111 protein-coding genes (2 of these 111 only partly in view) are annotated in these 113,644 nt (G+C 62.3%); 75 read left to right on the plus strand and 36 right to left on the minus strand.

The features are described 5' to 3' along the window. Nucleotides 1-393, minus strand: the 5' end (the start) of a protein-coding gene (locus tag M8523_RS13525; RefSeq protein ID WP_282585404.1) for a lipopolysaccharide biosynthesis protein. Its footprint begins 1,119 nt before the window's first position; the window shows 393 of its 1,512 coding nt (coding positions 1-393); its start codon is at nucleotides 391-393; its stop codon lies beyond the left edge, outside the window. Nucleotides 394-418: 25 nt separating this feature from the next. Then, complete coding sequence (locus M8523_RS13530) at nucleotides 419-1,876, minus strand: hypothetical protein (protein ID WP_282585405.1); 1,458 nt, start codon at nucleotides 1,874-1,876, stop codon at nucleotides 419-421. A gap of 192 nt (nucleotides 1,877-2,068) precedes the next feature. Here M8523_RS13530 and M8523_RS13535 point away from each other — a divergent pair, with 192 nt between their 5' ends. The 3 genes from M8523_RS13535 to M8523_RS13545 all read left to right on the plus strand — a co-directional run bounded on the left by M8523_RS13535 (nucleotide 2,069) and on the right by M8523_RS13545 (nucleotide 4,790). Beyond that, on the plus strand, nucleotides 2,069-2,968 hold the full coding sequence (locus tag M8523_RS13535; RefSeq protein WP_282585406.1) for a glycosyltransferase family 8 protein: 900 nt from the start codon (nucleotides 2,069-2,071) through the stop codon (nucleotides 2,966-2,968). A 123-nt stretch (nucleotides 2,969-3,091) separates the two neighbouring features. Continuing rightward, nucleotides 3,092-4,399 (plus strand): polysaccharide biosynthesis/export family protein, encoded by a 1,308-nt coding sequence (locus M8523_RS13540; RefSeq protein WP_282585407.1) that lies wholly within the window; start codon nucleotides 3,092-3,094, stop codon nucleotides 4,397-4,399. 145 nt (nucleotides 4,400-4,544) lie between these two features. Next, a complete protein-coding gene (locus M8523_RS13545; RefSeq protein WP_282585408.1) occupies nucleotides 4,545-4,790 on the plus strand; it encodes a hypothetical protein in 246 nt (81 codons plus the stop codon). A 63-nt stretch (nucleotides 4,791-4,853) separates the two neighbouring features. On the opposite strand, the gene M8523_RS13550 is transcribed toward M8523_RS13545, so the two are convergent. Then, complete coding sequence (locus tag M8523_RS13550) at nucleotides 4,854-5,948, minus strand: glycosyltransferase (protein WP_282585587.1); 1,095 nt, start codon at nucleotides 5,946-5,948, stop codon at nucleotides 4,854-4,856. 269 nt (nucleotides 5,949-6,217) lie between these two features. On the opposite strand from M8523_RS13550, the gene M8523_RS13555 reads away from it, so the two are divergent. The 6 genes from M8523_RS13555 to M8523_RS13580 all read left to right on the plus strand — a co-directional run bounded on the left by M8523_RS13555 (nucleotide 6,218) and on the right by M8523_RS13580 (nucleotide 12,660). Further along, nucleotides 6,218-6,916, plus strand: a complete 699-nt coding sequence (locus tag M8523_RS13555; protein WP_282585409.1) for a sugar transferase — start codon at nucleotides 6,218-6,220, stop codon at nucleotides 6,914-6,916. A 73-nt stretch (nucleotides 6,917-6,989) separates the two neighbouring features. After that, on the plus strand, nucleotides 6,990-8,153 hold the full coding sequence (locus tag M8523_RS13560; RefSeq protein WP_282585410.1) for a glycosyltransferase family 4 protein: 1,164 nt from the start codon (nucleotides 6,990-6,992) through the stop codon (nucleotides 8,151-8,153). Then, complete coding sequence (locus M8523_RS13565; RefSeq protein WP_282585411.1) at nucleotides 8,150-8,998, plus strand: glycoside hydrolase family 16 protein; 849 nt, start codon at nucleotides 8,150-8,152, stop codon at nucleotides 8,996-8,998. The genes M8523_RS13560 and M8523_RS13565 overlap by 4 nt, the downstream gene beginning before the upstream one ends. Then, nucleotides 8,985-9,920: a glycosyltransferase family 2 protein gene (locus tag M8523_RS13570; protein WP_282585412.1), complete on the plus strand. Its 936-nt coding sequence runs from the start codon at nucleotides 8,985-8,987 to the stop codon at nucleotides 9,918-9,920. The genes M8523_RS13565 and M8523_RS13570 overlap by 14 nt, the downstream gene beginning before the upstream one ends. After that, nucleotides 9,917-11,587, plus strand: coding sequence for a tyrosine-protein kinase domain-containing protein (locus M8523_RS13575; protein ID WP_282585413.1), 1,671 nt, complete (start codon nucleotides 9,917-9,919; stop codon nucleotides 11,585-11,587). The genes M8523_RS13570 and M8523_RS13575 overlap by 4 nt, the downstream gene beginning before the upstream one ends. A 14-nt stretch (nucleotides 11,588-11,601) precedes the next feature. Next, nucleotides 11,602-12,660 carry a glycosyltransferase family 4 protein gene (locus tag M8523_RS13580; RefSeq protein ID WP_282585414.1) on the plus strand — a complete coding sequence of 353 codons (1,059 nt, stop codon included), beginning with the start codon at nucleotides 11,602-11,604 and terminating at the stop codon, nucleotides 12,658-12,660. Nucleotides 12,661-12,763: 103 nt separating this feature from the next. On the opposite strand, the gene M8523_RS13585 is transcribed toward M8523_RS13580, so the two are convergent. Further along, nucleotides 12,764-14,032, minus strand: a complete 1,269-nt coding sequence (locus M8523_RS13585) for an NAD(P)-binding domain-containing protein (protein WP_282585415.1) — start codon at nucleotides 14,030-14,032, stop codon at nucleotides 12,764-12,766. A 241-nt stretch (nucleotides 14,033-14,273) separates the two neighbouring features. On the opposite strand from M8523_RS13585, the gene M8523_RS13590 reads away from it, so the two are divergent. Further along, nucleotides 14,274-15,575, plus strand: coding sequence for an ATP-grasp domain-containing protein (locus M8523_RS13590; protein ID WP_282585416.1), 1,302 nt, complete (start codon nucleotides 14,274-14,276; stop codon nucleotides 15,573-15,575). A gap of 60 nt (nucleotides 15,576-15,635) precedes the next feature. Here M8523_RS13590 and M8523_RS13595 read toward each other — a convergent pair whose 3' ends face one another. Further along, entirely contained in the window at nucleotides 15,636-16,688 is a 1,053-nt protein-coding gene (locus M8523_RS13595; RefSeq protein ID WP_282585417.1) for a glycosyltransferase family 2 protein, read from the minus strand. Nucleotides 16,689-16,931: 243 nt separating this feature from the next. Between M8523_RS13595 and M8523_RS13600 the strand changes: the two genes are divergently transcribed. The 7 genes from M8523_RS13600 (at nucleotide 16,932) to M8523_RS13630 (ending at nucleotide 26,121) form a co-directional block, all read left to right on the plus strand. Then, nucleotides 16,932-19,181, plus strand: a complete 2,250-nt coding sequence (locus M8523_RS13600; RefSeq protein ID WP_282585418.1) for a methyl-accepting chemotaxis protein — start codon at nucleotides 16,932-16,934, stop codon at nucleotides 19,179-19,181. A gap of 448 nt (nucleotides 19,182-19,629) precedes the next feature. Beyond that, complete coding sequence (gene xrtD / locus M8523_RS13605) at nucleotides 19,630-21,192, plus strand: VPLPA-CTERM-specific exosortase XrtD (RefSeq protein WP_282585419.1); 1,563 nt, start codon at nucleotides 19,630-19,632, stop codon at nucleotides 21,190-21,192. 112 nt (nucleotides 21,193-21,304) lie between these two features. Further along, nucleotides 21,305-22,576 carry a hypothetical protein gene (locus M8523_RS13610; protein ID WP_282585420.1) on the plus strand — a complete coding sequence of 424 codons (1,272 nt, stop codon included), beginning with the start codon at nucleotides 21,305-21,307 and terminating at the stop codon, nucleotides 22,574-22,576. Between the two features lie 16 nt (nucleotides 22,577-22,592). Next, nucleotides 22,593-23,390: a polysaccharide biosynthesis/export family protein gene (locus tag M8523_RS13615; RefSeq protein WP_282585421.1), complete on the plus strand. Its 798-nt coding sequence runs from the start codon at nucleotides 22,593-22,595 to the stop codon at nucleotides 23,388-23,390. Nucleotides 23,391-23,428: 38 nt separating this feature from the next. Beyond that, nucleotides 23,429-24,838 (plus strand): GumC family protein, encoded by a 1,410-nt coding sequence (locus M8523_RS13620; protein WP_282585422.1) that lies wholly within the window; start codon nucleotides 23,429-23,431, stop codon nucleotides 24,836-24,838. A gap of 49 nt (nucleotides 24,839-24,887) precedes the next feature. Beyond that, nucleotides 24,888-25,784: a CpsD/CapB family tyrosine-protein kinase gene (locus M8523_RS13625; protein WP_282585423.1), complete on the plus strand. Its 897-nt coding sequence runs from the start codon at nucleotides 24,888-24,890 to the stop codon at nucleotides 25,782-25,784. Between the two features lie 133 nt (nucleotides 25,785-25,917). Further along, a complete protein-coding gene (locus tag M8523_RS13630; RefSeq protein WP_282585424.1) occupies nucleotides 25,918-26,121 on the plus strand; it encodes a hypothetical protein in 204 nt (67 codons plus the stop codon). Nucleotides 26,122-26,163: 42 nt separating this feature from the next. On the opposite strand, the gene M8523_RS13635 is transcribed toward M8523_RS13630, so the two are convergent. The 3 genes from M8523_RS13635 to M8523_RS13645 all read right to left on the minus strand — a co-directional run bounded on the left by M8523_RS13635 (nucleotide 26,164) and on the right by M8523_RS13645 (nucleotide 29,234). After that, on the minus strand, nucleotides 26,164-27,468 hold the full coding sequence (locus M8523_RS13635) for an MATE family efflux transporter (protein ID WP_282585588.1): 1,305 nt from the start codon (nucleotides 27,466-27,468) through the stop codon (nucleotides 26,164-26,166). Between the two features lie 217 nt (nucleotides 27,469-27,685). Beyond that, nucleotides 27,686-28,051, minus strand: coding sequence for a response regulator (locus tag M8523_RS13640; RefSeq protein ID WP_282585425.1), 366 nt, complete (start codon nucleotides 28,049-28,051; stop codon nucleotides 27,686-27,688). 172 nt (nucleotides 28,052-28,223) lie between these two features. Continuing rightward, nucleotides 28,224-29,234 carry a complex I NDUFA9 subunit family protein gene (locus M8523_RS13645; RefSeq protein WP_282585426.1) on the minus strand — a complete coding sequence of 337 codons (1,011 nt, stop codon included), beginning with the start codon at nucleotides 29,232-29,234 and terminating at the stop codon, nucleotides 28,224-28,226. A gap of 821 nt (nucleotides 29,235-30,055) precedes the next feature. Here M8523_RS13645 and M8523_RS13650 point away from each other — a divergent pair. The 7 genes from M8523_RS13650 (at nucleotide 30,056) to M8523_RS13680 (ending at nucleotide 36,102) form a co-directional block, all read left to right on the plus strand. Then, nucleotides 30,056-31,447, plus strand: coding sequence for a DEAD/DEAH box helicase (locus M8523_RS13650; protein ID WP_282585427.1), 1,392 nt, complete (start codon nucleotides 30,056-30,058; stop codon nucleotides 31,445-31,447). A 55-nt stretch (nucleotides 31,448-31,502) separates the two neighbouring features. After that, complete coding sequence (locus tag M8523_RS13655) at nucleotides 31,503-32,009, plus strand: GNAT family N-acetyltransferase (protein ID WP_282585428.1); 507 nt, start codon at nucleotides 31,503-31,505, stop codon at nucleotides 32,007-32,009. Between the two features lie 144 nt (nucleotides 32,010-32,153). Beyond that, complete coding sequence (ppa, locus tag M8523_RS13660; RefSeq protein WP_282585429.1) at nucleotides 32,154-32,693, plus strand: inorganic diphosphatase; 540 nt, start codon at nucleotides 32,154-32,156, stop codon at nucleotides 32,691-32,693. 124 nt (nucleotides 32,694-32,817) lie between these two features. Next, entirely contained in the window at nucleotides 32,818-32,967 is a 150-nt protein-coding gene (locus M8523_RS13665) for an aa3-type cytochrome c oxidase subunit IV (RefSeq protein ID WP_282585430.1), read from the plus strand. 92 nt (nucleotides 32,968-33,059) lie between these two features. Beyond that, nucleotides 33,060-34,193 (plus strand): Re/Si-specific NAD(P)(+) transhydrogenase subunit alpha, encoded by a 1,134-nt coding sequence (locus tag M8523_RS13670; RefSeq protein WP_282585431.1) that lies wholly within the window; start codon nucleotides 33,060-33,062, stop codon nucleotides 34,191-34,193. Nucleotides 34,194-34,240: 47 nt separating this feature from the next. After that, entirely contained in the window at nucleotides 34,241-34,693 is a 453-nt protein-coding gene (locus tag M8523_RS13675; RefSeq protein ID WP_282585432.1) for a proton-translocating transhydrogenase family protein, read from the plus strand. Nucleotides 34,694-34,698: 5 nt separating this feature from the next. Next, the gene (locus M8523_RS13680) at nucleotides 34,699-36,102 is read left to right on the plus strand and encodes an NAD(P)(+) transhydrogenase (Re/Si-specific) subunit beta (RefSeq protein WP_282585433.1); all 1,404 of its coding nucleotides are present in this window, start codon (nucleotides 34,699-34,701) and stop codon (nucleotides 36,100-36,102) included. A gap of 112 nt (nucleotides 36,103-36,214) precedes the next feature. On the opposite strand, the gene M8523_RS13685 is transcribed toward M8523_RS13680, so the two are convergent. Next, nucleotides 36,215-36,895, minus strand: a complete 681-nt coding sequence (locus M8523_RS13685; RefSeq protein ID WP_282585434.1) for a hypothetical protein — start codon at nucleotides 36,893-36,895, stop codon at nucleotides 36,215-36,217. 995 nt (nucleotides 36,896-37,890) lie between these two features. On the opposite strand from M8523_RS13685, the gene M8523_RS13690 reads away from it, so the two are divergent. From M8523_RS13690 to puuE, 4 genes are all read left to right on the plus strand, one after another. Next, a complete protein-coding gene (locus M8523_RS13690; protein WP_282585435.1) occupies nucleotides 37,891-39,036 on the plus strand; it encodes a helix-turn-helix transcriptional regulator in 1,146 nt (381 codons plus the stop codon). A 100-nt stretch (nucleotides 39,037-39,136) separates the two neighbouring features. After that, complete coding sequence (locus M8523_RS13695; RefSeq protein WP_282585436.1) at nucleotides 39,137-39,715, plus strand: NADPH-dependent FMN reductase; 579 nt, start codon at nucleotides 39,137-39,139, stop codon at nucleotides 39,713-39,715. 12 nt (nucleotides 39,716-39,727) lie between these two features. After that, nucleotides 39,728-40,084 carry a hydroxyisourate hydrolase gene (uraH, locus tag M8523_RS13700; protein ID WP_282585437.1) on the plus strand — a complete coding sequence of 119 codons (357 nt, stop codon included), beginning with the start codon at nucleotides 39,728-39,730 and terminating at the stop codon, nucleotides 40,082-40,084. A gap of 5 nt (nucleotides 40,085-40,089) precedes the next feature. Continuing rightward, on the plus strand, nucleotides 40,090-41,526 hold the full coding sequence (gene puuE, locus M8523_RS13705; RefSeq protein ID WP_282585438.1) for an allantoinase PuuE: 1,437 nt from the start codon (nucleotides 40,090-40,092) through the stop codon (nucleotides 41,524-41,526). 74 nt (nucleotides 41,527-41,600) lie between these two features. Here the strand turns inward: puuE and M8523_RS13710 are convergent, their stop codons facing one another. Then, on the minus strand, nucleotides 41,601-42,548 hold the full coding sequence (locus M8523_RS13710; RefSeq protein WP_282585439.1) for a Gfo/Idh/MocA family protein: 948 nt from the start codon (nucleotides 42,546-42,548) through the stop codon (nucleotides 41,601-41,603). 62 nt (nucleotides 42,549-42,610) lie between these two features. Then, a complete protein-coding gene (locus M8523_RS13715; RefSeq protein ID WP_428350506.1) occupies nucleotides 42,611-43,603 on the minus strand; it encodes a LysR family transcriptional regulator in 993 nt (330 codons plus the stop codon). A gap of 257 nt (nucleotides 43,604-43,860) precedes the next feature. On the opposite strand from M8523_RS13715, the gene chvE reads away from it, so the two are divergent. The 3 genes from chvE (at nucleotide 43,861) to mmsB (ending at nucleotide 47,764) form a co-directional block, all read left to right on the plus strand. After that, a complete protein-coding gene (gene chvE / locus M8523_RS13720) occupies nucleotides 43,861-44,916 on the plus strand; it encodes a multiple monosaccharide ABC transporter substrate-binding protein (protein WP_282585589.1) in 1,056 nt (351 codons plus the stop codon). A gap of 92 nt (nucleotides 44,917-45,008) precedes the next feature. Continuing rightward, nucleotides 45,009-46,541 carry a multiple monosaccharide ABC transporter ATP-binding protein gene (gene mmsA, locus M8523_RS13725; protein ID WP_282585441.1) on the plus strand — a complete coding sequence of 511 codons (1,533 nt, stop codon included), beginning with the start codon at nucleotides 45,009-45,011 and terminating at the stop codon, nucleotides 46,539-46,541. Next, nucleotides 46,541-47,764 (plus strand): multiple monosaccharide ABC transporter permease, encoded by a 1,224-nt coding sequence (gene mmsB, locus M8523_RS13730; RefSeq protein WP_282585442.1) that lies wholly within the window; start codon nucleotides 46,541-46,543, stop codon nucleotides 47,762-47,764. Before mmsA ends, mmsB begins: the two co-directional genes overlap by 1 nt. Nucleotides 47,765-47,826: 62 nt before the next feature. Here the strand turns inward: mmsB and hpxZ are convergent, their stop codons facing one another. Next, on the minus strand, nucleotides 47,827-48,210 hold the full coding sequence (hpxZ, locus tag M8523_RS13735; RefSeq protein ID WP_282585443.1) for an oxalurate catabolism protein HpxZ: 384 nt from the start codon (nucleotides 48,208-48,210) through the stop codon (nucleotides 47,827-47,829). Between the two features lie 203 nt (nucleotides 48,211-48,413). On the opposite strand from hpxZ, the gene M8523_RS13740 reads away from it, so the two are divergent. From M8523_RS13740 to M8523_RS13805, 14 genes are all read left to right on the plus strand, one after another. After that, nucleotides 48,414-49,118 (plus strand): GntR family transcriptional regulator, encoded by a 705-nt coding sequence (locus M8523_RS13740; RefSeq protein ID WP_282585444.1) that lies wholly within the window; start codon nucleotides 48,414-48,416, stop codon nucleotides 49,116-49,118. Nucleotides 49,119-49,404: 286 nt separating this feature from the next. Further along, nucleotides 49,405-50,520 (plus strand): BMP family ABC transporter substrate-binding protein, encoded by a 1,116-nt coding sequence (locus M8523_RS13745; RefSeq protein ID WP_428350566.1) that lies wholly within the window; start codon nucleotides 49,405-49,407, stop codon nucleotides 50,518-50,520. A gap of 99 nt (nucleotides 50,521-50,619) precedes the next feature. Then, complete coding sequence (locus tag M8523_RS13750; RefSeq protein WP_282585446.1) at nucleotides 50,620-51,762, plus strand: ABC transporter permease; 1,143 nt, start codon at nucleotides 50,620-50,622, stop codon at nucleotides 51,760-51,762. Then, complete coding sequence (locus M8523_RS13755; protein WP_282585447.1) at nucleotides 51,759-52,679, plus strand: ABC transporter permease; 921 nt, start codon at nucleotides 51,759-51,761, stop codon at nucleotides 52,677-52,679. The genes M8523_RS13750 and M8523_RS13755 overlap by 4 nt, the downstream gene beginning before the upstream one ends. A 7-nt stretch (nucleotides 52,680-52,686) precedes the next feature. Continuing rightward, on the plus strand, nucleotides 52,687-53,703 hold the full coding sequence (locus tag M8523_RS13760) for a formamidase (RefSeq protein ID WP_282585448.1): 1,017 nt from the start codon (nucleotides 52,687-52,689) through the stop codon (nucleotides 53,701-53,703). A 150-nt stretch (nucleotides 53,704-53,853) separates the two neighbouring features. Then, nucleotides 53,854-54,534, plus strand: coding sequence for a biuret amidohydrolase (biuH, locus tag M8523_RS13765; RefSeq protein WP_282585449.1), 681 nt, complete (start codon nucleotides 53,854-53,856; stop codon nucleotides 54,532-54,534). Continuing rightward, nucleotides 54,531-55,604: a cyanuric acid amidohydrolase gene (gene atzD / locus M8523_RS13770; RefSeq protein ID WP_282585450.1), complete on the plus strand. Its 1,074-nt coding sequence runs from the start codon at nucleotides 54,531-54,533 to the stop codon at nucleotides 55,602-55,604. Before biuH ends, atzD begins: the two co-directional genes overlap by 4 nt. A gap of 10 nt (nucleotides 55,605-55,614) precedes the next feature. Beyond that, a complete protein-coding gene (locus M8523_RS13775; protein WP_428350511.1) occupies nucleotides 55,615-57,162 on the plus strand; it encodes an ABC transporter ATP-binding protein in 1,548 nt (515 codons plus the stop codon). A 163-nt stretch (nucleotides 57,163-57,325) separates the two neighbouring features. Next, nucleotides 57,326-57,988 carry a cysteine hydrolase family protein gene (locus M8523_RS13780; RefSeq protein ID WP_282585451.1) on the plus strand — a complete coding sequence of 221 codons (663 nt, stop codon included), beginning with the start codon at nucleotides 57,326-57,328 and terminating at the stop codon, nucleotides 57,986-57,988. After that, entirely contained in the window at nucleotides 57,985-58,176 is a 192-nt protein-coding gene (locus M8523_RS13785; protein ID WP_282585452.1) for a DUF4089 domain-containing protein, read from the plus strand. The genes M8523_RS13780 and M8523_RS13785 overlap by 4 nt, the downstream gene beginning before the upstream one ends. After that, nucleotides 58,173-59,585, plus strand: coding sequence for an AtzE family amidohydrolase (locus M8523_RS13790; RefSeq protein WP_282585453.1), 1,413 nt, complete (start codon nucleotides 58,173-58,175; stop codon nucleotides 59,583-59,585). Before M8523_RS13785 ends, M8523_RS13790 begins: the two co-directional genes overlap by 4 nt. 200 nt (nucleotides 59,586-59,785) lie before the next feature. Continuing rightward, a complete protein-coding gene (locus tag M8523_RS13795) occupies nucleotides 59,786-61,324 on the plus strand; it encodes a YifB family Mg chelatase-like AAA ATPase (protein WP_282585454.1) in 1,539 nt (512 codons plus the stop codon). A 194-nt stretch (nucleotides 61,325-61,518) separates the two neighbouring features. Then, nucleotides 61,519-63,255 carry an ATP-binding protein gene (locus M8523_RS13800; protein ID WP_282585455.1) on the plus strand — a complete coding sequence of 579 codons (1,737 nt, stop codon included), beginning with the start codon at nucleotides 61,519-61,521 and terminating at the stop codon, nucleotides 63,253-63,255. 700 nt (nucleotides 63,256-63,955) lie between these two features. Then, the gene (locus M8523_RS13805; RefSeq protein ID WP_282585456.1) at nucleotides 63,956-64,813 is read left to right on the plus strand and encodes a DUF2778 domain-containing protein; all 858 of its coding nucleotides are present in this window, start codon (nucleotides 63,956-63,958) and stop codon (nucleotides 64,811-64,813) included. Here the strand turns inward: M8523_RS13805 and M8523_RS13810 are convergent. Further along, nucleotides 64,779-66,164, minus strand: a complete 1,386-nt coding sequence (locus tag M8523_RS13810) for an MATE family efflux transporter (protein WP_282585457.1) — start codon at nucleotides 66,162-66,164, stop codon at nucleotides 64,779-64,781. The two genes, M8523_RS13805 and M8523_RS13810, sit on opposite strands and share 35 nt — an antisense overlap. Nucleotides 66,165-66,865: 701 nt before the next feature. Between M8523_RS13810 and M8523_RS13815 the strand changes: the two genes are divergently transcribed. Beyond that, the gene (locus M8523_RS13815; RefSeq protein ID WP_282585458.1) at nucleotides 66,866-67,942 is read left to right on the plus strand and encodes a dipeptidase; all 1,077 of its coding nucleotides are present in this window, start codon (nucleotides 66,866-66,868) and stop codon (nucleotides 67,940-67,942) included. 61 nt (nucleotides 67,943-68,003) lie between these two features. Further along, a complete protein-coding gene (locus M8523_RS13820) occupies nucleotides 68,004-69,566 on the plus strand; it encodes a D-aminopeptidase (protein ID WP_282585459.1) in 1,563 nt (520 codons plus the stop codon). A gap of 12 nt (nucleotides 69,567-69,578) precedes the next feature. On the opposite strand, the gene M8523_RS13825 is transcribed toward M8523_RS13820, so the two are convergent. After that, nucleotides 69,579-70,310, minus strand: coding sequence for a sensor histidine kinase (locus M8523_RS13825; RefSeq protein WP_282585460.1), 732 nt, complete (start codon nucleotides 70,308-70,310; stop codon nucleotides 69,579-69,581). A gap of 79 nt (nucleotides 70,311-70,389) precedes the next feature. Continuing rightward, entirely contained in the window at nucleotides 70,390-71,262 is an 873-nt protein-coding gene (locus M8523_RS13830) for a Crp/Fnr family transcriptional regulator (protein WP_282585461.1), read from the minus strand. Between the two features lie 113 nt (nucleotides 71,263-71,375). On the opposite strand from M8523_RS13830, the gene M8523_RS13835 reads away from it, so the two are divergent. Together M8523_RS13835 and M8523_RS13840 are read left to right on the plus strand one after the other, a co-directional pair. Next, entirely contained in the window at nucleotides 71,376-71,705 is a 330-nt protein-coding gene (locus M8523_RS13835; protein ID WP_282585462.1) for a hypothetical protein, read from the plus strand. A 240-nt stretch (nucleotides 71,706-71,945) separates the two neighbouring features. Next, nucleotides 71,946-73,139, plus strand: coding sequence for an L-dopachrome tautomerase-related protein (locus M8523_RS13840; RefSeq protein WP_282585463.1), 1,194 nt, complete (start codon nucleotides 71,946-71,948; stop codon nucleotides 73,137-73,139). Between the two features lie 32 nt (nucleotides 73,140-73,171). On the opposite strand, the gene M8523_RS13845 is transcribed toward M8523_RS13840, so the two are convergent. Continuing rightward, nucleotides 73,172-74,038, minus strand: a complete 867-nt coding sequence (locus tag M8523_RS13845) for a polysaccharide deacetylase family protein (protein WP_282585464.1) — start codon at nucleotides 74,036-74,038, stop codon at nucleotides 73,172-73,174. Nucleotides 74,039-74,249: 211 nt separating this feature from the next. Between M8523_RS13845 and M8523_RS13850 the strand changes: the two genes are divergently transcribed. After that, entirely contained in the window at nucleotides 74,250-75,008 is a 759-nt protein-coding gene (locus tag M8523_RS13850) for a glycoside hydrolase family 25 protein (RefSeq protein WP_282585465.1), read from the plus strand. Between the two features lie 86 nt (nucleotides 75,009-75,094). Here M8523_RS13850 and M8523_RS13855 read toward each other — a convergent pair whose 3' ends face one another. Continuing rightward, on the minus strand, nucleotides 75,095-75,493 hold the full coding sequence (locus M8523_RS13855; RefSeq protein WP_282585466.1) for a hypothetical protein: 399 nt from the start codon (nucleotides 75,491-75,493) through the stop codon (nucleotides 75,095-75,097). 78 nt (nucleotides 75,494-75,571) lie between these two features. Here M8523_RS13855 and M8523_RS13860 point away from each other — a divergent pair, with 78 nt between their 5' ends. From M8523_RS13860 to M8523_RS13875, 4 genes are all read left to right on the plus strand, one after another. After that, entirely contained in the window at nucleotides 75,572-76,435 is an 864-nt protein-coding gene (locus M8523_RS13860) for an aldo/keto reductase (protein ID WP_282585467.1), read from the plus strand. A 9-nt stretch (nucleotides 76,436-76,444) separates the two neighbouring features. Beyond that, on the plus strand, nucleotides 76,445-77,242 hold the full coding sequence (locus M8523_RS13865) for a YdcF family protein (protein ID WP_282585468.1): 798 nt from the start codon (nucleotides 76,445-76,447) through the stop codon (nucleotides 77,240-77,242). Nucleotides 77,243-77,364: 122 nt separating this feature from the next. Then, nucleotides 77,365-78,018 (plus strand): glutathione S-transferase family protein, encoded by a 654-nt coding sequence (locus M8523_RS13870; RefSeq protein ID WP_282585469.1) that lies wholly within the window; start codon nucleotides 77,365-77,367, stop codon nucleotides 78,016-78,018. Between the two features lie 53 nt (nucleotides 78,019-78,071). After that, a complete protein-coding gene (locus tag M8523_RS13875) occupies nucleotides 78,072-78,509 on the plus strand; it encodes a DUF1489 family protein (protein ID WP_282585470.1) in 438 nt (145 codons plus the stop codon). A gap of 64 nt (nucleotides 78,510-78,573) precedes the next feature. Here M8523_RS13875 and M8523_RS13880 read toward each other — a convergent pair whose 3' ends face one another. Then, a complete protein-coding gene (locus tag M8523_RS13880; RefSeq protein WP_282585471.1) occupies nucleotides 78,574-79,101 on the minus strand; it encodes a RecX family transcriptional regulator in 528 nt (175 codons plus the stop codon). 120 nt (nucleotides 79,102-79,221) lie between these two features. Between M8523_RS13880 and M8523_RS13885 the strand changes: the two genes are divergently transcribed. The 7 genes from M8523_RS13885 to phoB all read left to right on the plus strand — a co-directional run bounded on the left by M8523_RS13885 (nucleotide 79,222) and on the right by phoB (nucleotide 85,872). Then, entirely contained in the window at nucleotides 79,222-80,274 is a 1,053-nt protein-coding gene (locus M8523_RS13885; protein ID WP_282585472.1) for an ATP-binding protein, read from the plus strand. Between the two features lie 137 nt (nucleotides 80,275-80,411). Then, nucleotides 80,412-81,446: a phosphate ABC transporter substrate-binding protein PstS gene (pstS, locus tag M8523_RS13890; RefSeq protein WP_282585473.1), complete on the plus strand. Its 1,035-nt coding sequence runs from the start codon at nucleotides 80,412-80,414 to the stop codon at nucleotides 81,444-81,446. Between the two features lie 198 nt (nucleotides 81,447-81,644). Beyond that, nucleotides 81,645-82,604: a phosphate ABC transporter permease subunit PstC gene (gene pstC / locus M8523_RS13895; protein WP_428350568.1), complete on the plus strand. Its 960-nt coding sequence runs from the start codon at nucleotides 81,645-81,647 to the stop codon at nucleotides 82,602-82,604. Nucleotides 82,605-82,607: 3 nt separating this feature from the next. Then, nucleotides 82,608-83,456 carry a phosphate ABC transporter permease PstA gene (pstA, locus tag M8523_RS13900; protein WP_282585474.1) on the plus strand — a complete coding sequence of 283 codons (849 nt, stop codon included), beginning with the start codon at nucleotides 82,608-82,610 and terminating at the stop codon, nucleotides 83,454-83,456. Then, complete coding sequence (gene pstB, locus M8523_RS13905; protein ID WP_282585475.1) at nucleotides 83,453-84,253, plus strand: phosphate ABC transporter ATP-binding protein PstB; 801 nt, start codon at nucleotides 83,453-83,455, stop codon at nucleotides 84,251-84,253. Before pstA ends, pstB begins: the two co-directional genes overlap by 4 nt. Before the next feature lie 20 nt (nucleotides 84,254-84,273). Next, nucleotides 84,274-84,969, plus strand: a complete 696-nt coding sequence (gene phoU, locus M8523_RS13910; RefSeq protein ID WP_282585476.1) for a phosphate signaling complex protein PhoU — start codon at nucleotides 84,274-84,276, stop codon at nucleotides 84,967-84,969. 159 nt (nucleotides 84,970-85,128) lie between these two features. Beyond that, complete coding sequence (gene phoB / locus M8523_RS13915; protein WP_282585477.1) at nucleotides 85,129-85,872, plus strand: phosphate regulon transcriptional regulator PhoB; 744 nt, start codon at nucleotides 85,129-85,131, stop codon at nucleotides 85,870-85,872. Nucleotides 85,873-85,882: 10 nt separating this feature from the next. Here phoB and M8523_RS13920 read toward each other — a convergent pair whose 3' ends face one another. Then, entirely contained in the window at nucleotides 85,883-86,488 is a 606-nt protein-coding gene (locus M8523_RS13920) for a PilZ domain-containing protein (protein WP_282585478.1), read from the minus strand. Beyond that, nucleotides 86,485-87,189, minus strand: coding sequence for a PAS domain-containing protein (locus tag M8523_RS13925; protein ID WP_282585479.1), 705 nt, complete (start codon nucleotides 87,187-87,189; stop codon nucleotides 86,485-86,487). The genes M8523_RS13920 and M8523_RS13925 overlap by 4 nt, the downstream gene beginning before the upstream one ends. Nucleotides 87,190-87,345: 156 nt before the next feature. Here M8523_RS13925 and M8523_RS13930 point away from each other — a divergent pair, with 156 nt between their 5' ends. After that, on the plus strand, nucleotides 87,346-88,206 hold the full coding sequence (locus tag M8523_RS13930; RefSeq protein WP_282585480.1) for a rhomboid family intramembrane serine protease: 861 nt from the start codon (nucleotides 87,346-87,348) through the stop codon (nucleotides 88,204-88,206). A gap of 105 nt (nucleotides 88,207-88,311) precedes the next feature. Further along, nucleotides 88,312-88,743 carry a CBS domain-containing protein gene (locus M8523_RS13935; protein ID WP_282585481.1) on the plus strand — a complete coding sequence of 144 codons (432 nt, stop codon included), beginning with the start codon at nucleotides 88,312-88,314 and terminating at the stop codon, nucleotides 88,741-88,743. Between the two features lie 34 nt (nucleotides 88,744-88,777). Here M8523_RS13935 and M8523_RS13940 read toward each other — a convergent pair whose 3' ends face one another. The 3 genes from M8523_RS13940 to folE all read right to left on the minus strand — a co-directional run bounded on the left by M8523_RS13940 (nucleotide 88,778) and on the right by folE (nucleotide 90,912). Then, nucleotides 88,778-89,764, minus strand: coding sequence for a patatin-like phospholipase family protein (locus M8523_RS13940; RefSeq protein WP_282585482.1), 987 nt, complete (start codon nucleotides 89,762-89,764; stop codon nucleotides 88,778-88,780). Between the two features lie 123 nt (nucleotides 89,765-89,887). Further along, nucleotides 89,888-90,280 (minus strand): phosphoribosyl-AMP cyclohydrolase, encoded by a 393-nt coding sequence (hisI, locus tag M8523_RS13945; protein WP_282585483.1) that lies wholly within the window; start codon nucleotides 90,278-90,280, stop codon nucleotides 89,888-89,890. Then, on the minus strand, nucleotides 90,277-90,912 hold the full coding sequence (folE, locus tag M8523_RS13950; protein ID WP_282585484.1) for a GTP cyclohydrolase I FolE: 636 nt from the start codon (nucleotides 90,910-90,912) through the stop codon (nucleotides 90,277-90,279). Before folE ends, hisI begins: the two co-directional genes overlap by 4 nt. Before the next feature lie 132 nt (nucleotides 90,913-91,044). Between folE and M8523_RS13955 the strand changes: the two genes are divergently transcribed. Further along, on the plus strand, nucleotides 91,045-91,497 hold the full coding sequence (locus M8523_RS13955) for an iron-sulfur cluster assembly scaffold protein (protein ID WP_282585485.1): 453 nt from the start codon (nucleotides 91,045-91,047) through the stop codon (nucleotides 91,495-91,497). Between the two features lies 1 nt (nucleotide 91,498). Further along, nucleotides 91,499-91,786, plus strand: coding sequence for a membrane protein insertion efficiency factor YidD (gene yidD, locus M8523_RS13960; RefSeq protein WP_282585486.1), 288 nt, complete (start codon nucleotides 91,499-91,501; stop codon nucleotides 91,784-91,786). A gap of 69 nt (nucleotides 91,787-91,855) precedes the next feature. Here yidD and M8523_RS13965 read toward each other — a convergent pair whose 3' ends face one another. Further along, a complete protein-coding gene (locus M8523_RS13965; RefSeq protein WP_282585487.1) occupies nucleotides 91,856-92,665 on the minus strand; it encodes a hypothetical protein in 810 nt (269 codons plus the stop codon). Nucleotides 92,666-92,903: 238 nt separating this feature from the next. On the opposite strand from M8523_RS13965, the gene thrS reads away from it, so the two are divergent. After that, nucleotides 92,904-94,889, plus strand: a complete 1,986-nt coding sequence (thrS, locus tag M8523_RS13970; protein ID WP_282585488.1) for a threonine--tRNA ligase — start codon at nucleotides 92,904-92,906, stop codon at nucleotides 94,887-94,889. 55 nt (nucleotides 94,890-94,944) lie between these two features. Here thrS and M8523_RS13975 read toward each other — a convergent pair whose 3' ends face one another. Both M8523_RS13975 and M8523_RS13980 read right to left on the minus strand, forming a co-directional pair. Then, nucleotides 94,945-95,181, minus strand: a complete 237-nt coding sequence (locus M8523_RS13975; RefSeq protein ID WP_282585489.1) for an Lrp/AsnC family transcriptional regulator — start codon at nucleotides 95,179-95,181, stop codon at nucleotides 94,945-94,947. 15 nt (nucleotides 95,182-95,196) lie between these two features. Next, a complete protein-coding gene (locus M8523_RS13980) occupies nucleotides 95,197-96,132 on the minus strand; it encodes an RgsD C-terminal domain-containing protein (RefSeq protein ID WP_282585490.1) in 936 nt (311 codons plus the stop codon). Between the two features lie 148 nt (nucleotides 96,133-96,280). On the opposite strand from M8523_RS13980, the gene M8523_RS13985 reads away from it, so the two are divergent. Continuing rightward, nucleotides 96,281-96,556, plus strand: coding sequence for a sulfurtransferase TusA family protein (locus M8523_RS13985; protein WP_428350525.1), 276 nt, complete (start codon nucleotides 96,281-96,283; stop codon nucleotides 96,554-96,556). Nucleotides 96,557-96,575: 19 nt separating this feature from the next. On the opposite strand, the gene mobA is transcribed toward M8523_RS13985, so the two are convergent. The 3 genes from mobA to M8523_RS14000 are packed head-to-tail and all read right to left on the minus strand — an operon-like array spanning nucleotide 96,576 to nucleotide 99,468. After that, a complete protein-coding gene (gene mobA, locus M8523_RS13990) occupies nucleotides 96,576-97,250 on the minus strand; it encodes a molybdenum cofactor guanylyltransferase MobA (protein WP_282585491.1) in 675 nt (224 codons plus the stop codon). After that, nucleotides 97,214-97,702: an SAM-dependent methyltransferase gene (locus tag M8523_RS13995; RefSeq protein WP_282585492.1), complete on the minus strand. Its 489-nt coding sequence runs from the start codon at nucleotides 97,700-97,702 to the stop codon at nucleotides 97,214-97,216. Before M8523_RS13995 ends, mobA begins: the two co-directional genes overlap by 37 nt. Next, on the minus strand, nucleotides 97,699-99,468 hold the full coding sequence (locus tag M8523_RS14000; protein WP_282585493.1) for an AsmA-like C-terminal region-containing protein: 1,770 nt from the start codon (nucleotides 99,466-99,468) through the stop codon (nucleotides 97,699-97,701). The genes M8523_RS13995 and M8523_RS14000 overlap by 4 nt, the downstream gene beginning before the upstream one ends. A 433-nt stretch (nucleotides 99,469-99,901) precedes the next feature. Between M8523_RS14000 and M8523_RS14005 the strand changes: the two genes are divergently transcribed. From M8523_RS14005 to M8523_RS14040, 8 genes are all read left to right on the plus strand, one after another. Then, nucleotides 99,902-101,167 (plus strand): L,D-transpeptidase family protein, encoded by a 1,266-nt coding sequence (locus M8523_RS14005; RefSeq protein ID WP_282585494.1) that lies wholly within the window; start codon nucleotides 99,902-99,904, stop codon nucleotides 101,165-101,167. 125 nt (nucleotides 101,168-101,292) lie between these two features. Then, nucleotides 101,293-102,609 carry a serine hydroxymethyltransferase gene (glyA, locus tag M8523_RS14010; RefSeq protein ID WP_282585495.1) on the plus strand — a complete coding sequence of 439 codons (1,317 nt, stop codon included), beginning with the start codon at nucleotides 101,293-101,295 and terminating at the stop codon, nucleotides 102,607-102,609. A gap of 3 nt (nucleotides 102,610-102,612) precedes the next feature. Beyond that, nucleotides 102,613-103,746, plus strand: coding sequence for a bifunctional diaminohydroxyphosphoribosylaminopyrimidine deaminase/5-amino-6-(5-phosphoribosylamino)uracil reductase RibD (gene ribD, locus M8523_RS14015; RefSeq protein ID WP_282585496.1), 1,134 nt, complete (start codon nucleotides 102,613-102,615; stop codon nucleotides 103,744-103,746). Continuing rightward, complete coding sequence (locus M8523_RS14020; protein WP_282585497.1) at nucleotides 103,731-104,369, plus strand: riboflavin synthase; 639 nt, start codon at nucleotides 103,731-103,733, stop codon at nucleotides 104,367-104,369. Before ribD ends, M8523_RS14020 begins: the two co-directional genes overlap by 16 nt. Before the next feature lie 18 nt (nucleotides 104,370-104,387). Further along, a complete protein-coding gene (locus tag M8523_RS14025; protein WP_282585498.1) occupies nucleotides 104,388-104,900 on the plus strand; it encodes a DinB family protein in 513 nt (170 codons plus the stop codon). A 117-nt stretch (nucleotides 104,901-105,017) separates the two neighbouring features. Beyond that, on the plus strand, nucleotides 105,018-105,500 hold the full coding sequence (gene ribH, locus M8523_RS14030; protein ID WP_282585499.1) for a 6,7-dimethyl-8-ribityllumazine synthase: 483 nt from the start codon (nucleotides 105,018-105,020) through the stop codon (nucleotides 105,498-105,500). Then, entirely contained in the window at nucleotides 105,500-105,973 is a 474-nt protein-coding gene (gene nusB / locus M8523_RS14035; protein WP_282585500.1) for a transcription antitermination factor NusB, read from the plus strand. Before ribH ends, nusB begins: the two co-directional genes overlap by 1 nt. Nucleotides 105,974-105,988: 15 nt before the next feature. Next, the gene (locus tag M8523_RS14040; RefSeq protein ID WP_282585501.1) at nucleotides 105,989-107,005 is read left to right on the plus strand and encodes an aldose epimerase family protein; all 1,017 of its coding nucleotides are present in this window, start codon (nucleotides 105,989-105,991) and stop codon (nucleotides 107,003-107,005) included. Between the two features lie 39 nt (nucleotides 107,006-107,044). On the opposite strand, the gene rplI is transcribed toward M8523_RS14040, so the two are convergent. From rplI to M8523_RS14075, 7 genes are all read right to left on the minus strand, one after another. Then, nucleotides 107,045-107,614, minus strand: coding sequence for a 50S ribosomal protein L9 (gene rplI, locus M8523_RS14045; protein WP_282585502.1), 570 nt, complete (start codon nucleotides 107,612-107,614; stop codon nucleotides 107,045-107,047). A 14-nt stretch (nucleotides 107,615-107,628) separates the two neighbouring features. Then, nucleotides 107,629-108,600: a DUF2232 domain-containing protein gene (locus M8523_RS14050; RefSeq protein WP_282585503.1), complete on the minus strand. Its 972-nt coding sequence runs from the start codon at nucleotides 108,598-108,600 to the stop codon at nucleotides 107,629-107,631. Nucleotides 108,601-108,720: 120 nt separating this feature from the next. Next, nucleotides 108,721-108,957 (minus strand): 30S ribosomal protein S18, encoded by a 237-nt coding sequence (gene rpsR, locus M8523_RS14055; protein WP_282585504.1) that lies wholly within the window; start codon nucleotides 108,955-108,957, stop codon nucleotides 108,721-108,723. Beyond that, the gene (gene rpsF / locus M8523_RS14060; protein WP_282585505.1) at nucleotides 108,957-109,415 is read right to left on the minus strand and encodes a 30S ribosomal protein S6; all 459 of its coding nucleotides are present in this window, start codon (nucleotides 109,413-109,415) and stop codon (nucleotides 108,957-108,959) included. The genes rpsR and rpsF overlap by 1 nt, the downstream gene beginning before the upstream one ends. A gap of 228 nt (nucleotides 109,416-109,643) precedes the next feature. Then, a complete protein-coding gene (locus M8523_RS14065; RefSeq protein ID WP_282585506.1) occupies nucleotides 109,644-110,513 on the minus strand; it encodes a DMT family transporter in 870 nt (289 codons plus the stop codon). A gap of 102 nt (nucleotides 110,514-110,615) precedes the next feature. Further along, nucleotides 110,616-112,424: a tetratricopeptide repeat-containing sulfotransferase family protein gene (locus M8523_RS14070; protein ID WP_282585507.1), complete on the minus strand. Its 1,809-nt coding sequence runs from the start codon at nucleotides 112,422-112,424 to the stop codon at nucleotides 110,616-110,618. Nucleotides 112,425-112,505: 81 nt separating this feature from the next. After that, nucleotides 112,506-113,644: the 3' portion of a tetratricopeptide repeat protein gene (locus M8523_RS14075; protein WP_282585508.1), read on the minus strand. Its footprint extends 1,021 nt past the window's final position; the window shows 1,139 of its 2,160 coding nt (coding positions 1,022-2,160); its start codon lies off the right edge, out of view; its stop codon occupies nucleotides 112,506-112,508.

The raw sequence follows: 113,644 nt of genomic DNA on the forward strand, positions 1-113,644 counted from the left end.
GATCCCGATCAGCACGCAAATGACCGGATCTGCCAGTGGGGACGATTCGTTGCCGGCATGTGTCCCCAAGAGCCAAAGCGCATAGCTGGCAAACGCGAAGGTCGGCAGGGCGGTCCAGGCCGCGAAGGGTCGGAGTAATCCGGCAGCGAGGCGCCGAGCTTCGGCGAGACCGTCTCGTGCGATCACCTCCGGGAGATAGCGCGCCAGTGTGAAAGGCAGTCCGACATTGATGAATGTGGTTCCGAGCCAGACCAGCCAGATCGCGAAAGCGACGCTTCCGGCGTGATCGACGCCCAGCAAGCGTGAGATGACGAGGCTCGACAGAAAATTGCCGAGCGTGGTGCTGATCCCTGCGAGCGTGCCGAACAACGAGTTGCGCACGAAGCGGCTCATGGAAGATCTTTCAATAGCATGGCAGCTAGGGGGTCCCTTCGCGCGCGGCGGCCGGAAGTGGAAGGCCGAATGACCGCCGGAACCCCGTTACGCTCGGAAATGAAGGTGCAAAGCGGCGAGCGTCGACCGGTGCCGGCCTGCGACAGGCCAAGGCGGCGAAAATGAAGAAGGGCAGGCCGAGATCGACCATGGCGCCCGATACCGAGGCGCCGAGGAAGAGACCAAGGCACGCCATGCGACTTGCATCGCGAACTGCCGTCGCCGAACTGCCCATCGGGGCTGTTCGGACGCCGATGAGGACATAGGCGAGGAAGACCATCAGGAGCGCGAAACCGGGCGCGCCGGTGTTGGCCAAGAGAGCAATTGGAAAACTCGACGCCCGAACGCTGCCGAGCCCCGTGCCTATCCCTCCCGTGTCAAGGAAGTTTTGCCACGCGGTCACGTTCCATTGGGCTCGCTCGATGCCGGATTGGCTCGAAGCTTTATCGAACAGCAATACCGAAAGTGTGTCCGAGACCGCCGCCATGGCTCGCGGCGTGAGCAGGATGCAGGCCGTCACGGCGATGAGAAAAAGGGGCGCCAAGAGCACGAACGCATAGGCGGTTCCGGGCGAGCGCCGGTGCGCGGCGCGTATCAGCGTGCGTACATAGAGGACGGCCACGAGAACGGGTGTTGCCACATAGGCCGTGGTGGAGGTCGAAAGCACGAGAAGCAGGAACGAGACGAGCGCAATCGGCCCAGACAGGCGCGGCCGGATGCCGGCTAGCCAAAGTTCGGCGGCATAACCGAGAGCGCCGAGCGTCGCATAGGAGAAGGAAGAGGTTTCGGTGAAAGACCCGACGATCCGCTTCAAGCCGGTCACGAGTGTTTCAACGTGAAGCTGATAGTCGGCGTTGCGTATCGGATCGAGCAGATAGCTCGTATTGGTCCAGAAGGTCACCAGATCCAGCGCCGCGAAAGCGATGTTGAGCCCGCAATAGACGAGCATCACGCGGGCCAGCAGGCGAAAGCCGTCCGGGCGTCCGGCGAAGGCCGAGCACAGAACGAAGCAGACGAGGTCCGCAACGATATAGATGGATTGTGTGACGTTGCCGGAGGTGGGACCGAGCGGCACTAGCAGCACGGACGGGCCATATTCGGTCGTGCCGATCGCGTTGATGAACGTCTCCTGAGCGAGAAGCCGCGGCAGAATCGCGGCGCCACACACGGCCAGGACCGTAAAGGCGGCAAGCCAGAAGCCGGCCCGCGGAAAAGCGAGGTCACGCCGGGCCGCGGACCAATCGAGGCGACCCCAGCATGAGGCGGCCAAGAGGCCTAGCATGAGATGTCCGGGCTGGATCGTGCCCGATCCGCCGAGCAGGACGGCGCCGGCCGCCCCGAGCAAGGTCAAAGGCACGAACGCGACGAAGCCGAAGGCCGGGCCACGCAACAATGCGATGGCCCCGATAATAACCGTCACGAGGCCGATGACGCCGACGCTCAAGCTCAACCTCGTACAAGATGAAAAATGCTACGGCGATGCTTTACAGCTTGAAGAGATCACAAAAAAGAGTGATGAGGTCAATACAAGAACGTAGTAAGCAAGTATTTAAAAAAAAGATAAATCCTCACAACCGGGACGTCTCCAAAATCAATGGCCGCCGCCTGCTTTTGCTATACGACAAATGTCAACTACATGGGGGCGACGCTGCTGAGTGCCATGCAGGCCCGGCGCCAGTTGACCGCCGGCAAGGCCGATGTCCTGATCCTTTATCTTGGTCCGCAGGACCACGCGGCCGGTGTGTTCGCCGATATCTGCGCCCAGCACGACATCGTGTTCCAGCCGATCACCGCGCGATGCATCGACGATCTGCCGATCCAATTCGCGCGACATTTTCTCGATCGCCTTCTCGATCGCGGCTACGCGCACGTCATCCACGCCGATGGAGATACACAGGTCACAGGGCCCCTCGATCCGCTGTTTGACGTGTCACTGCCGTCGGGCCGCGTGTTGGTCACCCCCGATCCCATGGCGGTCATGATCCGCGAACCGAGCCGATCCTGGCAGGCCCGACGAGCCTATTTTCAGTCGATCGGCATCCCGGATGCGCGCCTGGACCGCTACTTCAACTCGGGCATCTTTCGCCTCAACCGGACCGACCTCGCCGAGGTCGGCCGCGAATGTGTTCGTCTGTGCCGACAGTACGGACCTGTCTTCCGCTTCAGCGAGCAGGACGCCTTCAACCTCGCCTTCGGGGAGGACGCGCAACTCATGTCGTTCAAATGGAATTTTCCGGTGTTCTTCTTGAACGGTGGTTACGATGCTACCATTCAACCCCGGCTGATCCACTACATGTCGAACCCCAGGCCTTGGCACGGCGCCTTTTTGCCGTGGGGTCGGACGACACATCGGGTGTACCGCGACCTCGTCGGCATGCATCCCGAACTCGCCGAATATCTGCAGCCGATGCGCGGACTGAAAGCCGTCAAATACAGAGCGCAGCAGCGCTACAAGCGCCTCGTGGAGCAACGGACCTGGACGCGTCCGGCCGTTCGCGAACGCGTTGCTCAGTTCGAGCGCAACGCCACGGTCTGACTGCGGCAAGGCAGGTCTTCGCCGGTGCGCGATGTCGATGCGGCCGAACACGATCGGTCGAATGTCTTGGGAACTGCGGCGAGCCGCCGGTGGCGGTTTTGGAAGTCCGGAAAGGAGCGTGGGATGAGATCGTTGTGCATCGTGAGTTTGCTGTTGGCCGTTGGGCTGGGGTTGTCCGCCGCTTATGCCGAACCGGTCGAGTACCGACTTGGGCCGGAGGACAAGCTCCAAATCAAGGTCTTCGACTGGCGGACGGGCTCGGGTGAGGCTTATCAATGGCAGGCCCTCAACGGCGAGTTCATCGTCGGTTCCGGCGGCTCGCTGTCCCTGCCGCTGCTCGGCGACATCCCGGCCAACGATATGACGCCATCCGCCGTGGCCAATGTCATCGGAGAGCGGCTGCAGGCCAAGGTCGGCCTGGCCCAGAGGCCCGACGCCTCCGTTCAGGTGACCAAATATCGCCCCTTCTACATCATGGGCATGGTCGAGCGTCAGGGCGAATACGATTTCCGACCAGATCTGTCGGTGTTGCAGGCGGTCAGCATTGCGGGCGGAATTGCGCGGGCGGGCGACGGTGGCGCGATGGGTCTTGAGCGGGACGCGATCTCGGGACGTGGCGACCTTCGCGCGCTTATGGTCGAACGCACGGAGCTTCTGGTCCGGCAGGCGCGCCTGGATGCCGAGATCTCAGGGGCCGATTCGATCACCCTGCCGCCGGAGCTCGCCAGCCGACAGACAGAGCCCGCCGTCGCCCGCGCGCTTCGTGAGGAGCAGGCGTTATTCGGCACCCGACGCGAATCTTTGACCTCGCAAAGTGCGACGCTCGATCAGTCGCGTGCGCTTCTTGAACGGCAGATCGTCGCCCTGGCGGCCAAGGATGTCTCGCTTGCCCGGCAATTGGCTGTGACAAAACAGGAACTCGATCAAATTTCCGGCCTCGTCTCTCAGGGCCTTGCGGTGCTGCCGCGCAAGCTCGCCATTGAAGAAAATACAGCGCAATACGAGAGCAGTCGCCTCGACGTGCAACTGGCGACGCTGCGCGCGCAGCAAGACATCTCCAAGGCCATACGCGATAAATCGGAGTTGCAAGCCAAAGATCGCAATGAAGCCTTGATTGAAGCGGCTCAGGTCCGCGCGCGATTGGGCGAGGTGGGCCAAAGGCTCGAAACCGCCCGGGCGCTGGTCTATCAGGCGGAGGTGAGGGAGCCGGCCGCCTTGGCGGCATCGACGCCGACCCGGCCAACCCCCGTCTACTCGATCGTCCGCAAGGTCGATGGGCATGCCACCACGCTGCAGGTGGAGGACAGTGATCCTGTTTTGCCCGGCGATGTGGTCCAGGTCGATTTTACGGACTCGGATCAAACCGGTCCGAAGCATGAAGCCGTAGGAATTGCGGGCCGGGGGCCCGAGACTGCGGCGGTTAGCAATTGAGCCGCGAGCTTGCTCGGCGATGGACAGCGGTCGATCCCAGCTGTCCGCAGTCGAATCGTCCAAGGTTCCGATGACGATTCATCGGATCTTTACCAAAACCCCGCAAAGTTCTTCAGGAGTGGCCGGAATCAGCACGAGAGCATCCATGGTGGCGACCCTCGTGGCTTTTTTTGCGTTGGGGTTCTTTTCCGCCACGCTCTTCCCGCTGTTCCAATTCCTTGCCGTTGTTCTGTCCGCCGCGCTCGTGGTGATGGTCGTTGCGATCGTTCAAGGAATGACCCTCATCGGGGGCTTGGGATTGGGCATTGCCGATTTGGCGCTGGCACAGGTGGGGTACGGCCTCGGCTTGGCGTGGGTGGCCTCGTCTCGGTCGCGCTGTGCTCGGGATTAAACCGGCGACCGGTTCCATCGGTCAGTTGGCGCAAAGGCGATCACGGAATCCGGTAGGTCGGCTTTAGTTCTGGGACGCAAAACCGTCGGCGACAAAGTCGTGCATGGCTGCTTTGAAGACATCGGTGCCGAAGGACGCCGCATGGGCCGCGATGGCCGCCGGATCGAAGCTCATTCGCTCGAAAGAAGCGACAGCGGAGCAGATGGCATCGATCGACTGTTCGTCAAAAAACAGCCCCGTTTCTTCCTCCACGACGGTTTCAGTGGCTCCTCCACGGCGAAACGCAATGACAGGGCGGCCGCTCGCCATGGCTTCGACCGGCACAATCCCGAAATCCTCTTCGCCGGGAAACACCAAGGCTTGGCAGTGAGCATAGAGTTTGCGGAGACCCTCTGCGGTCTGCGGCCCGAGCACGGACACGGTCGGACCGGCTAAGTTCCTTATGCGGGAAAGCATTTCCCCGCCGCCTGCGACGATCAGGGGTTTCTTCAGGAGATTGAACGCCTCCACGGCGAGATCGGGACGCTTGTAGGCGACCAGCTCGCCCGCCATGAGATAGAAGTCACCGCGTTGGTCGGCGCTTACGGGAGCGAAGGAGCGCGTGTCGACCGGTGGGTGGATCACCCGTGCCTCACGCCGGTAGTAGGTCCCAAGCCGGCGCGCGACCGTTCGAGAATTGGCCGCGAAGTGATGCACCCTTGTGGCCGATATGGCATCCCAGTTTCGCAGGTAGTGCGACAGCGGCGGCATCAGCAGCCGAGTGATCGGCCCACTCCGCTCGCGGTAATCATGAAACATGTTCCAGATGTAGCGCATCGGGGAATGGCAGTAGCAAAGGTGTAGCGCTCCCGCTGGGGGGATGATGCCCTTGCTGGGTCCCGATTCGCTGCTGATAATGAGGTCGTAGCCCCGAAGATCGAGTTGCTCGAGCGCCATGGGCATCAGCGGAAGGTACCGCTGGTAGCGGGTGGAGGCGCGGGGCAGGCGGGCGATGAACGAAGTCTGCACCCGATGACTGGAAATGGTGGAAGACACGGCTTCGGGGACGTACACGTGGGTAAAGATGTCGGCCTGTGGAAACATCTCGCACAGGGCTTCGATGACCTTCTCGCCCCCCCGCATGCCGACGAGCCAGTAATGAATGAACGCAACTCGGATGTCGGTTGGTAAACTGGCTCGCTCATCTTGTCGATGCTGAGTAAAGGGGAGAACGACAGACGGGCTCAAAGGCATGTCGCGAATAATTCCCTTACGTCATGCACCCTCGAAACGGGTACTGGGTGATGCAAATTCTATAATAATGGAAAAAACGCTTTTGTGTTGCAATATCAAGTATTTATCCGCAAATTTAATTTGAAGTTACTGGGCGTTTCTGGTTTATATTAGCGAAATATTAACATGAATAGTGAAATCGCATGAGTCTCGGGGTGTCTGAAGCGACGGGCTCAATAGAGGCGTCCGCTGAATTCTCTGCGGATGCGCCTTTCGACTGCGTCGACGGGTTGCAATCAGGAGCTCTTTCCGACGTCAAGCGTGGTTTTGACTTTGGTGTCGCACTGACTGCGCTGGTGCTGTTTGCGCCTCTCATAGCAACGATCGCGTTGGTTCTTCTGGTGAGCCAAGGGCGGCCGGTGCTCATTCGGCACCGCCGAATCGGGCGCAAGGGGAAGGATTTTCCCTGCTTCAAGTTCCGAACCATGGTGCGTGATGCTGACAAAGTGCTGCAGGGCGTCCTGGAGCAAAATCCGGCGATGCGGGCGGAGTGGGAATCGCGCCGGAAATTGCAAAACGATCCGCGGATCACGAGTTTCGGCCGCGTCCTGCGTGAAACGAGCGTCGACGAAATTCCGCAGCTCTTCAATGTGCTGCTCGGCGACATGAGTTTGGTGGGGCCGCGCCCTATCGTGCAGGACGAGGTGGCGTTCTACGGGCCAAAGATCGCGCACTACCATCGCGTTCGTCCCGGCCTCACGGGTGCCTGGCAGGTCGGCGGCCGAAGCGATGTCAGCTTCAGTAAACGGGTCGAGCTCGATACGGCCTATGTGATGTCCTGGAGTTTCAAGGCGGACATCAGGATCCTGATCAAGACCATTCCGGTCGTTCTGAACCGCAAAGGAAGCTGCTAGCCATGCCCGCGTGTGACCAGTCCGCGAGTATGCGGTCGCGGGCAGATCTCGCGAGGCCGCGTTGATGTTTGGCATGCGCTTTTTGCGTCCGGCCGGACAGGCGCGGCCAACGCCGGAAGCCTGGGATCGCGATCGTAGCCTGGCGCACCGGCGTCGAGAGGACGGCGACATTCTGATCAACGGCCGCTTCTACGGCCAACCCGTGACCGGCGTTCAGCGTTACGGCCGGGAGATTGTGGCTGCCCTCGACCCGCTCCTGGCCCGGCGCATGCGCTCGGCGGCACTCCTGATGCCGTCCGGCGTTCCCCCGGTTCCTGCTTTTCGCGCTTTGAGCCCAGTCCGTGTAACGCCGGGGCAGGGCCATGGCTGGGAGCAAGCTCTGGCCCTCCGGCCGACGGGTCGGCTGCTCAACCTCTGCAACACCGGTCCATGTCTCAAGCATCGGCAGGTGGTCTGCATCCACGATACCAACGTGTTCACCGAGCCGAACAGTTACCGCGCCGGGTTCCGCTTGTTCTATGGAGCCTTGCAACCGCTGTTGGCCCGACGGGCCGCGCGACTCGCCACCGTGTCCCGAGCCTCCGCGGTCGCCATCGCGGAACGCTTTGGCATCGACCGCCGCCGCATTGCCGTGCTGCCCAACGGTCACGAGCATGTCTTCGCCTGGGACAGGACCCGCTCGGATTTTCGCCCCCACGAGTCCGATCGCCCGTTCGTGCTGCTCCTGGGCAGCCGCGCTCGACACAAGAACGTCGGCCTCATGCTCGATCTTGCGCCGGCCCTCAATGAGCTCGGGATCGACCTTGTCGTGGCGGGAGGGGCCGCGCGGATCTTTGCTGCGCCGACGGGGTCAAATGCGGCGGTCGCACGGCCGGCCGGCAACATTCGCTGGCTCGGCCACGTGTCGGACGACGACCTTGCGGCCTTCTATGGTGAAGCCCTCTGCCTCGCGTTTCCCTCGCTCACCGAAGGGTTTGGTTTGCCGATCGTCGAGGCCATGGCGCTCGGTTGTCCCGTCGTCGCGTCCGATCGCGCCAGCATGCCGGAGGTGTGTGGCGAGGCCGCCTTGCTGGCAGCTCCCGATGATCCCGCCGCCTGGCTCGCGCATATCAAAAATCTGCGCGATACGCCGGCGTTGCGGGATGATCTGCGGGGACGTGGTCTCTTTCAAGCGCGGCGCTTTTCCTGGGCTGCCTCGGCTCAGGGTTATCTCGATCTTCTGGACGGTTTGATATGACGGAGCGTCGCGCGGTTCTTCGTACGTGCGCGGCTCTGCTGGTCGCGTGTTTGTCGGTCCTGGCCACAGCGCGCCCGGCCACAGCAGAAAAGCTCGATCTTTCCGGCTATGTCGAGACCTTCACGGAGGAGTTCAAAAGCCTCGATCTGTCAGCTTGGGGACCGGGAACGCGCTGGATCGCACACACCCCATGGCACGGCGATTTTGGCGATGCCACCTTCATCGATCCGGGACCATTCGGCCCATTCTCTTTGACGCCCGACGGTCTGCGCATCACGGCCACCAAGCTGCCCGATGGGCGGTGGACGTCCGGTCTGATCTGTTCCATGGATCGCGACGGCCCTGGCCAAAAGGGCTTCGCGCAGAAGTACGGCTATTTCGAAATGCGCGCGAAGTTGCCCGAGGGGCCGGGCACGTGGCCGGCCTTCTGGCTGATCGGCATCGACAAGGCGAAATCTTCGGCCGAGATCGATGTCGTCGAGTTCTATGGGCACGACCCTCGCTTCTTCCATGCCGTAGAACACATTTGGGTCGGCGGGAGGGATCGCTATGGCCGCGACCGGATGATGGAGGTGACGCCACATCTGTTGTCGGCGGATTACAACACCTTCGGGGTGCGGATCACTCCCGACACGACAACCTTCTTCCTCAACCGAGAGAGCTTCTGGGTCACGCCCACTCCGCCTGAATACAAGCAGCCGATGTACGTGCTGGCCAATCTGGCGCTCGGAGGCGGCTGGCCCGTGAAAGATCTGCACTCTCCCGCTTTCATGGACATCTCGGCCATCCGGGTGTTCCAATCGAAGGCCGCGTTACAGTCGGACCCCGATCATGCTGGTCCTTGATCGGGATCTGCAGAGGGGCTGCCGCAGTGTCGCGCCCACGAAGGCCGCCGGTGCGCCACAGATCTGCGTCGTGTTTGCCACAAGGGGGCGCCCGTCTCTCTTAGGCCAGGCCGTGGCCGCGATAGAGCGGCAGACCTGCCGGCCAGCGTCGATCATCGTGTCCTGCCCTTCACCCGACGATGCCGCGCCGGTCTTGGGGCGTCCTGATGTGACGGTGCTGTGTGAGGCGACCGGCCTCGCCGCACAGCGCAATGTTGCCCTCCGGCAGGTGGCGCGAGACACGGATATCGTGGTGTTCTTCGACGACGATTTCCTGCCGCGCGCCGATTGGCTCGAATGCGTCGCGGAGACCTTCGCGCGGCATCCCGACATCGGTGCCGTCACCGGCGATGTCATTGCTGACGGCATCAAAGGCCCAGGGCTCAGCGTCGCGGAGGCCGAGGCCCTGATTGCCGGCGCACCGGCCGAGGCCCGCCACTGGATGGTCGACTCCTATGTTCCCTATGGATGCAATATGGCGTTCCGCTGGTCGGTCATTTCAGATCATCGCTTCGACGAGCGTCTGGTCCTTTACGGGTGGTTGGAAGACCGCGATTTCGGGGCTGCCCTCGAACGCAACGGCGCGCGCATCGTGAAGATCAGCAGCGCCGTGGGCGTCCACATGGGGGTCAAAAGCGGGCGCGTGTCCGGCCGCAAACTCGGCTACTCCCAGGTGGTCAACCCACTGTACCTTTATCGCAAGGGCAACATGCCCCTCGGTGCGGTCGCCGACCACCTGTTCCGCAATATCGCCAGCAATTTGGGGCGGGCGTTTCGCCCCGAGCCCTATGTCGACCGGCGTGGCCGTCTCTACGGCAATCTCCGCGCCATGGGGGACATCCTGCGTGGATCTATCGAACCCGAACGGGCAGGCAACCTATGAACTACATGGATCAGGCCGGCCACGAGCGGCTGCGTGAGGCCGCCGCGGATGATGCAATTTTCAGTTCCAAGGCGCGGATAACCTTGCCGGAGCACGATCCCGCGCTCGTCAGCATCGGCGAAATGCTTCAGGTGCTGCGCCGCGGCAAGTGGATCGTACTGGCGTGCCTCGGCGTCTGCCTGGGAGTGGCCGGTGTCTATCTTTACCGGACGCCGCCCGAATATTCCGCCTCGTCCCAGGTGATTCTTGAGCCGCGCCGGCTGACATCCCAGGAAGCTGCGGCGGGCATTTCGGCGGCGCTCGACAGCGCTCAGGCCGAAAGCCAGATGCAGGTGGTGAAATCCGAGCGTATCCTGTCGATCGTGTTCGACACGCTCGACCTCCTTCATGCGCCTGAGTTCGTGCATCGGGAACCGGGCCTGCGACAGCGTCTGACCGATGCCTTGAGCAAGTTTCTGCCCGCGCTGAAGCCCTCCGGCGGCCAGCAATCCAAGCCCGATGAAGAGCGGTTGATCGCCTTCGAAGCCTTCAGCAACCGTGTGTCGGTGCGGCGAATCGGTCAGTCCTATGTTCTGGAAATCTCCTATCGGGCACTTTCCCCGGCGCAGGCGGCGCGTCTGACCAACTCGATCACGGCCGCCTATATTCACAGCCAGATCGAACAAAAGGTCGCGGCCGCGCGACGCGGCGCCGAGTTTTTGGAAGATCGGTTTGCCGTGCTGCGACAGGAGGAGCAGACGGCCGCGGACGCCATTCGCGACGGGGCTATTCCGGCAATGCCTTTTCCGGATTCCGATGCTCGCGTGATCAGTGCGGCGCGTGAACCCCTGGGCAAGAGCTATCCGCAAAATGCCATCGTGCTCGTCTTCGCCGCCGCTGTCGGTCTGTTGATCGGTTGCGGTATTTTGGCCGTGCGACAGAGTCTCGACCGGCGCGTCCGTACGGCCAGCCAGATCTGGCGGCACTTCGGGCTGCCCTGCCTCAGCGTTCTGCCTGTGACCAAAAGGCGAGGCCGGAACCGGGTGCCGTTCGATCTGGTCGTCTGCGACGCCAAGGCCCCGTTCTCGCAGGCGTTGCGATCGGCCTACACGTCGATTGTGACGGCGGGCGCCCGTCAGACCACGTTCCGTGCATTGGGGGTTGTCTCCTGGCGAACCGGCGAGGGAAAAAGCACAATCGCTGGGAACTTGGCTCATTTCATCGCCGCCACGGGTGAAAAGGCCGTTCTGATCGATGCCGATTTGCAGGACCCTGCACTCAGTGAAGTTCTCGCGCCGGAGGCCACGGCGGGACTCTGTGAGGCGCTTGGTGACCACGCCGACCTTATTGCGCTCAAGCCGGAGACCTTGCGCCGTGACCTCGGCTTCGTACCGGCGCGCAGCCGCTTCGAGCCCTACCGGCCGAACCTCTTCCTCGGTGCACCCCAGGTCGGACGTTTCATCAACCATCTGCGCGACTCGGGGGACGTGATCGTAGATCTGCCGGCCATGGTCCGCTCGCCCCACGCGCAGGCGATCTGCGGCTTTCTCGATGCAGTCGTCCTCGTCGTCGAATGCGGGCAGACGACAATAGACGAGGTCGCCATGGCGGTTCGGACCCTCGAAAGCGCTCAGGCGCAACTCGTCGGCATCGTGCTCAACAAAGGCGCCAATCGACACGGTCGCTAGACTGGACCGTGCGGATGCGCATTCTCCATCTCATAAAGCATTGCGAGCCGTCGAACGGGCACGTGAATGTCGCGGTCGACCTCGCCTGCCTGCATGTGCGGGCCGGCCACGAGGTGACCTTTGCGAGTGCCGGTGGCGCCTATGTGGATTTTCTCACGGCGAATGGAATCGCGCATCGTCGGATCAGCTCTGGCTGGTCCCCGCTCAGCGTGGCCGGTGCGATCGCGGACCTTGTGGCCCTCTGCCATGCCTTCCGACCGGATGTGATCCATGCCCATATGATGTCGAGCGCCGTCCTGGGCTTTGTCGCATCCAGGCTGTGCCGGCTTCCGCTCGTCACGACGGTCCACAATTCCTTTGACCAGCATTCCGATCTCATGCGGTTGGGCGATGCGGTCGTGGCGGTCAGCGAGGCCGAGCGCCGACTGCTGCTGTCACGCGGGTATTCGGACCGCAAGCTCGTGACGATCTACAACGGCCCGGTTGGCTCTCCGCGTGAGGAGCTTATTGAGAGGAGGCCTCGGCCGGTTCTTGCGACCCCTTGCGTTATCACCGTTGCCGGACTTCACGCTCGAAAAGGTGTGCATCACCTGATCGCGGCTTTCGCGGCAACGGCGGCTGCCTATCCCGAGTGGCATCTGAACATTATCGGTGAGGGACCGGACCGGGGCAAACTCGAAACGGAAGTGGCCAGCCTCGGCCTTGGTGCCCGTGTGCATTTTGTCGGCGCCGTGATGAATCCTAAGCCTTGGCTCGAACAGGCGCAGATCTTTGCCCTCGCGTCGCTTGCCGAGCCGTTCGGCCTTGTGCTCGTGGAGGCGCGGGCTGCCGGTTGCGCCGTGGTGGCGACCGATGTTGGCGGCATCCCCGAAGTCCTGGCCTTTGGCGAGGCGGGGCATCTGGTGAAAGCCGGGGATCCAGAGGCTATGGCGCATGTCCTCCGCGAACTCATGGGTAATCCCGACCAGCTTTGCGAATGGCGTCGCCGATCTCAGAAGAATGTCGAGGCGTTCGCGGCCGGAACGACGGCCGGCAAATATCTCGCGCTTTACCAAGATCTGCAGATCGGCTGACCGGGAACCGCCCACCGATTGGGGTGTCCCTCTTGTTCCACTTCACATGCGGTCCTGACCTCTACAAGGTCTTGCCATGGGCCGAGAACGTCACTCGATGGGTTCAGTATGCATCGCCGGCAGCCGCCGATTGCTCCGTTGTGCGAGCCGGGACATGGCCACTAAGGATCGTCGGCTGGCTCGCCGGCCGAGCCTTTTGCAGCAGATGATTTGCGAGCCGGCCAGCCGTGAACTCGGCGCCGCACGCGAAGCGCACCAAAGGACCGAAGGAATTTGCCGATGCCACTCCCACGAGATAGAGGCCAGGAACCGAAGATTCGAAGAAGCGCGATAGGACAGGCGTATTCTCGGAGGAACGGATCTGCGCCCGCAGGCCTGGATCGAGAAAGCCAAGGCGGTCGAGGTTTACCCTGTAGCCTGTCGCGGCAATGACATGGTCGACTTCGAGGCTGCTGTCCTGCCCGTTCTGCCGAAGGGTGAGGATCGCCCTCTGACCACGCGTAGCGACCCCACGGACCTCGGTGGAGGTCATCACCTCGGTATGCTGTTCCACGATGTCGCGCGTGAACCAGCATGACACTGGACCGAGATGCCGGCGTGTCACCTCGTGCCGGACCTTTTGTGGCAGGGCGTGAAACGCGAGCGGCATTTGCGTGCAGAAGACGTTCTTCCATCCTGACCCAATGGACGTCAGCGGCCAGCGCATGCTTTCGATGAGGGAGCGCGAACCCGCCTTCGGGGGCGCATGAAACTTGAGACGCGGCCCGCGAGTGAGGACCCGAACCTGCGCGCCCGCTGCGACAAGCGCGGCCGCGCAATCTGTCGCCGACGATCCACCGCCCACGACCGCGACCGCCTTGCCCTTGAAGCGGCTCATGTCGTGGTGGGCGGAAGAATGCGACAGGACAGTTTCGGGCAGGCCAGCCATTTGGGGCGGAAGATACGCGAAATGCGTGATGCCGACCGCCAGAACCACGCGGCGGAACACCCCCACCTCGCCGTCATCGAACTGGATCTCAAAGCCGGCCTGGTGCCGTTTGATCCGAGCCGCCTGTTTGGGCTCGATAACGGGCACGTAGCGGCGCTGGAACTCCAGTCCGTATTCCGAAAAATCCTTCAGGCTGACAGGCAGACCCGTGTCCGCGTAGGGAATGTCGTTCGCGCGGCAATAACTGGAAAACGAAAACTCTCCCGCTCTGTCATAAAGCGTGGAGGCGAAGCCCTCGGATTTCAGATGCATGCCCATGGCCATGCGCGACGTCCAGCTTTGCATTGGAACGCCGAAGATTCGAAAATTGGCCCGTTCTGAATGAAGGTGAGCGCCCAGGGAGAGGCCATACGGACCCGCACCTACAATTCCGATCTCACACATGCAATCCTCTTCTTGCGGTCACGGAAAAAATTGAGAATATAAGTCGTTTTGCTTGCGTTGGGTCACAGAAGAATTCATGATTTTGTAAATCGGCGACTTACCCCTTTGCAATTTAAATGTAGAGATAATTGTTATTCTTTTGATTTGGTGGACATACTGAAGATAAGTTTAGTTTGTGCCGGGCGCTTTCGCCGTTGTGCGACATCTTCACCATCCTTTCGACTTGTGACGAGACGGAGCTATGACGCGGAACACCCCGACCCTTCTCGTTGCAACGACAACGTGGTGGCCGTCCGTGGCAGTTCTGGCGAGTTCCCTCGAACGTGCAGGCTTTGCGGTGGTTGTTCTATGTCCACAGGGCCATGTGGCCCACGCCGCCACTCGCTTCAACTCGATCGTCCTCGACAACCATCATCCGCGGTTGGCGCTGGCGGCTGCGATCAAGGCGGTCTCGCCAAGTCTTGTGGTTCCGGGCGACGACCGGGCGGTGAGCCATTTGCTTCAACTTCACCAAAAGGGCGATGCAGATCTCAAGGACATCGTCACACGGTCGGTCGGCCCGGCCTCCTGTCATGAGGTCCTCACGGCACGTGTTCCCTTGCTTCGAGCGGCCAAAAAGGCGGGGATCCCGGTCCCGATCTTCCGTCAACTGCCGACCCTTGCCGACCTTGATCTCTGGATAGCCGAGACGCCGCCTCCCTGGGTGCTCAAGGTCGACCGGGCTTGGGGCGGTGAGGGGGTGCGGGTGGTCCAAACCCCTGACGCGGCGCGGCGCGCGTTCGTGGATCTGACGCGTGGACTCTCCCTCGGCATGGCGTTGAAGCGTCGGGTCATCAACGGCGATCCCCATTGGCTGCAGGAACGTCACGATCGATCTGCTCGGCTTGTGAGCGCGCAAGCCTTTGTGTCCGGCCGACCCGGCAGTTGCGCCGTTTTCGCCCGCGACGGAGAGGTGTTGGGCGCCACGGTTGTCGAAGCCGAGTCGTCATGTGGTGGGCAAGGACCTTCAACGCTGGTCCGCTCGGTCGAACGGCCGGGTTTTGTCGAAGGCGTGCAGCGTTTGGTCGCTGAACTGGGCTTTTCCGGGTTCCTCGGCTTTGATTTCATGGTTGATGACCGCAGCGATGCTGCATTGCTGATCGAGATGAATCCACGCATCACCGCGCCTTGTCGCATGCGCGGCCCCTATAAGCCGCATCCCGTCGCGGCGGCGGCCCGGGCTTTCGCGTGCCAGCCTCATGAGCGGCCTCAGCCGCCGCGAACCCGCTTCGCTTCGTTTCCGCTCGCCTGGTTGGGTGATCCTTTCGCGGCCGAACTTGCCGCCTGCCAGGATGACGTTCCGTGGCACGAGCCGCGTTTGGTGGAGGAGTGTCTCAAGCCCTTGTGGCCCGAGCGCGGAGGGCTTGCGGCCCTGCCGGGTCGTGTCCGTCGAGCCCTCGATCTCTTGAAGACCGGCACTTCGCCGTTGGACTACCGGACGAAGCCCCTCGCGTGGTGGAGGGCGCAGGGTGTCTTACGGCCACCGCTCTCGGACGAGACATGAATCTCGAGCGAAAGCCGACAAGCCCATCGAACGAGTGGCCTTGCCTCGCGGATGATTGGCTTATCCGGGCCCGAGGAGCCGCTTGACGCCCCTGGGGCCCTTGAGGAGGGACCATAAGAGGCCGATCGCGGATCGTCGTCCGGGACGAAACCGATAGTCCAAAACAGCGCCGAGAAGCCGTCCGGGCAGGATCAAGCAGAGACCGAGGAACAGCGCCATGGTGATCCGTTGGGGCATCGGGCGCGGCGACCCAAACGCAAGCCACTGAAGCGTCAAAACTTCTGACGCCGCCACACGGTCACCTTCCAAAATTTTCTGATACAGCCGCCGCTCCCGATAGAAGAAGAGACCCTCTGCGGCCCGGAGCTTCACAGCGTCATTTCGGCGCGCCAGAATGCGTCCGAGGTGTTCGTGCCGAGCGAGGAACCGTTCGGCCTCAATACGAAAGCGGTGCGCCGTGGGCCGCGATCCCGCTTGCGAGTAGTTGTGCCGATGCAGACGATAAAAACCAAGGGGCTTGGAGACGCTCACGATCTCTCCAAGAAACGGGGCCGCGAAGAGCGTCACACCGTCAACCGACATCTCGTAGTCGACCTCTGCCAGGAGCGTGCAGACGTCGCGGCAGAAGACGTTCCCGGATGTCGGTGGGCTCGTATAGGTTCCGGTGCGGGCCACTTCTCGTTTCAGCCGGTCACGATCTCGAAAATCGTCCAGTTGCGGCACGGGTGGCCCGAGGATCGCGCCATTCTCGTCGATTGGCGTCAGGGGAAACTGCAGCTTGGATATCCCCGGTTCGAGGCGCGAAACGATTTCCTCCAGGCTCCCGGGCGCCAACTCGTCGTCGGCATCGAGAAAGAGCACGAAGGGCGCGCGGGACCGTTCGAAGGCGTAGAGGCAGGCCCGCGCGGCACCGCTGTTCGCGACCCGGTAGCAGCGTTCGAGGCCGTAGCCTTGAATGACGTTCCAGGACCGGTCACTCGACCCGTCGTCCACGACAAGGAGTTCGCACTGCGTATGGCGCTGCAACAGGACACTTTCAATCGCACGACCGACGAAAGCCTCATAATTGTAGCAAGGTATAATAACTGAAAGTAGAGGCGTGCTATCGCGCATGTAATTCCAGAGTTTGGAGTATCATATTGGTCGAATCGCTTAAGAAAGGAAAGTGACCCATGAGACGCAATCAGCGGATCGAAGCGCAACCGATCTCTTAGGATCGATCTGACCCTTTCGCCAGACCTTTACTTCTGGTTGAGCATCAGAGCTGAAGTCATGCCAGGGATGGGAGTCGGTTAAGGCCTATGAAGCGGCCGAGCGATTAGACCAGGATGGTTGCGGTTCACAGCAAGGTCGTTCATGCGCGTCCTCAGACCAAGCTTCCAGTGGCTCCCGATCGCGGCACGGGCGGTTCGGCGGAGACCCAGTCTGACGGTCGGGGCCCGTATCGTGGTTCTCAGTTCTGTGCCGCTGATTGGTTTCGCGATTGTTTTTGGACTTTTCGCTGTCAGCCAAAAGCAAGTCGCGGATCAGATCACCGCAAGCCACGCCAATCTCGACATGGCGTTGACAATCAAAAGCATGCGGGACCAGATCGTGGCCGCCCAACTGGGTGTCGAAAGCTTTTTGCACAGCCCCAGCGAAACCACGCGCGCGGCCCTCATATCGGCCCGTGAGGTCGCGAATGCCAATGTGACCAAGCTGCTGGATGAGAGCGCGAAAAACGACTTCGTCAAAATTCCGGCCTCGATCGCCAAAGGCATGAGGACGGTCTCGTTCGATGTCGATACGGTGATAAAGTCCCAGCAGGCGGTCGGCTTCGATAGTGCTTCTGGCCTGGCAGGCGGAATGAACGCCAGCATGGACGCTCTCGGGACCTTGATTAAGGACGGCCTCGACTACAGCGACCCACTCGCAGCTGCAGCCGGTCAGGACTACGTGGGCATGCTCCGGAACCAGCTCAGATTTTCCATGTCGCATGCCGCAACCGACCGCGAGGCGTTCGAGGCCAGCGGTGTCGCCCTCAAGAAGGATGTCGAGGCTTCGTTCCTGTCGACCGAGACGAAACAGAAACTCAGTGGCTCTGCCGACGCCACCATCAGCGCTTTTGCAAATTGGGCCGAAGCCTTCGATCGCGTTCATCAGACGGATGCGAATGCCGCGGCCCACTTCAGGGGGCTCGCGCTGACGATCGACAACGTGGTCACCGCGTCGTCTCGAGCCGCAACCCAGGCGCAGACCAAGCTGGACGAGATCCAGGCGCGAGGCACCCTTTTGATGATCGCCACGATCGTCACGGTGGTGGGGCTCTGCTGCATCCTGTGCTTCGTGATAGGCCGCAGTATCAGCCGTCCGATCCGGCACCTCGCCGATACGATGCGAAGAATGGCGGGTGGTGATCTCGACGTCAAACTCGTTGGAGGCGGTGGATGCGACGAGATGGCGGAGATGTCCCGCGCTGTCCTGGCATTTCGGGAAAGCGCGTTGCAAAATCGGCGTCTGGAGGCCGATGCGGCTCGGTCTCGCGCCGTCACCGAACAGGAGCGTGCCCGCCGCGAACGCGAGAAGGCCGAAGAGGCTCAGGAGGATCGACGTGTGGTCGACGCTCTCGGGGCCGGCCTCGGCGCTCTGTCCGGCGGAAACCTGCTGCTGCGTCTAGGGACGCCCTTCGCGCCCAAATCCGAGCAGCTGAGGCTCGATTTCAATGACGCGATGGACAATCTTAATCAGACGATGATGACAATCGGCACCAACACAGGTGTCATCCAGTCCCGCAGCGAGGCGATCTCCGCGGCAGCGCTCGACCTCTCCCGTCGGACCGAGCAGCAGGCCGCGAGCCTCGAGCGGACAGCCGCCTCGCTTGGCGAGATCACCACGACGGTCAAGTCCGCAGCCGACAACGCCAGTTATGCACGTACGGTGGTCGCGACTGCGAAAGCCAACGCGCAGGCGAGCGGCGAAGTGGTGAAACGCGCCATTGATGCGATGAACAGCATTGAAGCGTCCTCCGGGCAGATCGGGCAGATCATCGGCGTGATCGACGAGATCGCGTTTCAGACCAACCTCCTCGCCCTGAACGCGGGGGTCGAGGCGGCTCGCGCCGGAGAGGCCGGCCGCGGATTTGCGGTGGTGGCCTCCGAAGTCAGGGCCCTGGCCCAGCGTTCAGCCGACGCCGCCAAGGAGATCAAACGTCTCATCTCGACGTCGCGGACCCAGGTCGAACATGGCGTGGATCTCGTGGGCCAGGCCGGGCTAGCGCTCGATAAAATCGTGACTGAAGTGTCTGATCTCAATCAAGCCGTCTCGGCCATCGCCGCAAGTGCCGCCGAACAGGCGCAAGGCCTGGCCGAGGTCAACACGGCTGTGGGAGCCATTGACCGGATCACCCAGAAAAATGCCGCCATGGTGGAAGAGACCACTGCCACTGTCGGAGCGCTTGCACAGGAAACCGAACAGCTCGCCGCGGCTGTGTCCCGATTTCAAACCGGCTCTGTGCCGCTCGCTTCGCGACGGACCGGGAAGGCAGGGTCCCGGCGCGTCAGTGCAGGGAGGGGCGGACTTCAGGCGATCGCCCGTCCGTCGGCGGACTCCGATTGGACCGCGTTCTAACAGCCTTCGGGGTTCAGACTTTCCTCATTCCACCCTTAGGCCGGATTGTGCCCTTCAAGTGACACGGTCTGAATCCCTGCCGCATGGGGGTGCGGCAAGGACTGAGAGGCTGCGCTGGAGGCTGGACTCCTAGGCGTGCCAACCTCAAGGTCGAGGCACCGGTTAGACAAGTGACGTTAGGTAAAATATAAGACTGTTGCCTGCTATTGTGGGTCTGCTCTCGTCAGGTCGAACGCCCATGATGCAAGGGCCGTTGATTGTTGGAGAGGGCGACGCCGAGTTGGGGCTGACAGGTTGCGCAGCACTCGGGTTCTTGTGGATGCCGGACTAGAAAGGAGTGCTCAGACTTCGCTTTGTCGCCTTAAATTCGTACATGCGTCCTGTACTCTTGGAGACGTACACGCTGTATTTGTTTGCCCGATCCAATTGCTAGTAGGCGTACCTGGCCATGACCAACGCGACCCAATCCTACGCTATCCGGACGATGCAGGAGCATCGGCTCGGGCTAGCTTTTGGCGTTTTGGTGCTGGGATGTACGATTGCGACGGTGCTGCCAGGCCTGAGCTACATCTCGACCCTCTGGGGCACCGAAGAGTACAGCCACGTCTATCTCATTCCTCCGCTTGCGCTTCTCACATTTCTGTTCAGGTTCGGGCGCGCCGAACGTGGCGGGGCACGGTGGCCCGGCATCGTCCTGGCGTGTTTTTCCTGTTTTGTGATGTTCCTGGGAAGCGTTGCCGGACTTTACACGGTTTCGGTCTATGGCGGGCTGATCGGCATCTATGGACTTGCCTGGAGTGGCGTCGGAGCGCGCGGGATCCGCACCCTCGGCGGGCCGATCCTCTACCTTGGGTTTCTCGTCCCTCTGCCGAAGGCCTTTTATCTGACGCTCTCATCGCAGATGCAGCTTCTATCCTCGAAGCTCGGGGTTGCCGCGATGTCCGCCATGGGCGTGACGGTGTTCCTGGACGGCAATGTGATCGACCTCGGTAGTTCGAAACTCGAAGTGGCGGCCGCCTGCAACGGCCTTCGCTACCTGTTCCCGTTGCTCGGCTTCGGCTACCTCATGGCGATGCTGCTCGAGGATGCCTTCTGGAAGAAGGTCGTGCTGGTCATCTCGACGCTGCCGATCGCAGTCGCCATGAATGCAGGTCGCATCGCGATGATCGGCGTTCTGGTCGACCGATACGGCATCGCGATGGCGGAGGGCACGCAGCACGAGGTCGAAGGCTTTCTGGTCTTCTTCATCTGTATCCTGGTTCTTCTGGCTGAGGTGTGGGTGTTGCTGAGGATCGGCAAGCGAGGTCGTTTTCTGGCGCTCGACATGCTGGTTCCAGACATGAATTCGCTCCGGTCCCTGTCTGGCTGGCCGGTCACGAAATCGTTCCTGATCGCCGGTGTCGTTCTGGTTGCCGGCGAGTTGGCCGTTGCCGCCATGCCGACCCGCGCGGAAGTCATTCCGGATCGTCAGCCGCTCTCCTTGTTTCCCATGCAGTTCGGGGATTGGAGCGGAACCCCGCATGTGATGGAAACGCAGTTCCTCGACATGCTCCATCTGACCGACTACGTGCTCGCCGATTACGCGCGACCGAATAGCGACGCAGCCGTAAATTTCTACGTTGCATATTACGAGTCGCAGAAATTCGGTATCCAATCTCACAGCCCGCAGCAATGCATCCCGGGCGGTGGCTGGAACATCCTCAGCCAGTCACTGATTCAGATCCCGGAGTCCGACGGGAAGGCCATTCCTGCCAATCGCGTTTTGATCGAACGCCAAGGGGTCCGGCAAGTCGCCTACTTCTGGTTTGATGAGCGCGGTCGGACCATGACCAACGATTTTGAACTGCGCTACTATGCGGTTCGCGACGCAATGTTGGAAGGAAGGTCCGATGGCGCGCTCATTCGCCTGGTGACGCCGGTTGTTGATGGCGACGAGGCCAAGGCCGATGCGCGACTGGTGGAATTCGTTGGAGCCGTAAAGGGCAGTTTAGGGAAATATGTCCCGAATTGACCTTTTTCGAAGGGCACAAGTGTGGCTGACACATGTGCGATCCGCCGGACTCGGTCGCGGTGTCGCCGTATGTTTAGGCCTTGGCCTCGGGACCGCCTTTGCGGCCGATGCCGTGACACTTTCAATTCCGGAAGCTGCTCTGACGGCTCCCGCCACCGATGTTGACGTTGTGTCACCGAACTGGCGATTGTTCGACCCGGGGTTCCTGGTGGATCATCTGCCATTCAGGATCTCTGTCGGGCAGAATATCTCCTATAGCGACAACGTTCGAAACCTGCCGGCGTCCGGTTCGCTTGCTCTGGCCGGTCTTGGATCGCTGCCGTCGCGGGGAGACTTCTATTCAGATACGACCGTGAGTGTCGCATCGCGCTTTCCGATGGGGGCGCAAGCGTTCTTTTTCAACGGAACCTACGCGCCTCGGCGTTATTTTAAAGATACGGTGCTTGATGCCGAGAACTACAGTGTCAACGGCGGTGTGGACTTTAATGTAGCAAATCGTTGCTCTGGGCGATTGATCGGCGCGTTTCTCAATGCTCAAACAGAGTTTGATCAGACCGCAGGTTTTGGTGTCGAGAACACCACGACCACCTCCTTTAACCAAACGGCGCGGTGTGACCTGATCGCACATGTAGCTGGGTTGTTTAGTTCAGGTGTGAGCAGGCTGGAAAACACGGGCGGTACCAATCTGGCAGGAACCGGTGTTTCGTTTGCTTTGAACAATAGCACTCAATACTACGTGAGCGGCGGGCTTGAGTATTCCTTGTCGAGCCTTGATACATTTCGCGGGTTGATAACGTTTACGCAACGGGACTACGATAATCGCGCTGCCAATCTTGGCTTGGCCAATCAGACGCAGCAAACTGACTATCAGCTCTTCTATGATCGAATCCTTTCGGCCAAGCTGGACGTGAGCGCGTCGGGCGGGTTTTCCGTTTTCCAGACCGGGGTGGCGGGCGCCAAGGACTTGACCGAGCCGGTCTATTCGTTTTCTATTAATTACAGGCCGACGCCGAAGATTGGGGCATCGTTCACCGACTCGCGGAGTGTCGGTGCGCCTCAAGGCGTTATCGCCAATGTGCAGACCACTGACGCTCAGTCGCTCTCCTTGAACTACCGATATTCGCCGAAGATCAGCATCTCGGGAATTCTGAGCCAAACGTCGCAAAGCACCCCACCGGGCGCTGCGTTGTCGTCGGTAAATGGCTTGCCCCTGATCTTTACAAATTCGAACACCAAAAGTGCGTCGACAGTCCTAACATACTCCGCAACGCCTCTCGTTACGGCAACTGCCTCTTATACCTATGCGGAACGAACGGACACTTCTCGTTCTGGCTTCAATGCGGTATCAAATATTTTCAGGGTTGGCTTGTTCTACACCCGATAGCAAGGACGAGGCCGGGATGACCATGCGTTGGCAAACTTGGATAGCGAGCCATTTGGCTGCGCTGATGATGATCTGGCCTCATGCAGCCTGGGCGGCCGGTCATAGACTGGTTCCATCCGATGTCATCCAGATCAAGGTCGTGAACCAGGGAGATCTCGATACGCAGGCGCGTGTTGAACAAGACGGCACGATCAACTTCCCTTACGTCGGGCGCTTGCGTGTTTCCGGTATGACGGAAGATCAGGTGTCATCCGTCATCAAGACGGCCTTGGAACGAGCGGACGTGGTGAAACAGCCGCAGGTACTGGTCTCTCTCCTGAATTTCGGAGCACAGATTTCGGTAGAAGGAGCCGTGAGCCAGCCTGGGCTGTTGCCTATCGATCGACCCACAACCCTGACGCAGGTTCTTGCCCGTGCCGGCGGGATCAAGGACACGGCCGGGAATGTTGTGACCATCCGGCGGCCAACGGGCAGAGGTCAGCAGGTCTTTCACTACGATTTGAAGGACATCATGTCGGGTAAGATTAACGGAAGCCAAATCGTCGTTCAGAACAATGATGAAGTTTACGTAGAGACAGCTCCGGTTTATTTCCTGTATGGGTATGTCGCCAGGGCTGGGCAATACCCCTTGTCCCGGCGTTTGAGTGTGCAGCAAGCGCTGGCGGCAGGCGGCGGGATCAGTGAACTCGGGTCGGAGTCGCGGATCAAAATCCGGCGTCGGGATGCTTCGGGACATGTCGCCGAAAGCGATGCGTCTCTCGACGATGATGTGCGGCCGGACGACACGGTGGTAGTGAACGAGCGTTTCTTCTAAATGATGGCATTCCGCAGCGTGAGCCAAGGTTCTATCTGATGTCGATTAACCAGATTCTATCGATCCTTTGGCGACGTTTATGGCTTGTGCTCATTGGCCTGGTGGCGACTGTGGTCGGCGCGGCCGTGGTGCTGGCCGTGGTGCCGCCGCGCTATGAAGCCAAGGCGACCGCAAGTATCGATACTGCTCGTGCCGATCCGGTAACGGGTGACTCAAGTGCGAGCTCGGCCCGCGGCCTGATGGGCGGTTTAATGGCTTTGATCGAGAGCCAGCGCATCGCTACCGACGTCGTGCGGCGGCTCAATCTTACCAGTGATCCGCAGCTGACCCAACAATATCTCGCGTCCGGAGCGAGCGGTCAGTTGGGCATCAATGAGTGGATTGCGCAGTCAATTAATAAGAATGTCGACGCCAAGTCGATGGACGGAACCAATGTGATCGAGATTCACTATCGGTCGCCATCGCCAATTCAAGCGGCTTTGGTTGCAAATACATACCTCGCCTCATTCGAAGATGCGGTTCTCGACCTGAAGGTATCGGCCGCGCAACAGACTGCGGCCTGGTTGGAGCCTCAGCTTGAAAAGATGCGCGCCGACCTTGAAGCCTCGCGTGACAAGCTCACGAAGTTCCAGCGTGATACTCAACTTCTTGCGCCTGGAGCAGGTGGTGACACGGATATCAGCCCGCTGCTCTCGACTGGAACCGATCTTTCCAGCGCCAAAGCCCAATTGTTGACATTGCAAAGCCAGCTAGCTGCGATCGATTCGGGGCAGGGGGCATCTACATCGCTCCTGGACTCTCCCGTTCTAACCAGTCTGAAGAGTTCGATGGCCTCGGTTGCGTCGGATCTCGGCAGGCTTCGTACGGAACTCGGGGCGAACAATCCAAAAGTACAGGCGCTATTGGCAACACAAAAGTCTCTACAAGAGCAGATGAGTGTCGAGTTGGGAACCATAAGGCGGACCGCGTCGATGCGCATGAAAGCGTTGCAGGATCAGATTAATACCTTGCAGGGCAACTATTCCGATCAGTACGGCAAGATGATCAACGTTCAGGCTCAACGCGATCAACTGGCATCTCTCCAGCGTGAGGTTGCTTTCCGCCAGGAGCAGCTTGATGTTGCGTCAAAGAACGCTGCCTCTGCAAAGATGCAAGGACAATTGTCGTTCTCGAATATCACGACTCTCGATAACGCGACGCCGCCCACGTCACCGACCTTTCCGAAAATTCCCCTTGTTGCCGGACTCGCTCTTGGAGCGGGCCTCGGGCTCGGGGTGATCTTCGCTTTGATTGCCGAAGCGCTCGATCGTCGGATCCGGGTTGTAAACGACCTCAACTATTCGACTGATGTCCCTCTGCTTGGTGTGATCGCCAAGGTCAGACGCAAGGCGATCCGTCGAAGCAAAGACAAGGGCTTTTCCTTGTCGCTTCCTTCGGCCCAGCGCTGAGGCATTGTCCGCAGATCCGAACGCTGCGAGAGTGAGAGTAGGATAGGCGATGTCGATGGCTGGCTTGGACGATACGGAGCGGGACGACCTCGAGATCCACACCGGGGAGCATGTTGCTGAACTCGGGGATCGGTTGGTCAAAGCCGGCAAGCTGACGCCCCGGCAGATCGCCAAGGTGACGGAATGGCAGAGACGTCATGGTCTCACCTTCTCCGAGGCAGCGATTGCGAAAGGGTTGGTCCGCCAGGAGGACCTTCTGGTGGCGCTGTCGCGTCAGTACAGCTACCCGATCATCGATCGCGATCCACACAATGAGCGGTTTTCCCGCGAGTTGGTGGTTGGACATGAGCCGTTCGGGCCGGTCGCCGAGGCGATCAGGTCCATTCGCAGCGCGCTGGTGGCGTCGACACGCTCGACCCACAATCAGTCATTCGTGGTAGCTGGCGCCCGAAAGGGTGTCGGAACGACATTCATCGCCGCCAACTTGGCGCTGTCCTTCGCGCAAATGTCGCTACCAACCCTGCTGGTTGAGACGGACCTGAGATCGCCGCGCCTCGGGCAGATGTTCGGTCTCGACAGGAACGGGATCGGACTGTCGGAACTGTTGCGCCATAAACATCTGAGCCGTGTTCCCACGAGCATGGATGTGATACCCGGGCTCTCCATTCTCACTGCGGGCTCGGTGTCCCCGAACCCGCAGGAATTGCTCTGCTCCGGCGCCTTCTTCGATCTGATCGAGGAGTTTCAATCGCAGTTTGGTGCCGTGGTCTACGACACGGCGCCGGCGTTGGAATTCGCCGATGCGAGCGTCGTGAGCGCCCGCATCGGCAATGCGATCCTGGTGGCGCGGCAACACAAGTCAACCTTCAACGACATGGCGGAACTGAGCCGAAAGCTGAAGACCGTCCAGTGCAATGTCCTCGGGACCATCATGAACAGTTTTTAAGGGCACGTCGACTGGCGGTGCTTGTGCCGATGCCGTTCGGCAGAGTTGTTGTCGTTAATAGAATTTATGGGTTGATTGATTCCATAACCTCCGGCATCACGATTTGAGATATTGCAGATAAATGAGGCCTGTCATGGGTTCGATCGACGGGCTTGATATCGTGTCGCTTTTGCTGGGGGCAGCGCTAGCCTACGCGGTCTCCCTGTCGATTGGTCGCAAAATCATGGGCGGAGAGGTTCCTCCTTTGAACCGGGCGTTGATTGTCGTGGGCCTCGGACTTTTGCTCGGTTATGCGATCAGCGAGATCGTACATGCGTTGCAGGCGGCACCTCGTTGAGAATCAGGTTGCGCTTGAGCCTCGGGTCGCTGACCTTGTTTCTCACACGGCGATCCGGTCTCGATCGATCTTCTGCACGTCACGGCAGGGGCCAAATGTCCGGCTGACCAACCCCGGATAGAGAATGGCTTGGCCTGATCCCCGTGTCGCGAGAAAGACGAGGAACGCCATCCAGAGACCGGCGTTGCCAGTGGATCCAAGGCAGAAGAGCATACCCAGATAAAGGCTCAGTGCGACTAGCATGAGGTTGCGCATGGCCGCAGTCCAGGTCGCCCCGATATAGATGCCATCAAAGGCAAATGCGGCCGCGCCGACGAGAGGGGTCAAAGCCGCATAGGGCAAATAGGCCATCGCGGTGTCGCGTACCACCTGGCTCGTCGTGATGGTCCCGACGAAAATTCGTCCGGTTGCGAGAAAGACAAGTGCCGTCGCCGCACCGAAGCCGAGGCACCATAACAGAGACAGCCGGACCGCGGCCCGAAAGTCCACTTCGTTTCGGGCCCCGAAGGCTTGCCCGCAAAGCGTTTCGGCCGCTGTCGCGAAGCCATCGAGAAAATAGCCCCCGATGGCGAACATGTTCTGCAACACGGCATTCGCTGCAAGCGTGGCGTCGCCGGCTCGGGCTCCCATGCTGGCGAAGACCGCGAAGGCCAGCATCAGGGCGATGGTACGGATCATCACGTCCCGGTTCACCGCCAGCATGCGGAGAAGGGCGTCGCGTTGGGTCAAAGCGGCCCAGCGAACCGAGAAGGGGTGTGAGCCCACATGTCGCATTACGGTCACGCCGAGTGCTACCCCGCCGATCTCCGCCGCGACAGGTGCCAGGGCCGCTCCCGCGATGCCCCATCCGGCGCCCAAGACAAACACAAGCGTCAGGATGAGGTTGAGTGCATTGATCGAGATTTGAAGCACAAGCCCGAGATCGGTACGCCCTCGCCCGAGAGTCGAGCCTAACAGCGCATAATTCGCGAAGGTGAAGGGTGCCGCGAACATGCGGATACGAAAATAAGTGGTCAGCGCGTTCGTAACGGCAGGACTGGCTCCGGTCAGCGTAAAAGCCGCTGCCCCGATTGGCTTTTGCAGCGCGAGGAGCAGAACGCCGGCCACCGAGCCGACCAACAGGGCCCGTGCCAGGACGAGGTCGATCTCCAGCATGTCCCCGCGGCCCACCGCTTGCGCTGTAAGCCCAGCTGTCGCCATGCGGAGGGAGCCGAATGTCCAAAACAGGACATCGAACACGACGGCTCCGAGCGCCACGGCCCCCAGCAATGCCGGGTCACCCAGACGACCGATCACAGTTGCCCCGACAAAGCCGAGCAAAGGGGTTGTGACTTGCGACAGCGTCATCGGTAGCGCAAGCGCGAGCACTCTGCGATGCGTGATCGATTCGCTTTTGCGCACCCGTCGCCTCCACGTCCGACGCCCGCAGCTTCACCAGCCTGGGACGGTCGTGTGGTCTGTTCCGCAGATCGGGATTGTTATCAACCCATAGCCGCGTTTGTTGGACAGGAAACCCGCTTGGGAAAGTAGCTTCCCTGCAGAGCGAAGGGCGGTGACCGAGCCGCTAGGCCGCTAGAGCCGCCTGCTGAATGGCCGCGATGACCTGGGATGGGCGCCAAGGCTTAGGAATGAATTGGACGTTGAGCGGCAGGTCTTCGACCGGTCTCACCCGTCCCGACGTGACGAGCACGATGATATGCGGCCATTGCCGCGCGATCATTCCAGCGAGTTGCAGGCCGTCCGTCGTGCCGGGCATCATCACATCGGTCAACACAGCAGCGACATTGTCCGCTTCTTCAAGCAGAAAGGCCAGCGCTTCATCGGCATTTGCCAGCCCTACCGCCGGAACGCCACCCTCCTCGAGAACGAAGGTAAGCGATGCGCGGAGCACCGGATCGTCTTCCACAACCAGAATTGTGCTCTGATCCATGACGCTACGTCCCACAAAGATGACGCGTTAAGGAAAGAGCAAAATAGGTTAACAAGTGCTTAACAGCGCGGCGGGAACCGAAATAAGTCATACGCTCCGAAAGAAATACATCGAGCTCAATGGCTCAGCTTAAGTTCGAACCGGGCTGTTCTCTCGCTTTGACCCACAAAGATTAAGCAATCTGCCGGTTCTTATCGAACTGCCCGCTTTTCCGGAAGCGATAAAGGTATGTTGGGACGATTGACTCGATCGACTGCGGTTGGATGCCGAGACCTTGCAGTGTCAGATTGCTGGCCTGCGCGGCCGGAGAAACGACGTTGTCGCTTTCGAGCAGCTTCAGTTGGTCGCGCGTGAGCTGAAACGCCGACGGAAGCGCGCCCATCGCGAGGCCATTCGCAACTTCCGACACCATAGCGGGATAATAGGCCAGGCTCGATGACAAAGGAAGCAGCAGCCGTTTGCGGCCCGTTACGGCGCAGATGTAGGTCAGCAGATCCTTGAAGGTTCGGATGTCCGGTCCGCCCAGCTCATAGGTGCTGCCGGACATGCCCACACCCTCAATCACGCGTGCAACGGCCTCGGCCACATCACCGACAAAAGCAGGCTGAAACCGCGTCGTCCCGCCTGCGATGAGCGGCAGAACTGGCGACATTCGGGCGAGGGCGGCGAACCGGTTGAAGAAATCGTCTTCGGGCCCGAACAGGATCGAGGGTCGCATCACCGTGGCTTCGGGAATTGCCTCGCGCACGGCCATTTCGGCCTTCCCCTTGGTGCGGGCGTAGTCAGAGGCACTCTGAGGGTCAGCGCCGATGGCCGACATCTGGACCAATGTCTTAATGCCGTGATCCTGGGCGGCCCGCGCCACGGCCCGAGAACCGAAGAGGTGAACCGCTTCGAAATTCTGGCGCCCCTGTTCGGCCAAGATCCCAACGAGGTTTACGACCGCCTCCGATCCACGCATGGCGGCCGACACCGAGGCGGGATAGCGGAGATTGGCCTGCACCGCATGGATCTGGCCGACGCGGCCGAGTGGCTGCAGATGGAAGGCGAGATCCGGCCTACGTGAAGCCACGCGCACGCGCCAGCCCCGCTGCGCGAGCGCTCGAACCACGTAGCGGCCCAGGAACCCGGAACCGCCGAACACGGTGATGATCCGATCTTTGGCGATCTCGAACTGGGCCATTTCTGCCTTTCCAGGGATGCTGGGCTGGAGGTGCGTCGTGCATACCGGCTTGTTGCCACGCTGTACAGGCGTTGGGGGGAACGCCGCGCGCATCGCGCGAAACGCGTTCCAGTTGGTTGACGACCTATTCCGGCCAGCCGAACAGGGGGATGGGTCTTTGCCCCACCGCTGCCTGGGCGGTCGCAAACGCATAGGTGATCTGCATGATCGTAGCGATCCGCCAACACATCCCCAACCGAGCCAGCAGACTCATAGGAACGGCTCCAGCAAGGCAACCATGGCCAGCCATCGGGTTGAGCGGGTCACGTCCGGGCGACCCAGGAGACCGCGACCGCTTAAACGAAAAAGCTGAGCCAGGAGACGACCGAGCCAGCGGACCAGCTTCGAAAATTCGCGTCGCCAAAGGCTTCACCGATGCCGCCGAGCAAACCGGTCGAGATCATCGGCGATGGTGTGAAACGAGGCCCTGTGCCATATTGTGTTCAATCCGAAGAGAGCCGATGTCTCGTCGCCCTTCGATCGATTATCCGCCGGCTGCATTGGTTTTTGACAGAGGATAATCAATGAACCCGAATTGCTTATCGAAAGCTCTTCCGTAAACTCCTTGACTTCTCAAATAACTTCGACGATAAGTCCGCCTGGACATCATCTATGTCGATCAGACATGGGGCTAGCGTGATGGGTTTTCGAACCCCTGCCGTGATGACCGGCCGCACTGGACGACAGCCCGGCACATGCTTCGGGCGGGTGCGCAGTTCCGCTTTCAGCGGACCTTGATCGCCGTCACTATCGCGATCCTTTTTACGAAAGACACCCCCCACTTGACACAATTCGCCGATATCGGCCTCGCCGCGCCCTTGCTCAAGGCGCTTGCCGCCGAGGGCTACGATTCGCCCACCCCTATTCAGCAGGGCGCGATTCCGCATATTCTCGCCGGGCATGACCTGCTCGGGGTCGCGCAGACCGGCACCGGTAAGACCGCCGCATTCGCGCTGCCCATTCTCAATCATCTCCAGAAGATCAACCGCCGTGCCTCGCCAAAGGCCTGCCGGGTGCTTGTCCTGTCCCCGACCCGCGAGCTCGCCAGCCAGATCCAAGCGAGCTTTGTGGCCTATGCTCAGTTTCTCCGGGTCAGCACGACCGTTGTATTCGGCGGCGTGCCGATCGGCCGGCAAATACGGGCGATGGCGAATGGCGTCGATGTGGTTGTCGCCACGCCGGGCCGCTTGCTCGACCTAATCAATCAGCGGGCGCTGACGCTTGCGGAAGTAGAACTGCTCGTCCTCGACGAAGCCGATCGCATGCTTGACATGGGCTTCGTACGCGATATTCGGAAACTGCTCTCCTTCATGCCGAAGCAGCGGCAAAGCCTGTTCTTCTCGGCCACCATGCCCCCCGAGATCGCCGATCTGGCAGCGACGATGTTGACCAATCCGAAGCAGGTTGCCGTCACGCCGGTGGCCTCGACGGTCGATCGCATCCAGCAAAGTGTGATCCACAGCGCCACGCGGGCCAAACAGGCGACGTTGCACAAGCTGCTCGAAGACAGCTCGATCGAGCGTGCCGTCGTCTTCTCCCGCACCAAGCACGGGGCCGACCGGATCGTCCGACACCTTGAAGCCGCCGGTCTCTCGGCTGCGGCGATCCATGGCAACAAGTCGCAGAACGCACGCGAACGTGCGCTTGCATCTTTTCGCGATGGCACGCTGCGGCTGCTTGTCGCGACCGACATCGCGGCGCGTGGCATCGATGTCGACGGCGTCACCCATGTGATCAATTTCGACCTGCCGAATATTGCCGAAAGCTACGTCCACCGCATCGGCCGCACGGCGCGAGCCGGGGCTGATGGCATTGCGATCTCGCTTGTCGGCGAAGACGAGCGCAGCGACCTTCGGGCGATCGAGCGGCTGATCCGCCGCCAGATCCCTGTTCTGCCGCATCCGCTCGGCGATCAAGCCGCGATCGCTGCCGCGGTTCAGGCGGTCGAGAGCGCCCGCGTGAAGGAGCCGGCGCGCAGGCCCGAGAGGCCGGCCGGTCAGCATCGGCACGCGCAAGGAGGCAGACCGACGGATCGCAGCAGCCATGCGGCGCACCGCGGTGCGGCTGGGCAAGAGGCTCAAAATCGCCGTCGCAGCGGCCAGCCGGCCCGCGCGCGCCGGCCTGGGAGTGGCACTCAGAACCAGACGGCCGGGCAGGGCGGTCGCGAACGCTAAAATTCTCGCAGCGTGGGCCTTGCAAGAGAGCTTGGCGCGGCCCTAACATCGTCGGATGGTCGAGAGAGTCATCACGATCCGTGGGGCAAGAGCGGGCGACGCTGAGGCGATCGCCGCCGTTCATGACGCGTCCTGGCGTGACGCCTATCGTGGGATCATTCCGGGACGCGAGCTAGAGCGTATGGTAGCCCGCAGAGGTCCACGCTGGTGGCGAACCGCCATCCTGCGTGGCACCCGGCTCTGTGTCCTGGATTTCGACGATACGATTGGTGGCTACGCGAGCTATGGGCGCAATCGTGTCCCGTCGTTGCCGTTTGGTGGCGAGATCTTCGAGATCTATCTGGCACCCGAGTTTCAGGGTCTGGGTTTCGGCAAGCGGCTCTTCAAAGCCGCGCGTCGTGACCTTGCGGAGCACGGCTACATGAGTGTCCTTGTGTGGGCTCTGGCCGACAACGATCGCGCGTTGGCTTTTTATGAGCGCCTCGGGGGGCGTATTGTTCGCAAGGCCGAAGAGCGATTTGGCGACGAAGTTCGCGGCCGTGTAGCCTTTGGGTTCAGCTGAGCCGGCGCCCCGCCATCCACAAGTGATTTGACCTTGATGGTGCTTCCGAATTTTTGGCGGCTCGCTTTTTCGCGCTAACTATTTCATCCTTCGCGCCTCCAACCGGCCGGTTTCGGCTCAATCCAAAGACCCGGGAGAAACACCATGAACCTCGACGCCGTATCTTCCGGAAAGAATCCGCCCGAAGAAGTCAATGTCGTGATTGAGGTGCCGATCGGCGGCGAGCCCATCAAATACGAGATGGACAAAGCCTCCGGTGCCCTCACGGTCGATCGCTTCCTCTACACGGCGATGCGCTATCCTGGAAACTATGGCTTCATCCCCCACACCTTGTCGGATGACGGCGATCCCTGCGATGTGATCGTGGCAAACACCCGCGCCATCATTCCGGGTGCCGTCATGGCATGCCGCGTTGTCGGCGCCCTGATGATGGAAGATGAGGCGGGGATCGACGAGAAGATCATCGCGGTCCCCACCACCAAGCTCACGCGCCGCTACGAGAATGTGAAGAACTATACGGATCTACCCAACATCACGATCGAGCAGATCGAGCATTTCTTCACCCACTACAAGGATCTCGAGCCCGGCAAATGGGTCAAGATCGTCCGGTGGTGCGATGCGGCTGAGGCCAAGGAGCTGATCACCGCGGGGCTTGAACGCGCCAAGGCTGCCAAGAAGGGCTGACGGCAACCTCCGCTCAGGCCAACGTGGCGCCCCACCAACGCGCCACGATTTCAGCACAATATTTGATCCAGCGGGCGGGATGCGCTAAAGGCCTAATCAGCCAAACCCGTCCAGGACTGTTCAAATGGCCGATGCCGACCATATGCCGATGCACAGCAGCTATATGGATTACGCCGAGCATGAGCGAACGTATCGGGGTTTCACCTTTGCGGCCAAATGGGGCACGGCGGTCATCGCCGGGATCATCATCCTCCTTGCCATCTTTTTAGTCTGACGTGGACGGCCGGCGAACGCCGGCACTTGCTGACAACAGGGCTGCGGCGCTCTTCTGAGCGAGGCTGAAAATCCTGGACAGCTGGAGGAAACATGCGCATTGCGGTGCCGAGCGAGACGGACCCGGCGGAGCCTCGGGTCGCCATCACCCCCGACATGGTTCGCAAATATATAGGGATTGGCGCCGAGGTCGTGGTGCAGTCCGGTGCGGGCCTCAAGGCCGGTATCCGGGATGCGGATTTCGAGGCGGCCGGTGCGAAGATCGCTCCGTCGGGGGTCCTTGAAGGCGCTGACGTCGTGCTGCGGGTCCGCCGTCCCGCCGCTGATGATCTGACGGGCTTGAAGCCCGGTGCCCTGGTCCTGGCCATCATGGATCCCTATGGTCAAGAAGCGGCGCTCCAGGCTTTGGCCGGATCGGGCGCCACTGCCTTCGCCATGGAGCTCATGCCGCGCATCACGCGCGCCCAGGTCATGGATGTTCTCTCCAGCCAGGCCAACCTCGCCGGCTACCGCGTCGTGATCGACGCCGCCGAGCAATATGGCCGCGCATTTCCGATGATGATGACGGCGGCTGGCACAGTGCCGGCCGCCAGGGTTTTCATCATGGGTGTCGGCGTTGCAGGCCTTCAGGCGATCGCCACGGCGCGTCGCCTCGGCGCCATCGTGACGGCCACCGACGTGCGCCCCGCCACGAAGGAACAGGTCGAATCGCTCGGAGCGAAATTCATCGCGGTCGAGGACGAGGAGTTCAAACAGGCCGAAACGTCAGGCGGCTACGCCAAGGAAATGTCGGACGCCTACAAGGCCAAGCAGGCGACGTTGGTCGCAGCCCACATTGCCAAGCAGGACATCGTCATCACGACGGCCTTGATCCCCGGCCGGCCGGCGCCGAAGCTGGTGACCGCCGAAATGGTGCATTCCATGCGGCCGGGCTCCGTGGTGATGGATCTCGCGGTCGAGCGAGGCGGCAATTGCGAGTTGTCCCGCCCGGGCGAGGTGGTGGAGATAGAGGGCGTGAAGATCGTCGGCTATCTCAATGTCGCGGGCCGTCTCGCCGCGACCGCGTCGAGCCTCTATGCCCGCAACCTGTTCGCATTTGTGGAAACGCTGATCGACAAGGACACCAAGTCCCTTCGGGTTGATCCGAATGATGAGCTGGTGCGGGCCACCTGTCTCACGCGCGACGGCGCCGTGATCCACCCGAACTTTCTGCCCAAGGTCGCCTGACACAAAACGACTCGGATCAACGGGTTTGAACAAGGGGAAACGCCAGCATGGCCATCGCTGAAACGCCCGACGACATCTACCATCGGGCGCAGGCTGCGGCCGACGCCGCACAGCATGCCGCCGATGTCGCGCATGCCTATGCGATGCAACTCGGCGAGATGGCGGGTGGTGCCGTGCATGCCGCGAGTGGCGGTGCGGTCGATCCCTTCGTGCTTCGTCTGGCGATCTTCGCAATGGCGGTCTTCGTCGGTTATTATGTCGTGTGGTCGGTGACGCCCGCCCTGCACACGCCGCTCATGTCGGTGACCAACGCCATCTCGTCCGTGATCGTAGTCGGCGCGCTGCTCCTCATCGATGTTCCGATCATCCCGGGCCATGAGGCCGGCGCGTGGGCGGCTCGGCTCTTCGGCTTCATCGCTTTGATCCTCGCGACCGTGAACATCTTCGGTGGCTTTCTGGTCACCGAGCGGATGTTGTCGATGTACAAGAAGAAGGGCTGAGCGCGATGAGCGACAATATCGCGGTCCTTCTCTATCTCGTTTCCGGCATCCTGTTTATTCTGGCCCTGCGCGGGCTCTCGTCGCCCGCCACTTCGCGTCAGGGTAACAGATTCGGTATGTTCGGCATGGGCCTCGCGGTCCTGACGACGCTGATCAACCGGCCCCCTGCTGATTTCGGAGCTTTCCTTCTGGTGCTGATCGGTGTCGCGGCCGGCGGCTCTATCGGCGCGTGGCGGGCCCGCACCGTGCAGATGACGGCTATGCCGCAACTCGTGGCGCTGTTCCACGCGCTCGTGGGGCTCGCGGCCGTGGTGGTCGCGGCGGGCGCATTGTATGCGCCACAAGCTTTCGGCATCGGAGAGCCAGGTGCCATCCATGGCCCCAGCCTCATCGAAATGTCTCTCGGGGCCGCAATCGGGGCGCTCACCTTCACGGGCTCGATCATCGCCTTCGCCAAGCTCGACGGCCGCATGTCGGGCAAGCCCATCATGTTGCCGCAGAGGCACCTCATCAACATCGCGCTCGCCGCGGCGCTCGTGGTGCTGATCGCCGTTTTCTACAGCACGGCCAGTCCGCTCGCGTTCTGGCTCATCGTGATCGATGCCCTCGTGCTTGGCATCCTCCTCATCATCCCGATCGGCGGCGCCGACATGCCGGTCGTGGTGTCGATGTTGAACTCCTATTCGGGCTGGGCTGCGGCCGGGATCGGCTTCACGCTCGGCAATCTGGCGTTGATCATCACCGGAGCGCTCGTCGGCTCGTCAGGTGCGATCCTGAGCTACATCATGTGCAAGGCGATGAACCGCTCTTTCGTCTCCGTGATCCTCGGTGGCTTCGGGGGCGATACGTCGGCCGCAGGGGCGGGTGTCGTCGAGACGCGGCCGGTGAAGCAGGGGTCCGCCGAGGATGCCGCCTACATCATGAAAAACGCCGGCAAGGTCATCATCGTGCCGGGCTACGGCATGGCTGTCGCGCAGGCTCAGCATGCGTTGCGTGAGATGGCCGATCTGCTCAAGGCGGAAGGCGTCGATGTCAAATATGCCATTCATCCGGTGGCGGGCCGCATGCCGGGCCACATGAACGTGCTCCTCGCCGAGGCCAACGTACCCTATGACGAGGTGTTCGAGCTCGAAGACATCAACTCGGAATTCGCGCAGGCCGACGTGGCCTTCGTGATCGGCGCCAATGACGTCACGAACCCGGCCGCCAAGACCGACAAAGCGTCGCCGATCTATGGCATGCCGATCCTCGACGTCGAAAAGGCCAAGACGGTGCTGTTTATCAAGCGTGGTATGGCGGCCGGCTACGCGGGCGTGGAAAACGAGCTGTTCTTCCGCGACAATACGATGATGCTCTTCGCCGACGCCAAGAAGATGGTGGAGAACATCGTCAAGGGACTGGGCCACTAAGGGGCGTCGTCCTCCGCACGTGAGACGTCTGCAGCGAGGCATCGGTAAGCGGGGACGAGCCGGCTCAGTCGCCTCTCGATGGCTTCGGAACGCGGCTGATGCTGGCCGGTCCTCAGGGTGAGATCGCGAGCCACAAGGATCGCGAGGCCAGGGCCGCCAGAACCACGGCGGCAGCCATCCCGCCGGAGCGGCGGCAGAACGGAGGCCAAGCGACGTTCCGTAGCTTGCTTGCCACCAGGCCGAGCGAGGCGAACCACAGTCCAGCCATGAGGAATACGGTGCAGCAGGAGAGCACCATCATGATCCGCGTGCAGGCGTGACTAAGGAAAAACGCCGCGAAATAGGGCACGGATAGAGGGTGCAGTGCGGCGGCGGCTAGGCCGAGGAGGAAGGGCTCGACGCAGGAACGGTGCGCTGGCGGCTCTCGGAGGACCGGCTTTGATCGTGCGAAAGCATAAAGCCGCAATGCCGCGCGGAACATAATAGTGGCGACAAGCACACTCCCGGCGATGCGAATACCAGCCCCTTGCGGCAGGGCCGCCGCGCTCGATGCCGCGACGGCCGCCGCGAGCGTCGCGCCCGTGGCGACGCCCGCCGCAGCCGTGATGGGCTTCAAGGCCGACCGCTCCCCACTGGATTGTAGAACCACGATGGCGTTGGGGCCTGGAATGACCAGCATGCATCCATAGGCGATCGCAAACTGGGTCAATATCGAAGCGAGATCAGGGTCGATCATCACGACGTCATTCGCGGCAAGCCGCTCGGGGGACGTCGAATCTGCCCCTCGCGGCATGCGCGTGCACCGAGGGCCGGGGTTCCTGGGTCGGACAGGGTGCCGCTTAGCGGATGCTTTCCACAACCATTGCGAATTCGGTTCTGAAGATCTGGTCGCTGCGACGGTTGAAGGTGACCGAAAAGGCGGGCTTGCCAAAGGGACGTGGCACCGAAATAGTCACGCCTTGGCCGGCCGCTAAGATCTTGACCATCCGGACCGTTGCTCGCCGTGGGAACGAATGGGCCATCGGGGTCGTGAGTTTCAACTTCCTCGATGTCCTGGAGAGGACCGAAATTAATGGGATAAGCTTGCAAGGGATGAGTTATCTCTGTAATCATCAGATATACCAATCGAAATAAGCATAGTATTAAGTACAAATTTAACAGAGAGATTTAGATCAAGATCATTTGCGCTGCGTGACGGCGCGAAATTTTTATTCGAATCTCGAAAATCTTAGCGATCCATCCTCGCCCTCCACATCCACCAAACGGTGGAGGCATTCGAAAATGTATTTGATGGCCGCGAGGCGAAATCCCGACGGCGGAGGGATACGAGCGACGATCTGAGCGCCGGTCGACAATGAGCGGAACACGAGACCGGCGGCATGCGACGCTCCAGATGAAGGCTTTGCAACGCGCAGAGTTGCCACTGCCGGTCGTCGACCGCGCGATAATCCGACCGATCGGTACAGCGCTGCCGGCAGCCCCGTGCGGCCCTTGCCACCATGACCGATGGCAAAGGCAAATGAAGCAACCAGCGCGCGGGTCGCTTTATTCCCGGTGACCCGAAAAATTGTCGTTCCCGCACGACCCGCTCCCGGACCAGGCGGCAAAGCACGCAAATCCTTGGCGTCCGAACGGACGCGAGCGGAGAGGTGGGTTGCGAGTGATCGGGTTGTAGGGCATCGATCCAGGAGAGAGCTGGTCCATGCTCGATGTCGGGCTTTGGCGAGGCGCGGCACGATTGCTGCAAAGAGCGGGTGCGGCCCAGCGGCGAAAGGGCACGGAGACCTCATGAACGGACGCTACCAGTATTCGGCGGAGCACCTATCGGAGCTGGTGGGGACGATTTACGACTGCGTCCTGGCGCCAGCGAAATGGACGCAGGCCATTGCGGCGATCGGCGCCGCGTTCAATTTCCAGAACAGTATCCTGGCGATCAACGGCTTTGACGGGCGGGCCCTGGTCGGGGTGGTTGTCGGGGTCGACGACTATTGGTTGTCGCGTATGCTGAACTACGGGACGGCGGTGACCGATGGCTGGGGTGGCATGGAGAGGATCGCGCAATATCCTCTCGAAGAGCCGATCGTGCTGTCGCGCGCCATGCCGTCCCTAGATCTGGATCGCAACCCGTACTTCGTCGAATGGGCGCGGCCGCAAGGCATCATCGATGCCGTCGCGGTCGGTTTGGAGCGCAATGCGGTCGCCGTCTCCAACCTGTCGCTCGGCCGACACGAAAGCGCCGGGGCGGTGAGCGATGCTGAAATCGACTCGTTGCGGGTGCTGGCGCCGCACCTCCGTCGGGCCGTGGCCATCAGCCAGGTCCTGGAACTGAAGACGATCGAAGCGTCGACATTCGGCGCGACCTTGGACACGCTCAGTTCGGCGATTCTGATCGTCGACGTCGACACTCGCTGTCTCCACGCCAACGACGCCGCGAAGGCCATGCTGGATAAGAGAGACCCGATCGCACTTCGGGATGGCGAACTCGTCTTGCAGAGCAAGGCTGGAACCCTCGCTTTGAACGAGGCGGTGCGCAACGCGGCGACGACAATGTTGACGTCGCGATCGCGAGGCGCCGGCATTCCCACGACCGGTGAGAACGGCAGCCCGGTGGTTCTCCATGTCATGCCGCTGCATCGTCCGGAGCTCTCCCGGCCGATCAGCCGGCACGCTGTGGCAGCGGTGTTCGTGTCACCCTCCGCGTCTCCACCACAAATGCCCGCCGATGCTCTTTCCCTGCTCTACGCACTGACCCCCGCCGAAACGCGCGTCTTCGAAATGCTGGTCGGCGGCCAGACGCAGAGCAATATTTCGTCGACCCTCGGGCTTGCGGTCAGCACGGTCAAAACGCACCTGCTGCGAATCTTTGAGAAGACCGGTACAAAGCGCCAGGCCGACCTGATCAAGCTGGCAAGCTCGCTCTCCGCGCCTCTCTGACGATTGGTCCTGCGTCTCCCACTTCTGCCACGGAAAGCCTCCAGAGCATTGACGCGCCACGTATCCTCAGGCCACCTTCACCTCGCAAAGGGAGGGCCTGATGAGCTTGACGATCCCGATTATTCTGGGGACGGTTCGAGAGGGCCGGCAAGGCCTGCGTGCGGCCCGCTTTATGATGCGGCGGCTCACGGAAGCGGGCCACGCCGCGCCGCTCGTCGATCCCGCCGAACTGCAATTGCCGCTGCTCCAACGCATGTACAAAGAATATCCGGCCGGAGCGGCGCCCGAGCCGCTTGAGCGGTTGGCTCAGTTGTATCGCCGTGCCGATGCCTTCGTGGTCGTGTCAGCGGAATACAACCACTCCATCCCGCCCGCTCTCTCCAACACGCTGGACCATTTTCTGGAGGAGTATTTCTGGCGTCCGAGCGGGATCGTCTGCTATTCGGCGGGCCGATACGGCGGCGTGCGTGCGGCGATGCAATTGCGGGCCATGCTGGGTGAACTCGGGACACCGAGCATCCCCTCGCTGCTGCCGATCCCCGAAATCGGAAAAGCCCTGGACCAGGAAGGTCATGCGAGCGACGCCCGCCTCGATCAGTCCGCGACGCGGTTCATCGCTGAGCTCGTCTGGTATGCGGAGGCGCTGCGTCGGCAGCGGGCCGAAGGTACCCCTTATTGAAAAGGATCAGCCATGCCGCGCCTGTCTACCCACGTGCTCGACACAGCGCAGGGTCGTCCTGCCGCGGGGGTCACTCTGGTGCTCTCCCGTTTCGAGGATGGACGGCATCGCACCGTCCTGTGCGACACGAAGACCAATCAGGATGGCCGCACCGACACGCCTCTGCTCGAAGGTGACGCCTTCAAGGTCGGCCAGTACGAGATCGCGTTTCACGTCGGCCCTTATTTCCGAGCGCAAGGCCTGACCCTCCCCGAACCTCCCTTCCTCGATGTCGTTCCCCTGCGCTTCGGCATCGCCGACCCTCACGGCCATTATCATGTCCCGCTCCTGGTCTCGCCCTGGAGCTATTCCACCTATCGGGGAAGCTGACCCGCATGTTCGATCTCGACCAGATCTACCCACGCGACATGGTGGGGTATGGCCGCAATCCGCCAAAGCCGAACTGGCCGGGCCGTGGCCGCGTCGCCGTCCAATTCGTCATCAACTACGAGGAGGGCGGAGAGAACAACATCCTGCATGGGGACGCGGCCTCGGAGGCCTTCCTGTCGGAGATCGTCGGTGCTCAGCCCTGGCCGGGGCAGCGGCATGTCAATATGGAATCGATCTACGAATACGGCTCCCGGGTGGGTTTTTGGCGTCTCTGGCGGATGTTCACGGCTCGCAAGATGCCGGTGACGGTCTACGCCGTCGCAAGCGCCATGGTGCGCAACCCGGAAGCGGTCGCGGCCATGAACGAGGCCGGATGGGAGATCGCCACACATGGTCTCAAATGGATCGACTACCGGAACCACACGATCGAGGCCGAGCGGGCCGATATCGACGAGGCGATCGGCATCCACACAGCGGTGGCGGGAGCTCGGCCCCTTGGTCTCTACCAGGGTCGCACCTCCTCCCAGACCTTGCAGATCGGCGCCCAGGAAGGCGGATTCCTTTATCTCGCTGACACTTACGCCGACGAATTGCCCTATTGGCAGAGGATCTCCGGCCGGCAGCAGCTGATCGTGCCTTACACGCTCGACGCGAACGACATGCGCTTCGCGACGCCGCAAGGCTTCAACACGGGCGATCATTTCTTCGCCTATCTCAAGGACAGTTTCGACGTCCTCTATCGGGAAGGTGGAGAAGGGCACGGTGGCATGATGTCGATCGGCCTTCATTGCCGGCTTGTCGGGCGACCGGGCCGGGCGGCCGCCCTCGAACGCTTTCTCGACTATGTGCAATCGCACGAACACGCCTGGGTGGCGACGCGGCTCGGCATCGCGCGTCACTGGGTCAAGCATCATCCGCCAAAGGAAGGCTTCCGTCCAAGCCAGATGGGGCGTGCCTTGTTCGTCGAAGTCTTCGGCGGGATTTTCGAGCACACGCCCGCGGTGGCCGAGCGGGCCTATGCGGCTGGCATCTGGCCTTCGGAGGACACGACCGAAGGGTTGCATCGGGTGCTCGTGGCACAGATGCGCGCGATGTCTGCCGAGGACCAAGACGCCCTGATCAAGGCGCACCCCGATCTGGCGGGGCGCTTGGCCTTGGCGGGGGAGCTTACCGCGTCGTCGGCCGGCGAACAGGCCTCCGCAGGCCTCGATCGTCTGAGTACGGACGAACTCCAACGCTTCACGACGCTCAACACGGCCTATCGCGAGAGGTTCGGGTTTCCATTCATCATCGCCGTGAAGGGAAAGAACAAGGCTGACATTCTGCAGAACTTCGAGGTGCGGCTCGCCAACACGGTCGTGGCGGAGCGAGCCGAAGCTCTGATGCAGATCGAGCGGATCGCGAGGTTGAGGCTCGACGCGATACGGTTGGGCCAATCCTAAGGGTCCAGCGTAGCCTGTCTCCTCATCCGCGCTTCAATGACCCGAAGGCCAACTTTTGCCGGTCTTGTGTGGGTTCAGTCCACAAACGCCTCGGTCTCCATCCGCCGCCCCACCATGAAGGCGTCGGCGACCAGTTGGAATGGTGCGGCGTCGATCAGGCTTTCGCGGCGTGACAGAAGGCCGGTAAAGCGACTGTAGATGGCTTCGTATTCCTCGGGGGTCTCCTCGACCACCGTCTGGCCATTGATGGCGAGCTTCGAACCACCCTTGGTCAGGTCGAAGACTTCGCCGTCAGCCGTCTCGATGCGGAAGTTCCAGCTTTGCTCGCCTTCCTGCCGCCAGTCGAAAGCGGCCGTCAGGCGTTGCGCCGCAGGGTCGACCTCGGCAGCGCTGCGAAACACGAGATCGGCGGCGATCGGCATCATCTTGTTCGACGGTGTCGTCAGGGTGGCGCTGGTGACGAAGATCGGCGCCGGCATGATCTCGGTCAAAATCGATAGGGCGTTGATCCCTGGGTCAAACACCCCGAACCCTGCGGTTTCCCAGATCCATGCCTGATTGGGGTGCCAGCGCCGCACGTCTTCTTTCCAGGTGATCACGAGGCTCTTCAGCTTGCGGCCTGCCAATCGCTTGCGTGTCTCGGCGACGCCCGCATTGTATTGCGAGTGCCAGGTCGTGAAGACGACGCGACCCTTGGTCCGGCCGTAGGCCGCAAGGTCGACGAGTTCCAGAGTCGTCGGGAATGGCGGCTTTTCGAGCATCACGTCGACGCCGGCATCGATCGCTTCGCGGGCAAGCGCGTAGCGAACGCTCGGCGGCGTGCAGATCGCCACGGCATCGAGGTCTGGCAGGGCGGCATAGAGTTCGGCGGCGGTGCGGAAGGTCGGCACACCCGGCTCCGTAATGCCGCGTTGGCTCACCACGGCGGCCAGCCGATAGTCCGGATTCTTGGCGATCACCGGCAGATGCTGGTCCTGAGCGATCTTGCCGACGCCGATGATGGCAATGCTGGTCGGGGCCACGTGCACGTCCTTTGCGGGATGAAAGCTGCTCCTTCCCACACGAGACCAAGACGACGCAAGGCTCAACCCGAGGCTGCCTCACCGACGATGAAGTCGTAGAGCATCTGGGCCGCCGGCGAGAGAGCACGATTGCGCGCCGTGATGAGGCTGTAGGGTTGCAGGTTGATCTCGAAATCAACCGGCAGCACGTCGATCGCGCCATTGAGCCCCCGAGGGCTGTTCACGAAGGAGGCGACGTCGACGGCGATCGGTGCGATCGCATCCGTCTGGGCCACCATGACCAGGGTCAGGAACGACGAGGAGGTGTTGAGAACCCGGTCCGGCAGGGCGATGCCGCGAGACAGGAACGCGGCTTCGAGTGTCCGCCGCAGCAGCGAGCCGCTCGGTTGGAACACCCAGTCGAACTCGGTGAGCTTCTCGATCGGCACCGGCGCGTGACGCATCAGCGGATGCCCGCGTCGCACGATCAGGCAAGCGCGCTCGATCCCGATCAACCGCGTCTGGAACAGTCGCGGACTGAGGTCGTCCGGGATGCGGCCGATGATGAAATCATAGCGCGAGGCCAGGAGTTCGCTCGCAAGAGTCGCGCTCGTGTCGACCTGGATATTGATTTCGAGTTTGGGAAAACGCTGCCGGATCCGCTTGATGGCCGGCACCGCCAGCGTGATCGAGGGCGCCGCGACGGTCCCCATGAAGACGCTGCCGCCCTGGCCGGTGCGCAGGTCGCCGATCTCCCGTTCCGCCTCACGGAGTTCAAGAAGGATCGATCGAGCGCGACGCGCGAAGGCTTTCCCGTAGGGTGTGAGGGCGACCCCTCTGGGAAGCCGGTCGCAGATTGGTGCCTGCAGTATCGCTTCGATTTCGGCGATCATCCGTGACGCGGCGGGCTGCGAAATGTTGAGCACATGCGCCGCCGTGCTGACTTGTCCACTGGCATCGAGCGCGGCCATCATGCGGAGATGGTTGAATTTGAGTCCCGCCCGCAACAGACTCTCGGCCTGCGTCTCGGGCTCCCCTTCCAGAGGGTCAAAGGCTGGCGAATGGATCACAGCCACACCTCTTCGTGTCCAGCTTTAAGCATATCATGATTGATATGCTTAGCAGCCGCAATCGTATTTGACAGTTATACCGGATCGCTTCAACAGTCGCGCAGTTGGCGGCGCCATTTCGGCGTTCCAATCTCACTTGACGTGCGGATCATTGGCGCGCACGAGAGGGCCGGACGACCTTGATAAGTATAAGAACATGCGACGCGCGCCGGACCTCGCGACACGCATGCGATGGATGGGGAGATGTAATGATCACCAAACGTATGTTTTCTGGCCTGATGCTCGGTGCGACGGCTCTTGTCGGTCTTTCCCTTTCGCCGGCCTTCGCGGCCAGCGGAGACATGATCGGCGTGGCCATGCCGACGAAATCGTCCGCACGCTGGATTGATGACGGCAACAACATCGTCGCGCAACTGAAGGCCAAGGGCTACAACCCAGACCTGCAATATGCCGATGACGATATTCCGAACCAGCTCGCCCAGATCGAGAACATGGTGACGAAGGGGGCAAAGATCCTGGTCATCGCATCGATCGATGGCACGACCCTCACGGACGTTTTGCAGAAGGCCGCCGACAAGGGCGTCAAGGTCATCGCCTACGATCGCCTGATCAAGGGTTCGCCGAACGTCGATTATTACGCGACCTTCGATAACTACAAAGTCGGTGTGCTCCAGGCGACGTCACTCGTGGACGCGCTCGGTCTGAAGGATGGCAAGGGTCCCTTCAACATCGAACTGTTCGGCGGTTCGCCCGACGATAACAACGCCTTCTTCTTCTACAATGGCGCCATGTCGGTGCTGCAGCCCTATCTCGACAGCAAAAAGCTCGTCGTGCAGTCGGGCCAGATGGGCATGGACAAGGTCTCGACCCTGCGTTGGGATCCGGCCGTGGCCCAGGCCCGCATGGATAACCTGCTGTCCGCCTACTACACCGGCAAGCATGTCGATGCGGTGCTCTCACCCTACGACGGCCTCTCGATCGGCATCATCTCCTCGCTGAAGGGCGTGGGCTATGGCTCCGGTGATATGAAGATGCCCTACGTGAGCGGCCAGGATTGCGAAGTGCAGTCGATCAAGTCGATTATCGCGGGCGAGCAATATTCCTCGATCTTCAAGGATACACGTGACCTCGCCAAGGTCACCGTGGCCATGATCGACGCGATGGAAAACGGCAAGACACCCGAGGTCAACGACACCAAGACCTACAACAACGGCAAGAAGGTGGTTCCCTCCTATCTGCTGACCCCGGTGGTCGTGACCAAGGCCAATTGGAAGGCGGCTCTGATCGATACGGGCTACTACAAGGCCAGCCAGTTCTAAGATAGCCAGAAAGGCCGGCGTGCAACGCGCGCCGGCCTGCGTGTTCCAGCTCGGCCCCCGTATCGGGCCAATCCTCCTGAAAGCGTGCGTAGATGGCGGCCATCCTCGAAATGCGGGGAATCACAAAGACGTTTCCTGGCGTCAAGGCGCTCGATAACGTGAACCTGAAGGTTGAGCCGGGCGAGATCCACGCCCTGGTAGGTGAGAATGGTGCCGGCAAATCGACGCTGATGAAGGTGTTGAGCGGTGTCTATCCCTTTGGTTCTTACGAAGGTGAAATCTTTTACGAAGGGCAGCTCAGCAAGTTTCGCGATATCGCCGAAAGCGAGCATGTCGGCATCATCATCATCCACCAGGAACTGGCCCTGGTTCCGCTGCTCTCCATCGCGGAAAATATCTTTCTCGGCAACGAGACGTCCAGGTTCGGCGTGATCGATTGGGATCAGGCCTTCGCTCGAACACGCGACCTGCTCAAGACCGTCGGGCTCGACGAGAATCCCGAGACTCTCATCACCAATATCGGTGTCGGCAAGCAGCAGCTGGTCGAGATCGCCAAAGCTTTGTCCAAGAAGGTCAAGCTGCTGATCCTCGATGAGCCCACCGCCAGCCTGAGCGAAAAGGACAGCGACGCGCTCCTGTCGCTGCTTCTGAACTTCAAGAAGCAAGGTATTTCGTCGATCCTGATCTCGCACAAGCTGAACGAGATCTCGAAGGTCGCGGACCAGATCACCATCCTGCGCGATGGCACCACGGTCGAAACGCTCAATTGTCATACGACCGAGATCAACGAAGACCGTATCATCCAGGGCATGGTCGGGCGCGACATGGCGCACCGGTATCCACCACGGACGCCGAAGATCGGCGAGACCCTGCTCGAAGTGAAGAGCTGGAACGCCCATCACCATCTTCATGCCGACCGTCTGGTCGTGAAGAACATCAATTTCACCGTGCGCAAGGGCGAGATCGTGGGCATCGCCGGACTCATGGGCTCGGGCCGAACCGAACTCGCCATGAGCATCTTCGGTCGGGCTTATGGTCAGGGCATCAGCGGCACTGTGCGGATGAACGGCAAGGATGCTGACGTTTCGACCATCAACAAGGCGATCGAAGCCGGCATCGCCTATGTTACGGAAGATCGGAAGCAGCTCGGTCTCGTGCTCGACGAGAACATCACCAAGAACACGACGCTCGCCAACCTGCCTGGCGTCTCGACCGCGATGGTGATCGACGAAGACAAGGAATACGGCGTCGCCAGCGACTATCGGACCAAGATGCGCATCCGGTCATTCGGTGTGGCGCAGCAGACCGTCAACCTGTCGGGCGGCAATCAGCAGAAGGTGGTGTTGAGCAAATGGCTGTTCACCGAGCCGCAGATCCTCATTCTCGATGAGCCGACACGCGGCATCGATGTCGGCGCCAAATACGAGATCTATGCGATCATCAACGAGCTCGCCGATCAGGGGCGTGGCGTGTTGATGATCTCCTCCGAAATGCCCGAACTCCTGGGCATGTGCGATCGGATCTATGTGATGAACGAGGGCAAGTTCGTCGGTGAGTTCCCGGCGGCGGAAGCCTCCCAAGAAACTATCATGCGCGCGATCATGCGGTCGAAGGAGCTCCACTGATGAGCCGGATCACAGCCGAGGAAGGTTTGAAACCCGCAACCGGCGTGCCGGTGGCCAAGACCGACCCCGATGCGCCGGGTTGGCGCGGTCTACTGAAGAAGGGCAACTTCCGCGATTACGGGCTGATGATCGCGCTCGTGCTGATCATGCTCTTCTTCGAATACACGACCCATGGCGTGCTGTTCCAGCCGCTCAACCTGACCAACCTCATCCTGCAGAACAGCTACGTCGTCGTCATGGCGCTCGGCATGCTGCTGGTCATCGTGGCCGGACATATCGATCTGTCGATCGGTTCGCTGGTCGGTTTTGTCGGCGCCCTCGCGGCTGTCCTGATGGTGAATTACAACGTCAACTACGCGCTCGCGACCATTATGTGCCTCGCGGTGGGTGGCTTGATCGGCGCCTCGCAAGGCTATTTCATCGCCTATCTCAAAATTCCGAGCTTCATCGTCACGCTTGCCGGCATGCTGGTGTTCCGTGGGCTTACCCTGGCTGTTCTGCAGGGCGCCTCAGTCGGACCGTTTCCGGATTTCTTTCAGCTCTTGTCCAAGGGCTTCATTCCCAAGCTTAACGGCTTCGACCTCTCGTTGCCCATCGCGGCGGTCCTGTGGCTCATTCTCGTGGGCACGGGATGGCGGCGTTTGTCGAACCAGCGCAAGCACGGCGTGGTCGCTGAATCTGTGGGCTCATTCCTGATCAGGAACGGGGTCATCGGATTGGTCTTGTTCGGTTTCGCGTTTCAGATGACCCAGTATCGCGGCCTTCCGAACGTGCTCATCATCATGTTCGTGCTGATCATGCTGTATCGCTTCGTGACCAACAAGACGACGATCGGACGGCGGATCTATGCGCTTGGCGGCAACGTCAAGGCGGCCAAGCTTTCCGGGATCAAGACCGAGCGGCTGACATTTCTGACCTTCGTCAACATGGGCGTCCTCGCGGGCCTCGCGGGTATGATCTTCGCGGCCCGTCTGAACACCGCGACTCCAAAAGGTGGCGTCGGCTTCGAACTCGACGTGATCGCGGCGTGCTTCATTGGCGGTGCCTCTGCGGCGGGCGGCGTCGGCAAGGTAACCGGCGCTGTGATCGGGGCATTCATCATCGGCGTGATGAACAACGGTATGTCGATCATGGGCATTGGCATCGATTACCAGCAGGTCATCAAGGGTCTGGTGTTGCTGGCGGCCGTCTGCCTCGACGTCTACAATAAGAACAAGGCCTGAGCCATCGATCTGGCGGCACCGTCGCCGGATCGGAACGGAGGCAAAGCGGCCCGGCTTCGCGCTTAGCCTTCTGCGATGAGACTGACGTGGGCGGCCACCACGCGCCAGCCCTCCGGCATGCGCGCCCACGTCTGCATCTGCCGCCCGACTTTGCCCGGCGTGGCTTTGCGGCGGAACAGGGTCGAGCAGGTCGCGAAGTCGCGGCCAAAGGTGGTGATCACGGTGCGGTCGAGCATGCGGGTAAGGCCTGCGGGAGAACGGCCGGCCCGAAACGCTTCGATCTCGGCAAACCCGTAGAGGTTCTCGCCACCACCATAGCGGATGGTCCTCGTGTCACGCCAGAACAGCGCGTCGAGTGTGACGATGTCATTCGTCACCAGCGCCGTCTCATAGCGCGCGAAAGCGGCCTCGACTTCGCTGAGAGTCTCAGGGTCGTTTACAATCATGGATCAATCCCCGTTGGAGCCGGATCGCGCTAGATGGCGCATGCCTTGCTTAGAGCGTGCCTGAACCTTTCAGATCCTTCACCCGGAAAAGAATCGGGTTCGCTTGCCGCGCATCATCTCGCATCAAAACCTGCAAGCGGTTCACGCCATTTCCCCTCTAGCAACTTCGGCACCATTCACCAGGATTGCAAAGCAAGACCAACATGCCGCGTGCCAACGGGAAACTCACCAAAACGCAGGAGATCTACAACGCGATCGCGGCCGATATCGCCCGTTGTACCCTCCAACCGGGTGCCTCCCTCGACGAGACTGTAATTGCGCGCTTGTACCAAACGTCGCGCACGCCGGTACGGGAGGCGCTACGGCAACTCGAAACCGCCGGCCTGGTGGAAGCCCGGCCTCACCGTGGCGCGCGCGTCGCAGACATTTCGGAGCGGCAACTCGACGAGACATTCGCGGTGATGGCTGAACTTGAGGCCCTTTGCGCGCGCTGGGCTAGCTTTGCCATGACGTCGGCTGAGCGGGTTGAACTGCAAAGCATCCATGACTCGGCCGCCCCGCTGGTGCAAAACGGTGATCGCGAAGCCTACATCGAAGCCAACGATCGATTCCACAGCGCCATTTATGCAGGGGCACATAACGCCTGTCTCAGCGATCTTACCCGAGGCATCCGTCAACGCGTCGCGCCGTTCCGCCGGGCGCAATTCGACAAGCCTGAGCGTCTCGCAAAGTCGCACGCAGAACATGGACGGGTCGTCCATGCCATTCAACGCGCCAATGGGGCGATGGCCTATATGGAAATGAGGGCGCACATCGTTGTGGTGCGGACGGCCGCCGAGGATGTCGCGCAAGGCGATGGACACGCTCCAATCCTTCAACCGCGGAGGAAGAAGCTCGACCAAGGTTGATTAAGAAGGATGCATTTGGTGCCGATTGCATGCAATTGCCTGAAAGTTGAGGCCGGGAACCTGCGAATTGCAAGGCCATTCCGTGTCATAGATCCGTTCGCGGCCAAGCACATTCGCCCGTTGACCGCGCCCGATCTTCGAGCCTGTGCACGACGCACGGCAGGAAGCGGGGATCAGGTAATTTCTCCCCCGATTTAGACCACGTGGTATGTCGATTGCATGCAACGATTGAGCGTCCGAGGCATGACTTCGGCGGTTCGGCACAGCCAAGGGGCGGGATGCGATGCTGACAATGGCAGGGGTAAACCGGCGGAAATTCCTCCAGACGACAGCCGCGAGTGCTGCAGGTCTGACACTGGGTACCGCGTCGTTTCGTGCCGCACGGGCGGCCACGGATCTGACGGTGGGCGTGATCTACGTGGGGGCGCGAGACGACTTCGGCTGGAATCAGGCGCATGCGGTTGCGGTGCAGGCCCTGAAGGGCGTCCCCGGTGTCAAGGTGGTCGAGGAAGAAAACGTTCCTGAGACCGACGCCGTGGCAAAAACCATGGAATCCATGATCAACCTCGATGGGGCGGCGCTCATCCTGCCGACCTCTTTCGGGTATTACAGCCCCTTCATGATCGAGGAAGCCAAGAGCCATCCGGATGTCCAGTTCCGTCACGCGGCGCCACTTTGGACTGACAAGGATCCGAAGAACGCCGGCTCATACTTCGCCTTCCTGGATCAGGCGCATTACATCGATGGAGTCGCGGCCGGAGCCGCCTCCGTCTCGGGCAAGCTCGGCTTCGTGGCCGCGAAGCCGATCGGGATCGTGCTGCGCAACATCAATTCATTTCTGCTCGGTGCCAGAACGGTCAACCCGAAGGCCACCTGCCAGGTGATCTTTACGGGAGAATGGTCGCTCCCTGTGCGCGAGGCGGAGGCCACCAATGCCCTGGTCGACGCGGGCTGCGACCTCATCACCTGCCACGTCGATGGACCGAAAGTCGTGATCCAGACCGCCGAGTCGCGCGGGGTCAAAACCTGCGGCCACAACGCCTCGCAGGCGCCGCTTGCCCCCAAAGGCTTCGTGACTGGCGCCGAATACAAATGGATTACGATCTACAAGGGCTTTGCAGAGCTTCTAGGCAAAGGCCAGCCACTTCCGAATATCACCTTCGGTGGCTACGACAAGGATATGGTGCAGAATACGCCCTACGGGGCTGGAGCTACCGACAAAGCCAGGATGGCTGCGGATGCCGCCATCAAGGACCTCAAGGCCGGCAAACCGATCTGGACCACGGCCGTCAAGGACAACAAGGGGCAGGTGGTTCTTCCGAATGCGCCCTATGACAATTATGCGCCCGACCTCAACAGCATGACGTATCTGATCGAAGGCGTCATCGGATCGGCGAGCTGACAAACGCTTCCCCTTCTCCCGCTGACGCGGGGGCAGGGGATCGAACCGGCACCATCAGAGGTCCATCATGCGTCAGATCCCTCGCCTGAGTACGCGTTCATGAGCGACGTGGCCGACCCAACCGTACCGTTGCACGGTGCGGCGCTCGACCGGGCGTCGGCGGGAAAATCCCCTACGCTGATGCGTCTGCGGGCGGCCTCGGAATTTATCGTCATCCCGGTCCTGGCCGTGATGGCCGCCTTTCTACTGTTCTCGCTGTTCCTCCTCGCCATCGGCAAGTCGCCCCTCACCTTTCTGAGCCTCCTTTGGCTCGGAGGCTTTGGCACGGCGTTCTCCTGGGGCAACACGCTACAGCGCGCCTCACCCTTGATCCTGACCGCTCTGGCGGTCGCGGTTCCGGCGCAACTCGGGTTGACCGTCATCGGCGGGGAAGGTGCCCTCGTGCTCGGGGGCTTTGCGGCCGCCGCCATCGCGGTGCCGTTCGTCGGCACTGGAATGCCGGCCTTGATCGTCATGCCACTGATGATTGTCTTCGCCCTTGCGGCGGGCGGCCTTTGGGTCGGGCTCGCGGGATGGCTGCGCTATCGGCGCGGCGTGAACGAAACCATCTCGTCGTTGCTCCTCTCTTATATCGCCATCGCGATCATGAACTTCTTCGTCGAGGGGCCGATGCGCGACCTCAACCAGCCCATGAAGGCGTCGACCCTCCCGATCGGGACCGCCTATATGGTGCCGGCCATGCCGCACCTGAGCGTCCATTGGGGCTTCGCCACGGGTGTGGTGCTGGCACTCGTGCTCGGTGTGCTGATGCAGCGCACGACATTCGGCTTCGCGGCCAAGATCACCGGCGGCAACATGCGGGCCGCCCAGGCGCAAGGCCTGCCGGTCGGTCGTCTCATCCTCACTTGCGCCTTGATCTCGGGCGCCTGCGCAGGCCTCGCCGGCTATTTCGAAGTGGCGGCCGTGCAGGGCAGGGCCAATGCGTCATTGGCGGCAGGTTACGGCTTTACAGGCATCCTGGTGTCCTTCCTGGCGCGCCACAATCCCATCGCGGTCGTTCCGGTGGCGATCCTTTTCGGTGGGCTTGGGGCCGCCGGCGGCATCGTGCAACGCCGCATGGGCATGCCGGACGCGACCGTTCTCGTGCTGCAAGGCTTCATCTTTGTGGTGCTGCTTGCCTCCGAAACACTCTACGGTCGCTTCAGGATCTTCCAGATGGGCGGAAGTGGAGGACGCGCATGAGCCATGATCCGCTCATTATCGTCCTCATCGCCATGATCGGTGGGGCGATCCGGGTTTCGACGCCCTTCATGTTCGTGGCGCTCGGGGAATGCCTCACGGAAAAATCGGGCCGCATCAATCTTGGACTCGAGGGCACGCTCGTGCTCGGCGCCATGCTGGCCTATGCCACGGCCTATCAGACGGGTTCGCCCTGGCTCGGCATCCTGGCGGGCGGCGCGGCAGGCGTGTTTCTGGGAAGCCTGCATGGTTACCTCTGCAAGCTGCCGAAAGTGAACGACATCGCGGTCGGTATCGCGATGATGAGCTTCGGCATCGGTTTGGCGTTCTTCTTCGGCAAACCCTACATCCAGCCGCAGGCGCCACGCCTGCCCGCCATTCCGCTCGGCGGCTGGACCGGTGTGCCACAGCTGGCCGAGGCGCTGCAGATCAACCCTCTCTTCCTGGTCGGCATCGCGGCCGCCATCGTCATGGCCTGGGCCTTTGCCAACACCAAATGGGGGCTGATCATCCGGACCACGGGAGATTCGGCCGCGGCCGCCCGGGCAATGGGGGTTTCAGTCGATTGGGTGCGCTATCTCGCCACCACGATCGGCGGTTTTCTCGCGGGCGTCGGTGGCTCCTTCTTGTCGCTGTCCTATCCCGGATCGTGGAACGAGGGCCTCTCGTCTGGGCAGGGCCTGATGGCGGTCGCACTCGTCATCTTTGCGCGCTGGAGCCCGATCCGCTGTGTCATGGCGGCGCTCCTCTTCGGAGCGGCCGGCGCGCTCGGTCCTTCATTGCAGTCCGTCGGCATCACGCAGGGTTATTACCTGTTCAATGCCGCGCCCTACATCCTGACGCTTTTAATCCTGATCGCGTCATCCGGTTCGCAACAGGCGTTCCGGGCCGCGCCCGGTGAACTTTCCATCACGAAATAGAGCAGCCATGAACGGATTGGGTGGGCTGAACAAAAGCCCGAACGGCATCGTGATCGGCCTCGTGCAGGTCCAGTTGCCGGTGGTCAGAACAAAAGCCGAGCTGACGGCGCAGACGCAAAAGGTTGTCGGTCTCGTCTCCAAGGCGCGTGCCAACATGCCGACCATGGACCTCGTCGTGCTGCCGGAATATTCGCTGCACGGCCTGTCGATGGACACCAATCCGACCATTATGTGCACGCTCGACGGGCCGGAGGTCGCGGCCCTGAAGCAAGCCTGCATCGACAACAAGATCTGGGGCTGTTTCTCCATCATGGAGCTCAACCCAGGCGGCTATCCCTACAATTCCGGCATCGTCATCGACGATCAGGGGAAGCTGCAGCTTTATTACCGCAAGATGCACCCCTGGGTGCCGGTCGAGCCGTGGGAGCCGGGCGATGTCGGGATCCCGGTCTTCACCGGACCGAAGGGAGCCAGGATCGCGCTCATCATCTGCCACGACGGCATGTTTCCCGAAATGGCGCGCGAATGCGCCTACAAGGGCGCCGAGATCATGCTGCGCACGGCCGGCTACACTGCGCCGATCCGTGAGAGCTGGCGCTTCACCAACCAGTCGAATGCCTTCTGCAACCTGATGGTGACGGCCAGCGTGTGCATGTGCGGCAGCGACGGGCAGTTCGATTCCATGGGCGAGGCCATGGTGTGCAACTTCGACGGCAGCATCATCGCGCATGGCACGACGGGCCGGGTCGACGAGATCGTCACGGCCGAGGTGCGGCCCGATCTCGTGCGCGAGGCGCGCAGGCACTGGGGGGTCGAGAACAACATCTACCAGTTCGGCCATCGCGGCTACACGGCGGTGGCCGGCGGCGCACAGGACTGCCCCTATACCTACATGACCGACCTCGCGGCCGGCCGCTACAAGCTGCCATGGGAAGACGAGGTGGTGGTGACCGACGGGACGAGTTGCGGATTTCCGCGGCCGACGCGCCGCTTTGGCGAGATCCTGAAGGACGCGGCGGAATAGCCAGAATCTACCCTTCCCCGTGCGAACGGGAGAAGGTGCCCGGCAGGGCGGATGAGGGTGACCTCAGCGCTGAGCGGGCCGTCTCTGACCCGGCCCCGCCGGGCCACCTTCTCCCGCTCTTGCGGGGGGAAGAGATACCCGAGGACGACCATGACCACGATCGACGCCAACCCCTATCCCTGGCCCTACGACGGCAGCCTCAAGCCCTCGAACACGGCCTTGATCATCATCGACATGCAGACCGACTTCTGCGGGGTGGGCGGCTACGTCGATGCCATGGGTTACGACCTCTCACTCACCCGCGCCCCGATCGAACCGATCGGCAGGGTCCTCGCGGCCATGCGGGCGCAAGGATATCTCATCATCCATACCCGCGAGGGCCATCGACCCGATCTCGCCGACCTGCCACCCAACAAGCGCTGGCGCTCGCAGCGCATCGGCGCCGGGATCGGTGACGCCGGACCCTGCGGCAAGATCCTGGTGCGCGGCGAGCCAGGTTGGGACATCATCCCTGAACTGGCGCCCCTGCCGGGCGAGATCGTGATCGACAAGCCCGGCAAAGGCTCGTTCTGCGCCACCGACCTCGAACTCATCCTGCGCACCAAGGGCATCGTCAACATCGTGCTGACTGGCATCACCACCGATGTTTGCGTGCACACGACCATGCGGGAGGCGAATGACCGCGGCTTCGAATGCGTGCTGTTGGAAGATTGCTGCGGTGCGACGGATCGCGGCAACCATGAGGCCGCCGTCAAGATGGTGACCATGCAGGGCGGCGTCTTCGGCGCGGTATCGGATTCGGCCAAGATGCTGAGCGGCCTTGCCGCATGACCCGCCAGGCCTTCGTGCATCGGATCGCCGCAGCCAGCCCGGATGACGTCTCCGGTCTCAAGACGGCGTTCGAAGAAGGCCGCATCGACCGCTCGGCTATCGTGGCGGTGTTCGGGAAGACGGAGGGCAACGGTTGCGTCAACGACTTCACACGCGCCCTCGCCTCGCGAGCCTTGAAGGATCTGCTCGGCCCGAAACCCTGCCTGGTCATGTCGGGCGGAACGGAAGGCGGGCTCTCGCCGCATTTTCTGGTGTTCGAAGTGCGGGAGGTTTCGACGGCGCCGGCACCCCGGGCCCTTGCGGTGGGACGCGCCCGTACTTCGCCCTTGCCGCCTGAGCATCTTGGTCGTGGCGCCCAGGTCGACGCTGTGGCTGAGTGCGTCAAAGTCGCGATGGAGGATGCGGGGCTGAAGAGCCCCGAGCAGGTTCATCTCGTTCAGGTGAAATGTCCGCTGCTGACGAGCGACCGCATCGCCGAGGCCGCCGCGCGCGGGAAGACGACAGCCACGCGCGACACGCTGAAAAGCATGGGCCTGTCGCGTGCCGCAGCCTCGCTCGGGATCGCGGTCGCGCTGGGCGAGGTCAATCGAGCTAAGATCTCCGAAACTGCCATCGGCACCGACTGGTCGCTGTTTTCGTCTCGCGCATCCGCCTCGGCAGGCGTGGAACTGGCCGGACACGAGATCGTGGTGCTCGGCCATGGCGAGGGTTGGGCCGGGCCGCTGCGGATCGATCACGCCGTCATGACCGATGCCATCGACATCGAGCCGGTGCGCGATGCGCTCGCCCGGCTCGGGCTCGAAGCGAACGGTCAGCTTCGGCCCGCCCAGCGGATGCGCCTCAAGGCTCTGATCGCCAAGACCGAAGCCGCCTCGACCGGAGCGATCCGCGGGCTGCGTCACACGATGCTGAATGATTCCGACATCTCACCAACCCGCCATGCCCGTGGCTTCACGGCCGGGGCATTGGCGGGACTCGTCGGCCACACCGAACTCTATGTGTCGGGTGGGGCCGAGCACCAGGGTCCCGACGGGGGTGGCCCGGTGGCCGTGATCGTCGAAGCCACATGAGGGATCCAACATGAGCGCCGTCCCGAAACGTCCTGAACCCAACCTTGGAAAACGCGCCATCGCCCTGACCGTGACGGGCATGACGAAGCGTTTCGGCAGTTTCACGGCGCTCGACCATGTCTCGATCGACATTCCAGCCGGCCAGTTCCATGTGCTGCTCGGCGAGAACGGTGCCGGCAAATCGACGCTGGTCAAATGCATCATGGGCTTCTACCAGCCGGACGAGGGGGCGCTCGCGGTCGACGGCCGCGACGTCGCGGTCCGCAACCCGCGCGATGCCAGGGCGCTCGGGATCGGCATGGTCTATCAGCAGTTCACGCTGGTGCCCTCGCTGACGGGCGCCGAAAACCTCGTGATCAGCCGGGCGGATGCGCCTAGCATCATCGACTGGAAGAAGGAAAAGGCGCGGCTCGCCGCCTTCATGGACCGCATGCCCTTCAAGGTGCCGCTCGACAAGCCTGTGTCGGCTTTGGCGGCGGGCGAGAAGCAGAAGCTAGAAATCCTCAAGCTTCTCTATCTCGATCAGCACTTCCTCATTCTCGACGAGCCCACTTCCGTCCTCACGCCCGACGAGGCGGACGAGATCCTGGGTCTCCTGCGCGGCATGACGCAGCGAGGAGAGCTGACGATCGTGATGATCAGCCACAAGTTTCGAGAGGTGATGGCGTTCGGCGACGCGGTCACGGTTCTGCGGCGCGGCGCCCATGTGGGGGGCGGTCTCGTCAAGGATCTGACGCCCGATGCCATGGCCCGCCTTATGATCGGCGACACGGTGATCCGCGAACGCGCCGCCCGCACCGCCTTTGCGTCGCGGCCCACCATGCTCGAACTTGCCGGACTTTTCGCGGATGACGATGCCGGGCGACCGGCCGTCGACGGCGTGAGCCTCAAGATCAGCGCGGGGGAGATCGTCGGCATCGCGGGCGTCTCGGGCAATGGGCAGGCGGCGCTCGTCGAGGCGCTCGCAGGGCAACGCCCCCTGCGCGACGGCCGTATCTTCATCAAGGATAAGCCGTTCGAGCCGGTGCGCAAGGATTTCGACCGGTTCAAGGTGTTCGGCCTGCCTGAGGAGCCGCTGAAAAACGCCACAGCGCCGCGCATGTCGGTGGCCGAGAATATGGCGTTCCGGGCGTTCGACAAACCGCCGATCGCCAAATTTGGATGGTGGCTTTCGCCAGGCCCCATGCGGGCGCGCGCGGCCGAGTTGATCGCAGCCTACAAGGTCAAGACGACCTCGCCGGATGCGCCGATCGAAACCCTGTCGGGCGGGAATGTGCAGCGCGCCGTCCTGGCGCGCGAACTCTCTGGCGATGTCGATGTGCTGATCGTCGCCAATCCCTGCTTCGGCCTCGACTTCGCCTCCGTGGCGGAAATCCGCGCCCAGATCATGGACCAGCGTAATCGTGGCGCTGCCGTGCTTTTGGTTTCCGAAGATCTCGATGAGATCCTCGAACTCTCCGACCGCGTCGCCGTCATGTCGGAGGGCAAGATCACCTATGTGGCCCCGGTGGCAGAGACGGACCGCACCACGATCGGACATCACATGGCGGGGCATTGAGGATGAAGATGCGACGTGAATCCCTTCTCCCGTGCGGACGGGAGAAGGTGGCCCTTGCGAAGCGGGGGGCGGATGAGGGCAACCTCGGCGACGAGCAGGCTCCCATCCGTCAGGGCTTCGCCGCGGCACCTTCTCCCGCTCACGCAGGAGAGGAACGCGCACGATGATCGCCATCCCGGCCGCCCCCTATCCTTATGCCCTCCCGCCCGGCAAGACGGCCCTCGTGGTCATCGACATGCAGCGCGACTTCATCGAGCCCGGCGGCTTCGGCCATGCGCTCGGCAACGACGTGTCGCGCCTCGAAGCCATCATCCCCACCGTCGCGGCGCTGATCGCATTGTTCCGCGCCAAAGGCTGGCCGGTGATCCACACGCGCGAAAGCCACAAACCCGACCTGTCCGATCTCCCGCCCGCCAAACGCGCGCGCGGGAACGGCGCCTTGCGGATCGGCGACGAAGGCCCGATGGGCCGCATCCTTATTCAGGGCGAGCCCGGCAATGCCATCATCGACGCCTGCGCCCCCCGTGAGGGGGAGATCGTCCTCGACAAGCCCGGCAAGGGCATGTTCTGCAAGACCGATATTCATGCGACGCTCGATCGCCTCGGCATCACTCATCTCGTCTTCGCGGGGGTCACGACAGAAGTCTGTGTGCAGACGTCCATGCGCGAGGCCAACGATCGTGGCTTCGAGGGCCTTCTGATCACCGACGCGACCGACAGCTATTTTCCCGAGTTCAAGACCGCGGCGATTGCCATGATCACGGCGCAGAGTGCCATCGTGGGCTGGGCTACGCCGCTCGCGGACCTGCAAGGAGCCGTTGGGTGACCGAGAAACGAGAATTCGATCCCGAAGCCATCGTCGACGCGATGGCGCCGCTGCTTGGTCTCGACATCAGGCCGGAATACCGCCCCGGCGTCGTGACCAACCTGAAGGTCACGGCGGCGCTCGCGGCGCTGTTTCTCGACCCGCCGCTCGACGATCATGCCGAGCCGGCTGCGGTGTTCCATCCATGACGGCTCTGCACGAGAAGACGGCCCTGACGATCGCGACCGAGGTCGCCTCGGGCCACACGACCGCCCGGCAGGTGATCGAGGCGACGCTGGCCCGGATCGACGCCGTGAACCCCCGGATCGGCGCTTTCACGGACGTGACGCACGCGCGTGCTCTCGCCAAAGCCGACGCCCTGGACGCCGCGGCGCGGCAGGGTGGGGCAGCGGGTCGACTGGCTGGCGTGCCGTTCGCGGTGAAGAACTTGTTCGATCTCGAAGGTGTCACGACCCGCGCCGGTTCCAGGATCAACCGCGATCATCCCGCCGCAGCCCGCGATTCCACGCTGGTCGAGAAGCTTGAAGGGGCCGGCGCCATCTGTGTCGGGGCCCTCAACATGGGCGAGTATGCCTATGATTTCACGGGCGAGAATATCCATGATGGACCTTCCCGAAACCCGCATGATCTGACCCGCATGACGGGCGGCTCCTCGGGCGGCTCAGGTGGGGCCGTCGCGGCCGGGCTCGTTCCGATCTCGCTCGGCTCGGACACCAATGGGTCGATCCGCGTACCGGCCTCGCTCTGCGGGCTTTTCGGCCTAAAGCCGACCTATGGCCGCCTCAGTCGCGCTCGCACTTTTCCATTCGTGGCGAGTCTCGATCATCTCGGGCCGCTCGCGCGATCGGTGGCCGATCTCGCACTGAGCTATGACGTCATGCAGGGCGAAGACCCGGACGATCCGGCTTTGGCCCCTCGGCCCGTCGAGCTGACGTCATCGGGCTTGGGGCAGGGCGCCCGAGGGCTGCGAATCGCCGCGGCGGGCGGCTATTTTGCCGACAAGGCGGAACCGCACGCATTGGCGGCAGTGCGCCACTGTGCCGAGGCGCTTGGCGCGACCCGCACGGTGCAGATCCCCGAGGCACATCGCGCCCGTGCCGCGGCCTTCGTGATCACCACGACGGAAGGCGCGGCGTTGCATCTGGAGCGTCTGAAGACCCGGCCGCAGGATTTCGACCCCGCCGTGCGCGACCGCCTTCTGGCAGGCGCGATGATCCCGGCCGCCTGGGTGAACCAGGCGCATAAGTTTCGCCGCTGGTTCAAGGTCGAAGTTGCAAAACTGTTCGAGAGCGTCGACGTCATCCTCGCACCGGCGACGCCTTGCTCGGCCCCGAAACTCGGCCAGACCACCATGGTGCTGGGTGGCGAGACCCTGAACGTCCGCGCCAATATGGGTCTGTTCACTCAGCCGATCTCCTTCATCGGCCTTCCGGTTGTGGCGGTTCCGGTGTGGCGGGATGGGGCCATGCCGATCGGCGTGCAAGTGATCGGCCCGGCATGGCGTGAGGATATCGTGCTGCGCGTAGCCGCGGCCCTGGAGGCGGCCGGTGTGTGCGGGGCGCCGGTGGCGGATGTGGATTTCGCTTCGCCTGTTTGACCTGAAAAAGGTGGCCTTGCGAAACAGGGTCGGGTGACAGGAAATCATAAGCAAGAATTCCCCTCATCCGTCGCGGCTTTGCTACGCCAGCAGTTCTCCGAGAATCTTAAACTCTCGCAGAGTATTCAACCGCTTTCCTTGCTTGTTGCCGGAGAGACCCCTGTTACTCTTGGCGTCATCAGGGGCAGGCGGGGCCGATCATGGTTGTGCGGGTGGCGACGGTCGCGTTCGATGGGATCGAGGCGCGGCCCGTGGACGTGCAGGTCCATATCGCCAACGGCACCGTCATGTTCACCATCGTGGGCCTTGCCGATAAGGCCGTGGGCGAGTCGCGCGAGCGGGTACGGGCAGCGCTCATCGCGTCGGGGCTTGCTCTGCCGGCCAAGCGGATCACGGTCAATCTCGCGCCGGCGGATCTGCCCAAGGAGGGCAGCCACTACGATCTGCCGATCGCCCTTGGCGTCATGGCCGCGATCGGGGCGATCCCGCCGGACGCGCTCGCCAACATGACCGTCGTGGGAGAATTGGCGCTCGACGGCACGATCACGTCCGTGGCCGGCGTTCTTCCGGCGGCCGTCGCCGCGAATGCCCGAGGACACGGCCTCATCTGCCCGAGGGCCTGCGGCCCCGAAGCCGCCTGGGCGTCGCGCGATCTCGATGTCCTCGCGCCCCTCTCGTTGATCCAACTCGCCAATCACTTCAAAGGCACGCAGGTCCTGTCGCGTCCCGAGCCGGCAATTCGTCCCGCGGCCCGGGGCCTGCCGGACCTGCGCGACGTCAAAGGCCAGGAGAGCGCCAAGCGCGCGCTCGAGATCGCCGCAGCGGGTGGCCACAATCTATTGATGAATGGGCCGCCGGGCGCGGGAAAGTCCATGCTCGCGGCCCGATTGCCCTCGATCCTGCCGCCGCTCGATCCCCGCGAGCTCCTCGAAGTGTCGATGATCCATTCGGTCGCCGGGCTCCTGGCCGACGGCCAGTTGAGCGATCGTCGCCCATTTCGTGCCCCGCACCATTCGGCGTCGATGCCGGCCCTGGTCGGCGGAGGGATTCACGCCAAGCCGGGCGAGATTTCTCTGGCGCATAATGGCGTGCTGTTCCTCGACGAGCTTCCCGAATTCGCGACGCCCGTACTCGACTCGCTTCGACAACCTTTGGAGACCGGCGAAGTTGCGATCTCCCGCGCCAACAATCGGGTGACGTATCCGGCGCGCTTCCAGCTCATCGCGGCCATGAACCCCTGCCGTTGCGGCCATGCGCTCGATCCGGCCCAGATTTGCCGACGGCAGCCGGTCGAGCGCTGTATCGCGCAATATACGTCGCGCCTCTCCGGTCCTCTGCTCGATCGCATCGATATGCATATCGACGTTCCGGCCGTGACGGCCGCCGACCTGATTTTGCCCGCCCCCGCTGAAGGGTCCGCAGAGGTCGCGGCCCGGGTGGTCGCGGCGCGCCGCTTGCAAAGCGAACGCTATGAAGCGCTCGGACTGCCGGCCGCAACCAGCAATGCCGCGGCACCGGCCGCCGCGATCGAACAGGCCGTGGCCCTCGATGCAAGCGCCACGGCCTTCATTCGCAACGCCTCGGAAACGATGCGGCTGACCGCACGAGGATTCCACCGTGTGTTGAAGCTGGCCCGAACCTTGGCGGATCTCGAAGATTCGTCATCGGTCCGCCGCGCCCATCTCGCCGAGGCCTTGTCGTACCGCAAGACGCCGGAACGGGCGACGACGCCCGCATAGGACGCTTTGAGAAGGTCGGGTCGACTGCAACGTTCGTGTCGTCTGAAGCAGGGCCGATACTTGCCGGCACCCAACGTCTTAACGACTTGCAACGAAATTTCGGGGTTTCGGGAAGGCGGTTTCAACCTGCGCCAGCCTAAGGTTACCTGACTCGCTCCGTGTGTGGAGGCAGTCTTCGGAGGCGCAGCGACGTTGTGAAAGCGCTCCTGGCGGGTGACGCCGTATGCCGGCTGGTGCTCACCGGCTTCATGATCACGTTCGTGGGCTTGGTTCTCCTGTGGCGGCGTTGGCGCCGCGATGCGCAGGCGCACGCCGTGGATCTGGAAGCCCTCAACGACGAGATCTGGGAACTGCGCGCAGCCGCAGAGGCGCGTGACAGGGCCGAGGCTGCAAGCGAGGCCAAGTCCCGGTTTCTCGCGACCGTCAGTCACGAGATTCGAACGCCGCTCAACGGCATCATCGGGATGGCCGATCTGCTGCGTGGCACGACCCTCGATGGTGAGCAGCAAGCCTATGTAGCTGCCGTGCGAACGTCCGGAATGGCGTTGACGACATTGATTGACGAGATTCTGGACTTCTCCCGTATCGAGGCGGGGCGGCTCGACCTCGCTTGTGAACCATTCGATCTTGTGGCTCTAGTCGAGGGCGTCGTGGAACTCCTTGGTCCGCGGGCGCAGGACAAGGACCTGGAGATCGCCGCCGTGCTGGGCCGAAGCCTGCCGCGATGGATTGTGGGAGATGGTCCGCGCCTCAGGCAGGTCCTGATCAATCTGGCCGGCAATGCGATCAAGTTCACCCAAAGAGGCGGCCTCGGCCTGCGGATCGACCGAGACGGCCAAGACCTTCGTTTCGCCGTCTCCGATACGGGCCCCGGTGTCCCACCCGACCGTCGCGCGGCCATATTCGAGGAGTTCGAGCAAGGCGACAATTCGACGACGCGCCGGCAAGGCGGCACGGGCCTCGGTCTTGCGATCTCGCGCCGCATCATTGCCCGGATGAAGGGACATCTGCGTTTCGACGAACGCGTCGGTGGCGGGTCGGTCTTTTCGTTCACGATGCCGATGCAGGTGGCGCATGGGATCACGGCACCTCACGACCGAGTTCGCTGGCCAGACCTCAAGGGTCGGACCGCGCTGATCGTCTCTCCTGCAACCTTCTTGCCTCCCTTCCTCGCGGAGGAACTGGCAGGCTCGGGCCTGCGCGTCAGCCATGTTGCTGGTGTGGCTAAGGGGCTCGCCTGGATGCGCAGCCACGCAAGCGACTTCATCTTCGTCGACGGCGCGGTGGGAGAGGATGGCGCCCGTACCCTGATCGAGGGCGTCCGCGGTTTCGGAGCAAGCCGCGTGATCCTCATGATGTCACCGCGCGAGCGACACGCGTTTGGGAGCCGGCTGACGACAGACTGCGATGGATGGTTGGTCAAGCCGATCCGCTCGCAATCGCTTGCCGAGCGTCTTGGCCCGATGGCGCCCCGAGCGGCGGCTGCGATCACGTCGCGCCCCGTCGACCCCAAACGAAGGCGAACCGCCCGCGTGCTGCTCGCCGAGGATAATCCTATCAACGCCCTCATCGCCACCCGGACGCTCGAACGCCTCGGTGCGATCGTGACCTGCGTGCAGGATGGAGTGTCCGCCCTCGAAACGCTGACACAATCTATCGAGAGCCGAGTGCCACGGTTCGACCTCGTCCTGATGGACATCTCCATGCCCGGACTCGACGGCTTGGACACGACCCGCCGCCTCAGGGAGCTTGAAGCGCGGCACGGGGTACCCCACCTTCGGGTCATTGCACTCACGGCTCATGCCCTGGAAGAGAAGCTGCTCGCCTGTCGCTTGGCGGGCATGGATGACGTTCTCTTGAAACCGGTCGATCCCGAGGTGTTCGGGCGGCTCCTCGACGAGGGGGCGGCCCTCTCCGCGGCAACGGGGTGACGCGAAGCTGCGGTGTCGGCCCTTGCAGCGTCGAGCACGGCCGTTCCTGTCGAGCCCTCGCCCGCTTATGGATGGCCGGCTAAAGTTGGGTCACCCGACTTCGATCTGCCCGTTGCTATCCTGCACGCGCGGGGATCTCGCTTGAACGCAGTCTCGCCTTACCGTTGATGCGGCCGGCGGCTGTGGCCACGACTGCTTCACCGCGCAGTTTGGCTGACGGATCCTCGATCAGAGCGGACATCGGGATGTCGCTTGTGTCGACGGAGCGGAGCTTTGCCCGACACGCCACAGTGTTTGAGCCCAGACCCTGGTTCTGACGATCGGCGAACCGGCGCTCTGTTTCGATTTTAGCCTGCCGTTAACCAAACTCAGCTTCACTTGTCGCAAGGAGCAAGCGGGCCGACGTCCGTTTGTCTCAGGCGCGACACAGCTCAGGCCACCCGAACGATGCCGGTTCGGTTCGGCGATATGCTGGCTGAACCCGGATGCGGTGAGAAATGGTCTCTTCACGAAAGCCGATCGCATGAGATACGCGTCGGCCGTACCATCTTCCCGCCCAACGTTTTCGGGCCGCTTACCCCCTCGGCGGTATCGACCGCGCTCACTCTTCAAGAGCAGCCTTGTATTGGCAAGCCTGTTTGCAGGCTTTGTGACACTCGACACGCGACCCGCCGTCTGCCCCGGTTCGACGAAACCGGCGGTGGTCTTACAGGCGGTCATCGCTCCACCAGAGCCGCTGAACCCGCTGCTCGATCCAAACTCTTTTGCCGGCGGTACGACGCCGGTCGTCCTGGGGGAGAGCGCTCCCTTGGCGTCAGAGTTCAGGTTCACGCGCTCCGATCCCCCTATCGAGGTCGCGGCAAGCGAGTCCGAGGTCGATCTTCCACCGCCACCGCCAGATGCCTCCCCGCTTGTGGCGGACGTGCCCGTACCTACGCCGCGACCACCGGACCTGCAGACCCCGGTCGTGCGGCCGCCCCTTCGTGCTCCAAGTCGTCAGTTCGCCCAGCGCGGTGATCCTGCGGTTTTGCCATCGTCACCCGTCGATCATCGCTCGTTTTTCGAAAAGGTCTTTGGCCTGAACCAGGCGGCCGGCCCAGCTCTGGGTTACGCCGCACCTGAGGAAGGGCTCTTCGGTTCCGGGCGGCGCCTGACCGACAGTCCCGCCCGCGCCTTTGGAGCGGCAACAGCCGTGTACGAAATCGCGTCCCATACCGTCTACATGCCCGATGGGGCGCAGCTCGAAGCGCATTCGGGTCTCGGCGATCGACTCGATGACGTCCGTTACGTCCACGAGCGGATGCGCGGCCCGACGCCTCCTCATATTTATCAGCTCACCCCGCGCGAGCAGTTGTTCCATGGTGTTCAGGCGCTGCGGCTGAACCCGGTCGGTGGGGGCAATATCTTCGGCCGAACGGGCCTGTTGGCCCACACCTACATGCTTGGCCCGAACGGTGATTCCAACGGCTGCGTGTCATTCAAGAACTACCGGGCGTTTCTGCAGGCCTTTCAGAATGGCGACGTCAAGCGATTGGTGGTCGTCGCCCGCCTGAACTGAACACCCACCATCGCCCGAGCAGCAGGAGCGCCACGGTGAAAAGGCCGGCCGTCAGCCCGATCCAGACACCTGTCGTCGCATTGTTGATCACGAGCACGAAGGCGAGCGGCAGGCCAACGCCCCAATAGCTGAACATGGCGATGAGCATCGGCATGCGCGTGTCCTGAAGGCCCCTTAACATGCCGCCGAGCACCACTTGCGCCGCATCGGCAAGCTGGAAGATACCGGCGATGCCAAGGAGGAGCGCGGCAGCGCGTGTGACGGCCTGGGCGCCCGGCTCGGACGGGTCGATGAAGAGCCCGATGATGGGTTCAGGCACGGTCACGAGGACAACGGCAGACGCGAGCGCCACACCGAGTCCCAGCATCAGCGCCACCCATCCCGCGCGTGCCGAGGCTGCTCGTTTTGCCGCTCCAGCCACCCGCACGGTCGCGGCCTGCGCGATCCCAAGCGGCACCATGAATGTGAATGAGGCCACCTGAAGCGCGATGGCATGGGCCGGAAGCGAGACTGGGTCGTAATGTCCGACCAAGGCGGTCGCGGCGGTGAACATTCCCACTTCGAGCACGATCCCGATGCCAATTGGTGCCCCCAGCCGCCACAGGGTTGCGCAGGCACGCCATGGCACGCGGCCAAGACCCTGAAACAGCCGTAGCTTGCGGAATCGAGGGTCGACCGCGACGGCAACGCTCAGCGCGCCCGCCATGAACAAGTTGGACAGGAATGTCGCGAGGCCGGAGCCCAGCAGGCCCAGCGCCGGTAAGCCGGCATGACCATCGATCAGCAGCCAGTTCAGCACGAAATTGAGCACCACGGCGCCAACGCCGGTCACCACGGCCCAGCGTGGACGTTCAAGGGCGGCGAGGAGCGAGCGCAACACGAGATAGATCAGTGCCGGCAGCAACGACCATTGCATCACGTGAAGGTAAGACGCCGCCTCATCTGCCAGCCGTGACTCCTGGCCGAGCAACCGAAGTACTGGAGCAGCTTCCCAAAGCAGACACCAAACCGGTATCACGACGATGATATTGTTCCAGAAGCCGGCATGAACCAGACGCCGGATGGCATCGGTCGTTGCAACCGCGCCGGAACCGCGTTCGCGGGCCACCAGGGGTGAAATGGCCGCGGTGAGCCCGATGCCGAACATCAAGCAAGTGTTGTAGAGCGCCAGGCCCAGCGTACTTGCCCCAAGAGCCTCGGGATTGATCCTCCCGATCATCGCGGCGCTTGTGAGGTTCATTGCCATTTCGATGGCGTTTGTCAGAATCAGCGGAATGCTGAGCCGCAAGCATGCGCTGAATTCCGACCGCCAGGATGTAGCGCGGCTTTGGTCGATCGTGAGGCTGGACATGCGGTTCTTTACGGCGGTGTGCCGCCCCAGGCTACCGCTACGTCCCCATTGGGCCGATTGACGGGTTTATGGAAGCCAACGTCGCCCGCTACAAAATCCTTGATCCTCGACGGCTCCAGCCAAAGGCTTAGGCAGAAAAGCCGCCAGAGCCCAAGCTGCACATGTTTGAAATTGGGCGCGGCGCGGTGCTCTCGACCGATCCTTCAGCCCGTTGTTTTAGCATCGCGGACAGATGTTCATCACCCGGTCGATGCGTTTCTGTTCCTGCTCGATCACGCGGTCCATATCATCAACCGACTTGGTTTGAGTGGCTCCCATATGCGGTGAACGTGTCGGGCCTGCATGAGGGTATCGCGGCCCAGACGGGTCTGAAGCCGTTTGCGCCAGTGCCATGCTCGCGCTCGCGAGAAACGCGCATGAAGCCAGGATGGGTGCGATTTTCATCGTCTGAGTCTCCTTGCCAAGGCGGCCTCTCCACTCCGCCTCACATTTAGGTAGTGCCCGACCGCAGTGCCGTCGATCCATCTGGAACATCAGCTTTTTGTGAAGAAGGAAGGAATGCGGCAGGCCGCGAAACACGCGTGTTGAACCTCTCCGAACGTGTTGCCGAGCCGACCTCAACCCGATCCAACATGGCGTCGCCCCGGCGGACGCCTTATGGCTGTGGTTTGATCTCAACTCCCGACCGGGACGGTAGACGCATGAACGGTTCCCTGATCCCAATTTTCGACGGCCACAATGACACGCTGCTGCGATTGGCGACGCGCGGGGCCGAGACGGCCGCTGACCGCTTTTCAGGGCGTGTGACGCAGGGTCATATCGACCTACCGCGCGCCAGGAGCGGCGGTTTCGTGGGCGGCCTTTTCGCAGTATTTCCGCCGCCGCTCCGCATGCCGAATATGACGTCGTCCATGAAGGGCGCATCCTACGACATGCCGCTCCCCGAGTTGCTCGCGATGGAGACGGCCCAAGCCTCGACGCTGAGCATGTTCAGTGTCTTGCTCCGGCTCGAACGGGACTTTCCTGAAGATCTCGCTGTTTGTCGCACGATGCCGGAGATCCGAAACGCCATCGCGGCCGGCAAGATCGCCGCGGTGCTTCATATCGAGGGCGCGGAGGCCATCGACCGGGATTTCGTGGCGCTCGACGTGCTGCATGCGGCCGGCTTACGTTCGCTCGGCCTCGTTTGGAGTCGGCCGAATATCTTCGCCCACGGCGTTCCGTTCCGGTTCCCGAGTTCGCCCGATACCGGCGAAGGACTGAGCGAAGCCGGAAAGCAACTCGTCAAGGCCTGCAACGAACGTCACATCATGATCGACCTGTCGCACCTCAACGAAAAGGGATTCTGGGACGTTGCTGCGCTCACTTCGGCGCCGCTGGTTGCCACACATTCCAACGTGCATGCTCTCTGTCCGTCGGCCCGCAACCTCACGGGCCGCCAGCTCGATGCGATCCGCGAGAGCCGAGGCATGGTGGGCCTGAATTTCGCGACCTGTTTCCTGCGACCGGACGGTGCCATGCGGGCCGACACGGACCTCGATCTGATGGTGCGCCACCTCGATGCGCTGCTCGAACACCTGGGGGAGGACGGTGTCGCTTTCGGCTCGGACTTCGACGGCGCCGTGGTGCCTGCAGAACTCCGCGATGTATCCGGCCTTCCCCGGCTTGTGGAGCGTCTGCGCCAATCGGGCTACAGCGAGGCCTTGCTCCGCAAACTCTGTGCGGAGAACTGGTTTTCGATGCTCGATCGGACGTGGTCACCGTCGACCGGAAACTGAACCCACAGGACATTCCGAACACCGTCTTCACAGAAGCGGGCCGGCCTGAGAAAGTGGCGAAATGACCAAACTCGATAATGCCCGTCTCGATCGGGTTCTTCAGGCGCTTCCTCGGACCTACGCCGGCCCGGGTGGCGCCGTCGCAGTGCTGCGTGAAGGCGAGGTTCTCGTCCGGCATGCCTGGGGATTTGCCAATGCGGAACGGCGCACAGCCTTCACACCGCAAACCTTGTTCCGGATGTGTTCCATCACCAAGCAGTTCACCTGCGGCTTGGTGCTGGACGCCTTTCCCGACCCGTCGGTGCTTGACTCCGATGTCGGGGCACGTCTGCCGCATTTGCGGCAACCCGCGCCGGATTTTCTGCACCTCTGCCACAATCAGTCGGGGCTGAGGGACTACTGGGCCGTCGCTATGCTGCAAGGGTCACCGGTCGAGGCACCGTTCGGCGATGCCGAAGCCATGCGCCTGATCCGCGGCACGCAAACCCTGCAATTCGCGCCGGGCACCCGCTATTCCTATTGCAACAACAATTTCCGGATCGTCTCTGACATTCTGGAAACCCGCACCGGGAGAAGTTTCGCGGAGCTGCTGAGAACGCGAATGTTTGAGCCGGCCGGAATGTCCACCGCGTTCCTGGCCGCCGATACGCGGGCCATGCCGGACGGCACGGAAGGTTATGAAGGCAACCAAGCCATTGGCTTTCGTGCGGCCGAGAACCGCATCATCTGGACCGGCGATGCCGGCATCGGCGCAAGCCTCGACGATATGATCGCCTGGGAGCAGTTCATCGACAGCACCCGTGATGACTCGCACGGTGTCTATGCGGGCCTCGCGGCCCCGGTCCGGTTCGCCGATGGCGCGGAAGCCGCCTACGGGTTCGGACTCAGCCGGAGGCCCGAATTCGGTCGTCTTGTCGTCGGGCACGCCGGGGCGTTACGAGGCTGGCGCAGTCAGCGAATCTTCGTCCCCTCGGAGCGTATCTCCGTCGTGGTGCTGTTCAATCATCTTGCGGATCCGCACGCGGCCGCCCTCGAGCTTCTCGGCGCGATGCTGGGCGAAGATCACCCCGCCCCAGACCGAACGATGCCGTGGCCGGATTGGGTTGGTACCTACGTGGAACCGGAGACCGGCTTGGCTGTGCGTATCGAGCCTGCCAGGGCGGGGGAGGTTCGATTGCGGTATGGCCAGACCCCCGAGCGCCTCAACCTTTCCGCTGACGGAACGGCAGGCGACATCGGTACGCGTCTCGTTTCAAGAGGCGATGGCCTCTGGATGCACCGTCCGCAGGACAATCAGAGCTCGATGCTGCGCCCGTGCAGCGGGCAGCTGTCTCTCGATGTCGCGGGCCGCTTTCACTGCGAAGAGATCGATGCCGACTTGAGCGTGGTTGACGGGGGCGGCGCGCTCTACGGCGGCTTTTCCGGTCTGCTTGGCCAGGGCCGAATGGAATTGCTCGACCCGATCGGCCCCGACCTCTGGGCCCTGCCTTGCCCACGCGCTTTGGATCATACCCCACCCGGCGACTGGACCTTGGCCTTTCGCCGCGACGGCGCCGGGAAGGTGGACCATGTGAACGTCGGCTGCTGGCTCGCTCGCGGGCTGTCCTATGCAAGAGTCGGCTAACAGAGCTGCCGGCTATCCACCGAAATCACCCGGCTCCGCCCCGGTGCCCTCCCGTGCGTGCCGAACCATGCCGATCTGCGGCGGGAAGGGCAGGCGGATGTCGCAGGCAATGCCGTCTCGATTGAAAGCGAAGTCGACGTCCGCCCTGATCTGATAGCGGAGGGTCCGCTCCAGCACCTCACTGCCAAAGCCCCGATGGGACGCCTTCGCAGGCGCGACAGGCACGCCGCTTTCCTCCCAGCGGAAATGAAGCACTGGTTCAATCCCACTGTCCTCTGACACCTTCCAAGTCACGGCGACGCGACCGTTTGCGGCAGTCAGGGCTCCGAACTTGATCGCGTTGATGGCGAGTTCATGCAGTGCCAGGCCGAAGCTTTCCGCAGCCTTAGGGCGCAGGTAGATCTTAGGTCCGGCCAGATCAGCCTGATCGCCCTCTCTCGCCAAATGCGCCAATAGCTCATCCGCCACCATCGAATGCAGATCGATCCCATCGGGAGGACTCTGGGCGATCGCATTCTGTACCCGCAGGATAGCGTCAAGCCGGCCCTCCAGATGGGCCGCATATTCGTCGAGTGTCGCGCTGGTTTCGGCGGAGCGGCGCACGACGGCCCGCACCAGGGCCAGCGTGTTCCGGACCCGGTGGCGAAGCTCGGCCGGCATCTCCCGATCGTCGAGGAGGCGACGCAGACGTGCATTGTCGGCCTCGAGGTCTCGGATCCTTGTCTCAAGAGGGTGATCCGGCATATTCGCACGTTCCGCTTCGAGATTGATCTTGCTCCACCGCAGCTATGAGGCGCTGCCCTGGTGTTCGTACTGATCCGCTCTACTGGTTCATATGGAGATAACTGGGTTCGAAATTCGCCAACGCGCGCAGGCTCTCTTCATTGTAAATTCTAAGCCGCTTGCCTCTTAGCCCGACCAAGCCACCACCGCGAAGCTCCTGCAGCGAGCGGTTCACGTGGACTGTGGACAGCCCCATGGCGTCGCCGAGATCGGCCTGGGTCACGGGAAACTCGCAGTCGACCCCATTCGTCATCCCAGCGGATTTCAAGCGTAAGGAGATCTCGCAGAACAGATGCGCCAGACGCTCCGTCGCCGTGCGCCGCCCCAGGCTGACGGTCCATTCTCTTTGAATTTCGGACCTGACGAGCATATCCCACCAGAAGCACTCCTGGAGGGTCGCCGATTGCGTCGTGATGGCCTGCATCGTTTCGGCCGGGATGCGCGCCAACGTCACCGCTGTCAGCGTTCCGAGGGACTGGCCAGCAGTCTTCAGCAAAAACATAGGCGGGTCGCAAAGGTCCCCTGGCAGGAGGAGGGACGTAATCTGCCGACGTCCATCCTGCAGATGTTTGTAGTGGCAAGCCCAGCCCTCGAGGATCACATGAACGAAGCGAGGGGCATCGCCTTGTTGCACGATGTCTTCGCGGGAACCGATACGCTGTACCCGCTCGAGAGCATTGTCGAGGGCCTCTTCGTCCGTGCGCGAGAGCTGCCTGAAATTCAGGAATTTGCGAGCGAGCGGATTGGCGAGGCGTCGTCCTTGCTGCCGTGGTGCGACAAACCGTTCTGGACGAGCATCCATTGGATCCAACATCAAGTAGAAAACGCCTTCCTGAAGAAGGTCAAATCCGCATGTCTCGATTGGTTGCAGATGCCGCTGCAATTGTTCGCCGGCACGGCTGTCGGGCTTCAATCTCAATCGTTCAGCTGAGTCGATTTGTAGCGTCGCACATCACCTTTCACTGGCCAGCGCAGGTGCCGGCTCTATTTCCGTGCAGGGGCAAACGTATTCGAGGAGAGTTGAACATGTCAGGAGTTGCTCAAGGCCTTGTCCGTCGTGCCGCAGCGGCAAGCGTCGCCGCGGTGTCGCTTTTGGTGGTCACCGTCGCGGTGACGGAGCCGGCTTCGGCCTTCGGACCGCATGGTCATGGCGGCGTCTATCGTCCGCACGGCGGGTTCCGGCACCACGGGCTTGGTGTCGGTGCCGCTGTCGGGCTTGGCGTCCTCGGGGCTGCCGCGGCTGGTGTCGCGGCAAGCCATTATTATAACGGCTACCCGGCCTACACGGATGGAACTCATCCCGGATATGGCTACGACTACTATCCGGATCATGGCGGATACTACGGCCCCTATTGAGGGACGTCGAGCATCGGCGGCGACCGGACTGCAACGCCTAATCACGGCGGCGCTGCACTGGCCGCTGAGTCTAGCGTGGCTGCCGATGTGCTCGGAGGCGTCGGCGCTATCGGACCAGTCATGAAGCCGGTTCGTGGCTTTCGGGGGCGCGGCAAATCGCACGCCGGGCCCCTCAAATCAACGGGAACGGGCCAGCGCCGGACGCATTGTGGTGGACATTCCTGTGAATTGGAGCTCGCCGTGACATCCCATCTCCGTCCCCGAGGCGCCATCCTCTCGGCATTGCTCATTTGCGCCTCCGCCGGCGGCGTACAGGCCTCCGACATCAAGGGCGCGGCGGAGTCCGGCTCGAAAAGCGTGAAAGCGCCGGCCGGCAGAGCGACACTCGAACGTGTTGCTCATTTCGATCGCCAAGTCACCGGCGTCGCAGTGTCTGAGCAGGGGCGGATCTTCGTCAACTTCCCTCGATGGTCGGAGGATGCCCCGATCTCCGTGGCGGAATTGAAGGACGGCAAACTCGTTCCCTATCCGGACACCGAATGGAACCGCTACCGGAATGCTGCGCCCCTCTCCCCGAACGATCATTTCGTCTGCGTGCAGGCCATGACGGCGGATGGCAGGGGCAATCTCTGGGTTATCGATCCTGCGGCGCCCAACACCGAGTTCATCGTGCCGGGTGGGCCCAAGCTCGTGAAGATCGATCTCGCATCGAACAAGGTGGTGCAGACTTTCGCATTCGACACTGACGTGGCTCCGCAGGGCAGCTACCTGAACGACGTCCGGTTCTCGCGCGACGGCAAATGGGCCTACATGACCGACTCCGGCGCCACGGGAGCTCTGGTGGTGGTCGATCTGGCGACCGGCAAGGGACGCCGGATCCTCGTCGGTGATGCCTCGACAATGCCTGACAAATCCGTGAAGGTCGTGGTGGACGGGGTCAAAGTCCAGCAGCCGGATGGCCGTGGCGTGCAGTTTGCCGCCGACAGCATCTCGATCGATCCGAAAGGCGAGTTTCTCTATTGGCAGCCCCTCACGGGTGCCACCCTCTATCGCATTCCCACTGCGGCATTGCAGGACCCGGCGCTTACTCCTGATCAGGTCAAGGCGAAGGTGGAAAAGGTGGCGGACACGCAACCCAATGATGGTTTGTGGACCGACGCGGCAGGCCGCCTTTTCTTCACGAACCTCGGCGAAAGCGCGATCACGACACTTGAACCAGACGGAAAGAAGATGACCCTGGTGCAGGACACTCGATTGCGATGGCCCGACACATTCGCTGAAGGCCCGAATGCCACACTTTATGTGACGAACTCGGCCATCAATGACTCGCCCCGGTTCAACGCCAAAGGGTGGAAGAGCACCTCGATCAATCTTTGGAAGATCGTGCCGAAGACCAAGGATGCCATCGCGGACAATCCCGCTTTCGGAAAATAGGCGCCACCTTCAGGTTGCGAGGCGCGGCCGGCTCAGTGCGGCATGGGTGACTGCGCCCCGAGCCTGACCAGCTTAGGCCATTCCGCCGTAATGGTTTTCTCGGTCTGAGACTGCCACCCTGGGGGCGCTGGTTCGATCGGCGTGGTACCCGCACCGGGCACCATATGAACCAAATGGAAATGTTCGTCTCTCAGACGCGCCAAGAAGGCCGGCAGCATGTCTGCTGTCTGGGCCCTGGCGTCGTGGAGCAAGATGATCCCGCGCCCCGCAGCCTCCAGGCGGCTCATCAAGAGTGCGAGTTCGCGAGCCGGGGTCATGGGCACCCAGTCCGATGCCCATAGATCGGCACCGAAAACCGTGATGTGGCGGGACGCGAGCCATTGATCGAGAGCCGCCGTGTCGGCAAAGCCCGGATAGCGGAAGAAGGGCACACGCGGCGTTGTATCATCGCTGCCGTAGCCTGCTTTGTTGACAGCCCTGATGCCCTGATCGATGTCGGCCCGCGCGGCAGCGTCGGTCAAACCACGAAGCGTGATGTCGGGATGGGAGAAGCTGTGGGAGCCCACGGTGTGGCCCTCGGCGAGTTCCTGACGAACCAGGGATGGCTCTGCAGCGGCGTTGCGGCCGATCAGGAAAAACGTGGCATGTACGCATTCTTTCGCAAGCGCCGCGAGGACCCGCGGGGTGGTGGCGCGCACGGGGCCGTCGTCGAACGTGAGAACCACCTCATGGTCGGCGAGGGCAAGTGTTTCGGGATAGGTCTTGAGCCCAAGATCAAGCGCCGTCTGGTCGCCGATGGTCACGACGCGCGATACGCCAAGAGTGTTCGACGTCGTGGGGCAGGGGGGCGGCGCCTCCGCCGCCATGCCGCGCCCGCTTGCGGCGAGGCAAGCGGTCACTACGATGGCTCGTAAGATCGTCGGGAACATGAAGAAAACGGGCTCCATCGAGTCGATGTGCCTGTAGCACAACCGTCGATTTAAACCGTGCTTGGATCACGTGGCCGCAGAAAACGATACACCTGCTGCGATCCGCCCGGCATCTTTAATGTGCTATTACCAACTTCCGCCTAGTTTGACCCCTCATTGTCCCTGAGGTCTCGATCCCGGCATGTCTCTGGTGAAACTCCTCCTCGGTTGCCTCGGCGCTCTGCTTCTTGCCGGCTGTTCGACTGTCGAGATGGCGGGCAGCCACATTCCGGCCGACCTGCCGCAGCCAACCGATTTTCAGGTGCATGGCATCGATGTGTCGAAATACCAGGGTCTGATCGACTGGGATCAGGTCCGGCAATCGGGCGTGCAATTCGCCTGGATCAAGGCCACCGAAGGCGGCGACAACGCCGATTCGCAGTTCCAGCGCAATTGGATGGCCTCCCGAGCGGCCGGCATTCCCCGAGGTGCCTACCACTTCGTCTATTGGTGCCGGCCGTGGCAGGAAGAGATGCGCTGGTTCGAGCAGAACGTGCCCGTCGAGGACGATGCGCTCCCGCCGGTGCTTGATGTCGAAGCCACGCCGACCTCGAAGACCTGCAAGCGAACCCTCTACCGCGACGAAGTCCTCGCGCAGATGCGGCAGATGTTGCAGGAAATGGAGCGGCATTTCGGCAAGCGCCCCGTGATCTACAGCACAGTCGATTTCTACGCCGGCATTCTGGCGGGGGGCGGTCTGTCAGACTATCCGATCTGGGTGCGCAGCACGAAATATTCGCCCTCGGTGAAGTACGGCAGCCGTCGTTGGCACTTCTGGCAATACCAGTCCGATGGGCGGATTCCGGGCATCAGCGCCAAGGTGGACCGCAATGCTTTCTTCGGGACGCCCGGCCAGTGGCAGGCGTTTCTGAGTGGCCATCAGCTGCCTCTGACCTATTGAGGTCGGAGCAGCCCCGGTAGCGAGACCCCCTTCGGCACGCTTGCCATCGACGCAAGGTTCTCTCCGGCGGTGAGGCCCCGAGGCCGTCAGAGGCCTTTCGGATTGCCTGGAAGGATCTCGAACTGGTCCGTTCCGCCGTCCTGGTCGGCGAAAGTGCCGGTCGTCCCGCTCACATGCGGCGTCACGCAGGTCCGGTCGTCCTCGTCAGGGAAGTCGAGGCATACTTTGCCGTCGCCGAAAGTCCATCGGCCAACAGCCTTGCCGTCCTGATCGACATGTCGAATGGTGCCGTCCGGTTCGAAATATTCCATGTAGCTGCCGGCTTTCGACGTCACGATGATCGTGTTGCCGATGAGGGTCTGCCACGCGGCACTCCCGTCGATCGAAGGCGGTGGCGCGTCTTCGGCAGCCACTTGCGTCGGGAGAAAGCCGGCGAAGATGGTCAGCAGAACTAGGCGTTGGGACAGAAGCCGGCCGCCGATCATGTTGCGTGTCCTTCCCCAAACCTCGTAAATCCCGGACCACGCAGGTCGTTCGGGCCCGCGCGCAAGGCGAGATTTACCATGCCGACTGCTGCGAACGCCATTCCGACCCTGCAGGTTCACGGCAGCGTTGTGCCACGACTCGGGTTCGGTACCTGGCGTCTCTCTGGCATCGCATGTCGCGAGGCGGTCGCGACGGCTCTCTCCCTTGGATATCGTCATATCGATACCGCTGCGATGTACGGCAACGAGGTGGAGGTCGGTGCGGCCCTGGCCGCTTCCGGGCAGGCGCGGGACACGCTCTTTGTGACCACGAAAGTGTGGCGTGACGACCTTCGGCCGGACGATCTGCTGCGGTCGGCCGAGGCCAGCCTCGACCGCCTCAAGCTCGATCATGTGGATCTGCTTCTGATCCACTGGCCCAACGCCGCGGTGCCGCTGAGCGACACGATGGCGGCTCTCAACGAGGCCGCCGACCGTGGCTGGACGCGCCATGTGGGTGTTTCGAACCTCCCCGTGGCTCTGTTGCGGGAGGCCCGGCAGGCCTCGCGCCGGCCCATTTTCGCGAACCAGTGCGAGTATCATCCAGGCCTCGACCAGACCACGCTGATCCAGGCGTGCCAGGCGGGGGACACCGCCTTCGTGGCCTATCGTCCGCTGGGGCAGGGACGGCAACTGGCGGACCCGCTCATCGTCGGCATTGCTGAACGGCATGGCGTGACTCCGAGCCAGGTGGTTTTGCGCTGGCATATGCAGCAGCCCGACCTCGTCGCGATCCCCCGGTCTGCCAATCCGGCGCATATCGCTGAGAATGCGGCTGTCTTCGATTTCGTCCTGACTGAGTCCGAGATGGACGCGATCTTTCGGCTGAGCCGACAGAATGACCGTCACGTGCAGCCCGATTTCGCCCCGGTCTGGGACGCGCCCGCCTGGGACGCGCCGTGAGCAACGGCGATGTTCTTTGTCGTTTCCAAGATCGTCTGGTTTGTTGTCGCGCCTCTCAACGCGATGTTGTTCCTGCTCATCTTTGGTCTTCTCTGCGGCGCGACGGGATGGCGCCGAACCGGACGGGCCGCAATCTGGGCCGCCCTCGTTGCATTGCTGCTCATCGGCTTCTCCCCGCTCGGCGTTCTTCTGCTGCGTCCCTTGGAAGACCGGTTTCCGCAGCCGTCTGCGGATTTCGCGGCACCGACCGGGATTGTGGTGCTCGGCGGCTCGACCGACGAGGTGATCAGCGATGCGCGACATCAGGTGACCATCGTGGATGCCGCCACGCGCGTCACGGCGGCAGTCGAATTGGCTCGGCGATTTCCGAATGCCAGGCTGGTCTTTTCCGGCGGGTCAGGTGCCTTGCTGCTGAGGCAGCGCACCGAAGCCGAGGACACCCGCCAATTGTGGATCTCCATGGGCGTCGCACCGGGGCGGATCACGACAGAGGACCAGTCTCGCAACACCGACGAGAACGCCCGCTTTACCTTTGCGCTCATCAACCCCAAGGCCGACGAACGCTGGCTCCTCGTCACTTCCGCCGCGCACATGCCTCGCGCCATGGGACTGTTCCGCGCCGTGCACTTCCCGGTTATTCCCTATCCGGTCGACTATCGCACCTCCGGGACGTGGGCCGATTTCCTCATCCCACGCGACGCGACCCTGGGGTTTGTCCGCTTCACAATTGCGCTGCGCGAATGGGTGGGCCTCGCGGTCTATCGGGCGACCGGACGGATCGGGGCTTTGTTTCCGGCTCCCGGTTGAGCGAAGCACGAGAGATCCGCGATCTTATGGATCACGGATCGTGATGGCAGCCATTGCGAGTTTTCACTTGTGCGACGTGCCGGTCCCACGACATTTCGCCTGGAAGCACGAGGATCGCCGCCATGAACTGGACACTCACGATCGGGAACAAGGCTTATTCGTCTTGGTCTCAACGTCCCTGGATTCTCCTGCGCCATTTCGACATTCCATTCACGGAACGCGTGGTTCCGCTCGACCGAGCAACCACGAGCGTCGACATTCAGCAGCACTCGCCAACCGGGCGCGTTCCCGCCCTGCAGGCAGGAGACCTCGTGATCTGGGAATCGATCGCGATTGCCGAGTTCATCGCCGACCGCTTCCCGGACAAGGCGATCTGGCCCGTGGACCCGGATGCCCGCGCCATCGCGCGCTCGCTGGCGGCCGAGATGCATGCCAGCTTCACGCGCCTGCGCCAGCATTGCCCAACCAACTTCCGTCGGCCACAGCGGGCCATCGCGATCCCCGATGACGTGCGGCACGATGTCGATCGCATTGAGGCGGCATGGTCCGCGACCCGGCAACAATGGGGGCAGGGCGGTCCTTTCCTGTTCGGCGCCTTCACGGCCGCGGATGCGATGTATGCTCCGGTGGTGAACCGCTTCTGGACCTATGACATCCCGGTCAAAGGGGAGACACGCGCCTATATGGAAGCCATGATGGCATTGCCCGCGTGGCTGGCCTGGATCGAGGGTGCCAAGGCGGAGCCCTGGTTCATCGACAAATACGAGGCGATCTGAAACGCCGATCGGGAAGCATGGTCTTCGCGACCATGCTGGTCTAATCAGGCCGCATGCCGCTTCATCTTCTCAAACTCTGCGTCGGTGCGGAGTCGATTGCCGACCTCGAAGGCTGGATCGTCGAGCGTCTGGCCGAGGGTACCCGCCTTGGCGCGATCGCCGAGCAAAAGCACACAACCCGCATGGTCCCGACGCGGGCTCCCGAACTCCTCGACGGCGGCTCGCTGTTCTGGGTGATCAAGGGGCAGATCGCGGCCCGGCAGGTGCTTCAAGATATCCGCCCCTTCACGGACGACGCCGGAATCGGACGCTGCCATCTCGTGTTGTTGCCACGGGTCATCCCGGTCGACCCGCGTCCCTGTCGGCCCTTCCAAGGCTGGCGCTATCTGAAACATGATGCAGCGCCGCCTGATCTCGATCGAATCGGCCACGATGTCTTGGAGATGCCTGAACCTCTGCGGCGTGAATTGCGGTCACTCGGACTTATCTGAAGGGTGCGATAGATCCGTCCCCGGATCCCGGTCACCCTTCAAACCGAGCCATTCGCGTGACAGTTCATTCTTGCTGGTTGCCTTCGCCATCGACCACAGCAATCGCGTGTCGCGGCGAGAACCCTGCGCGGATCAGGCTCCGGATGTCTTTGTCGCGATACAGTTCAGGGGATCTGGAGCGAAACGGGCCGAGCCGTTTGCGGGCCGCGAACCGGCGCGCCTGAGCGGCCTCGTCGTCAACCATGATCGCGTCGAGCTCGGCCTGGCGCGGATCGATCCCTTCGGCCGCCAAGGCGAGGCGCACGCGTGCTCGCGGCAAACCCTTATGCACAAGCCGCTCTGTCCGAGCGACAGCGAAGGCGGTATCGTCTAAAAGCCCAATCTGGTTGAGCCGTCGAACCACCTCGTCGAGAAGGCTGGCCACTTCGGACGCATCCATGTGGGGCAGCTTGCGTGTGTCGTGCCAGCGCTTGACGCGGCGTTCGAGAACCTGGCGTAAGCGATGAGTCGATGCCGAATATCGAGCCAGGTAGCCGGTTGCCATTCGCATGATCATTGCCGCATCCAAGCCGTTCTGATCGTTCTCCCGCATTCTGATTCGCTCTTTCCGCAGGATACCCCGCTCTGTCATCATTGTGTCAGACGCCATGGCTGACATCGTTGATCTACGATTCGAGCGCCGCCCTTGATCAGGTCTCCCGACACCCCGCCCATGACAGATGACATTGCCTTGTTGGCGGCGTTCGTCCAGGCGCTTCCGCAACCCGTGCTGGTGCTGTCCTCGGACATGCGCATCGTCGCCGCCAATGCACCGGCGTCCGCGATATTGTCTGGTCTCCGGGTGGGCGGGCCGCTCGCCCTTTCATTGCGGGACCCGACCGTTCTCGATGCGGTTCGGCGCGTCGATGGAGGCGGGGGTCCCGAGACGGTGATCTGGCGCGACCGCGTTCCCGTCGAGCGGGCTTTTGAAGTGGCCGTGGCCCGGCTCGAAAGTCCGGGACGCGAGCGAGCCGTTGTCCTCACGCTGCACGACCAGACGGAAGCACGGCGGATCGAACGCATGCGGGCCGACTTCATTGCCAACGCGAGCCATGAATTGCGGACACCCCTCGCATCGCTCCTCGGCTTCGTGGAAACCTTGCAGGGCCCGGCGCGCGAGGACCCCGCCGCCCGCGCCCGATTTCTCAGCATCATGGCTGACCAAGCCCGAAGAATGGCGCGGCTGATCGACGACCTTCTGTCCCTGTCCCGCATCGAGCAGAAACGCCACATCAAACCCTCAAACCCCGTCGACCTCTCCGGGCTGGTGTCTCATGTTGCCGACACGCTGACGCCTCTCGCCAAAGACAGCGGTCTCGTGCTCCGCCTCGACGTTGCACCGGTGGTGGTCCAGGGGGACCGCGACGAGCTGCTCCGCGTGGCCGAAAACATCATTGAGAATGCCATCAAATACGGCAAACCCAGCGGACCGATCATTGACGGCGGACGTCAGCTCGGGATCGACATCAGCGTCGAAGCAAAGCGCGACTGGGGAGTGATCACGGTTCGCGACCAAGGCGACGGGATCGCGTCCGAACACCTGCCGCGGCTGACCGAGCGCTTCTATAGGATCGACGCGGGCCAGAGCCGCGCCAAAGGCGGCACGGGCCTCGGACTCGCTCTCGTCAAGCATATCGTTGCCCATCATCGTGGACGGTTCGAATTCGACAGCATCGTCGGCAAAGGGTCGACATTTTCGGTGTCGATCCCTCTACTGCACAAATAAGAAAGATAATACAGCGGCTTACGATGTCATTGATGCGACACTTAAGTGTCGTATGCAGCATACGCTAGACCGATAGAACGACGATGACCGGGGTTCGCCACACGGCGGGCCGTCGGCAAAACATCACAGGATGTCCTATGTCCACGACTTGGTTTGCGCGTTCTGCGCTTCTTGCCGCCGCGCTGACGGCCGGCACATGGTCCGCGAAAGCCGCTGATATCTCAGGCGCTGGCGCAACATTTCCCTATCCGATCTATGCCAAATGGGCCCAGGACTACAAAGCCAAGACCGGTACTGGCATCAATTATCAGTCCATCGGTTCCGGTGGCGGAATCAAGCAGATCAAGGCCAAGACCGTCACGTTTGGCGCAACCGACGCGCCTCTGATGGAAAAGGACCTCAACGAGGCCGGTCTGGAACAATGGCCGATGGTCATGGGCGGGATCGTTCCCGTCGTGAACCTTGATGGCGTCAAGGGCGGCGATCTGACGATCGATGGGCCGGCGCTGGCCGATATCTTCATGGGCAAGATCACCAAATGGAATGACCCTGCCTTGGTCAAGCTCAACCCGGGTGTGAAACTCCCCGAAGCCGCGATCGTGGTCGTGCATCGCTCCGACGGGTCGGGCACCACCTTCAACTTCACCGATTATCTCTCCAAAGTATCGGCCGATTGGAAATCGAAGGTCGGTGAAAATACCGCGGTGGAATGGCCGGTCGGCATCGGCGCGAAGGGCAACGAGGGTGTCGCCAACAACGTTGGCAATACCAAGGGTTCGATCGGTTATATCGAATATGCCTATGCCAAGCAGAACAACCTGACCTTCACCAAGATGGTGAACAAAGACGGAAAGGTGGTTGCTCCGACCGTCCCGTCCTTCACGGCGGCCGCTGCCAACGCCGACTGGGCTCATGCCCCCGGCTTCTATCAGATCCTGACCGACCAGCCCGGTGCCGAATCCTGGCCCCTGACGGCGGCGACCTTCATCCTGATGCACAAGCAGCCGGCTGATGCGGCGGCTTCGCAGGAAGCGGTCAAGTTCTTCACCTGGGCTTTCGATCACGGCGACAAGGATGCCGAGGCGCTCGACTATATCCCGATGCCGCAGAACGTCGTGGCGCTGATCAAAAAGGCCATCGTGACCGACATCAAGGGCGTCAAGATCGACTGATCCGAGAGGTCGGGTCCAGTTTCTCCAGCGGGTTCAGGTGTGCCTGAGCCCGCTGGACCATTAGGATGCGAGTGAAGCCGAGCTGATCGTAGATCAGTTGTGCGTTCCACTTGTGTCGCCGGCGTATTCCCGAGGGGGGAAGATGCAACGGGAGGAAGGTTTTTGGCCAATATCGCACTAGGTGGCAGCGCATCCCACGTGTCAGGGGAAACGACTCGGGTCGCCCGCCTTCAGAAGTTCAAGTCTTGGGATGCGCTGTTTTCCGGCTTGACCCGATCGGCCGCCATCGCGGTTCTGGTTCTGCTCGGCGGTGTCGTCGTCTCCCTCATCGTAGGGTCGCGGCTTGCCTTTCAGACGTTCGGACTGAGCTTCCTGACCCGGGAAGTGTGGAATCCGGTAACGGATCAATATGGCGCGCTGGCCCCGATCTACGGGACCCTCGTGACGTCGCTGATCGCCATGGTCATCGCGGTTCCCGTGGGTCTTGGTATTGCGATCTTCCTGACGGAGCTATGCCCCTATCGCTTGCGTCGGCCGATCGGTATCGCGATCGAACTGCTGGCCGGTATTCCGAGTATCATTTACGGCATTTGGGGCCTCTTCGTCTTCGCACCCTTTCTGCAGCAATATGTCCAGCCGGCCTTGATCACCGTTTTTGGCCCGATTCCCGTGCTGAACATGGTCTTCGCCGGTCCCCCTTACGGCATTGGGATTTTCACGGCCGGCATCATCCTCGGCGTTATGGTCCTGCCTTTTGTCAGCTCGATTTCGCGCGACGTCTTTGAAACGGTCCCTCCCGTGCTCAAGGAAGCCGCCTACGGGATCGGATGCACGACACGCGAGGTCGTGACCAATGTGGTGATCCCACACTCCCGCACCGCGATCGTTGGAGGAGTGATGCTAGGGCTTGGCCGGGCGTTGGGTGAAACCATGGCCGTCACCTTCGTGATCGGCAACGCGCACAAGATCTCAGCTTCTATTCTCTCGCCAGGCACCACGATTTCGGCGTCGATCGCCAACGAATTCACGGAGGCCGTTGGCGATATCTACACCTCATCTCTGATCGCCCTCGGGCTGATCCTATTTGTGATCACATTCATCGTGCTGGCGATCGCGAGGCTCTTGCTGATGCGCATCAACAACCGTGCGAGTGCCTAAGCCATGATTGTCAGCGTTTTTCCCCCGGCGCGTCGGCGTTCGAACAGCATCTTCCTGGCGCTTTGCATGGGTGCGGCCCTGTTCGGCCTTGTCTTCCTCGTGCTCATCTTGATTTCGCTTCTCTACAACGGGATTGCGGGCCTCTCGCCTGCCGTATTCATGGAGATGACCCCGCCGCCGGGAAGTGCGGGCGGTCTCTTGAACGCCATCTACGGCAGTGTCGTGATGACGGTCATCGGAGTGGTCATCGGAACGCCGATCGGGATGCTGGCCGGGACCTATATGGCGGAATACGGTCGGTATTCGAAGCTCAGCAGTGTTGTGCGCTTTCTGAACGACATTCTTCTGAGTGCCCCTTCGATCATCATCGGCCTTTTCGTCTATGAGATCCTGGTGGCGCCGATGGGACATTTCTCGGCTCTCGCGGGTGCGGTCGCCCTCGCCATCATCGTGATCCCCATCGTGACCCGCACCACCGAAGACATGTTGATGCTCGTGCCGGGGCCGCTGCGTGAGGCCGCGACCGCCATGGGTTTGCCCAGGGCCCACGTGATCACGAAAGTGGCCTACAAGGCGGCGCGTGCCGGCCTCATTACCGGCGTCCTCCTGGCGGTGGCACGCGTGAGCGGCGAGACTGCGCCGCTGCTTTTCACCGCGCTCAACAATCAGTTCTTCTCCTCGGATCTGACCGGACCGATGTCGAGTCTGCCGACCGTCATCTTCCAATTCGCGCTCAGTCCTTACAAAGACTGGCAGAGCCTCGCCTGGACCGGCGCATTGCTGATCACCGCGACGGTTCTGCTCCTCAGCATCATGGCCCGAGCGCTCGGCGCGACAAGGACTCCCAAATGACCCTTACCGACGTGATGCCAGCGACCGATGACCGCGTCGCAGCCACCCCGAAGATCACTGTCCGGGACCTGAAATTCTTCTATGGAAGCACGATGTCGTTGAAGGGCATTTCCCTTGCCCTCGCGCCCAACCGAGTTACGGCCTTCATCGGTCCGTCGGGCTGCGGCAAGTCTACGCTTCTGCGTGTGCTCAACCGCATGTACGATCTCTACCCGAACCAGCGCGCCGAAGGTGAGGTGCTGCTGGATGGCGAAAACATCCTGAAACCGGACGTCGATCTCAATCTACTGCGGTCCCGCGTCGGCATGGTGTTCCAGAAGCCGACACCGTTTCCAATGAGCATCTACGAGAACATCGCGTTCGGCATCCGGCTCTACGAGAAGGTGTCCAAGAGCGAACTCGATGGCCGTGTCGAACAGGCCTTGAAGGGGGCGGCTCTGTGGCCGGAAGTGAAGGACAAGCTGCAGACCAGTGGCCTGGGCCTCTCAGGAGGGCAGCAGCAACGGCTCTGCATTGCGCGAACCATTGCGCTTAGCCCGGAAGTCATTCTCCTCGACGAGCCTTGCTCGGCCCTAGACCCGATTTCGACGGCCCGCATCGAAGAACTGATCGACGAGTTGAAGTCCCGCTTCACTTTCGCGATCGTGACGCACAACATGCAGCAGGCCGCTCGCGTGTCAGACAAGACGGCCTTCATGTATCTCGGCGAACTGATCGAATTCGACGACACACGTAAGATCTTCACGAGTCCGTCGGTCAAGCAAACCCAAGCCTATATCACCGGCCGTTTTGGCTAATTCAGGAGGCGGTCTCCGCCATGTCCGAACACATCGTTTCCTCATTCGACCAGGAACTCGAAGGGCTCGGCCGCAAGATCGCCGAAATGGGCGGTCTGGCTGAGCATATGCTGTCCGACGCGATGGACGCGTTGTCGACGCTCGACACCGATCTCGCCCAAAAGGTCGTCGCCGTGGATCCGCGGCTTGACGTTCTCCAGCGCGAAATCGAGGAATCCGCTGTTCTTACGATTGCGCGGCGGCAACCGATGGCAGTCGACTTGCGCGAAATCGTGGCCGCGATCCGGGTCTCCGGCGATCTCGAACGGATCGGCGACCTTGCCAAAAACATCGCCAAGCGGACCATGAACATTTCGACGGAACCGCGCGTGGCGCGTGCCGCGATCGGCTTGCGCCATATGAGTGACATCGCCGCTCATCAACTGAAGGATGTGCTCGACGCCTATGCGCAACGAGACGTCGAGCGGGCGCATTCAGTATGGGCGCGCGACGGCGAGCTCGACTCGCTCGAAGATGCGGTGTTCCGCGACCTCCTGACCTTTATGATGGAAGACCCACGCAACATCTCGTTTTGCACCCATCTGCTGTTCTGCTCGAAGAACATCGAGCGGGTGGGCGATCATGCGACGAATATCGCTGAGACGGTCGTCTATCTGGCGACCGGCGAGTCGCTGCCGATCGAGCGGCCGAAAGGCCGCATGGTGGCAGCGCAGTAAAAATCTGCGTCATGCCCGCCGGCCACTTTGTGGCCGAGTTCGGTTGGGTTGCTGGCAGGTCCTTCGGTCCAACTCCGGAGGTTCCTTGACGCGCGATCCGCTGGATAAAGGGCGGAGGCAATTCCCGAGCACATCGTCTGACAATCGGAACGGCCGATCATGAATACCATGCGCTCCAATGCTGGACGGGTTCCCACCGCGGGAGCTGCCCCGCACATTCTCGTCGTGGAAGACGAGCAAGCACTCGGCACCCTGCTGGCTTATAATTTGGAAGCCGAGGGGTTTTCGGTGGAGCGCGTCGAGCGCGGGGACGAAGCTGAGATCCGGTTGAGCGAGATGCCGCCTGATCTCGTCATTCTCGACTGGATGTTGCCTGGCGTCTCTGGTCTCGAAATCTGCCGTCGCCTTCGGGCCCGCGAAACGACGCGAACCCTTCCGGTGATTATGTTGACCGCCCGCGGCGAAGAGGGCGAGAAGGTGCGCGGCCTCTCGGTCGGCGCCGACGATTATGTGGTGAAGCCTTTCTCAGTGCCGGAATTGATGGCGCGTGTGCGATCGCTGCTGCGTCGGTCTCGGCCCGAGCGCCTGGCTAACAAACTCACGGCCGGCGATCTCGACCTCGATCGCGAAACGCACCGCGTGCGCCGCGGCAACCGCGACATCAATCTCGGGCCAACCGAGTTTCGCCTCCTGGACTACTTGATGGAGCGCCCGGGCCGAGTCTTCTCGCGTGCCCAGTTGCTCGATGGTGTCTGGGGCCTCTCTGCGGAGATTGATGAACGGACAGTGGACGTTCACGTCGGCCGGCTTCGCAAGGCGCTTTCGCGTGGCCGTGAACGCGATCCGATCCGCACGGTTCGCGGCGCCGGTTATGCGTTCGACGAGACGTTCGGCAAGGTTTGAGCCTGGCGACCTAAAGAACGAAATCCTCGCCGAATTGCTCCGCAGGGAGCGCTGTGTTAAATTGAACACCGATCCCGTTGCCGAAGGACCGGACAACCTTTCCTTCGGTGGTGCCCAGGGTGATGAGGGTGCCGACGGGGGGCCGTAGGTCGGAGATGACGGCCGCGCCGGAGATCGAGATGTCGAGCAGCCGCACGGCTGTGTGACTCCCGTCGGGCAAGATCATCGTCGTCCGCAGATGTTTGGGCACGATTCGTCCATGACGACGATCTTCTGGCATGCCGAGCGCCTGCCGGTTGGCAAGCCAAGTCAGCTGGTCGGCCCACTTTTCCCGTTTGATGAGCGGCACGCTGTAACCCAGCGCGAAGCCATGCTCGAAGTGCCGCATGACGATGCCTTCAACACGGCCGATCTGCTCCAGATAGCAGACAACGCGTTCTCCGATCGCGCCGATGACGGGCGCGATGAGCGCAAGACCGCCGGGGGACATGTCGATCGATTGACACGGATATTCCTGTCGGTCCGACAACATGTAGCGACCCAGAAGCACGACGGCGACACGTTGATGTCGTCGGCGTTCCTGAGGTCGGAGATCAGTTTTGCGAAGGGAGGTCATAAATGGCGGATCGACAGCCTCGAGTCGAATGACTTTGCACCAGCAGTGTTAAAAGGAGATTGCGCAAGCTGCTCCTCGCACACATCGCGGCCTTTACCTCCCTCATGGACCACGAGGTGACCGCGCCCGGTGCGGCGGCCTGGTGGGAGATCTGATGGGCTTGGCGCACCAAATTGTGGGGCAATCGCGCGGGCGGCTGTGTCATGCAACATGCGCCAGGAGACGAGTGTCAGCGGTTCCGCTGGCTGGAGCCCGATCCAAGCCGGTGTCGCGGCGGGGGAAAGGCAGCAGAGGATGCGGGCGTGGGTGCGTCCCGCGTGCCGGAGTGGCAGCAGCACGAGTTCGAGCGCCACATCGGCGCAGCCGGATGGCGCTCCGCGCGATCCGACCAAAGCCGGGCATGCGTCGTCCATGACATCCGCGATCAGCAACCGCATCTGCGTCTGATCGATGCCGCGCCAAAGCGAGATGAATGATGTTCCCTTGAGGTCTTGTCCAAAGAGGGCATCAAGGCGCGTTCCGCTGAGCCGGATCGGGTAGTCGCGTGACAAAGGTTGACCTTTGTCGACTTCAAGCATGAACGTGTAGGACAGGACGGTGCGGATGGCGGTCGGGTCGAGGTCGTTTCGGTCGGGAGTGCGCCTCTCGCCGCGGAGCGATCGCCAGTGGCTATAGAGCGTCTGGGTCGCGGAATGTTTCATGATGGATGACCCCTGCGGACTGTTCGACACAGGCGTCTCGTCCCAAGGTGGGACACGGCGCCGCGTCACGACCTTGGGGCAGCAGGGTTGGTGCCAGAAGCGTTTGCAGACGTCGTCAAACACGGTCGTCGCCGCGCGGAGGCCGATCGGCTAAGCATGCGCTTCCTTTATCGTTCGAAGAGCATGCGCGTGGAGCCGGACCGCACCGAGCCTTTTTTCAACATCCCAGCCGTGGTGCTGACGCTGCTGGCCACAATGGGTGTCCTTCAGTTGTGGCGAAGCACGCTGACCAACCAAGCCGATTTCGAGCTCGTGGCGCGTTTTGCCTTCGTGCCGGGGCGGCTGACCTTCGCGTTCGATCCTGTGGGCGTGATGCGGCATGTGACGGCATGGAATGGGTCCAGCGATCCCTCCTCCCGGCAGCAGGCGGCTCTCGCGGGCATGTTCCTGAGACGGGGTGGCACTGCCTTATGGACGCTTCTTACCTACGCGTTCCTGCATGGCGGGTGGACCCATCTCGGTTTGAACGGACTGTGGATGGTGGCTTTTGGAACCCCGGTCGCGCGTCGGTTCGGTGCGGGGCGCTTCTTGGTTTTCATGGCGGTGGCGGCCGTCTGGGGTGCGGTCGCGCATTGGGTTTGCTACCCCTTTGGATTCGCTCCGGTGATCGGCGCGTCCGCAGCCGTTTCCGGGATGATGGGCGCCGCCGTCCGCTTCATGTTCCAGTATGAACGCGGCGTGCAAGATCCGCGGACCGTGGCTCCGCAGCCCCTCGGCGCGGTGTTTCGTGATCGTCGCGCCTTGTCGTTCATCCTGGTCTGGTTCGTCACCAACAGCCTGTTTGGCGCGGGCTCGGTTTCGTTCGGTCTCACGGATGCGCCGGTTGCCTGGCAGGCGCATGTCGGTGGCTTCGTGGCGGGACTCCTGCTGTTCGCATGGTTCGATCCCGTGGCGCCGGTCGCGCCATCATCGGACGAGGCTGCGTCCGATTCGACGAATTTTTCGGTCCCGGATTGAGACTTTCGCGATCCCGGTCGGCCTTGCGCCGATCCTGTAAGGCGCCTAGCTTCTTCCTTTGGAGAACGCGCAAAGAACGCGATCCCAAAGCCATTGGAGGAACGCATGACGCTGGCGCTTATTTTACAGGCGAAGGGCCGTGACGTCGTCACGGCTTCGCCGCACCAGACACTTCGTGAAACAGCGGAGACGCTCGATCGGCGCAATATCGGGGCGATCATCGTCGTCGATGCTGAAGAGAAAGTGTGTGGCATTGTCTCTGAACGGGACATCATCCGGGCCGTGGCACGTAACAAGCTCACCGTGCTCGACGATCCCGTGTCGGACCATATGACATCGCGGGTTGAGACCGCGACGGAAGAAACAAGCGTGCTCGAAGCGATGGAACGCATGACCGCTGGTCGGTTTCGCCATCTTCCCGTGACGAAAGGCAACCGCCTCAAGGGCGTCGTCTCGATCGGCGATCTGGTGAAGTACCGGATTTCAGAGATGGAACACGAAAATAAGGCGATGCTCGAATATATCACCACTGTTTGAGCCGCATGCCGTCCTTGGGCGAAGGCGGCTGACGTTAGCTGAGCAGTTGTGATAGTTCCGGCGCCGCCTTCTGGGCGGCTTCTCGTCCGATCGCGATCAATTCAGCGGCGCGGTGGAATTCGAAGAGTCCAATCCGCCCGACTCGCGCATTGATGGTGACATCGGGCGGGTCGCCCGCAAGGCGCGAGCGGGCGATCCGGTCCTGTGTGATATTGAAGGCGTCCACCAGAACCTGAGTGATGGTCGGGCGAGTTTGCAGGACGCCGCCCCGCAGGCGGGCGGCCGTCGTGCCCGCTTCCAGCGTCAGTTGTCGATCGAGGCTCACGCTCCGCAAGCCGCCCCTTTCCTCCGCGCCATCCTCTGCCGGAACGAACGAAGGATTGGCTTCTGTCCGCGACAAGGTTTCGGCCACGAGGTTTATGGCCACCACCACATCGGCGCCGAGCGCCCGGCAGACGCTGACCGGCACCGGATTGACGAGTGCGCCATCGATCAGCCAACGCCCCTCGATCTGAACGGGCTCGAACACGCCGGGCAAAGCGTAGGATGCACGCATCGCTTCCACGAGGTCGCCGCGGGAAAGCCAGATTTCGTGCCCCGTCTGGATCTGGGTCGCCACGGAAGCGAAACGGATCGGCAAATCTTCGATGTTGATCGATCCGAGATCCCGGATGAGGGCGGCTTTCAGACGACCGCCACTGATCAGGCCGATACCCGAAATCGTGAAATCCATCAGGCTGAAAACACGTCGCTTGGTGAGCGAGCGGGCGAAGCTCTCCAGATGACCCAGCCGACCGGCGCAGAAGCAGCCTCCCACAACAGCGCCCATCGATGTGCCAACCACGATATCGGGCACCAACCCTTGTTGCGAAAGCTCGTGCAAGACACCGATTTGGGCCCAGCCGCGTGCCGCTCCGGCCCCGAGTGCCAGGGCGATCCTCGGGCGGCGACGATCCGCGGCTCCGGTCGTATTGGAAGAGGTCGGGAGATCTATGTCTGTCCGCCAAAATGGGAAACGCAACGCCACATCCTTCACCGACGGTCTGCGGTCGATCCGCATGCCCGATTTGGCCCAACCCTGTCAGCCGTGCTGGTGCCCTGATCGACGGATCTTCGAGCATGGAACGATCAGGTTAATGGGCGCTCAAGTCATTTCGAGGACGGCGACGCTGGCACCGGTATGGTTCACGCGGCGGTAGAAACAGGAGGCCCGGCCTGTGTGGCATGCCCCCCCGTCGCCGCCCACCCGGACGCTGGCCAAGAGAGCGTCTTGGTCGCAGTCGGTCCGCAGCTCGACCAGATGCTGAACTTGGCCGGAGGTATCGCCCTTGCGCCAGAGGCTCCCGCGCGATCGTGACCAATAGGTCATGATCCCGCTGGCGAGCGTCGCGTCGAGGGCCTGCCGATTCATGTAGGCAACCATCAGGACCGACCCGCTTGCCGCATCCGTGGTGACACAGACGATCAGCCCGGCATCATCGAAGCGGGGTGTGAAGCTGCGACCTTCCTCTAGATCGCGCTTGTCCGCGGTGTTCATCGTGGCGTCCGCACAAGGTTGATGAAGCGCGCCTGCTCGGTCGCATCGCGGAACCGGCCTTTGAAGCTCGTCGTCATGGTCGACGCACCCTGCTTGCGAACCCCGCGCATGGACATGCAGAGATGCTCGGCCTCGACCATAACGGCCACCCCGCTTGGTTGCAGATGGGTCTCGATCGCTTGCGCGATCTGTTCGGTCATCGTTTCCTGCGTCTGCAGGCGCCGGGCAAACGCGTCCACCACGCGAGCGAGCTTGGAGAGACCGAGGACGCCGCCTTTCGGATAATAGCCGATATCGACCCGACCCATGAACGGGATCATGTGATGCTCGCAATGCGATGCGAAACCGATATCGCGCACAACCACCATCTCGTCGTAGCCCGCGACATCCTCGAACTTTCGCGACAGGTACACGGCAGGATCGTCCGCATATCCGGCGAAGAGATCTTCATAGGCCCGCACCACACGCTTCGGTGTTTCGATGAGACCTTCACGCGACGGGTCGTCCCCGGCCCAGCGCAGCAGGACCCGCACAGCTTCCTCGGCCTCCTCACGCGTAGGTCGGCGTTGATCGCCTGACGTAGTCTCCTGTAGGAGCCCGGCCGAGGGCTTCGGTGTGACAATAGCGTTCATTACACGATTCCTGCGCGAGCAGACCTGAGGAACCACCGGACGGTCCGGGGCCTCGCGGATCCCGCGACAGCGCCTATATAAGGACCGTTGCGGCGCAATGCACCTCGTGCCGTCCTGCTTGGGATGTGGGGAATGCTCGGCGAAATCTACAATAAGCGTATTCTGGAGCTCGCCGGTAACATCGAGCGCCTGGGCAGACTGAACGATCCTGACGGAACCGCGACCGCACATTCGCGGCTTTGCGGATCAACGGTCACGGTGGACCTCGACGTGCGCGACGGCGTTGTGATCCAATTCGCGCATGACGTGAAGGCCTGCGCTCTCGGGCAAGCATCGTCCGCCATCATGGCCCGCCACATCATCGGCAGCACTCCAAGCGAGCTCCGCATCTTACGGGAGACCGTTCACGCGATGCTCAAGCAGGGTGCGCCGCCACCGGAGGGGCGTTGGGCCGATGTGGCCGTCCTGGAACCAGTCCGCGACTATAAGGCGCGCCACGCCTCCACGCTGCTGACCTTCGATGCCGTAGTGGCTGCCCTGACGACGGCCGAGGCACGCAGCGCCACGCTCAAGCGCACCGCCTGAAATGACGAAGTCGGTGGTCAGGTTTGCTGCACATGGCCTGATCCGCGCCTATCAACTGACATTGTCGGGTGTCCTCGGGAGGCAATGTCGTTTCCTCCCCACCTGCTCGAGCTACACCGACGAAGCTATCGCACGGCATGGCCTCTGGTACGGGGGGTGGATGGGAGCGGCACGCTTCTGTCGATGCCGGCCATGGGGCGGCGCGGGTTACGATCCTGTCCCCTCGGCGCTGCCGCCGCGCGCGAGTTGGGACAGACCCTGGCGTGCCGCGCGGTGGACAGGCCCTTGAGCGTTCAGGCTTCCGCAGAGATCACACCGAAGAGCCCTCGCATCGGGGTGGTGAGGTCATCGTGAAGCTTCAGGACCGCGCCAGCAGTTGGGCTGAAAGCGCGTAGACCCTTAACCGGAGATCTTCCGGCATATCGTTGAGAACGTGAAGGTAGATGCGACCCGCGTCGCACATTTGCGACTCGGGAAGTGGCGGGTCGAAGCTTTTGCCGTCGAGCAGGGCGGAAATCTGATCGTCAGACAGATGTTGTGCTTTGAGGGCTTCGGTCAGGCGATCGAAATCCTCACCGGAGGGCTCGTCGCGGTCGACCGGCTTGTCCCGGCCGCTCGTGATCGCGTTCAAGGCCGCCATCGCAATTCGCTCCAGCAGCGCCCGATGGGTCGCAGAAAAGGCCATGAAGCCGGGGCTGGAGCCTCCATACAAAAAGTCCGTGCAAACTGCGGCATTCTGGCTGGCAAGCGTGTCGAGCATCGCGCTTTGCGCTGAGAACACTTCACCGAGTGGCTCTGCCTCCGCTTTGGCGGCCAAGACCCCGCGTGTCTGGCGAAGGTTGCGGAGCGCCTCCGTCAGAAGGCGTTCCGGGTTTGGGGGGTGACCTGACTTCGCCGTCGCTGCGGCCGCCTTGTCGATCAGGCTCGCGAATTCGGCAGGGAATTCGACGCGCAACCGATCGTAAAAGGGCGTGTAGTCTGGCGCATCGCCCATGCGGGAGAGGACGAGTTCACGCGCGGTTGCAAGATCCGGCTTCGTCGCGCCAAGCGGCTTTGCAACGGATGCAACGGGACGAACAGGAGTCGACTCGACATGGCTCAAGCGCCAGCCGAGGCCAGCAAAAAGGGCCAGTGCCAGGCCGAGCAGCACGAAACGCAGTGCTTTCATTGCCGATACCCGTGAATCCAAATGTCATCTTAGTGAAGCATCAACCATCGGCAAAGGTGAGGCTTGATCGGATCTGCCGATCCGGAGGCGTCCGCCTGCGGGATCTTTCGGCGGTTCGGGATCATCGCCATGCTCGATCCTGTCTTGTTTGAACCAGCATGGTGCTTTATCCCGCACGCTCGATTGAGCGATCGCCTACGCCGAGTTGTATCGGCGAGTGGGCCCGAGGAGTGCAAGCATGATCAACGTGACCTTTCCGGATGGCGCATCGCGGGCCTATGAGCCTGGCACCACTGGCCTGCAAATTGCCTCCGGTATTTCACCCTCGTTGGCCAAGCGCACCGTGGCCATGGTCGTGGACGGTGTCCTAGCCGATCTCGCCGACCCGTTGACGCAGGATGCCAAGCTTGAATTCATCGGCCGCGAGGATGCGCGCGCGCTCGAACTGATCCGGCACGACACGGCCCACGTGCTGGCCGAGGCTGTTCAGTCGCTTTATCCGGGCACGCAGGTGACGATCGGTCCGGTGATCGAGGACGGGTTCTACTACGATTTCTTCCGCGAGACGCCGTTCACGCCGGAGGAATTTGCTGGCATCGAAGCGAAGATGCGCGAGATCATCGCCAAGGACCGTCCTTTCACCAAGGAGGTCAAGAGCCGCGATGATGCCCGCGCGTTTTTCGAAAAGAAGGGCGAGGCCTTCAAGGTCGAACTCGTCGACGCCATCCCGGCCGACCAGGACCTGAAGTTCTACAAGCAGGGAGAGTGGCTTGATCTTTGCCGTGGTCCACACATGACCTCGACGGGCAAGATCGGGACCGCCTTCAAGCTGATGAAGGTCGCGGGTGCCTATTGGCGCGGCGATTCGACCAAGCCCATGCTGTCACGCATCTATGGGACGGCTTTCGCCAAGCAGGCCGATCTCGACGCTCATCTGCATCGCCTGGAGGAAGCCGCCAAACGGGACCACCGCCGGCTCGGCCGCGAGATGGATCTCTTTCATTTCCAAGAGGAAGCGCCCGGCGCCATCTTCTGGCACCCCAAGGGATGGACACTGTTCCAGACATTGGTGGCCTATATGCGGCGGCGGCTGGCCGGCGACTACCAGGAGGTCAACGCCCCTCAGGTCATGGACAAGTCCATGTGGGAGACCTCAGGCCACTGGGGCTGGTTCAAGGAGAACATGTTCAAGGTCCAGTCGGCGGGCGACGACACGAACGACGAGCGGATGTTCGCGCTCAAGCCGATGAACTGCCCTGGCCACGTGCAGATCTTCAAGCATGGTCTGCGCTCCTATCGCGAACTTCCTGTGCGATTTGCGGAATTCGGCATTGTGCACCGTTACGAGCCCTCCGGCGCCCTGCACGGTGTCATGCGCGTTCGCGCCTTCACCCAGGATGACGCGCATGTCTTCTGCACCGAGGACCAGCTTGCTGCCGAATGCATGAAGATCAACGACCTGATCCTATCGGTCTACGGTGATTTCGGCTTCGATAAGATCATGCTCAAGCTCTCGACGCGGCCAGAGCAGCGGGTCGGCACGGACGCGATGTGGGACCACGCCGAAGACGTGATGACGGGCGTCATGGACGCCATCAAGGTGCAGAACGGAAACGCGGTGACGACCGGGATCAATCCGGGCGAGGGGGCTTTCTACGGGCCAAAATTCGAATACGTGCTCCGCGACGCGATCGGGCGCGATTGGCAATGCGGCACCACGCAGGTCGATTTCAACCTGCCCGAGCGGTTCGGCGCCTTCTACGTCGACAAGAACAGCGACAAGGTGCCTCCCGTGATGGTGCATCGTGCGATCTGTGGCTCGCTCGAACGCTTCACGGGCATTCTAATCGAGCATTACGCCGGGCACATGCCCCTGTGGCTGTCTCCGGTCCAGATCGTCATCGCGACGATCACGCAGGAGGCAGACGAATACGGGTTGGAGATTTTGGCGGCGGCCCGCGCCCGCGGACTGCGCGTCGAGGGGGATTTCCGCAACGAGAAGATTACCTACAAGGTCCGCGAGCATTCCCTGGCCAAGATCCCGGTGCTGGTCGTGATCGGGCGCAAGGAGGCCGCGGAGCGCACCGTTTCGATCCGCCGTTTTGGGTCCAACGATCAGACAAGCCTTGGTCTCGACGAAGCGCTCGCATCGCTCACCGAGGAGGCGGTGCCGCCAGACCTGAAGCGGGCTGCTGCCGCCGGCAAGGTGCCTGTCGCGGGGTAAAGAGGTTTCTGCCGGCTCGGTGGCCCGACCGTCGAGCCGGCGGGAACCGCGCGGGTCAGAAGGCCTTGAAGGTGATCAGGGTACGCGTGTCGGCAATACCCGGGATCTTGTGGATCTTGTCGCCGACAAAATGGCCGATGTCGACGCCATCGTCGACATGGAATTTGGCGAGAACATCGAAAGTTCCCGCGGTCGAGTAGATCTCCGACGCGATCTCGGCTTCGGCCAGGGCGCTGGCGACCTCATAGGTGCGGCCCAAAGCGCATTTGATCTCGACAAAAAATGTCTGCAACGAGTCTCTCCCGTTTCAACCGCCTTGCTGGGTCGGCACTTCGACGTCCCGGTCCATGCCCGACTCGACCTTGAATTCGGATTGGTAGGTCTTTCCGCCGTGTCGCGCGATGGCGATATAGTCGCCCTCGGCCAGAACCAGCGACGGGAAGGCGCCGATCAGCTCGCGGACCACGTCGCCACCTGGGGTCAGGATCGTGAAGCTGGTATCCGCCAAGGCCTCGCCGCCGGGCGCATTCACGAGCTTCAGGGTGAGGACGGCGGCGCGGTGCCGCACCGTCGCGGTGACGAGCTTGCCGGCTTGCACGCGGAGGTCAGCGTTGACGACGGAATTCGTGTTGCTGACCGGCACGAGCGAGCCCACGCTCACCGTGTCGAGATAGGTCGAGACGATGTGATACATCCCCTCAGGAAGTCGGAGGACCTGCCCGGGTTTGGCATTGGCTACTATCAGCTTCGCCTGAGGATTGCCGTGCTCGGGCACATAGACCGAGAGTGCGAGTTTGTCGGGTGTGATCGGCGTGTCACCCAAGCGCCCGTCGACCTCGAGCGCCCCCGCGGTGAGCGTCATGCGTTCGCTCGAAACCTTGTCGGCGATCACCACCCGCTTCATCTGGCTTGCGAACCCAAAGCTCAGGTGAATCACATAGGTGCCGTCGGGCAGCGTAAACGTCGGCTGGGCGTCGTTCGACTGTGACACGATCCGGTGTGTCCCATCTGGCTCGGCCGCCTCAGCGAATACCGCCCAACGGGTCCCGTTCCGAAGCGGAGACAGGTCACCGGCCAGCACGGCCGACAAATGGAGGATACCCTGTCCAGGGCCAGGCACCTCTCCGGCAGTCTTTGCACTATCGTGTGGCGCCTGCGTGAGCCCCCCCTGTGCAAAGGCCGACCCCTCCGGTACCGCGGCGAGCGATGCGGAAGTGAGCAGAGTGACGAGAAGCAGCCGCACCGAACATTCACCCTTTGTTGCCCATCGGTCCGCTGACAGATGGGATCGAGATCGAAGGGCTCTGGCGCCATTTTGCGCCTCTTTCGTGACCTGCGCGCGCGCTCAGGCTACCATACCGACCGCTTGGCGAAGTTCGAGGGAATTTGAGGTGCCGCATCCGGAAAACCCGTCGTCACCGGCGTTCCCGATCATGTCACCGAGCCAGCCGGTCGACCTCGATCTGCGCCATCTGCGCTGCCCCATGCCCGTGCTCCTGACCCGCAAACGACTGGCCGCCGTGCAGCCAGGTACGCTATTGCGTGTTCTCTGCACCGATCCGCTGGCGGGGATCGACATCCCGCATCTCCTTCGGCAATCCGGCGATGAGCTGATCGAACATGATATCGATGGCGTGACGCAGGTCTTCGTCATTCGTAAGGCCTGACGCCCGTGACGTGAGGGCTTCAACTGCTTCGGCCGCTGGCCAGCATGGCGGCAATCGACGTGGCTTCGGCAATGTCCGAAGAACTGTTGAGATTGAAGAAGGGATCGTAGGAAGACTCCGGCCACTCGGCCTCGCCGACGCCAATCTCCTCCTGAAACGCCATCACGCGCCGCACATCGCGCATGACGAGCGCATCCCGCAACGCCGATCGAACCGAAGGTGACCACAGCGCCACGACAGGGTGCGACCGGCCCGCCGAAGTCGCACGGGCGATCCGAACGCCGCTCTCCTTGGCGGTCGCAGCCAGCCGCGCCGCGAGGTCGAACGGGATGAAGGGCGTGTCTCCTGGCACCGTGAGAAGCCAATCGGATCGTGCTTGTGACGCAAGATACTCCAGGCCTGCCAAGACTCCCGCCAAAGGGCCCGCGTAGGATCCGTGAACGTCGGTGATCACGGCGAGACCCAAGGCCGCGAAACGACCAGGATCGCCATTGGCACTGATGGCTAGTTGCGCACACTGCGGCTTCAAGCGGTCGCGGAGGATCGACAAGGGCGAGCCACCCGGTAGTGGAAGAAGCGTCTTGTCCTGGCCCCCCATTCGGCGCGACAAACCACCCGCGAGCAGGAGCCCGAAGGGGGGAGGGGCGGACGGTGAGGTCAGAGTCTCCCCACCGCGTCTTGGTGCTCTGGCCACATCGGGCAATGCATCGGCTTGATGTCGATGAGCGGTGTGCCGTCAATGCAATCGAGACCGCGAACGACAAGCCCCTCCGCCTCGATCGACACAAGAGTGACGACCGACGACGAAATCGGGTTCGGCCGCATGGGCGAGCGAAGCGCGAAGGTGCCGAACAATTCGCCCCGCGACTTCGGGTTCTGCATCACCAGGTCACGCCGGGCGAGGTGCATCCAGTAGAGGATTTCGAGATGCCTGAGCCGATGGAGACCCGCCAAGGCCTCGCGCCAGCGCGGATCCAACTCGACCCGGCAAAGCGGCCCAGTCTCGGCATCACCGCGTCTCGGACATTGGGACCGTTCCGACCAGGGTGTCCGCAGCCGCCCCAGAAAATACACGCTGGCGTCCGACGACGCCGGGAGGTCGGCGATTTGTTCGCCTGCCCGCAGATCGGAGTTGGCCGCCGTCACGGTAGGAACTCCACGGCGCCCGGTGACCGCGTCAGCAGTCTTGGCGGCGCGCTGACCTGATCCAGGCGAAGGACACGCGGAGACTGGCCCCACTGACCTGCGAAACTCGTCGTGACGACATCGCGCCCGGCCGCGAGAGCCTCGGGCGTCGCATCGGCCGTTGCGAGCGACATCGAGTGGTCGAGAAAGGAGATCTCACCCCGAAACACCCGCTCGAACGCGGGGCCGAGCAGCCGACCGTTTTCGATCTTGAGCAGCCCCTTGTCGACGTCGAGGTCCGCCGTCCCGAGATCGAATTGCTGAAGCGATCCGAGCGGGCTCAGCACGGCTGTCCGCTCCTGGGTCGCGGAAAGATCCGCAATAGTCTGGAGCGGCGGTAGCGAACCCTGCCGGACGCTGATCTGGCCGTGGCCGGTTAAACTTTCGATCAGGGCTTTCGGACTGCCACCATGCGCGTCGCCTTGAAAATGGCCCGATGCGGAGCCCGTCAAGCCGCGGGGAGCCTTCGGCCCGGATAGAGGCTCGAGATCCAGTTGCGACATCGACAGATCGACTTTGAGATCCACAGCAGATGCCCCGAGACTGGCGACAGCGCGACCGCGAATGAGTCCGTCGAGACTGCGGGCTTCACTCAGGCTGATTTCAACCCGGCCGTCGCGGCACAGTGCCGAAAAGGCGGCGTCCTCGACGTCGATCGGTCCGAAAGTCGCGCGGTTCGCCGAGACCCGCAGATCGACGTCGTCCCACAAGGAAGCGTCGAGAGCCCAATGCTTGTCACTCCACCGACCGTCGCGGCTCCGTGCGTCGGGTAGGGTATCAAACGCATGGGTGAGGTCGAGCCGGTCGGTCGCGAAGGTCCCGGTCCAGGCACCATGGCCCTGGTTCGGTTGCCAGGCCAGGCTGCCTTCGAAATCGGTCTTGTCGAGCACGAGATGCGTGTCCGAGAACGTGAGGCTGTCCTGATTCGCAACGCCGCTCCCGCTGAAACTTGCTTCGCCCACGACCCTGCCGATCCCGGCCGGCAAGTCGTTTGACCGCAGCAGCGTCGCCAGCGAGGCCGTGGAGGCGGACACCTTGCCGTCGAAGCCCCCACGAATGCCGGCGTGCAACTGACCGTCGACAGACGCCGAGAGAAGCGGGAGATGCAGTCTCACGGACCCGGAGGTTTCGCGGCCAAGCAGGAAATCGAAGAATGGCGCGAGATGCGCCGACATCTCCACCCGCTGGCCACGCCACGTGCCATGGCCTGAAAGGGCCGCCACACCGTTGCGGTCGAGCCCTTCCACCACGGCGTTCAATCCGATCAGCAATCCGCTGGCAGCGGGATTGCTCGAACGCAGCGCGACCACGCCTGAAGACAGAACGATCCGCCCCGGAAAGGCATGTCCGAGGAGGGCAATGGCCGATGACGCGGGCAGGCTCGACAAACGATCCTCATCGATCGAGGCCGTTGGCTCGCTGAGCCGCAATTGGCTGAAGCCCAGGCGGCCGGTCACCAGCGAGGTAAGGCTTTGCGTCGCTTCGAGCTGCGGGACGTCCAGCCGCACACCGTGCCCGTCGTCATTCAGGCTGATGTCGGTCATGACGATATGCGGGCGCGGAAACAAGCGAGCTTCGATGGGACCGCCGATCGTCACTCGTGATCCGAAGAGGCGTTGCAGGGCGTGAGGGGCTGATGCCGCCATCCTGCCTTCCAACCGCTTTACCTGTGCCAATGCCAGGACGGCAAAGGCCAATAAAGCCAGCAAGACAAGGGATCGCTTCACGCTGCCACGCCCGTTCACCACTCTGGATTGACTTTCGCGACGCCGCTTGAGCGTTCCAACGCCTGCTATTGCGGAGCATTTATGACAATTGCATGGGCACCGGTCTACCGTCAGGTGCGTGGACTCGGCTCCAAAACCACATGGTTAATGAAGTATCAACCCTGTGACTGCAGGATCACGCCTAGCAAATCGACGCGGCGCCAGAGAGAAAACGCCTTAAAAAGGTCGTACTGGACCCGCTCTTGTGATTGCGTGCTGGCAGTTGTTTTGGGTCTTGAAGGCAACAGCAAGTCCCGAATTTTATTGCCGAAATGTCGTCAGTCCGTCCGAGGCGGGTCCTCTGGACTTGCTCATATAATTTGGAGCGCGGTTAGTGATTCACGTTGCTTTGCTGGGTCGGTCCGGAACACGGGCGTCGCACAGGTTAGCCCTGATGCTGAGCCTTTCGGCTGTTGCGCTGGCGCTGGGCGGCGGGCTCGCCAGAGCCGGAGACGACGATCAGGGTAACGCATCGTCACAAGCTGAATGGGCTCAGAAATACGACTCGGATCCTCGACTCGAAGTGAAGCGATCCTCGACCCCGACGCTGTCGCCACAGACGGTCGCCGCTACAGAACAGGCCGTGCAAACCTACCAGGACATCGTGTCGCGAGGTGGCTGGACTCCGGTCCAAGCGCCCGCCAACCTGCATGTCGGCTCGAAGGGACCGGCCGTGGCAGCCCTTCGCCAACGGCTCGCCTTGTCGGGTGATCTCGACAAGGAGGCCGGAATGTCTCCCGTCTTCGATACGTTCGTGGAAGCCGCCGTCAAAAGATTCCAGGCACGCCACGGCATCGGTCAGACTGGCGTTGTTTCTGCCGCGACACTTGCCGAAATGAATGTGCCGGCCGAAACTCGGCTGAAGCAGCTCGAAACCAACCTCGTTCGCTTGCGATCGTTCTCAGCCAATCTGGGCGATCGTTTCGTTATGGCCAATATTCCGGCCGCGATGGTCGAGACGGTCGAAAACGGGGTTGTGTTCAGCCATCATGCGGCTGGTGTGGGCAAGATCGACCGGCAGTCTCCAGTGATGCAGACAAAGGCGATCGACATCAACTTCAACCCCTTCTGGACGGTCCCTGCCTCGATCATCCGCAAGGATCTGATCCCCAAGATGCAGGCTGATCCGACGTATCTGACGTCGAACCACATCAGGACCTACAACAAGGACGGGCAGGAGGTTTCTCCCTCGACGATCAACTGGAACTCGCTCGAGGCCACGAATTACAAGTTCCGCGAAGACCCCAGTGTCGAGAATTCGCTCGGTGTCGTCCGCATCAACATTGCCAATCCCTATGGCGTGTATATGCACGATACGCCCACGAAGGGCGTTTTTGGCGACGATTTCCGCTTCGTGTCGTCCGGCTGCATCCGCGTCCAGAACGTCCGGGATTACGTTGCGTGGTTGCTCAGGGACAATCCGGGTTGGGATCGCGCCCATATCGACGAGGCGATTCGCTCTGGAGAACGCATCGACGTGAAGTTGACGCAGCCGGTCCCGGTCTATTGGGTTTACATCACAGCTTGGGCGACCCCAGACGGGGTCGTGCAGTTCCGCGATGATATCTACCAGCGTGATGGCTTTGGCACCGTGACGGCCGCGAATGTGACCTCCGACGACCAGAACAACGCCGTCGAACCGGCGATCTCGCAGGAATAGGTCGCCCCCGCGACACGGGAGGGCGCCGGGCGAGCTTCCCTGGCCTCGGGACTGCATGTTAAGAACATTGGAACCGGCACGCTTCGGCGTGCCGTTTTCTTTTTCTCTGCTGATAAGAGGGCGACATGACCGATCTGGCCTTTGCCGAGCCGAAGCAGCGCGAATCGCGCCTGTCCAACAGCTTCTTCGGTGCGGGTCTCGCGTCGACCGATCCCGAGATCGCGCAGGCGATCGCCTCGGAGTTGGGGCGGCAGCGCGATGAAATCGAACTCATCGCCTCGGAAAACATCGTGTCGCGCGCCGTGCTCGAAGCGCAGGGCTCGGTGATGACCAACAAATATGCCGAAGGCTACCCGGGCCGGCGCTACTATGGCGGCTGTCAGTTCGTCGACATTGCCGAGGATCTCGCGATCAAGCGCGCCAAGGCGCTGTTCGGCTGCGGTTTCGCCAACGTCCAGGCTAATTCTGGCAGCCAAGCCAACCAGGCCGTGTTTCTCGCGCTGATGCAGCCGGGCGACACGTTCATGGGCCTCGACCTCGCCGCAGGCGGGCACCTGACGCACGGATCGCCGGTCAATATGTCGGGTCGCTGGTTCAAGCCGGTCCCCTATACGGTCGACCGCGAGACACATCTGGTCGACATGGACACCCTGGCCGCGACGGCGCGCGAGCACCGGCCGAAGATCATCATCGCGGGCGGATCGGCCTATTCGCGGCATTGGGACTTCGCCCGCTTCCGCGAGATCGCCGACGAGGTGGGCGCCACTTTCTTGGTCGATATCGCGCATTTCGCCGGACTGGTGGCCGGCGGCGCGCATCCCTCGCCGTTCCCGCACGCCCATGTGGTGACCTCGACCACGCACAAGACGCTGCGCGGCCCGCGCGGCGGATTGATTCTCACCAACGATGAGGCGCTGGCCAAAAAGATCAACTCGGCCATCTTCCCGGGCCTGCAAGGTGGCCCACTGATGCATGTGATCGCCGCCAAGGCGGTTGCGTTCGGGGAGGCCCTGACGCCTGACTTCAAGACCTATGCCCAACAGGTTGTGGATAATGCAAAGGCGCTTGCCGATGCCGTCGTGGCGGGCGGCTTCGCCATCGTGTCGGGCGGCACCGACAATCACCTGATGCTTGTCGATCTGCGCTCAAAGAAACTGACCGGAAAGGCCGCCGAGATCGCTCTTGGGCGGGCCCATATCACCTGCAACAAGAATGGCGTCCCGTTCGATCCGGAGAAGCCGGCCATCACGTCGGGCATACGTCTCGGGTCGCCAGCGGCGACGTCGCGCGGGTTCGGCACGGCTGAGTTCAAGGAAGTCGGCCGGCTGGTCGTCAAGGTTCTCGACGGTCTGGCGCAGCACGGCGAAGACGGCAATGGCGCCGTGGAGTCCGAGGTCAAGGACGAAGTGTCTGCCCTGACCCGGCGTTTCCCGATCTACTGAACCATGGCAGGCGGCGGGGACCTCGCCGAGCACACGCGCTGGATGCGAGCGGCCCTGGCCCTCGGCAGGCGTTCCATGGGCTTGGCCGCTCCCAATCCGGCGGTCGGCGCCATTGTGGTCAAGAACGGCATCGTTCTTGGCCGTGGCGTGACGGCTCCCGGGGGACGACCGCATGCCGAGCCCCAGGCTCTTGCCGAAGCCGGTGTCGCAGCCAGGGGTGCGACCCTCTACGTTACGCTGGAGCCCTGCAATCACCACGGTCGCACGCCGCCCTGCACGGAGGCCGTGCTCGAAGCCGGGATCGCGCGCGTGGTCTTCGGCTTGCGTGACCCGGACCCGCGTGTCGCCGGGAGCGGCCTCGAACGCCTGCATCACCATGGTGTGGCCGTCATCGGGCCGGTTGCCGAAGATGAGGCACGTCGAGATCATCTGGGGCATCGGCGGCGCGTAAGGAAAGGACGGCCGGCCATTACGGTCAAGATGGCCGAAACAGCCGACGGGTTCGCGGGCGACGGCCCGGGCGCCGGGCGCCTCCTCATCACGGATGCGGACGCCAACCGCGCTGTTCATCGGCTTCGAGCCCTGAGCGATGTCGTGATGGTCGGCAGCGGGACGGCTTTGTCCGACGATCCCCTCCTGACGGTGCGGCTGCCGGGTGTCGCGCGCAGGCCGGTTCGTCTTGTGCTCGACACGCATCTGCGGTTGCCGGAACAAAGCGCCTTGATCCGCAGCATCTCAGCAGCCCCGCTTATCATCGCGACGGCCGAGGAGACCGAGCCGGAGCGGATCGAGCGCCTGGAGGCTCTCGGCGCGACCATCATGCGGGTAGGGTCCGATCGGGGTCGTCTTGCCTTCGGCGACCTCTTCTCTCAGCTCGTCCAGCGCGGCTTCACACGTGTGTTGTGTGAGGGCGGCCCAACTCTCGCTTCGGCCCTGATCGGGGAGGAGTGGGCCGATGGCATCATTCTCATCACTTCCGATCGCCGCCTTGACCGGAATGGCATCCCTTCAGTCACGCCCGATGCTCGCGATGCCTTGGCCGATCCCGCGACATTCGCGTTGCACAAAGATGTCCGGCGCGGGGCCGACCGGTTCCGCTGTTACGAAAGGATCGAAAACCCATGTTCACCGGATTAGTCAGTGATGTCGGCGAAGTGGTCGCTGTCGAAGTCCGGAACGACATCCGGCGTCTGCGCATCGCCTGTCATTATCCGGCTGAGGGCATTGCGCTCGGCGCCTCGATCGCCTGCTCGGGCCCTTGCCTGACTGTCGTCGGTGTGGGTACGGCCGAGGGGCGGACATGGTTCGATATCGACGCGGCCTGGGAGACGCTCGACAGAACGACGCTCGGGGCGTGGGGAGCGGGCCAAAAAATCAACCTGGAACGATCCCTCAAGGTGGGCGACGAACTTGGCGGGCATCTGGTCTCGGGTCACGTCGACGGTATCGCGACGATCCTCGATCGTGAGGACCTGGGCAGCACCACCCGATTTACCCTCGAAGCGCCCCGACACCTGGCGCGGTTCATCGCTGAGAAGGGCTCGGTCGCTCTCGACGGCACGTCGCTGACCGTCAATTCCGTCGAGGATTCGCGTTTCACGGTTCTGCTCATCCCTCATTCGCTCGAAGTCACGACGTGGGACGCCCGGCAGAAGGGAGATCGTGTCAACATCGAGATCGACACAATGGCCCGCTACGCGGCCCGCCTGGCCGAGACGGCAGACTGGGATGCACCGGACCGTCAAGGCAAGGGCGCCTAAGGCGCTGCGGAGGGCACGTTGCACAACCACTTTCGCATGATGGCCGCCTACAATGCTTGGGCCAACGACAGGCTGTATGCCGCCGCAGCAGCGCTGTCGAATGTCGACTACAGGGCGGATCGCGGCGCCTTCTTCAAATCCGTGCACGGGACGTTCAATCATCTGCTCGTCACCGATCGCATCTGGATGCGTCGTTTTACGGAGATCGGGCCTCAGCCGATCAGGCTCGACGAGATCCTCTTCGACGACCTGGCTGGGCTGCGTCCGGCGCGGGACGCTGAAGACCGGCGCATTGCAGCCTATGTCGATACGCTACAGGCGCTGGATCTCGACCGCGTCATTCGTTACACGCGTGCTTCGACGCCCGAACCGATCGAGCAGCGGCTCGCGCCGGCTTTGGCGCACCTGTTCAACCACCAGACGCATCATCGTGGACAGGTCCATGCGGTTTTGACCGGCCTGACCGGAAAGGCGCCGGAACTCGATCTGCTGTTCTTCCAGCGCACACCCGCGGGCCGAAGCTTCGGCTGATGCAGGGGTGCTTTGTGCAGCCCTTGCTTGCACGCCTCACAGGCGGGCTCTATTGACGGAACCCGAAGCGCGAGACCCAAAGGTCCCGGTCGCCCTCCTGTTCCGAGCATCCCGCCCATGGCTGAACCAAGCCGCACCCCATCGACGACTCAACATCCACGGCTGCAGGCCCACGTCCTGATCGTCGAGGCACGGTTCTATGATGCGATCATGGACCAGCTACTCCAAGGCGCGACCGAGGCTCTGGAAGCCGCTGGCGTGAGCTACGATGTCGTGACCGTGCCGGGAGCCTTGGAAATTCCCGGTGCCGTGGCGATCGCCTATGACGCGGCAGGCCCCGCCTATGACGCCGTCGTGGCGCTCGGTTGCATCATCCGAGGTGAAACCTATCATTTCGAAATCGTCGCAAATGAGAGCGCCCGAGGCCTGACCGATTTCGGCATGGCGCATGCCTTCCCGATCGGCAATGCCATCCTGACGGTCGAGACCGAGGAGCAGGCCGTGGTGCGGGCCGATCCCGCCCGAGGCAACAAGGGTGGCGAGGCGGCCGAGGCAGCGCTCGCTTTGCTGCGCCTCAAACGCCTGATGGGTACCCGGTAATGTCGCGCCCCGATCAACGCTCGGCCGCTCGCCTCGCGGCCGTACAGGCGCTCTACCAGATGGACCTCGCCGGAACGGGGCTGAACGACATCCTGGCGGAGTTCGAAGCGCATTGGATCGGCCAGGAGGTCGAGGGCGATCAGTACAAGCCCGCCGATATCGCGCTATTCCGAGACATCTTGCACGGTGTCCTCGAGCACCAGCGCGTACTCGACGTAATGGTGAACGAAGGGCTGCAGAGCGGCTGGCCGCTCGCGCGTGTCGAGAACATTCTTCGGGCGATCCTGCGGGGCGGCGCCTATGAATTGCGGCAGCGAGGGGATATTCCGGCGCGTGTCGTGATTAAGGAATATACCGATGTCGGCGGCGCCTTCTTCGGCCGTGACGAGGTCGGAATGGTCAATGCCGTCCTCGACGGCCTCGCGCACCGGCTGCGGCCGGATGAGTTCGACGTGAAGGCGAAGATAGGCTGAGAGTGGGGGGCACGGATGACGGGGTCGGTTCGCGAGTTCGGGGAGATGGACGGCACGGCCGTTCAGGAGATCGTCATCCGCTCGGCGGCGGGGCTTGAAGCCCATATCATCACCTGGGGCGCCGTCATCCGCGATCTCGCGGTGCCGGTGAATGGGGTGAGGCAGACGACCGTCCTGGGCCTGAACAGCCTTGCGGACTATCGGGCTCATTCTCCGAGCTTCGGAGCCGTGCCCGGCCGATACGCGAACCGCATCGCCCGTGGGCAATTCACGCTTGATGGCAAAAGCTTCCAGCTGCCTTGCAACGAGAAGGGCAAGAACACGCTGCATGGCGGCCCGAAAGGGTTCAACAAGCTTCCCTGGCGCCTTGTCGGCTCGACGGCCGATAGCGTGACGCTCGCGCTCACGTCCCCCGATGGTGACTCAGGCTTCCCGGGCACGCTGGAAACGACCTGTCACTATGTCGTAAAGGGCCTCACTCTGCGCATGGAGCTGACGGCGACGACGGATGCCCCGACTGTGGTCAATCTGACCAACCACGCGTATTTCAACTTGGATGGATCCAACGACGTTCGCGATCACGAGCTCATGGTGGCTGCAGCGTTCCGAACCGCGGTTGACGAAGAGTTGATCCCGACCGGCGAAATCGTGCAGGTCGCTGGGACGCCCTTCGATTTTCGCGCGCCGAGGATGGTGCGCGATGAGTCAGGCCAGACTTACGACATGAACTACGTGCTGGCGCGCCAGCCGGATCCCGATACGGGCCTCGCTCACGCCACCACACTTCGCTCGAAAAAGAACGGTCTGGCGCTCGAAATCGCCACGAACCAATTGGGTGTCCAGATCTACGATGGCGCCAAGGTCCACGTGCCTGTCGAAGGGCTGGCCGGCGCACGCTACGGCGCCTTTGCAGGCCTCGCTATGGAAACGCAGAACTTCCCCGACGCCCCCAATCGACGGCATTTCCCGTCGAGCGTCCTCCGTCCGGGGGAAACATACCGGCAGATCACCGAATATCGGTTCAGCGTTTAAGATTGTGTCCCCCGCAGAAGCGGGGGACACGCTTCGTCCCTATCGGTCGCCGAAGCTGCCGCCGGTTTCAGCCAGGGCCGCGCCCACTTCCAGGCCGAGATCGTCGAGCGAGGTTTCCTCGCGGACGTTGATCTCCTCACCCTTGGTCTGACGCTCGGCTTCCGCCTCGGAGCGTGCGACATTAATCGTGACGCCGACTTCGACTTCCGGATGCAGATGCAGCGGGACCGGATGCAATCCGATTGTCTTGATCGGGTTGCTGACGGCGATCTGGTTGCGTTCGATGCTGAAGCCGGCCTTCGAGATGGCTTCGGCGATATCGCGCGGCGACACGGAACCGTAGAGCTGGCCCGTCTCACCCGCCTGACGGATGATCGTGAAGCTTGCGCCCTCGATCCGTGTGGCGACCGCCGAGGCCTCTTCCTTCAGTTCCAGGTTGCGTGCCTCCAGCTGAGCGCGCTGCGTCTCGAAGACTTTGGCGTTCTTTTCGGTCGCTCGCATCGCCTTGCCACGAGGCAACAGGAAATTGCGGGCAAAGCCGTCCTTGACCCGGACCTTCTCGCCCATCTGGCCGAGCTTGGGTACGCGTTCGAGCAAAATCACTTCCATGGGACTCTCCTAAATCAGGTTGCGGTTGGGGAGGGGGTTGGCGGCTGCGTCCGACGGAGCGGCAGCAAGCAGTCCACAACGCCGAGCACGGCCAGCGCCAGAAGCGAGGGCACGATGCTCAGCGTGATGAAGTAAATGGTGAAAAGGATCAGGCGGCGCGCCGCGAGCCCTCGGGTCAGCGTATGTGCGGCACCCAGTCCCTGGAGGATAAAGGCAACGCCGAACGGCGCGACGATGACGCCGGACGCGACGCCGACGAGCCCACCAGCGAAAACCGCGATTCCAGCGGCCAGGAACACGAAGGCCACCGCTCGCGGCAGTCGCAGGTTTTCGGGCAGAGCCGGCCAAGGGCGCGAAAGGAGACCGGACGCCTGCACCACACGGGCCGCGAGCCACAGGTTGACCATCAACATCAGGAAAGTCGAGCCGCCCATCAGGGCCGGAAGCAATCGAACCACCGTCTTCGACGATTCGGAGAACGAGCGTTCGGCGGCATTCACGTCGATCAGGACGTTCTTAAGATGGGCGGTCAGCGACGCCAGGGTCGCGGCATATCCGCCATAGTGAATGACGACCGCGGCTCCGACGGCGAGAACCGCGCCAATCACGATGGCCGCACCCCAAGCAACGACCCGGCCCAAGGGATACCAGGCGAAGATGGAGGTTGCGGCCTGACCGGACTGAGAGGTCACCGGACGGGCTAAGAGCAGCAGGTAACCAAGCCACCAGGAGGGAAAGCCGATGAGCACGCCGAAGAATCCCCCGGCGAGAACACCAAGCAGCACGGCGATGCCGCAGCAAGCGACGCCAGCCGCAAGCAGGCCCGTCGCCTGCCCGAATCCCAGGGCCGCGATCATGATCGGCAAGGGTGTGACATAGGCGATCACGAGCGCCAAAGCTCCGCCCTTCGCAGAAGCTGCGAAAAGAAGTGCTGAGGCCAGGCCTGCGCCTGCCGCGATGCCGATGGTTCGAAGTGCTGGCGTCATGCTGTCCCGCGCCGGAGGCGGTTAGGCGAGCCAACTAGAGCTGGTCCGCCAACAAAGCCTGGGGCGACAGCCCCAAGCCGACGAAATGACGGCCGGATCCAATCCAGCCGTCACGGATCCTTAGCGGATGACGTAGGGGAGTAGCCCCAGAAAACGCGCGCGCTTGATGGCTTGGGCCAGCTCACGCTGCTTCTTGGCCGAGACAGCCGTGATGCGCGAGGGAACGATCTTGCCACGCTCGGACACGTAGCGCGACAGGAGGCGCGTGTCCTTGTAGTCGATCTTCGGCGCGCTCGGGCCGGAGAACGGGCAGGACTTGCGACGACGGAAGAAGGGGCGGCGTGGAGCTGTCGACATCAGGCTTCTCCCCCTTGGAACCCACCTTCGGAACGCGGCGGACGTGGGCCGCGATCGGGACGGTCACCCCGATCGAACCGCCCGGGGCCTCCACGCCGGTCACCCCGGTCACCACGATCGTCGCGGTCGCTTTCCTCGCGCTTGCGAAGCATCGCCGATTGGCCCTCTTCGAGCTCGTCGACCCGGATCGTCATGATCCGCAGCACGTCCTCGTTGAGGCCAAGCTGACGTTCCATCTCGGCGACGGCGGCCGACGGCGCGTCGATGTTCAGAAGCGTGAAATGCGCCTTGCGGTTCTTCTTGATCCGGTAGGCGAGAGACTTGACGCCCCAATATTCCACCTTGCCGACGGAGCCGCCGCCAGCCTGGATCACGGATTTCATCTGTTCGGTCAGGGTTTCCACCTGTTGGGCGGTCACGTCCTGGCGCGCGAGATACACATGCTCATAGAGAGCCATGCTCGATGCCTTTCTGTTCGAAGCACACCCTGGCGCGAAGCCCTTCGAGCCCCGGAAAGGCCCGAACAGAGATCAACGAAGGCGGGAACACCGAGAGGCGGATCGAAATCCTCTTTCCACTGAAACAGCAAAAAGCTCCCGTTCAGCCCCCGGCCAGGGTCTGCGGAGCGCTCTCACTAAGCGAAAAGTCCGCGTCTGCCAAGGGAAAAGAGTTGCCCCTTCAGAGCCTCAGCTGGCGGCCCGCGGTCTCATGCCGCCGGAAAGAAACCAAAGCACCGACGTGAGGACGACCGCACCGCCGACCAGTACGGTCCGGCCGGGTTGCTCGGCGAAAAACAGCCAGACCCACAGGGGACCGAGAATGACGTCCAGCATCGAGATGAAGCCGGCCTCGCCGGAGCCGATGCGGCGACTGCCATCGAGCGCCAGTGTGTAGGCGACGCCCGTCGTCAAAATGCCGAAGGCCGCCAGGATCGTGAGCTGCTGGAGACTTGGAACGGCGACTGCCATCAGTGGCCAGCTGATGACGGCGCAGAGCCCCGCCGCAATGGCGATCACCAGCGTCATGTTGATGTCGGGATGCCGCTTGGCATGGACGAGCTGGGTCCCGAAGCCGACCGTCATCGCGAAGGCCGCCAGATTGCCCGCGATGTCCTTCGGCTCGGTCGCCGAGCCCGCCATGATCGCGATTCCAACCAGCGCAATGGCACTGGCGATGAGGATGCGGGTGCTCGCCCGCTCGCCCAGCCACACGAAAGCGATCCCGGCCGCCACGAAGGGCAGCGTCGCGTAGATCGTCATCACATTGGCGACGGTGGTCAGCTTCAGGGCGAACACGTAGCAGATCGTGGCCATGATCGAGGTCGCGACCATGAACAGCTCCGACCATCCCAGAGACGTGGCATCCCGGATGGCGCGAGGGCCTGATTGAATCGAGAACAGGCCACCGAGGAAGATCGCCGAAAACAGCGACCGCCACCCCAGCACGGTCCAGGCGTCGAGATCCGCCATGCGGACGAACAAACCGGCCGTGCTCCACAACACCGCGGAGAGCGCGACGAGCGCCATCCCGGTGGGCCGGCTACCCGAGAGTTGCATTGCAGGATGGCCTTCGCTCGAATGTCCCGGGCAATCCTAACTGCCGCGCCTTGCCCTAGCTTGAGCCGGACCGACGAGGCCCGTCAACCGCCCGACACTTGGTCAGCGGTGGTCATCCTGTCCCAATGCTTTCAGCAGCGGTTGCAGCGAGGCCTCATAAGCGCGCCAGCGGCCGACCGAACTCCTGTATATTTTTTGCCGCACCTGTGTGGCGCTGGCTGTCGATACCGCGTGTCTGCCTTCCGTAAAGTTGAGGCAACCTGGATCCCAGGCAAGCCCACAATGGGCGATGATGCGCCTGGCCTGGCCTTCGAGATCATCGACCACGTCTTCGTATTCCACGTCGAGGATCGTGTCGGGAGGCAGAACGGCGCGCCAATGGGCCATGAGAGCCTCATAGGCCCGGTAGTAACGGCCGAGCTCTGCGAGATCGTAGGTGAAGGGCTGGTGGCCGAAGAACAGTGTCGAGAAGCAGGACACGCAGGTGTCGATGGGATCGCGGCGCGTGTGAATGATCCGTGCTTTGGGCAGAGCGAGGTGGATCAGGCCGGCCAGCCTGAAATTGTCCGGTAGCTTGTTGGTGACCCGCAAAGCCTCCGGTGCGATCTCCTGAAGATGCGCCGCATAGGTGGCCCCAATGCGCGCGAATGCGCTACGTGACATACGCGATGCCATTTCGGGCTCGTCGACGCAGCGTGTCTCTCCGCCACCCAGGGTCGCGACGGAAGCTTGAAACGCGCCGGTTTCACCCGCCGCATGCACGTCGGGGTGGGCAGCCAGAATCTGCTCGACGAGCGTGCTTCCCGAACGCGGCATGCCCAGGATGAACACTGGGAGATGGGAAGGATCACCGCACCCCGCGGCGTCTTCGACAAAATCCCGATCGAAGACGGATCTGATCCTGTCGAACATCGAGAGCGCCGAGCCTTCGTCGTAGGCCGTCTCGCGTCGCTTCAGGCTGTTGGCATCGCGGAAGTGGCGAAACGAAAGCTCCTTCGCGCCGGTGTCGGCCAACACCTTCCCGAGCGCGAAGCCGGCCTCGATGCGATCTTGCGCACATCGCGTCGCCTCGCTCGTGACCTGCGTCATGGTCTCGATGAGAGCGGCATCCGAGGGCGTGAACCGCTTATACTGGGAGAGAACATAAAGAAGTCGGGCGTTTTTCGGATCGTTCCGGACGGCGCCTTCGATCGTGGCAAGGCCCTCCTGCAACCGGCCGAGTTCCGTCAGCAGAATGCTCTTGTTCGCCAGTGTGCTGGAATCATTGGGTTTGAGGGTGAGCGCGGTGTCGAAGGCCATCAGGGCCTCCGTTGGGCGCCCAAGGCTCTTCAGTGCGTTGCCGCGGAAATTATGGGCATCTGCCAGGGTGGGCACGAGCGCGATAGCTCGGTCGCAACTCGCCAGCGCCTCGTCAAGGCGGAGGAGGTCGAGCAGGATCATGGCCCGGTTGCTGTGTGCCTCAGCATAGTCGGGCTTGTAGCCGATCGCTCTGTCGCAGCTTTTGAGCGCCTCCGCTGGACGTGCCAACTCGCGAAGGAGGTTGGCGCGGTTGTTGTGCGCTTGCATGTAGTCCGGCTTGAGGCTGATCGCCTTATCGTAGCTCACGAGCGCCTCCACTCGCCGGCCCAGCAGTTTGAGCGCGACGCCCTGATTGTTGAAGGCATCGGCCGCGAGAGGGTTGAGCTTGGTGGCCTTTTTGTAGGAGCGCAACGCCTCTTCGACACGCCCGAGATCCTTGAGGACATTGCCGCGATTGCTGTGCGCTGCCGCAAACCCGTTGTTGAGGGCGACCGCGCGATCGAAACTGGCAAGCGATTCTTGAAAGCGCGCCAGATTCGCCAATGCCACGCCCTGGGCATTGTACAATTGTGCGAGATCGCCGCCGGCCGGCATCGGTGAGGTGCTGCGCATAGGGTAAGCATGTGTCAGCAGGCTTAACGAATGGTAAAAGCCTGCCAGTTCGGCTCCCGCGACACAGTCTCTCAAGACGGCCTACACCGCCTCACGTGAGAGTTCGGCCAAGAGAGGCTGTAGGTAGGCCTCATACGCGTGCCAACGGCCGACGGATTGCCGGTAGAGGGGTTGTCTGACCTGGCTCGCGCTGGCCGTGAGAACAGGCCGGATCGCGTGCTGGAAGTCGAGGCAGCGGTCGGTCCATTCCAGCCCGCAATGCGCCAAAAGCCGGCGCGACTGGCCTTCAAGGTCGTCGACCACGTCCTCGTAGTCGATGTCGAGCATAACATCGGCCGGCAGGATCGCGCGCCAATGGTTCATCGTGGCCCGGTAGGCCGCATAATAGCGGCCAAGTTCGCCGAGATCGTAGGTGAAGGGCTGGTGGCCCGTGAACCGTGTCGCGAAGCAGGACAGGCAGGTGTCGACAGGGTCGCGGCGCGTATGGATGATCCGGGCGTCCGGCAGCATCAGCCGAATCAGGCCGACGAGTCGGAAGTTGTCGGGTGTCTTGTTGCTGACCCGCTTGGCGTTCGGTGCAACGGCGTCGAGCCGAGCCAGATAGTCTGCCCCCACCTGCTGCCAGTCCTCGGGCGAGAGGCTCGTCAAAGGCTCGGCCGCTTCGAGCAGGCGATCACCTTTCGGACCAAGCGAGCGGATGGAAAGCCGGAGGTCGTCGATCTCTCCGGCCGCGAACACGTCGGGGTGACCGGCCAGGATCTGCTCGACGAGGGTGCTGCCTGAGCGCGGCATGCCCAGGATGAAGATGGGTCGTCGATCACCGTTGCCTCGTTCCGACCCTACCTTGAGTGACGTCGGCGTAAAGGCCGCCCGCATGCGGGCCAGGGCATTGAGGGTGGAGACCTCATCATAGCGGATCTGCGTGCGCTGTCGCCGGTTTCCGGCCAGCAGATGTTTGAACGCCGCCGCGGGGTCGCCGATGTCCGCATGGGCCTTTCCCAACCCGAAATGCAGATCGATCCGTTCGCGCGTCGAGAGGGACGTGTCGTGCGTAGCGCGCGCTTCCATCTCTCCGATCAGAGGATCACCCTGGCGCATCCGTTTGCACTGCGTCAGGCTGTAGAAGAAGCCAGCTGTGCCGGGTTCGAGCACGAGAGCGGTTTCAAGCGCCACGCATCCCTCGGCGGTTCTGCCTATTTCCGTGAGGAGAAGACCCCGAT

The organism is Lichenifustis flavocetrariae, assembly GCF_026130545.1.
Classification (GTDB): Bacteria; Pseudomonadota; Alphaproteobacteria; order Rhizobiales; family Beijerinckiaceae; genus Lichenihabitans; species Lichenihabitans flavocetrariae.

Bases quoted from the DNA above. Each gene is read 5' to 3' on its own strand.
- M8523_RS13625 (WP_282585423.1), top strand. From the start codon at position 24,888: ATGTCGATGGCTGGCTTGGACGATACGGAGCGGGACGACCTCGAGATC.
- M8523_RS13570 (WP_282585412.1), top strand. From the start codon at position 8,985: ATGCTGGTCCTTGATCGGGATCTGCAGAGGGGCTGCCGCAGTGTCGCG.
- ribD (WP_282585496.1), top strand. From the start codon at position 102,613: ATGGCAGGCGGCGGGGACCTCGCCGAGCACACGCGCTGGATGCGAGCG.
- M8523_RS14050 (WP_282585503.1), bottom strand. From the start codon at position 108,600: ATGACGCCAGCACTTCGAACCATCGGCATCGCGGCAGGCGCAGGCCTG.
- M8523_RS14005 (WP_282585494.1), top strand. From the start codon at position 99,902: ATGCTGAGCCTTTCGGCTGTTGCGCTGGCGCTGGGCGGCGGGCTCGCC.
- M8523_RS13930 (WP_282585480.1), top strand. From the start codon at position 87,346: ATGCGCTTCCTTTATCGTTCGAAGAGCATGCGCGTGGAGCCGGACCGC.
- M8523_RS13815 (WP_282585458.1), top strand. From the start codon at position 66,866: ATGAACGGTTCCCTGATCCCAATTTTCGACGGCCACAATGACACGCTG.
- M8523_RS14065 (WP_282585506.1), bottom strand. From the start codon at position 110,513: ATGCAACTCTCGGGTAGCCGGCCCACCGGGATGGCGCTCGTCGCGCTC.
- hpxZ (WP_282585443.1), bottom strand. From the start codon at position 48,210: ATGATTGTAAACGACCCTGAGACTCTCAGCGAAGTCGAGGCCGCTTTC.
- M8523_RS13865 (WP_282585468.1), top strand. From the start codon at position 76,445: ATGTTCTTTGTCGTTTCCAAGATCGTCTGGTTTGTTGTCGCGCCTCTC.
- M8523_RS13620 (WP_282585422.1), top strand. From the start codon at position 23,429: ATGTCGATTAACCAGATTCTATCGATCCTTTGGCGACGTTTATGGCTT.
- M8523_RS13535 (WP_282585406.1), top strand. From the start codon at position 2,069: ATGGGGGCGACGCTGCTGAGTGCCATGCAGGCCCGGCGCCAGTTGACC.
- rpsR (WP_282585504.1), bottom strand. From the start codon at position 108,957: ATGTCGACAGCTCCACGCCGCCCCTTCTTCCGTCGTCGCAAGTCCTGC.
- M8523_RS13860 (WP_282585467.1), top strand. From the start codon at position 75,572: ATGCCGACTGCTGCGAACGCCATTCCGACCCTGCAGGTTCACGGCAGC.
- M8523_RS13740 (WP_282585444.1), top strand. From the start codon at position 48,414: ATGCCGCGTGCCAACGGGAAACTCACCAAAACGCAGGAGATCTACAAC.
- M8523_RS13850 (WP_282585465.1), top strand. From the start codon at position 74,250: ATGTCTCTGGTGAAACTCCTCCTCGGTTGCCTCGGCGCTCTGCTTCTT.
- M8523_RS13630 (WP_282585424.1), top strand. From the start codon at position 25,918: ATGGGTTCGATCGACGGGCTTGATATCGTGTCGCTTTTGCTGGGGGCA.
- mmsB (WP_282585442.1), top strand. From the start codon at position 46,541: ATGAGCCGGATCACAGCCGAGGAAGGTTTGAAACCCGCAACCGGCGTG.
- M8523_RS13575 (WP_282585413.1), top strand. From the start codon at position 9,917: ATGAACTACATGGATCAGGCCGGCCACGAGCGGCTGCGTGAGGCCGCC.
- yidD (WP_282585486.1), top strand. From the start codon at position 91,499: ATGACGAAGTCGGTGGTCAGGTTTGCTGCACATGGCCTGATCCGCGCC.
- M8523_RS13540 (WP_282585407.1), top strand. From the start codon at position 3,092: ATGAGATCGTTGTGCATCGTGAGTTTGCTGTTGGCCGTTGGGCTGGGG.
- M8523_RS14070 (WP_282585507.1), bottom strand. From the start codon at position 112,424: ATGCGCAGCACCTCACCGATGCCGGCCGGCGGCGATCTCGCACAATTG.
- M8523_RS13925 (WP_282585479.1), bottom strand. From the start codon at position 87,189: ATGAAACATTCCGCGACCCAGACGCTCTATAGCCACTGGCGATCGCTC.
- pstB (WP_282585475.1), top strand. From the start codon at position 83,453: ATGACCCTTACCGACGTGATGCCAGCGACCGATGACCGCGTCGCAGCC.
- M8523_RS13935 (WP_282585481.1), top strand. From the start codon at position 88,312: ATGACGCTGGCGCTTATTTTACAGGCGAAGGGCCGTGACGTCGTCACG.
- M8523_RS13580 (WP_282585414.1), top strand. From the start codon at position 11,602: ATGCGCATTCTCCATCTCATAAAGCATTGCGAGCCGTCGAACGGGCAC.
- phoU (WP_282585476.1), top strand. From the start codon at position 84,274: ATGTCCGAACACATCGTTTCCTCATTCGACCAGGAACTCGAAGGGCTC.
- M8523_RS13590 (WP_282585416.1), top strand. From the start codon at position 14,274: ATGACGCGGAACACCCCGACCCTTCTCGTTGCAACGACAACGTGGTGG.
- M8523_RS13690 (WP_282585435.1), top strand. From the start codon at position 37,891: ATGAACGGACGCTACCAGTATTCGGCGGAGCACCTATCGGAGCTGGTG.
- hisI (WP_282585483.1), bottom strand. From the start codon at position 90,280: ATGAACACCGCGGACAAGCGCGATCTAGAGGAAGGTCGCAGCTTCACA.
- M8523_RS13585 (WP_282585415.1), bottom strand. From the start codon at position 14,032: ATGTGTGAGATCGGAATTGTAGGTGCGGGTCCGTATGGCCTCTCCCTG.
- M8523_RS13640 (WP_282585425.1), bottom strand. From the start codon at position 28,051: ATGGATCAGAGCACAATTCTGGTTGTGGAAGACGATCCGGTGCTCCGC.
- M8523_RS13635 (WP_282585588.1), bottom strand. From the start codon at position 27,468: ATGACGCTGTCGCAAGTCACAACCCCTTTGCTCGGCTTTGTCGGGGCA.
- M8523_RS13875 (WP_282585470.1), top strand. From the start codon at position 78,072: ATGCCGCTTCATCTTCTCAAACTCTGCGTCGGTGCGGAGTCGATTGCC.
- M8523_RS13955 (WP_282585485.1), top strand. From the start codon at position 91,045: ATGCTCGGCGAAATCTACAATAAGCGTATTCTGGAGCTCGCCGGTAAC.
- pstA (WP_282585474.1), top strand. From the start codon at position 82,608: ATGATTGTCAGCGTTTTTCCCCCGGCGCGTCGGCGTTCGAACAGCATC.
- M8523_RS13855 (WP_282585466.1), bottom strand. From the start codon at position 75,493: ATGATCGGCGGCCGGCTTCTGTCCCAACGCCTAGTTCTGCTGACCATC.
- uraH (WP_282585437.1), top strand. From the start codon at position 39,728: ATGCCGCGCCTGTCTACCCACGTGCTCGACACAGCGCAGGGTCGTCCT.
- M8523_RS13820 (WP_282585459.1), top strand. From the start codon at position 68,004: ATGACCAAACTCGATAATGCCCGTCTCGATCGGGTTCTTCAGGCGCTT.
- M8523_RS13645 (WP_282585426.1), bottom strand. From the start codon at position 29,234: ATGGCCCAGTTCGAGATCGCCAAAGATCGGATCATCACCGTGTTCGGC.
- M8523_RS13655 (WP_282585428.1), top strand. From the start codon at position 31,503: ATGGTCGAGAGAGTCATCACGATCCGTGGGGCAAGAGCGGGCGACGCT.
- M8523_RS13920 (WP_282585478.1), bottom strand. From the start codon at position 86,488: ATGACCTCCCTTCGCAAAACTGATCTCCGACCTCAGGAACGCCGACGA.
- atzD (WP_282585450.1), top strand. From the start codon at position 54,531: ATGACCCGCCAGGCCTTCGTGCATCGGATCGCCGCAGCCAGCCCGGAT.
- M8523_RS13685 (WP_282585434.1), bottom strand. From the start codon at position 36,895: ATGCCGCGAGGGGCAGATTCGACGTCCCCCGAGCGGCTTGCCGCGAAT.
- M8523_RS13795 (WP_282585454.1), top strand. From the start codon at position 59,786: ATGGTTGTGCGGGTGGCGACGGTCGCGTTCGATGGGATCGAGGCGCGG.
- thrS (WP_282585488.1), top strand. From the start codon at position 92,904: ATGATCAACGTGACCTTTCCGGATGGCGCATCGCGGGCCTATGAGCCT.
- M8523_RS13615 (WP_282585421.1), top strand. From the start codon at position 22,593: ATGACCATGCGTTGGCAAACTTGGATAGCGAGCCATTTGGCTGCGCTG.
- M8523_RS14040 (WP_282585501.1), top strand. From the start codon at position 105,989: ATGACGGGGTCGGTTCGCGAGTTCGGGGAGATGGACGGCACGGCCGTT.
- M8523_RS13750 (WP_282585446.1), top strand. From the start codon at position 50,620: ATGAGCGACGTGGCCGACCCAACCGTACCGTTGCACGGTGCGGCGCTC.
- M8523_RS13755 (WP_282585447.1), top strand. From the start codon at position 51,759: ATGAGCCATGATCCGCTCATTATCGTCCTCATCGCCATGATCGGTGGG.
- puuE (WP_282585438.1), top strand. From the start codon at position 40,090: ATGTTCGATCTCGACCAGATCTACCCACGCGACATGGTGGGGTATGGC.
- chvE (WP_282585589.1), top strand. From the start codon at position 43,861: ATGTTTTCTGGCCTGATGCTCGGTGCGACGGCTCTTGTCGGTCTTTCC.
- M8523_RS13885 (WP_282585472.1), top strand. From the start codon at position 79,222: ATGACAGATGACATTGCCTTGTTGGCGGCGTTCGTCCAGGCGCTTCCG.
- M8523_RS13835 (WP_282585462.1), top strand. From the start codon at position 71,376: ATGTCAGGAGTTGCTCAAGGCCTTGTCCGTCGTGCCGCAGCGGCAAGC.
- M8523_RS14020 (WP_282585497.1), top strand. From the start codon at position 103,731: ATGTTCACCGGATTAGTCAGTGATGTCGGCGAAGTGGTCGCTGTCGAA.
- ppa (WP_282585429.1), top strand. From the start codon at position 32,154: ATGAACCTCGACGCCGTATCTTCCGGAAAGAATCCGCCCGAAGAAGTC.
- M8523_RS13595 (WP_282585417.1), bottom strand. From the start codon at position 16,688: ATGCGCGATAGCACGCCTCTACTTTCAGTTATTATACCTTGCTACAAT.
- phoB (WP_282585477.1), top strand. From the start codon at position 85,129: ATGAATACCATGCGCTCCAATGCTGGACGGGTTCCCACCGCGGGAGCT.
- M8523_RS13565 (WP_282585411.1), top strand. From the start codon at position 8,150: ATGACGGAGCGTCGCGCGGTTCTTCGTACGTGCGCGGCTCTGCTGGTC.
- xrtD (WP_282585419.1), top strand. From the start codon at position 19,630: ATGACCAACGCGACCCAATCCTACGCTATCCGGACGATGCAGGAGCAT.
- M8523_RS13695 (WP_282585436.1), top strand. From the start codon at position 39,137: ATGAGCTTGACGATCCCGATTATTCTGGGGACGGTTCGAGAGGGCCGG.
- pstS (WP_282585473.1), top strand. From the start codon at position 80,412: ATGTCCACGACTTGGTTTGCGCGTTCTGCGCTTCTTGCCGCCGCGCTG.
- ribH (WP_282585499.1), top strand. From the start codon at position 105,018: ATGGCTGAACCAAGCCGCACCCCATCGACGACTCAACATCCACGGCTG.
- M8523_RS13545 (WP_282585408.1), top strand. From the start codon at position 4,545: ATGGTGGCGACCCTCGTGGCTTTTTTTGCGTTGGGGTTCTTTTCCGCC.
- M8523_RS13675 (WP_282585432.1), top strand. From the start codon at position 34,241: ATGGCCATCGCTGAAACGCCCGACGACATCTACCATCGGGCGCAGGCT.
- M8523_RS13680 (WP_282585433.1), top strand. From the start codon at position 34,699: ATGAGCGACAATATCGCGGTCCTTCTCTATCTCGTTTCCGGCATCCTG.
- M8523_RS13825 (WP_282585460.1), bottom strand. From the start codon at position 70,310: ATGCCGGATCACCCTCTTGAGACAAGGATCCGAGACCTCGAGGCCGAC.
- folE (WP_282585484.1), bottom strand. From the start codon at position 90,912: ATGAACGCTATTGTCACACCGAAGCCCTCGGCCGGGCTCCTACAGGAG.
- M8523_RS13670 (WP_282585431.1), top strand. From the start codon at position 33,060: ATGCGCATTGCGGTGCCGAGCGAGACGGACCCGGCGGAGCCTCGGGTC.
- mmsA (WP_282585441.1), top strand. From the start codon at position 45,009: ATGGCGGCCATCCTCGAAATGCGGGGAATCACAAAGACGTTTCCTGGC.
- rpsF (WP_282585505.1), bottom strand. From the start codon at position 109,415: ATGGCTCTCTATGAGCATGTGTATCTCGCGCGCCAGGACGTGACCGCC.
- M8523_RS13790 (WP_282585453.1), top strand. From the start codon at position 58,173: ATGACGGCTCTGCACGAGAAGACGGCCCTGACGATCGCGACCGAGGTC.
- M8523_RS13780 (WP_282585451.1), top strand. From the start codon at position 57,326: ATGATCGCCATCCCGGCCGCCCCCTATCCTTATGCCCTCCCGCCCGGC.
- M8523_RS13880 (WP_282585471.1), bottom strand. From the start codon at position 79,101: ATGCGGGAGAACGATCAGAACGGCTTGGATGCGGCAATGATCATGCGA.
- M8523_RS13965 (WP_282585487.1), bottom strand. From the start codon at position 92,665: ATGAAAGCACTGCGTTTCGTGCTGCTCGGCCTGGCACTGGCCCTTTTT.
- rplI (WP_282585502.1), bottom strand. From the start codon at position 107,614: ATGGAAGTGATTTTGCTCGAACGCGTACCCAAGCTCGGCCAGATGGGC.
- M8523_RS13600 (WP_282585418.1), top strand. From the start codon at position 16,932: ATGCGCGTCCTCAGACCAAGCTTCCAGTGGCTCCCGATCGCGGCACGG.
- M8523_RS13870 (WP_282585469.1), top strand. From the start codon at position 77,365: ATGAACTGGACACTCACGATCGGGAACAAGGCTTATTCGTCTTGGTCT.
- biuH (WP_282585449.1), top strand. From the start codon at position 53,854: ATGACCACGATCGACGCCAACCCCTATCCCTGGCCCTACGACGGCAGC.
- nusB (WP_282585500.1), top strand. From the start codon at position 105,500: ATGTCGCGCCCCGATCAACGCTCGGCCGCTCGCCTCGCGGCCGTACAG.
- M8523_RS13775 (WP_428350511.1), top strand. From the start codon at position 55,615: ATGAGCGCCGTCCCGAAACGTCCTGAACCCAACCTTGGAAAACGCGCC.
- M8523_RS13665 (WP_282585430.1), top strand. From the start codon at position 32,818: ATGGCCGATGCCGACCATATGCCGATGCACAGCAGCTATATGGATTAC.
- M8523_RS13810 (WP_282585457.1), bottom strand. From the start codon at position 66,164: ATGTCCAGCCTCACGATCGACCAAAGCCGCGCTACATCCTGGCGGTCG.
- glyA (WP_282585495.1), top strand. From the start codon at position 101,293: ATGACCGATCTGGCCTTTGCCGAGCCGAAGCAGCGCGAATCGCGCCTG.
- M8523_RS13560 (WP_282585410.1), top strand. From the start codon at position 6,990: ATGCGCTTTTTGCGTCCGGCCGGACAGGCGCGGCCAACGCCGGAAGCC.
- M8523_RS13760 (WP_282585448.1), top strand. From the start codon at position 52,687: ATGAACGGATTGGGTGGGCTGAACAAAAGCCCGAACGGCATCGTGATC.